This window comes from Paraburkholderia sediminicola (assembly GCF_046027355.1).
GTDB lineage: Bacteria > Pseudomonadota > Gammaproteobacteria > Burkholderiales > Burkholderiaceae > Paraburkholderia > Paraburkholderia sediminicola_B.
Genome location: NZ_JAQQEK010000030.1, coordinates 1 through 101,889, shown reverse-complemented (window position 1 = coordinate 101,889; position 101,889 = coordinate 1). Strand labels below are relative to the sequence as shown.

The following is a 101,889-nucleotide window of genomic DNA, read 5'->3' as shown; positions in this document are numbered from 1 at the left end:
GCCTCTCGACTTCCCGTTCCTGATATGCCTTGGTCGCAAACACGCGGCCAACGTAGTGGTCGAAGAGTTCGATCAGCTTCTCGGCCGGATCATCAGTCAGGATGACACGCTCCTCGTCGGCATACATAATGGCTTGGCGAGGTTTCACAAGTTCAGTAAAAGCGAACTTGGCGTAGTTGGCGCTCGGTCCTTTCGCAGCGTCGACGAAAGCACTTTCGATGGACGAGCCAATGCGCGTCATTTCGTCGAGGTAGGTTTTCCTAGCTTTACGAAAGATGTTCGGGTCGAGCTCGTCGAAGAATGCGGTCACCCGCCGCACGCGATCGAGCATGCGGTAGCCAAAGTACTTGGCCGTCGGGCTCATCAGCACAATCCCGACGTTCGCGAACTCACCCGTCTCCACGTACGGCATGAAACGGACAATGGCGTAGCGGCAGGCGTGTTTCATCATGGTTTCCAAAATTCGTCGTGCCGGCAGAAGAGAAGCATTGCGTATGCTTGCTCCGGCGTAAAGTCCAGCGGGACATCATCGCCCACAATCAGCCACGAGTCCGGCATTCTATCGCATGCCCCCTCAAACTGTTCGAGCGCGTTTTGCATCCTCATCTCGTAGATCTGCCGCATCACGAAGTCTTCATACACTTTATGCCATATGCGGGAGAATGCGTGAAGCCCGAATTTGTCGCACCAGCAACGGACTGTCTCGTATGTGACCACGACACCGCGCTCGAGCAACAACTCCTTGATGTCGCGCAAGCTCAGGCTGAACCGGAAATACCACCGAACCGCGCAGCTGTTGACGACGCCAGGGAAGCGGTGACCGTGATAAAGCGATTTCCTTTTCTTCATTACTTCATTCTTCCGTCGCCTTCCCATCGACCTGATGGAGCCCCGACGAGGAGACAAAGCGGACGATCGACTCTATGTTCAACGCAGTTGACAGGACGAAGACGGTGCACCAACCTGCGCGACGCTGCCAGCGCCTCACGCTCAGGTGCTTTCCAGCGCCGGAAGCAGCGCTGGCGCGCTCGTGAGGAAGGCGCGCACGTGCATCGCAATCACCGCGTCACTAGGCGTGGCGTTGTCGTTCGAATAAATACGGCGGCGAATCGCAAGGTGGGACACCGCGCCGTGCAGCAGCCAGCCCACCTCGGTCAGATGAGCCGGATCGGCCGGTACGCCGCGTCCCAATTCGTGCGCCGTCTCAGTGACAATGATCTCAAGCGCGTGCGTCACGACAGCATTCGTGTACGTCGGCGCCATTTGCAGATCTTCAAGCGAAGAGTAAAGGAACAGGCGAAGCCACTGCCGCGTCAGAAGGGTATCGTAGTACTCGCGATAGAAAGTATTGAGCCTGCTTTCAATGGGCACACTGCGGTCTTTCAGTTGAACAAACCACATCGCCTTGAAGGTCCCCACAATTTCACGCTTGTAAACTTCGTCGATCAACGCGGCCTTGCTAGGGAACAGGCTATACAGCAAACGCTGCGACACGCCGCAGGCCTCGGCAATCGCGCGAGTCTGCGCGTTCAGGCCGTGCTCGGCGAAATATTCGGCGGCCTTCTCCAGCACGCGCGCCTGACGCTCGGCGCGTGGCAGACGCTGCGGTGCTTTCTTCATTGGCCGCTTGATGGGCGCGCGACCCACTACGGTCTTGCTGCCCGGATCTGCAACATCCCTGGGTTTGGCCTTCATGATGCTCCTCTGTCCATCGCTTTCGAAAAATAAGTCTTCACATGACGACTTATGGTTTGGTAGAGTATATCGTCCGGGTACGAGGAACAGTCTCGCCACGCACCCGGGCGCAGCCATGCATTATCTCAGGCTACCGCGAGGCGAACCCCATCTTTGACTGCCACCCGCTGCAAACGCCTCAATCTGGCGCGTTTGAGGGCGCGTCGCACAACCCGAATTCCGTTCTCCGCCCATGTCTTTGTCAAGCCGCCAGCCAGTCATCATCGCGCTGATCGTCGCCAGCGCCTATTTCATGGAGAACCTGGATGCGACGGTGATCGCGACCGCACTGCCCCACATGGCCGCCACGTTCAGCGTCACGTCCGTGAGCCTGAGTATCGGCATGACTGCCTATCTGCTGGCGCTCGCGGTCTTCATTCCGATCAGCGGATGGGTGGCTGACCGATTTGGGCAACGTTCGGTGTTCGGTGGCGCGATCATCGTGTTCACCGGCGCCTCCATATTGTGTGGGATGAGTAACGGCCTCGTCGAATTCACGATCTCGCGGATCCTGCAGGGAATCGGCGGCGCAATGATGGTGCCGGTAGGCCGCCTCGCCGTGCTGCGCAGCACCGAGAAACGTCACCTGATGCGCTCGATAGCCTATATCACGTGGCCCGGCCTCGCCGCGCCGGTGTTGGGTCCAGCGTTGGGCGGGTTTATCTCGACCTATTTCAACTGGCGCTGGATCTTTCTGCTTAACGTACCGATCGGGTTGCTGGGTCTGGCGCTAACCGCCCTATTCATTCCGAACTACCGCGAATCCACCCGCCGTCCCTTCGATGTGCCGGGGTTCGTGCTGAGCGGTATTGCGCTGACGTGCCTGATGTACGGCATGGTCCTGATCGGGCAACTGCATAGCGACTGGCGCATCACGGCCGGCGCGCTGATCTGCGGCTTGGTCGCTGCGGTCCTGGCCATACGGCATTTCGGCCGCGCCGAACACCCCCTGATCGATCTTTCGCCCTGGCGAATTACGACGTTCCGCGTGACCCTCGACGGCGGTTCGTTATATGTCGTGTCGGTCAGCGTCTCACCCTTCCTGTTACCGCTGTTGTTCCAACTGGGCTTCGGCTTGAATGCATTCGCTGCGGGTTTGCTGGTACTCGCGTACGCGGCCGGCAATCTGGGCATGAAGACTGTCACCACGCCGATCCTCAAACGCTTTGGCTTTCGCAAGGTAATGATCGTCAACGGGGTGCTTACCGCAGTCACAATCGCATTGTGCAGCCTGCTTTCGCCGGACACGCCGCGCGCGCTGATCATGCTGGTATTGCTCGCGGGCGGCCTGTGCCGGTCGATGCAGTTCACAAGCATCAACACGCTCGCGTTTGCGGACGTCCCGCCGGCGCGAATGAGTTCAGCGAGCACATTCTTCAGTATGGTCCAGCAGATGACAATCGGTCTGGGCATCGCATTTGGTGCGATAGCGCTGCACGCTGCGGTCCTGCTTCATGGAAATCACGCCCAACTCTCACTGGCTGATTTCCGGCTCGCCTTCCTGCTAGTGGCGGTGCTGGTGCTGATCTCGGTCCTCTACTTTATCGGCATAGACCCGGATGCAGGCCGGGAGGTGAGTGGCCATACGCGGACCGCATTACGATAGCGCGGAATTGAACCGAGTGAATTCGCTTGTCCCGATGGGCATAACCGTGGAAGTTGAAGAGAGATTCAGCATGTTCGGTCTCGCCTTTGGCGCTTGGCCTACTACTTCTTCAAAAGAACGCGCGGGCGTGGCAACCGGCGTGCGCCACATGCCGCCGATCGTCTGCCCGCGCTGTGGCAGCCTATTCTCGCCCCGGCGTCTCGATTCAGGCTGTGCGTTTGCGCCGTGTCGCCGGGAGCGTCCATTCGCCGCCCTCCTCAACGTGTTCCGTCAGCTTGTTGATGCAGTCAAAAAGCACTCGCTTTTCCTCGGCTGACAAAACGGACATGAGCTGTTCGTCGAAGATCTTGCCGATCCGGTCGCACTTGCGGACGATCGCCTTGCCTTTCCTGGTCAAGTTCAGGTTGATGACACGTGCATCCGTCGTGCCGGTAGAGCGCGTTAACAAGCCGCGATTAGCTAGCGTGGTGACCAGCTTCGAAACCAGCGTCTTTTCAAGGTATGTCAGTTCAATCAGCGGGCCCAGGGAGATGCCCGGCTGCATATCGACGAAACGCAGCACGCGCAGGTCGCGAAGGGTTACGTCACATTCGGCTTCGTAAAGGCCAGACGCCACGCCCTTGGCCAACTCGCTCAGTACATCGAGGCGGAAGTTCAAATGCTCCAGTCTTGGATACGGCGCCTTCGACATGCTGTCCTCCCATTCGGCTACTTTGATTCAGTTGCACACTGCAACTTTTAAATTCTACGCGTTTCGTGCACGAAACATACCACCGTGCGGAAACTCCCAAAGTGCGGACAAGCCGGGCGCTTGCCAAACGGCACGAGCGTAACGCAATGCGCACGAGTGGGGCAAGCACGCACAATGCCTGTGCGGCAAGTGGATGGACACAGATTAACCCCTCGCCCCTTCGTCAATCGCCTTGAGCACCAAACGGAAAAATTCGTCGGCATGTGCCGGGTTGAGCCAGCGCACCACCACCGCCAGCTCGCGTTCGGGCTCGATCCAAGTGAACGAACCGCCCGCACCGATTGCGAAGTAGCTGGACGCCGGCACGCTCGGAAAGACGCTGCGCTCGTGGTTGAGCCAGACCAGGTAGCCATAGAACGGTGCGATCGCACACGGTGTCAACATGCGCTGCAGCCACTCGCTGGAGATTATCTGTTGGCCGTTGACGCTGCCCTGACCCAGCAACAGGCGAGCCACCTTGATCTGGTCCTGGGCGCTGATCGACAGGCCACCACCCCAATGCGTGCCGCCCGGAACCGACTGCACACGCTGCCCGCCCACCTCCACCCAGGCATTGTCGTAACCGACCCATTGCCAGTTCTCGCTCGCTTCGAGTGGCCGCATAATCGCTTCTCGAAACACCTCCGGCACCGGGCGGCGGAACAGGTGCAGCAGCGCGAGCGAAAGCTGATTGATGCGCACGTCGTTATATTCCCAGTAGGTACCGGGAGCCCGTAACGACCGCCGCTCCCCTTTTTTCCCATCGGGCTCCTTGCCGAATTTGACGTATCGGTAGTGATCGGCCTCATCGGGCAAGCCGAAACACACGCCTTGCCATTCGCTCGTCTGCTGCAGAAGTTGCGCCCAGGTCACGCTCGCGTTGTGCTCGTCATCAAAGCCGATACCAGGCACGCGCACTTGCACCGGCTCGTCGACATCGGGCATCAGGCCTCGATCGTGCGCAACGCCGGCCAGCAGCGCCAGATAAGTCTTGGCGATGCTAAAGGTCAGGTCGGCACGCTCAGGTTCGCCCCACGAAGTTAGCGGGCGGCCGGCCCGAGTGATGACGCCGGACACCGGGCCACGCCCATGCACCGGTCCGAGCAGCCGGTTCCAGGGTGGCGGGTCGTCCGGATGTACGCCCCAAACGCCATCGACCTCGCGGTCCCAGGGCGTTTCATAATCGATCGCGAATTGCACAGCATGCTGGAGGTTGGCAGATTGCATGAGGGTCCTTTACCGGGCACCAAACAGCTTGACGAGATTCACCCAATAACTCGCACCGATCGCAAGCGCCGCATCGTTGAAATCGTAATGCGGATTATGGAGCGGTGCTGCCGGAGTCGCCTCGTCGACACCCATCCAGATATACGCGCCGGGCTTTGCGTGCAGCATGAACGCAAAATCTTCCGAGGCCATCGAAGGCACACAACCTCGCCGCACGCCGGAAGTGCCGACGGTCGCCTCAGCGGCCACAGCCGCAAGGTCGGCTTGAACGGCACTGTTGACCGTGGCCGGATACGCGTAGCGATAGTCGAGCGTCGCGTTTGCGCCCAGTGCGCGCGCAATACCCGAGGAGATTTCGCCGATCGACGCGCGGATCCGTTCCTGCACAGCGCTCGAAAAACAGCGGACGGTGCCGCGAATGACCGCACGGTCAGGCAATACGTTCCACGCTTCGCCACCATGAATTTGCGTGACGCTAACGACGCCTGATTCCTTCGGGGAAATTCGTCGGCTTATGATCGTCTGCAATGCGGTGACAATCTGGCTGACACACACCAGCACGTCGCTCCCCTCCTCCGGCATCGCGGCATGCGAACCCTTGCCGTCGACAACAATCTCGAACGTGTCGAACGATGCCATCATCGGACCGTCGTTGATCGCAAAATGTCCGCGCGGGATGCCCGGCCAGTTGTGCAAACCGAACACGGCGTCGCACGCAAAGCGCTCGAAGAGTCCGTCTTCGACCATCATCCTGCCGCCGCCCGCCGGCCCTTCTTCTGCTGGCTGAAAAATCACATGTACCGTACCGCGCCAACTGGGGTCGCGGCTCAGCGCGACAGCGGCGCCGAGCAGCATTGCAGTATGGCCGTCATGGCCACACGCATGCATCTTGCCTTCATGTTGCGATCGATGTGCGAAGCGATTGGCTTCGGCGATCGGCAGCGCGTCCATGTCGGCGCGCAAGCCGATGGCAGGCCCCGCGCTTCGGGTCATGGTGCCCACCACACCGGTCCGTCCAATGCCGGCATGTACCTCGAAGCCGTACTGTCGCAATACGCCGGCGACGAGGTCCGCGGTTGCGACCTCCTCGAACGCAGTTTCCGGACAGGAGTGCAGTGTGTGCCGCCACTTCATCATGAGGTCGATCAGGTCGCTATCCATCGGAATTTAAATCCTTTCAGTGGAGAATTAAGGAGACGAAAAAACAGAGAATCGACGAGGCGGTGCCGCATCCGCGCAGATTCAAGCGGGCGAGATTGCTGGCAAGCTGGACGTGGCCGAGTGCATTACGAGCGCCTGGAAGCGCGGGCAAACCACGCGCGGCGCATCGGCCTGAGTGCGGCGATCGCGAGCACCGCGGTACAACTATCCAATGCGATTGCCGTGCCGAACACCGCATCCCAACCGCCCGTATGCTCGTGGAGTAGCGCCGCCACCGGTCCGCCCAGGATCGAACCGATACCTTGCGCATAAGACAGGCACGCGTAGTTGACGATCGCATGCTTGCTGCCAAACGTGTCCGTGAGCGTCGAAGGGAACAGCGAAAAAATCTCGCCCCAGCCGAGAAAAACGACGCCCGATAGCAGCACGAACAACAACGGGTCGTGCCGCGATGTGAGCCATAAGGTCATCGCTATCGCTTCCATACCGAACGCGATCAGCATCGTATGCTCGCGCCCGATCAGGTCGGAGATCCATCCGAACATAGGCCGCGTCACGCCATTCGCCACGCGATCGATCGTCAACGCAAGCGGCAACGCCGCGAGGCCGAACACGGTAACTCCCGCCATGCCGAAATCTCGCGTGAAGACTGCCATTTGCGACGTCACCATCAGGCCGGAGGTCGCCATCATCGACATCATCACAAACATCAGCCAGAACAACGGCGTGCGCAGCATGTTGCTGGGCCGCGTGTCGGGTACGGCGGCCGCGGCTCTCTGCGGCCGCCAGTCCGCCATGTAGCCGGGAGGCGGCAGTCTCATGCCGAGCGCGGCAAGTATGCCGATCACCCCGAGAATCACGCCATAGACGACCAACGTATGCTGATAGCCGTATCTGGCGATGCTGTTGGTGATCGGAAATGTCGTGAGCATCGCGCCCATGCCGAAGCCCGCCATCACCACGCCTATCGCAAAACCCCGACGGTCTGGGAACCAGCGTGCCATCAGACCGATCGTGCCGACCACGACAATACCTACGCCGATTCCCCCGAGAACGCCATAGCAGAGATAAACGGACAGCAGAGATTCCGCGCGGCTCGTCAGTACCCAGCTAAACCCTGTGATCGCGCCACCCGCGGCCAGCAACCAGCGCGGCCCAAAGCGCTCGATTAAATAGCCCTCGAGCGGCGATAGAAAAGTCTGGCAGACAATGAGGATGGAAAAGGTGACCTGCAGACTCGGCAGCGACACGCCGAGTTGCGCTGTGAGCGGGCGCGTCAGCAAAGTCCAGATGTATTGGGGATTGGACGCGACCATCGCGCATACGAGGCCGCACAATAATTGCCACCAGCGGCTGTGTAGTGAAAGGACAAGTGGGGCGCGGGTGCGGGCGCCGAAATTCTGGGTGCTCATGTTTCAACTCCGTACGAATAAGTGACACGAAATGACTCAGGCAGCGCGCTTTCCTGAAGTCCCGACGCCACGCTCCTGGACAACGCGCTCAGTACATCGAAACGTAAGTTCAGATGACCCAGCCCTGGAAACGTCACCTATCGACAATCTGCCAGTGCGTTCGCATCGCGTCGATATAGTTGCAATTCCCAATAATTGTCATTTACATGTGACTTCGATTTGCACGAAATGTGCCACGTCCCGACAAAACCCGTGTTCATCGACAAATCAGGCGTTTTCCATACCGCGATGCAGACTCTGCCATGCGCAGAAACCATGCGCGATGCGCGCGAGAAAGGTGCACTGCGTGACGCAATATCACCGTTGCACCGGTTCCGGGCGCAGCATTGGCATTTGTCGCACCCGGACGGTTGCGACGATCTCAAGGAGCGATTTAGATGTGACGATGCAATCTGCCGAAACACCCGACTCAGTTTCGTCGCAGTGCGCAATATGTTGTCCTCGACGCTCGCCGATGATGGTGAACGCCGCCGGTTCGTGTGAGCTGCCTTTGTTGCGTCACCGGTCTGACAGCCGCGTCAGTTGCTGCGTCAGGCAGCACGCCACGCGCGCGAAATGACCCGTTTCGAAAGCATGCGGAGAGAGTCGTGCGACCTGGGATCAGGGCTCGTTGGGCCGGATGATTGCCATGCCGGGGACGCCTTTGACGTCCCGACCGACATGTTGCAGTCGCACGCGTGTCTGCTTCAGCGACTTCCGCAATGTTGCTCAACAGCACCGAGGTAGGGGCGTGCGGTGCCGATGAAGGACTGCAAGATAGACACAAGGCACCGCCGCGGCAAGTCTGGTACGTTAGTCCTCGAGATGCCGGGTTATCGCATCGGAAATAAACGCGGCATCGTCCAGATTGGCTGTCGGCAGCCCGGCACGATGGCCCCATATCGACGAAATGGGGAGGAGCCTGGCGTTTCGCATTTGCGCGACCTCGAGACGGTTGTCTTCCACCTGAAAATACAGATCGGTTTCGCTAGGCATGATCAACGCCTTTGCCGTAATCGCCTTTAGCGCTGCGTGAAAATCACCGTTATATTTGGAATTGGCCGCGATGTTCGCATGCTGCCATGTCCATAGGTGAGCCAGCAGGTTGTTGCCATCTCGCTTCAGGAAATTCGCTTCCCAAGACATCACGAGATAATCTTCGAGCGAGGAAAACCCAGCCTGGCGCCACACCTCGTCACGATAAAACGTCTGCGACATCGCCATGGCGGCGTAGTTGCGCCCCATGGCCCGCAGACCGCGTTCGGGACGCTCAACGAACGTTCCGTTCTGAAAACCGGGATCCGTCGTCAGGGTCGCGCGCACGCCCTCGATGAACACCTGATTGTGCGGCGAGGTCTTTGCCGCGCCGCAGAGCACCACCAGCCGCCTGACCATCTCCGGATACATTGCCGCCCATTGATACGCCTGCAAGCCGCCCATTGACCATCCGCACGCTAATTGCAATACCTCGATGCCGAGTTCTTCCGTCAGGAGTTGGTATTGAATCGCGACGTTATCGGCGATCGTAAAATTCGGCCAACGGCTTCCGCTAAAGGGCTCGGTTGCATTGCTGGGCGAGGACGACAGTCCATTGCCGAACAGATTCGGAATAACGACGAAGTACTTGTCGGTGTCTAGCGCCTTGCCCGGACCGACCATCCACTCGATGTCATAGTGATGCGCGGAAAATGACGTCATGTATAGAATGACATTCGATTTTTCTGCGTTCAACTTTCCGTAGGTTTGGTAGGCGAGCTTGGCATCTCTGAACGTGATACCGGATTGCAACACCACGTTTCCGGCGTTGAATACAAAATAGTCTTCCATGTGTACGGATCTCGATTGGTGAAATGTGACGAGTGGGTAACTGAAAAAGTAGGATAGAAGGTATCGGTGCGCAACTCAGCCGCACGCCGAGGCCGTCCATCCTGGCTCGAAAGGCTGCCCCTTGGCGCCAAGCCGCATTCCCACGGGAAGCTTGCTCCACGGCAGTTGCTTAAGCCGCATGGGCATTGAACCAGGCGCTGCGCAGACGATAATCTCGGCCGCGATCGGTGCGAAGTCGGCGCGGAAATGCACCGCGCTCTTGACGACCAGGATCGCCTGCGTGGCGGGCTCGATGCCGACGAGGCGAAACAGCGCCTGGTCGGCCATCTGCACCTTGAACGACGCCACGACGATTCGCACGCCGCCGCGCCTCAGACAGGCGGCCGGCCCGACATCCAGGTGAAAGCCGGCATAGTACGGGCCGGTCGCGTCGATCTTGCCGTCCGAGATCGCTTCGATCAGGAACTCGTCCTCGTAAGGCGCGTCGCCGGGGATGCCGGAATGACCACCCAGTGACAGCCGGATCGTCTCACCGACCCGCCGCGCGTGAATCGCTTCGGCGGCCGCCGCATCGACGATCAGGCCGATCACGGCCTGCTGTGCGTCCTGCCTGATCAGGGCCCGCAGCACCCCGGTGGTGTCCGAATTCGCGCCGGCACCCGGATTGTCCTGTCCGTCTGCGACGATGATCGGACGCCTGCCGGCGCGGCTCTGTTCGATCGCGTAACGGACCGCATCGTCGGGTGAATACAGGGTACCGGCGAATTCGGGTTCTGCGTCGTTCGCCGCCCGCGTCAACTCGTCGACCGCCGCTTCGGCAACGGTGGGATCGTTCGCATAAGCCCAGATCACCGGCGAGCATTCTGGAAAATCGGCCGCCGGGAAACCCGTCGCGAACGACAGGTCGGCGCCATCCGCCGCTTCGATCTCCTCGAGCAACGCATAAAGACGCGCGGCCGGCTGCATGTCGATGCACTGCCAGCAGATCGGCACGAGGAACGGTAGCCGGCGGAATGCGAGCGCGGCACGCAAACCGCTTGACCAGCGCTTTTCAAGGAGCGCAAATGCGCGCTTCCCGGTGCACGCCATGTCGACGTGCGGATAGGTACGGTATGCGACCAGCGCGTCTGCCCTGTCGAGCATCTGTGCGGTAACGTTGGCGTGCGGATCGAGACTGCCCACCACCGGCACAGCATCACCAACGAGCGCACGTATGCGCCGCAGCAGTTCGCCCTCGCCGTCGTCGAAATGAGTCGTGACCATCGCGCCATGCAGGTCCAGGTAGACCGCGTCGACCGGCAGCGCTGCCTCGATGCCGGCCAGGATCTCACCGGCGATATGTTCGTAGGCTGCCTCGGTGACGTGCGCTGACGGGCTGGCCGCGCACCACAGGGTTGGCAGCAGCGTATGGCCCGCGCTTCGTGCTGCATCGACAAAACCAGCGGCGGGGATATTTCTGCCCGCAATCGCTTCGAATACCGCATCGCCGCTCACCAGTCCCGGCCAGCCGCCTCCGCGCTCGAACGCGAGCAGGTCCGCTTGAGTCGGTGCGAAGGTATTCGTCTCGTGCTGGAAGCCACAGAAGACGATTCGCTTAGGTATATGCATTACTGTCTCTTTGAAAATATCGACGGTATTGGGTTATCGCCATGACTGACCAGAACCTCAGGAAATCTTTGTGATCAAATGGCTCGCGTCAAGCGGCGCCGAACGCAAAGCCGCGCCCTGGCGCCGCCGCCAGCAAAGCCTGCGTATATTCGTGGCGCGGCGTGAGGAACACGTCCTCGATCGCCCCCTCCTCGACAATCTCGCCGCGCCGCATCACGATGACCCGATCGCAGATCTGGCTGGCCACCCGCAGATCGTGCGTAATGAACAGAATGCCGATCCGCAGCCGCTGCTGAATGTCGTCCAGTAGTTCGAGAATTTGCGCCTGGACCGAGACGTCGAGTGCGGACACCGCCTCGTCGGCAATCAACACTTGTGGCTCGCAGGCCAGCGCCCGCGCAATCGAGATACGTTGCCGCTGGCCGCCGGAGAATTCGCTAGGGTAGCGGTTCAGCGCATCGGGCCTCAGCCGTACCAGTGTCATCAATTCTTCAGCACGTTGCCACGCTTGAGCGTACGGCACGCCGAAATTCAACGGCCCTTCGACGATCGAGGCACCCACTGTCTGGCGCGGATCCAGCGACCGGTAGGGATCCTGGAACACGACCTGTACGCCGCGCCGGAACGGATATAGCGCGCGGCCGCGCACCTTGGCCACCGATCGACCGTCGGCGAAGATATCGCCGGTGCTCGGCTCGATTAGCCGCGCAATGCAGCGCGCGACAGTCGATTTTCCCGAACCGGATTCGCCCACAATTCCGACCGTTTCGCCCGGATGCACCGTCAGCGATACATTAGTGGCCGCCTGCACCTTGCGCTTGCGGCCCGGCCAGGAACCCGTCACATACGTCTTCCCGAGCCCGCGCGCGTCGAGCAGCGGATAGGCTTTCTCCACCGGGAGGCGCGTGCGCGGCACCAGCGCGGGCACGGCTGCCAGCAACATGCGGGTATAGGGCTCGCGCGGCTTCTGCAATACTTGCAACTTGGCGCCCTGCTCGACCATGTCGCCCAACCGCAATACGACGACACGATCGGCGATCTCGGCGACAACGCCGAAATCGTGCGTGATGAACAACACGGCGGTTCCGCTCTCGGTCTGCAATTCGCGGATCAGCTTGAGGATCTCGGCCTGGGTCGTGACGTCGAGCGCCGTGGTGGGCTCGTCGCAGATCAGCAGCGACGGCTTCAGGATCAGCGCCATGGCAATCACGATGCGCTGACGCTGTCCGCCCGACAACTGATGCGGATAAGACGCGTAGATACGCTCCGGTTCCGGCAGCCTGACGTGGGCGAAGATCTCCAGTATGCGCCGGCGCCTCTCGCCGACGCCGGCACGGCTATGCTGTGCCAGCATCTCGTCGACCTGCGCGCCGCACGTCATGATCGGATTGAGGGCCGTCATCGGCTCCTGGAAAACCATCGCCATTTTCTCGCCGCGCAATTGGCGGATGCGGTCCGGGCTTGCTGTCAGCACGTCCTCGCCGAGCAGTTCGATGCTGCCGTCCACCGCCTTGAGCGTCGCTGGCAGCAAGCCCATCACCGCCTGCGCGATCACCGATTTCCCCGAGCCCGACTCGCCCAGCAGGCAGACAATCTCCCCCTGCCGCACGTCGAGCGAGACATGCCGGATCGCATGGGGGCGATCGGCACCGCCCGGCAGAGAAATGGTGAGGTTATTCACGGCGAGGACACTCGTGGCCGGCTCGGCGGCGGACGGTGCTGCCGTTTTGAAGTCGGAATCGCGCATCGCGTCAGCTCCCCCGTTTGTTGAATTTCGGATCGAGCGTGTCACGCAATCCGTCGCCCAGGATGTTGACCGCCAGCACCGTCAGCGCCAGGAAAACACCTGGGAACAGCACGGTCTGAGGATATTGGTTGAACTGCATGCGCCCGTCGGCCATGACGTTGCCCCACGTCGGAATATCCGGTGGCAGGCCAACGCCGAGAAAAGACAGGATCGCTTCCACGAGGATCGCCGACGCGCACACGTAGGTTCCCTGCACGATCAGCGGTGCGATCGCATTCGGCAGAATATGACGCCACAGAATCTTGAGGGTCGGCGTGGCCAACGAAATGGCGGCCTCAATGTAGGGTTCCTCGCGAATGGTGAGCACGATCGAGCGCACCAACCGCGCGACGCGCGGAATTTCGGGAATCGTGATCGCGACGATCACCGTGACCAGCGTCGGCCGCCAGAGCGCCATCAGCGTAATCGCGAACAGGATGCTGGGAATCGCCATCAAGCTGTCCATGGCGCGCATGATCACGTCGTCGAGGCGGCGAAAATATCCCGCCGCCACGCCGACCACTGCACCGAAGGTGAGCGCCAGCAGTGCCACCGAGATACCGACCGACAGGGACACGCGCGCACCATATACCACCCGGCTCCAGGTATCCCGGCCGAGACTGTCCGTGCCCATCACGAAGAAGTGCTGGAACGTCGCGCCTGACAGATCACTGAATTCGGCCCTCACGCCCGGCGCAAGGTTGGCGCTCGCGGGATCCATCGCGGTCGGATCGATCGTGCCAAGCCACGGTGCGGCGACAGCTACGAAGACCAGAAGCACCAGTGCGCCGCATCCCAGGCGCACCGACCAGTTCCGCAGCACGCGGCGCCACAACGGTGTGCGGGAGCGCATGGCCGGCGCTACCTCCAGGTTGGCAAGCATGGCGCCCGGCGCGGCAAGGGTCATCGGATCGTGATCGTCGCTCATGTCCAGTCGTCCTTTCACTCAATAGCGGATACGCGGGTCGAGCAGCAGATAGCTCATATCGACCAGCAGGTTGATAAGCACGTAAACGAAGGAAAAGAACAGCGTGATGCCTTGTACCAGCGGGAAGTCGCGCGCCAGTACGGCATCGACCGTTAGTTGCCCGAGCCCGGGGATCGCGTAGACGGTCTCGGTGACCACCACGCCGCCGATTAGCAGGCCGATGCCGATGCCGATCACCGTGACGATCGGTACCGCGGCATTGGCTAACGCATGGCGAATCAGCACGCGTGCTTCGGAGATACCCTTGGCGCGGGCGGTGCGGATGTAGTCTTCGGTCAGCGCCTCGGCGACCGCAGCGCGCGTAACGCGGGCGATCAGTGCAAGGTAGACGATGGACAGCGTAATGGCGGGCAGGATCAGGTGCGTGAGCCACGGTCCAATACCCGCGCTCAGTGGTGCGTATCCCTGCACCGGCAACAGCTTCGCATGCAAGGCGACCGCCCATATGAGGATATAGCCGACCACGAACGACGGCGCCGAGAATCCCATCACGGAAACTCCCATCAGCATCCGGTCCAGCCAGCCTCCGTGCCGCGAGGCCGCGATCACGCCGAGCGGCACCGCGAGCAGGAGCGTCATCACCAGTGTCAGGGCGGACAACGACACGGTCGGTGCGATGCGTTGCGCAATCAATCGGGTTACCGGCTGCTTCATGTAGTACGAGTCGCCGAGGTTGCCCTGCAGCAATTGCCCAGTCCATTTAACGAACTGCACTGGCAGCGGCCGGTCGAGCCCGAGGCTCGCGTGGATCCGCGCGATGTCCACGCTAGTGCCGTTGTCACCGACGAGCGCCGCAGCCGGATCGCCCGGCGTCAGGCGCAGAATCATGAACACGATAAGGGCGACAATGACCAGCACTGGCGCCGTCGACAGTACGCGTCGGAAAAGAAAGAAAGCCATGTCGGTTACGCTCCAGGCCGGTTGACAGATGGACAGGTTTGCTTTGCCCCGCGAGACGGCGGCCGGCCGGCGAACGGCCAGCCGACGACACCGGTTAGCTCTTGCGAATGTTCCAGAACACGTTGACCTGAGCCGGGACAACGCCGCTGACCACGCCCTTGCGGATCACCGAATAGAAATCGAAGTCGCCCAACGGCGCCAGGATCCCGCTCTGGTACGTTTCCAGTTGGATCGCCGCGGCGATCTTCTTGCGCTGCGCAGGATCGCTGGCGGCAAGGTAATCGCTCTTGAGCTGCTCGATCTTGTCGTCAGTGGCCCAGCCAAACCAGCCCTTCTCCCCATTGCCCGTCAGCGGCGTGAAGAACAACGGATTCATCGTGTCGCCGGGCGCCCATCCGGTAATGAACAGGTTCCAGCCACCTTTGTCGGCCGGCGCCTTGCTGGTTCGGCGCGTCACAAGCGTCGACCAGTCCATTGCCTGAAGGTCGACATTGAACCCGGCCTGCTTCAACAGTTGCGCCATGACCGGCGGAAACTTGTTCAGTACTGCGTAGTCCGACGGATACATCAGCACAACCGGCTTGCCGTCGTAGCCTGCTTCTTTCAGCAGATTGCGGGCCGCCGCGAACTGAGGCTTGCCAGTGAAATAGGCGGTCTCGGTCGACGCCAACGGCGAATCGCACGGGTAAATCGAGGAACACGTCCGGTACAGATCCTTGTTCACCAGTTGCGCGCGCATCAACGCTTCCTGGTTGATCGCCATGATTGCCGCCTGGGCAATCTTCGGGTTGTTGAACGGCGGCACGAGATGATTCAGGTGCAGGTCGAAGAGCCCGGCGGGAGTCGGCTTCACCAGCTCCAGCTTGGGATTGCTCTTGAACGCCGCGTACTGCTCGGCGGGCATCCATTCGATCATGTCCACTTCACCGTTCGCAATCGCATTGGCCTGCGTCTGTGCGTCCTTAAGCACGATCCATTCGACCCGGTCGACAAAGACATGCTTGCCGCCTGCGGTCCCGGAAGCCGGCTCCTGTCGCGGCACATAGTTCGGGTTCTTGACGTATACGATCTTCGCGCCCGGGCGATACTCGTCCTGTTTGAAGATGTAGGGGCCCGAACCGGTGTAGTCAGAGATCTGTTGGTCCGCCGGCGTATCGGCGACCCGCTTCGGCATGATGAACGGGGCGCTGCCCGACGGTTTGCCTAGCGCGTCCAGGACCATCGGAAAGGGTTGCTTGAACGTCATGCGGAAGGACTTGGCGTCGACCGCATCGAACGACTGCAGGGCCGCGAACATTCTCTCACCGAACACGTCGCGCTTGCCCCAGCGCGTGATCGACGCGATAACGTCAACTGAGGTGACCGGCTTGCCGTCGCTGAATGCGAGCCCCTTGCGCAGCGTGAACGTCCAGGTCTTGCCGTCCGGCGAGGTCGTATATGTGTCCACCATCTCCGGTTGTACCACGCCCTTGGCATCCACTCCGAACAGTGTGTCGTAGATCATGTAGCCGTGATCGCGCGTGATGAATGCCGTGGTCCAGATCGGATCGAGGATCTTCAGATCGGCTTGCGGCACGATTCGTAACACCTTGGATGCATCCTGCGCACACACCATCGTTGCAGCGCTCGCAATCAGCGCTCCAGCCACGCATCGAGTAAACAATCGCTTCAACATGCTTCACTCCAATAGGAAGAAATGACACAAAATGAATTCAGGCCGCGCTTGCGTCGTATTAGCGGCCGTGTCCACTCGCCACTCTCTTCGACGTGTTCAATAAGCTTGTCGATACAGTGGCACGCCTTCGGACATCCAGGCTGAAGTTCAGATGCTCCAATCTCGGATATGCGCCTGCGACAGGCTGATCTACGATTCCACTATGCCGCGTTAATTGCAACTTGCAACAATTGCAATTTACATGCTTATAGGCACGAAGCGTGCCATCATGCAGTAAATCCAGTACGTGTGGGCGAGCGGGCACTTGCTCAACCGGCAAGGGCGCACCGCCATGCGCGGGACTTGTGCAAGTGCGCGCGAGGAAGGTGCATCACGCAGTGCAAGTCCGGCGCCGCACCGATTCCGGGCGCGATAACGGCGCTCCTCGTCGGTACCGAGTCTTTGCACGCTATTTGAGCTACGGTTCAAGCTGGTCTTTTTTCCAAACACTCGAAAGGAATACTTCGATGAACTATCCGAGCATCGCTGTCGGGGCATTGGGCGGCACGATATGCATGACCGCCGACAACGCCGACGCTGGCGCGTTGCCACGTCTTTCGGCGCAACAATTGGTGGCCGCGGTCCCCAGTCTGGCTGATATTGCGCAGATTCACGCCGAGACGCTTTTGCAGTTACCCAGCCCTTCGCTGAACTTTGCGCATGTGCTGGACAGTCTGGTGTGGGCAGAGCGCATGGTGGCTGACGGCGCCGCCGGGATCGTCCTGACCCAAGGGACCGACACGCTCGAGGAAACCGCCTTCCTGCTCGATCTTCTATGGACGCATCCACAGCCGCTGGTAGTCACAGGCGCGATGCGCACGCCGCTGGCTGCGGGCGCGGATGGGCCGGCCAACATTCTCGCCGCGGTGGCCTGCGCGGCGTGCAGCGCCAGCCGCGGGCGCGGTGTAGCCGTGGTCATGAACAACACGATCCATGAGGCGCGCTGGGTGCGCAAAGCGAACTCGATGTCCGTCGAAACCTTCGAGTCGCCGGTCGTGGGGCCGGCTGGCATGGTGCTCGAAGGTGTGCCCCAGTATTTCCGCCCACCGTCAAGGCGTTATTCCCAGCGCTTCTCAAAGCCCAACCTGTCGGTTCGAGTGGCACTCGTCGAGACATGTCTGGGCGAGACGGGTGAGATGCTCGATGCGGTCGCCCACGCGGGATATCACGGGATCGTCATCGCGGCCTACGGTGCAGGGCATGTTTCGGATGACGAAGCACAGCGCATCGAGGCGCTGGCGCCGCGGCTGCCGATCGTCATCTCCAGCCGCACGGGATCGGGATCGACGGCAGCGCGCACCTATGGATTTTCTGGTTCAGAAATCGACTTGGCCCGCCGTGGCGCTTTGTTTTCAGGGTGGCTCGGGCCGCGCAAGGCGCGCCTACTTCTCTGGCTGCTGGTCGCGACGGGCGCGCCGCTCAACGTATGCGCCGCTGCATTCGAATTCTGGAAGCGCGTCGACGACGCCGACTAGACGCGCGGCACAATGTCCATTCCCAGCCGGCTCGACTGACGTGTTCCGGGTTGCGGTGCAAATCGCAGGTGAGCGGAAAACCACCGGCTTTTTCGCCATCTCAGCCCGCTCCCGGCCCCTTCCCGAGAAAGCCTTCGAGAAACTCGACGAACGCCGTCACCTTCGCCGTCAGATTGAGCCGCTCTGGATACACAGCGTAGATATCTGCTGGCGGCAACGACCAATCGGGCAGCAACTGCTTGAGACGGCCAGACTGCAGATAGGTGGTCGCATCCCACTCCGAACGCATCAGAATGCCCTGTCCGTCAAGCGCCCAGACGAGCGTCGCTTCGCCATCTGCTGCGCTTCTTGCTAGGGCTGGCGGAGGCCGGATTCTTCCCCGGCATCATCCTGTATCTGAGCTATTGGTTCCCGGCCCGGCACCGAGCGCTCGTGACGGCGATCTTCATGACCGCCGCGCCGCTATCGAACATGATCGGCTCGCCGATCTCCGGCGCCATCATGGGCATGGACGGCGTCGCACAGATTCATGGCTGGCAGTGGCTCTTCATTCTCGAAGCGGCACCGACCATCGCGCTCGGCGTGATCGCGTTCTTCTTCCTGACCGACAAGCCTGAAGATGCTCGCTGGCTCGATACCGACGAGCGTGAGTGGCTCACGCTCGAGATGGACCGGGAGCGCGCCGCCAAGTCGACCGGCGCGGCATCCAGCGTATGGGCGGCCACGAAGGATCCGCGAGTGCTCGCCCTCGCCCTCGTCTATGCGGGCACGTCGACTGGCCTGTACGCGATTGGCATTTGGGCGCCGATGATCATTAGCCACTTCGGCTTCAGCTATTTCGAACTAGGACTCGTCAACGCAATTCCCAATGTCGTCGCCGTCGTCGGCATGGTGCTCTGGGCAAAAAACTCCGACCGCACCGGCGAACGCAGATTGCACGTGTCGATCGCATGTCTGGCCGCAGGCGCAGGGATGCTGCTTGCCGGGTATGCACCGTCCGCACTGCTCCTGATCGTCGGACTGTCGGTCGCGAATTTTGGCATCAACGCTGCGAAGCCGCCGCTGTGGAGCATGCCCACGCAGTTCCTCTCCGGTTCGGCAGCAGCTGCGGGCATCGCATTGATCAATGCGATGGGCAGTTTGATAGGCGGTACGATCGGCCCGATGGTCATCGGCAAGTTACGCGAAATCAGCGGTGACTACTCGTTCGGACTCTACTTCGTTAGCGGCACGCTGATCGTGTCGGCGGTCATTTCCTGGATGTTCGGCCGTCGACAAACGAAGTCGTCCGCTACACCCACAGTCTCCTGATTCTGTCGAGAGAAGCAGCTCCCGATTTTTCGCAAATAGGATCAGTGTGCAAATGCCATACATAACCTGACCAGGGTGATAACGACGCGGACGCGGTCGCCTAACCGCTAATGCGTCGAACGCTCCTGACACGCGTGAACGTAATGGCCGTTGTGACAAATCATTGGACAGAAACGCTGCTACCCGGAAAGCACTCGCTGGCGTCGGTGGGAAGCCGTGTTTTTCGGCCGCCCACCGACGCCACGGCATTTATGCGCGGCGGTCGAAGCGACACTTCATACCGCATGTCCCCTGGCCAAAACGACGCCTGGATCGAACTGGCAAGACGCTGTATCCAGCGCAACCCGAGCCACACCATAAACGTTCTGATGTAACCGTTGGTACGGCGCCTCAATTCTGAAGGCAGTTTTCGCAACGGTTTCCGATCCTGAATGTCTTGCAGCGGCTTTCGCCGCCGAACGTTTGTGTTTCGCCCAGAGACGGTGCGTCACCAATTTTGCCGTGCCTGATGCACCTTCGTTGCGCGTATCTGCACACTTTCCGAACATGGCAGCGTGTTCACTTCCACGTGGAAATACTCGATTCGCTGTTGCATATGGTGTTTTCGCACCATGGCACGCTTCGTGCAAACCGAATCAATGCGGATATTTCAATTGTTGCTATTTGCATCTATATGTCGCCGACAACCGGCGAAACCAACAACCGAGTGTCCCCAGGAACAGACGCTTCACAGGCGTCAACCAACCGTGTACCGACGCTGCGCGTAGCGGGCACGCGAGCGAAGCGCGAAGTGATTCAAGTTCAGCACGAGGTCCGGCATGCCAGTACAACTAGCGTTGCGAAACATTCAAAAATCTTATTCCAGTGAGCAGGGCTCGGTCGTTGATCCAAAGATCGTGAACGCCGCGGTAAAACGCATGCTGGACGAAGGCGTGTATCCGAGGAATGTCGACATCACCCCGAAATCGCCGACGGTTGCGATGGATACGCAGATCGCGCTCGGCAACCTGAAGCAGCAGCCGAAATACAACACCTTCATCGTGCAGAACTTCATTCATCAAGCACTCGCCGCGAAATGAACCATTCTTCCCCCTCCCCCAGCATCCGCGAAATCCGTGACGCGATCCGCGCGGGAACCCGCACCGTCGAGCAGACTGTGCAACAGGCGTTCGATGCCGCGCAACGGCTGCAACCGGAGTTGCAAGCGTTCATCCATCTGCCGACGTCGCCGATCGTCAATCGTGCCTATCGCGACGCGCCGCTCGCGGGCGTCCCAGTCGGCATAAAGGACCTGATCGATACGGCTGATATGCCCACCGCGTATGGATCGCCGGCCTACGAAGGGCGCAGGCCCGACAAGGATGCATGGGTGGTCGCCCGTTTGCGCGAAGCCGGTGCCACGATACTCGGTAAAACGGTCACCACCGAGTTCGCCTGGCGTCAGCCCGGCGCAACGACCAACCCGTGGAATAGCGATCACACACCTGGCGGCTCGTCGAGCGGCTCGGCTGCCGCCGTTGCGGCAGGCATCGTGCCGCTCGCGCTCGGCACGCAGACGTTCGGCTCCGTCATCCGTCCCGCCGCGTATTGCGGTGTGATCGGGGTAAAGCCGAGTTACGGCACGATCGCGCGGACCGGCGTGTTGCCGTTGTCAGGGTCGCTCGATCACCTTGGCGTTTTCACCACCAATGTCGCTGACGCAGTTCATGCGCTAGCCATTCTGGCAGGCAGCGACGCGGACGATCCACACGCGTCGCATAACAGTCGCCAAGGGAAAGTCCTTGGCGATGCGGCAAAACGGCCGCCGCGCATCGGCGTGTTGCGCGAGCAGATCGGTGGACCGATCGACAAAGCGCAGCAGCATGTGCTGAATCAACTTGCCCTACGTTTGCGTGCCGATGGCGCGGAAATCGTCGCTGCCGACTTGCCTGCCGAACTGGCCGACGCTGCGCGGCATGCTTCGATCCTGCTCGCAGTTGAAGCCGCATTGACACACGGCGAACTGGTAGACCGTTCGCCAGCTCTTGTCAGCGCACCGATCACGGCTCTGGTCGAAGAAGGCCGGGCTTTGCCCGCGACCGAGTATGCGAAAGCCAAGGCATTGCAGATAAAGATGGCGCTTCGCTTCGACCGCTGGCTGACCGAAGCGGCGGGACTCGACGCGCTGCTGGTAGCGCCCGCATCGGGCGAGGCGCCCCGTGGGCTCGACTATACGGGCGATGCGGCGTTCTGCACGCCCTGGACCTTCCTCGGCGTGCCGGCGGTGACGTTACCGGTTGGCTTCGGTCCGGACGGATTGCCGCTTGGCGTGCAGCTGGTCGGCGCGGGTCAGCACGATGCCGCTTTGCTATCGCTTGCCGAGTGGGTGGAAGGTAGAACCGGCTGGAACATCGCAGTTGCTTCTCGCTGAGGCCAGCTTCGTTGTGTGCAGCAAGTATGACGAGATCGTGCGAACCCGCGGCGGCTGAGCGGATAGCGACGATCGATTGATTTTTGAGGAAACATGAGAGCAGATTCTTTAAATCCCGTGCGCGGCATCCGCGGGATGGCGGTCACACCCCATGCGCTGGCGTCGCAAAGCGCGCTCGCGATCCTGCGCGACGGAGGCAATGCCGTCGAGGCAATGATTGCCGCCGCGGCGACCATCGCAGCGGTGTATCCGCATATGAACAGTATCGGCGGCGACGGCTTCTGGTTGATTTCGCGGCCGGGCGAAGAGCCCGTCGGCATCGAGGCGTGTGGCGCGGCGGCATCGGCGGCGACGATCGACGCCTACCGCGCACGCGGCCTGCAATCCATCCCGTTTCGCGGCCCGCTGGCGGCGAACACGGTGGCCGGAACAGTGTCGGGCTGGTCGTTGGCGCATCGCTGGTCCACTGACACACTCGGCGGCAAGCTGCCGGTCGCGCGCTTGCTGGAAGACGCAATCGCCTACGCAGGGGGTGGCATCCCGGTCACGCGCAGCCAGTCCGAATGCATCGCGCTCAAGCGGCACGAACTCAAATCAGTCGCGGGGTTCGCCGAGACCTTTCTGACGAGCGACAACCCGCTGGGCGTGCCGGCCGTCGGCGAGCGCTTCGTGCAGCCGCGCCTCGCCGCGACGCTCGAGCGTCTCGCCCACGCGGGTCTCGACGACTTCTACCGCGGCGACCTCGCACGCAGCATCGCGGCCGACCTGCGCGCCCTCGAAAGTCCTCTGTCGCTAGCGGATCTTGAACAGCATCGCGCAAGGCTGCGCACGCCACTGGCGCTCACGCATTCGCTCGGCACGATCTACAACATGCCGCCGCCCACACAGGGGCTTGTATCGTTGCAGATTCTCGGCGTGCTTGACCGTGTCTTGCGCGACGATATGGATCCGCTCGGGCCCGAGTACGTTCACGCGTGCGTGGAAGCAACCAAGCTCGCGTTCGCCATACGCGACAAGCACATCACCGACCCGGATTACATGGACATCGATCCACAGGCGCTGCTTGCGCCGAGTGTACTCGACGCGATGGCCGAACGGATTTCGATGTCCACGGCAGCACCGTGGGGTCGCGGTCTCGGACCGGCCGACACAGTGTGGCTCGGCGTGATCGACGCCGATGGCGTGGCCGTCAGTTTCATCCAGAGCATCTATCACGAGTTCGGCAGCGGCCTCGTGCTCGCAGATTCGGGCATCAACTGGCAAAACCGCGGTTGCAGCTTCTCGCTCGATCCCTCTGCGCGCAACCCACTTACGCCTGGGCGGCGGCCATTTCACACGCTGAACCCGGCACTCGCGCGCTTCGCCGATGGACGCACGATGGTGTACGGAAACATGGGCGGCGACGGCCAGCCGCAATCGCAAAGCGCCGTCTTTTCGCGGATCGCGCACTTCGGCTGGAATCCGCAAGCCGCTATCGACGCGCCTCGCTGGCTGCTGGGCCGGACCTGGGGGCAAACCAATGAATCGCTCAAGCTGGAGGCGCGGTTTCCGGTCGACACATTCAATGCGCTGCGTCGTCTCGGCCATGACGTCGAGCAGATGCGGCCGTACGACGAAGCAATGGGCCACGCGGGCGCGATTGTCCGGCACGGCAACGGATGTCTGGCAGCAGGCTTCGACCCGCGCAGCGACGGCGCCGCGGCTGGCTGGTAAACGCACCTGCTAGACAGCGGGCGGCCGCCCCGCCCGCACCTTTTTGAACCGTCGGCCCGCGAGCGTTCGCGCCGACGGCAAGGACGGCGCACGTCTACCTGTCGATACATCAATCCCCAAACGGAGAAACACGTTGAACACCCCCACGCAAGCACTGAAAGGCGCCGCCCCGCCCGCCGCGCAAACAGCCGCGCATACCCGCTGGATCCAGCTCGGACTCGGCCTTGTTTGCATGATGACGATTTCGAGTCCGCAATATGTATGGACTCTGATGACGAAGCCACTCATGGCCAAGCTCGGCATCGCACTGCCGGAACTGCAAGTGACATTCTCACTGCTGGTGCTGCTGCAGGCATTTTTTTCACCGTTCCAGGGTGCGCTGATTGATCGTTTCGGGCCGCGCATGCTGATCTCGATCGGTACGCTGCTGGCAGGTGTGAGCTGGGTGTTGGCTTCGTATGCGCACAGTACATCGATGCTGTACCTCACGTATGGCTGCATTGGCGGTCTCGGAACCGGCATCGTCTACGTCGGCGTGGTGGGATTCGTGGTCCGCTGGTTCTCCGATCGACGCGGCTTCGCCGCCGGTGTCGCGGCCGCGGGCTACGGCATGGGCGCCATTGTCACCACCTTTCCGATCTCTGCATCGCTGGCAACGCACGGCGTCGAATCCACGCTGTGGCTCTACGGCATCATCTTCGCGGCGGTCGGCCTCCTCGCCTCGCAGGGCCTGCGAGTACCGCCTGCGGCCCACAGTATCGGCTCGGCAGTATCCCAGTCAGCGGTCTCGACGCTCGACTACCGCGCGTCCGAGATGCTCAAGACGCCGCTGTTCTGGCTGATGTTCGTGATGATGACGATGATGTCTACTTCGGGCCTCATGGTTACGTCGCAGATGGCAAGCTTCGCCGCCGACTTCGGCGTCAGCAAGGTGCTGGTCTTCGGGCTCGCCGCGTTGCCGCTGGCACTGACGATCGACCGCTTCACGAACGGTCTGACCCGTCCGCTGTTCGGTTGGATATCGGATCGCCTGGGGCGAGAAAACACGATGTGTTTCGCGTTCGCGCTGGAAGGTGTGGCGATGGTGCTCTGGCTGCTGACGCGCGATAACGCAGTCCTGTTCGTACTGCTGTCCGGCGTGGTGTTCTTCGGCTGGGGTGAAATCTTCTCGCTGTTCCCTTCGACTCTGACCGACACGTTTGGCACCCGTTATGCCACCACGAATTACGGCTGGCTTTACATCTCGTTCGGGATTGGCTCGATCTTCGGCGGCCCGCTGGCCGCGTTGCTACATCAGCACACCGGCAGCTGGGTGCCAGTGTTCGGATGCGCGATTGTGCTCGATCTGAGTACTGCCGTCCTTGCAATGTTCGTGTTGAAGCCGGTTCGCGCGCGTTTTGTGGGAGTGCGTGGATAGCGTGTCTCTTCGCGCCAAACGGCGACCCTGCGCAGCACGGTCGGCACGCTCCGACCCAGCTCGCGGGCAGTCTCGAGCGTATGTCTGGCGATGCCGTTGGTAGATCGGCGTCATCCCCATGTCTTCAGTCGAAGAGTACAAAAAGAGCCACAACCACCGGTGCGTCGGCAACGATTCTTAGAGCGCGTAATAAACGTATTGAGGCTGCTTTCAATCGACCTTCTGCGGTATTTCAACCGGGAAACCCGTATTTCCGTTTGACCGTCGACGGAGCGCCGCCGTCCCGTCAACTCACTTTCTTGACATCGCTGGGTTTGACTTCATGATTCGCCGGCACCCACGAATTATCAAATAAGTCTTCACATGAAGACTTGTGATTTGATAGAGTATATCGTCAGTGGGCGCGGGCTGCTGACTCGCCTCAATCCGCTTATCGAGACGTCCTGATCTTCATGGCCGCGTCACGCTAGTTTTCCAGAATGGCCCGAGATCCTCTCGAGTTACAGGAGCAAGTCTGATCGCGGGCGGCGCCCCTTCTACAAAACAGCATGTCACAACACCTGAAAACAGTACGACCGCTCGTTATTGCATCGGTCATGGCGTCAATGGCTATGGTCGCTATCGAAGCGACCATTGTGTCTACAGCGATGCCGCAGATCGTGACTCAATTGGGCGGCCTGCATCTTTATAGCTGGGTCTTCTCCTCGTTTCTGCTCACGCAGACCGCAATGACCGTCGTATTCGGCAAGCTCGCTGACCTGTACGGTCGCAAGCCCACCATGCTCGTTGGCATCGTCATCTTTCTGGTGGGATCAGTGCTCGCGGGCTTTGCCCGGTCCATGCCTGCAATGATCGCGTTTCGACTGATTCAAGGTGTCGGCGCTGGTGCGATCCAGCCTGTTGCGCTCACTATTGTGGGCGACCTCTATCCAGCACGCGAACGCGGGAAAATCCAGGGTTATCTCGCCAGTGTCTGGGCCATCGCTGCGGTCATCGGACCGATGGCGGGTGGCATGCTCATTCGCGACCTTTCATGGGCCTGGATCTTCTGGATCAATATCCCAATTGGCCTCGCCTCCGCCGCCGGCTTCATCGCCTTTCTACACGAACAGGAAAGGCGTGAACGCCCCTCGATCGATATCCTCGGTGCAGCGCTTTTCGCTGCATGCATCGGCGCTCTCATGGTTGCGCTGACGAGTGCCGGGACATCCGTCAGTACGCTAACCATCCTCGAGTTTGCTCTGTTCGTGATATTCGGCGCACTCTTCATTCTTCAGGAGCAACGGGCCGCCGACCCCATGATTTCGTTTTCCTTGTGGGGCTATCGGCCAATCGCGGCATGTAATGCCGCCACTGTTCTTTCGGGAATGGCGCTAATGGGGCTGACCAGCTTCCTTCCCATGTATGTACAGGGCGTCTTGGGCAGATCTCCGGTGGTGGCAGGCCTCGCCTTGACAATGATAATGGTCGGTTGGCCAACGGGCGCTACCATTGCAGCACGTTCCTTCCATCGGATCGGACTGCGGCGCACCCTCATCGCCGGCAGCGTGTTCTTGCCGATTGGCGCCGTGGTCTTCGCAGCACTGACCCCGCAGAGCACCCCGCTGGTTGCAGGAATCGGGTCATTGATCATGGGCTTTGGGATGGGAATAGTCAGCGTGAGCTCACTTATTCTGATCCAGGAAATCGTCAAGCCGTCGGAACGCGGTAGCGCGACGGCATCCAACCTCTTCTCCCGCAACCTCGGCAGTACGCTTGGTGCAACCGTGTTTGGTGCGGTTCTGAACTATGGGCTGACTCATTCCACCGGCACCGCAGAGTTTACCTCCGATCAGTTGCGACAGCTTCTTGGCTCGGCACCGGGCGACGCTATCGTCAACGCTGCGGTGAGAGTTGCGCTCCACCAGTCCCTCCATCTCACGTTCTCGTCCGTCCTGATGATATCGATCGGCGCGGTCGTCTCCCTGATGCTTGTACCCACTATCAATCTCGTGCAAAGGAGCGAACCCACTACCAATTGATACGCCGCGCTGTTCCTCGCCCAGTCACCTTTGACCCAGCGCATGATCAGCGATTTCTATCGATTGCCCGGGTCACTTTCGATTATCTCCACTCAGAGCCGCGCACCTATACTCAATTTTTAACCAGCACGGAACAGGCGACTGCGGCGTGGCAGATGACCAGTTCATACATCGCCGATGCGCAACGCGCCGGGCATGTACGTGACATTCAAATTGCGAGTCAGGAGAAGCAGGCATGAGCAGAGCACCCGCAGCGGTCGTGGCGTACGCCCAGCCGAAGACATCGGTTCGCTGGAAGATTTTTCTCATCATGTTGCTGCTGGTCACGGTCAACTACATCGATCGTGCATCCCTGTCCGTCGCGATGCCGATGATCGCAAGCGAGTTCACGCTTACGCCGGTCATGCAAGGCCTCATCATGAGTTCGTTTTTCTGGTCGTACACGCTGATGCAGATTCCGGGCGGCATGGCAGTCGACCGCTTCAAGCCGCGGCTGGTCCTCGCGCTGTGCACTTTGCTCTGGGGCGCCTTCCAGGGTCTTGGCGCGTTGACGACCAATGCGATGTCCTTGCTTGCGACGAGGCTCGGACTCGGTGTGGCAGAAGCGCCCGTGGCCTCGGCGGGAGGTGCGCTCAATGCGATGTGGCTCACGCAGCATGAGCGGGTCCGTGGCGCATCGCTGATGGACGGCGGTTCACCGCTCGGTGCAGCGCTCGGATCAGTACTGATCACCTGGCTGATCGTGGTGGCGCACTCATGGCGCACAGCGTTCGCGATCGCCGGCGTCGGCACGGTCCTATGCGGCGTAGGCGCCTGGTACTACATCAAGAATCAACCGCGCGATCACGCCGGGGTCAACGAAGCCGAAGCGGAACATATCGAACAGGCCCGACGCAAGGAAGATGAAAAAGAAGCGAAAAACCTATCAGGCAACTCGCTCGATTTCTTCAGGTATCGCTCAGTGTTGCTGATGTTCGTCGGCTTCATGTGTTGCACGACGCTTTACTACGGCCTGTTGACGTGGATGCCCACCTATCTGCAGAAAGTGCAGGGCTTCAACATTCAGCAGATGGGCGGCGCCAGCTTCGTGATCTTCTTCTGCGGCTTCATCGGCGAACTCTCCGGCGCCTACGTCGCCGACAAGTGGCTCGCGAGCGGTGCCGCGCCGAACCGCGTCATGCGCACGATCTTCGGTATCGCCGGCGTGGTTGCCACGATTGCGGTGTTTTCAGTGGCACATGCGACGAGCCCCACGATGGTCGTGATCCTGCTGTCCATCACGCTCTTCTTTCTGCGCTGGGGTGGTCTGTACTGGTCGATTCCCGCGATGCTCGCCTCGCGCAACAAGGTGGGCGTGCTCGGCGGTCTGCTCAACTTCGGCGGGAATATCGGCGGCATGGTGATCCCGATCGCGATCGGCGCGATTGTTCAATTCACCGGCTCCTATTTCCTCGCGCTGATGTGTTTCGCCGCAATGGGCGTCGGCCTGATGCTCTGTTCGATCGGAATCGATTATGAAACGAAGATTCCGGTCTAAGCCATCGCCGCGCCTCGCATGAACAACGTTGCTACTGAGATTGGAAAATGGGAATAGCAAAAGTCGAAGACATCATTGGCCAAACCGTCCGGCGCGACATTGGCCGCATGAAACGGTTCGTTGAAGGTCAGCTGGAAGCAGCCGCGCGCTCGATCATGAGCACGCCGAACGCCCACGTCGGTATCGTGACTGGCTTCTTCATACGCAATGCCGTCCCGCCCTCGCCGGAGACGGACGGACTGGGCGGCATGGCCCACCTGGCCGCCGCACTTTCGAACCTCGGCATACCGGTGACGGTGATCTCGGACGCGCCATGCTGCAAGGCGGTCTGGGCTGTTACAACCGAATTGCCGAAAGACGTGGCGTTCGAGATTACCTCGGTGAGCGCCGCATCGGTCAAGTCGCTGAGAGCCCGGCTAAGCGAGGCTGAACGTCCGATCACGCATATGATCGCGATCGAGCGGGTGTCGCCCGCGAGCGACGGCAAGCCGCACCGCGAGTACGGCGCGGACATGTCCGACGATACTGCTCCGCTGCATCTCCTGTTCGAGGATGCCGAGTGGCCGCGTCCGTGGGTCACGATCGGCATCGGCGACGGCGGCAATGAAATCGGCATGGGCGTGCTGCCCGAAGAAATCGTCCACGACGACATTCCCAACGGCCCATTGATCAGCGCAGCCATTCCCGCCGACTACCTGATCGTTTCCAGCGTCTCGAACTGGGGCGGCTGGGGCCTGGTATCCGCGATGGCGATGGTCGCGCCGCGAGATGCGGCGGCGCGGCTACTCACCGATTTCACGCCAGAGCGCGACCGGGCGTATCTCGCCGCGGCCGTCGACGTCGGGCAGGCGGTTGACGATAGCCGCATCGACCGCCCCGCTACGCCGAAAATGAGCGTCGACCGGCTGTCGTGGGAACAGCATGCACAAGTGCTGAGTCAGCTCAGAGCTCACGTTGACGGATATCTCGCAGCGCCGTCGCACTCGTGAGCGCGACGTCCTTTTCCTCTCTTAACGCACCAACCATGTCCGACCTTTCGAGTACCGCTCTCAGCCGTGCGCCGTCATGGGCCGCCAGCTTGCCAGAAGAATTGCAGACACCGTGTTTCATCGTATCCGAGCGCGGCATCGTCGATAACCTCCATGCGACCGCCCGTGCGTGTGGAGGGGTGGAACGCCTCATGCCGCATGTGAAGACGCATCGCGCAGGGTGGATCGTCAAGAGACTGATTCGCGAGGGCGTAACCGCATTCAAGACCGCTACCGTGGCGGAGGTGGCGATGGTGCTCGAGGCCGGCGCGAAACACGTCGTCTGGGCGTATCCGACCGTGAACCCTGCTCATATCCGTACCGTGCTCGCGCTGGCGCATGCTCATCCGGACGCACGGGTCGAGGCGCTCGTCGACTCGGCGGCAGGCGTAGCCGCGTGGCGACTCGCGACAAATGGAGCGCAGTTGCCCAATCTCTCGCTGCTTGTCGATCTGGATGCCGGCATGGGCAGAACCGGAGCGCCGATAGCAACGGCGACGCTGCAACTGGCCCGTGAGCTGGCCACGCTCGGCTGCTTTGGAGGATGGCATGTCTACGACGGCCACATCCATGATCTCGACAATGCCACACGCCGCACGCGAGTGGCCGCCATCGTGGAGAAAGTGGCGGCGCTGACGCGCGCCGCCGAGGCAGAGGGATTGTCGAGAAGGCTCATCGCCGGCGGCAGCTATACGTTCGATCTGTGGCCGCTCACACTCGCCAATTTCGTGTCCCCCGGCAGTTGGGCCTATTCGAGCGCTCAACACGACCTGGAGTTGCCTGCACTCGGCTGGACGCCGAGCGCCTATGTGCTGGCCACGGTGATTTCACGCAATAGCACGACCGCCACGCTCGATGCGGGCTCGAAGGCGATCTCGCCGGACAAGCCGCTGGCCGAGCGCTTTCGCTGGGACGGCAAGATCGTCATGATGAGCGAAGAACACGTCGTGGTCGAAAACACCGATCTGGCAGTCGGCGACCGGGTGATGCTATTGCCGCGCCACGCTTGCACGACTGCATATCTCTACCCCAGCGCAATGGTGCTCACCGCGGAAGGGTCGTGGGAAGTGCGTGAGCAACTCGGCAACCGTCGATAGGCCATGAGGCCCGTGGCGGGCAGGCGTCGATTGAAGCGATGCGACGCCACGCAGCCACGCACGTCATACGGCAAGTCGGAAAAACACCAGATCACGGCGAAGGGAAAAAACATGAACGATAGCGGCACGTCCCGCGCATTGCGTAGCGTCAATCCAACCGACCTCAAACCAGGCGGGCACTATTCTTCCGCGATGATCGCGGGCGACTTCGTCTTCCTGTCCGGCCAGACGCCGCGCGACGCCGAACGGAAGGTGATCGGCGACTCGATCGAAGAGCAGACCCGCGCAACGTTCGCCAATGTCGAGCGGGTGCTGGCGGCCGCCGGCGCGAGACTGGAGGATGTCGTCAAGGTCACGGTCTATCTGACCGACTTGACGCTCTTCAGCCGCTTCAACGCGCTCTACGCGAACTGGTTTGCCCAGCACAAGCCCGCGCGAACGACCGTGGAAGCCGGTCTGCAAGGTGTGCTCGTAGAGATCGACGTGGTTGCCTACATCGGCAAGCGTTGAACCAGGCGGCGCGGCGCACGCACGCTAAAAGCCGTAAAGCCTCGCTGGATTTTCAACGAGGATTCGATGCCGCGTCGATTCATCGGGTATCCACAGCGCCAGGTCATCCAGCAAATGGGCAGCGTCCGGCTTGTTGTCGGCCGCTTGCGTCGGATGAGGCCAGTCCGATCCCCACAGCATCCTGTCCGGGGCAAGCTGGGCAAACCTGAGCGCGACAGTGCCGGCGTCGGCGTAGACTGGCGCTCCGCTTTTCGACGCGAGATAGGGGCCGCTCAATTTGACCCAGGTACGGCCGCCGGCCAGCAGCGCCTCGGCCATCCGGAACGCGGCATGCTCCGTGCCGTCCGGTTGCGGGATCTGCCCCATATGATCGATCACGAGCGGCGACGACAGACTCGCAAGCAACTGCCGATGCGCGAGTAGCTGCGCGGCGGTGGCATTGACCTGAATATGCCAGCCGAGCGGTTCGATCCGTTTCGAGAGCGGCGCCATCATCGATAGCGTGACGCCGACCAGGTATTCGAGGTTAAAGCGCAGCCCGCGTACGCCCATGTCGTGAAGACCGGCCAGCTCACCATCCGTCACGGTGACGGGCACGGTCGCGATGCCGCGCGCGGTCTTTCCGAATTGCGATAAGGCATCGAGCAGACAACGATTGTCGGTTCCATACGTAGACGGTTGAACGACGACATGTCGCTCGACACCCAGCCTCCGCTGCAGCGCGCGATAGTCGGCTACCGTCGCGTCGGGCGGCTGCAACTGCGCTGACGGATCGACTGGATACCGCGCATCGTAGATGTGGTGATGACTATCGGTCGCCTTCGGCGAAACCGGAAAGCGCGGCTGCCCGGCGCCGCCGGATCGCACACTGGATTCAGGTCGGTTGTGCATGTTCAAGTGCCCATTCGGCGACATCGCGATGTGTCGCGAACCACACTCCCGGCAACGACTGCGCGTGCCGGATGATTTCTTCGAGAATCCATATCCTCGACCGGTAACCGGTGACGTGCGGATGCATCGTCAACTGGAAGACGCCACCCTCCGCATAGGCCGCATCGAACTCGCGGCGAAAGATATCGTAGACGTCGGCTGGCGACGTATAGGGCCGCACCGCCTCGAAGCGGTTCATGATCAGATACGCGCCGTCGTCTCGAATCCACTCGACCGGCAGTTCGACGAGACCGCTCGGCACGCCGGCCTCGAGCAGCTCATAGCAGTCGACGTCGGCCATCAGCGACGAATCGTAGCGCAATCCCATCTCGCGCGCGATGGAAAGCGTATGCGGGCTGAAATCCCATGACGGCGTACGCATGCCCACCGGACGCTGCCCGGTGATGGTCTCGAGCGTGTCCGCCGAGCGTAGCAACAGATCGCGTTCCGCCTCATGCGGGAGTACCGAGTTCAGTTCATGAATCCAGCCATGCAGGCCGATTTCGTGGCCGTCGCCGACGATGCTGCGCGCCTCTTCTGGATGCAAAAGCGCAGTGACCGCGGGTACGAAGAACGAGGCCGGCACGGCATGTTTGCGCAGCACGTCTAGAATGCGCGGCATGCCCGCCCGGCTACCGTACTGCCCCCAACTGAGCCGGCCGATCGACTTTCCGCCCTCGCGCAATTCACTGGTTTCGTGGTCGCAATCGAATGAGAGCGCCACCGCGCAGCGCGCTCCATCAGGCCAGCCATTGGGGCGAAGCGCGCGTCCCGCGCGTACCTGGTCGACCAACTTCCGCCAATGGGCTTCAGGCCATTGCCAAGGCTGGGTATACGAGTCATCTGGGTTCATCAAAGCGTCCTTACTGACGGTTGTTAATTGAAGACCGGAAAGCGGTAGCGCGGGTCTCATACAGGCAACTTCTTCTCGTAGTCGATGCCGAGCGAGCAGAGCAGCAAGCCGACGCCGGTCGCCGCAAAAAACATCATGGCGAGAAAATACGAACCGGTCGCCTGGACAATCCCGCCGACCAGAATCGGCGCGCCAATGCCGCCGACCGCCGCTCCCAGGTTCAGAAAGCCACCTAGTGTGCCGACCTTGTTGCGCGTGGCAAGCAAAGGTGGAATGCACCAGTACAGGTTGCCCCAGCGCAAAAAGAAAACCGTGCACGAGAGCAACGCGACGACCAGCGTCGCGCTGGACAAGTAAGCTACCGAAAACACCGAAACGGTGGCAATCACGCCAGCTGCACCGAAAATCGTACGCAACACCGTGTTCGGCCTGCCGCCAGCCGCCAGCCACTTATCGGCAAGCCACGCGCCGACGAGTTCGCCTGCGAAGCCGGAAAAGTAAATGATGAAGCTCGACCCACCCATTTGACGGATATCGAGGCCGTGCTCCTTGATCAGATAGCTCGGCATCCACGTGAGCAATCCATTGAACAACGTGTTGCAGCACATGAAGCCGAAGAACATGAACAGGAAGGAGCGATACTTCAGAAAGTCGATTGAGCGCCCGGATGCGTTGGCCGGCTCGCGCTCCAGTTCTTCCTCGTGCGAACGCTCGATGAACGATGCTTCGTCTTCGTTAACCGCCGGATGCTCGCGCGGATGATTGCGGATATAGACCCAGGCCAGGGCGCCGGCCAGCGTCGTGGCGACACCCGCAACCACAAACGCGAGACGCCACGAACCCAATACTCCGATCAACGCCGAGATCAACAGCGATCCCACCGCTGCGCCGAGCGGCGCACCGCCGTCCATTAGCGACGCGCCCCTTGTGCGCTCGTTGCGCGTCAGCCATAGCGCATTGAGCTTACCGCCGGCGGGCGCGATCGACGCCTCGGCGAACCCAAGACCGAGGCGCATGAGCAGCAGTGAAACAGCGTTCGTGCAGAATCCCGCGCCGGCCTGGAAGCCTCCCCAGACGAGTGTCGCCACCGTGATCACGATGCGCGGCTTGAAGCGGTCGACCAGCAGGCCCGCCGGAATCTGCATGACCGTATACGACCAGAAGAACGAACTCAGAATCAAGCCTTGCACCATCGGCGAGAGCGAGAACTCCTTCGAGATCAGGGGCATCGCGACCGACAGCGAAGCGCGGTCCACGTAGTTGATCGTGATCAGCACGAGCAGGAACCAGAAGATCCTCCATCGAACCGATGATTTACGGCCGTGCGCCAACTCTGCCATTCTCGTGTTCATGTTCACTTCCCCGCTTCAGTAGTGGTTACCGCTCGAGCGGCGCTATCAAAATCTCACGCGCAGGGCCGCACGCGCGACCCATTGCGTCGTCGTGCTCGATTCCGATCCCGGGAAACCCTGATAGATATCCGCGTTTGCTCCGCCAGCAGCCTTCTGATATGCCGCGTTCAGGTAGACGTCGGTGCGTTTGGACAGGGCGTAGTCCGCCAGCAGGTTGACCTGGTTGTACTTGGGTCTCGCGTCGTTGAAGTCCACCTTGCCTTCCGTGAAGGTATAGCCGGCACCCAACGTCGTCGCTGGCGTCACGTGGTATTGCCCCCATATCTCATAGTTGCTGAAGGTGACCGTGTTACCTGCCACGCCGCTCGCGTCCTCGAACCTCGTGTTGGTGTACGCCAGGGTGACTCGCGCCGGCCCGATCGTATATGCGCCGCCCACGCCGATGTTCTGCATGCTGCCCGGATTGCCGACATAGCCGAATGCGCCTTCGCCGTTCGACACGCCCGGTATGGCGTTCGGCTTGAAACCGCCATCCGGAAACTGTTGCGCGGGGTTGGTGGCGTAAAAGTACGCGGCGCCAAGGTACAGCGGACCATTGCGATAATTCGCGCCGGCGGCAATCGTGCTCTTCTGGCGGAAGTCGCCGGCGACACCCCCGAAGGCGTACATCGCTTCGGCCGTCAGGCCTGCCCAGGTCGGCGTGACATACTTGACCGAGTTGTTTACGCGAAAGGCATTGTCCGTGTTGTCGATATCGCTCGGGTGCGAGAACAGGCCACCCCATTGGCCATTGGAAGTGGTCGGTCCGATCATGTCGACAATCGGGTCATACTGGCGGCCGAATGTCAGCGTACCCCAGCGTTGGTTCGTCAGGCCGACGTAGGCTTGACGGCCGAATTCCAGACCACCCTGCCCGAGCGTGCCCGTGGAAACGTTGAAGCCGTTTTCCAACTGGAAAATCGCATTCGTTCCGCCGCCGAGATCTTCGCTGCCTTTCAAACCCCATCTGCTGCCGCCCTCGACGCCGCTTTGCAGGGCCCATTGACTATGGCCGGCGGAGTTGCTGACGTAGGTCAGCCCCTCATCGATCATCCCGTACAACGTGACGCTGCTTTGCGCAAACGCTGGAATAGCGAACGCGTTCGAAAGTGCGAGAGCGAGCAGTGACTTCCTTATCATAAGGATTCCCAATTCATCGTCAGAGGATTCATATACCGATCTTGTGATAAACCGCGCACCACTTCGTATCTCGGGACCGGGCAGGGTTAGATTGCGCGCGGGGCAATCGGAGCCTACGGACTGTCTTGCTGCAACGTGACCAATGACGCACCACGCTTCGGTGTCAATTGAGAGGCAACCAAAGAGTGCACCGAGTATACGAATCCATTTTTTCCGGGAGATAATCAAAGTTAGCGAGACCATCTGATAGAAACCTTCGATCATGCGTATTTCTCTTCAGCAAATTGAAACCTTTTACTGGGTGGCGCGGTTGGGAGGGTTTCATGCGGCGGCGCGTCATCAACATCTCACGCAGCCGACCATTTCGGCGCGTATCCAGGAGTTCGAAGAACATCTCGGCGTGCAGCTCTTCACGCGCAGCCGGACGCGCTCCGAACTCACGCTCGCAGGCCGCGATGCGCTCGCCGATGCGGAACAGGTGCTGAAGCTCGCCGAGAAACTCGAACAGATCGCGAAGCGTACCGACCCCATGTACGGGCTTCTACGCCTCGGCGCGATCGAGTCCATCGCCCACGCTGGGCTTGCGGATCTACTGACGCAACTTAAGACGCGCTATCCTCACATGAAGATCGAACTCACGATCGATGTGGGCGTCGCGCTCGGACGCAAGCTTGGTGCGCACGAACTTGACATAGCGATACTGAACGATTCCACCGATGCGCCCCACGTGGTCGAGACCGCCATCGGCTATACCGATCTGCACTGGGTTGCGTCGCCGCAACTCGTGCCCAACAACAAGATCGCGCCTCACGATCTTGCGTCAGTGCCGATCATTACCGTCTCGCAACCGTCATCGAACCATTCGCTGGTGATGAACTGGTTTCGCAGCGCAGGTTGCAATCCGGACAACATCAGCTCATGCAATTCCCTGTCGATGATGTCGCGGCTCGTCGCGGCCGGACATGCGGCGGCCGTGTTGTCGCCCGCGATAATGCGTGCAGAGATCGATTCCGGGCTGATTCATGTGCTGAACACTGAACGGCCAATCACTCAGCAAGGGTTCTTTGTCGCCTATCAGGAAGAGTGTCTTAGCGGCGCGGATACCATCGTGGAGCTGGCCAAAGAGGTGCTCACGCGCAGTCGCGTGCTTATTCCGGGGTAGTCGGCGAGCGGGGGTGGACTATTTATTGTGCGCCGTACAGCGCGAGACCGGCGTACGGCGTGTTCATCAGGACAGGGAGCGGTCGAGCTCCGGCAAACGTCGGCCGGTTTCCGCGTCGAACAGGTGCAGGGCGTCCGGTATTGGAGCGATGCACAGGCGCTCTCCTGGTCGCGCGAGAACGCGTTCGCGAAACTCGCAGACGATCTCGTCGCTGCCGTAACGGACATTGACCTGAGTGGCCGAGCCGGTCGTCTCGACGACCACGACTTCGGTCGGCGTGCCATCCTCTGTGATGACGAAATGCTCGGGACGAATTCCGAGGATCACCGGTCTTGAATGGTCCGCCCTGAGTTGGCGGCCGAGGCGAACCGTCAAGCCACTGTCGGAACGGAACTCGGTTTCCTTGTCGCCATCGACAAGCGCGCCCCGCAAAAAATTCATGGCCGGCGAGCCGATGAACCCTGCAACAAACACGTTGCGCGGCTGATCGTATACTTCGAGCGGCACACCCACCTGTTCGACGACACCGTCGCGCATCACCACGATCCTGTCGGCCAGCGTCATCGCCTCGACCTGATCGTGAGTGACGTAGACGGTCGTCGTCCGCAAGCGTTGATGGAGCTGCTTGATCTCGGTGCGCATGGCGACGCGCAGTTTGGCATCGAGGTTCGACAGCGGCTCGTCGAACAGGAAGACTTGCGGATCGCGCACGATCGCCCGCCCCATCGCGACGCGTTGGCGTTGCCCGCCGGAGAGCTGGCGAGGATAGCGCTCAAGAAGCGGATCGAGGGCGAGAATCTCAGCGGCACGCCTGACGCGCTGCTCGATTTCAGGCTTCGGGACGTTGCTGAGCTTGAGCGAGAATCCCATGTTCTGCCCAACCGTCATGTGCGGGTAAAGCGCGTAGTTCTGAAACACCATCGCCATGTCGCGGTTTTTGGGCGATACGTCGTTCACGACCTGCCCCGCCACGCGGATCTGTCCCGACGTGATGTCCTCGAGGCCCGCGATCATTCGCAGCAATGTCGACTTGCCGCAGCCGGAAGGACCCACGAGCACCGCGAATTCTCCATCCGGGATATCCACGCTGATATCTTGAATGACGGAGTGAGAGCCGTAGGACTTTCTAACGTTGTGGATGCTGAGGTTTGCCAAAGCGGTGACTCCGGGAATGGATGGATGAATGGCGGGACGCTCGCCTCAAGGCATCAGCAGACCGCCATTGACCTCGACGACCTGACCGGTCACGTAGCCGCTCAACTGATCCGAGCACAGGTAAAGGAAGGTCCCGACGCAGTCCTCCGGGTCGCCGATGCGCGCCATCGGGATCTGCGTCGCGGTGGCCTTCAGTTGTTCGGGCGAGGTGACGCGGTCCTGCATGTCGGTCGTGATCACCCCGGGCGAGACGACATTCACCCTGATGCCTTCCGGCGCGAGTTCCTTCGCGATCGAACGCGAAAATGTCGACATGAAGGCCTTCGCGCCGGCATAGACCGCGGAGCCCGCGCCGCCGCCAGTGCGTGCCGCGACCGAACTGACGTTGATGATGTTGCCGCCGCTCTCCTGACTGCGAAACTGGCGCACGGCCGCGCGGCATGCGGCGAACACAGGCCGCACGTTGATCGCCATATGGCGCTCGAAGAGTTCGTCGGGAAACTCTGCAATGCCGACGCGCGAGATCTGGTCGCCGGCATTGTTGATCAGCACGTCCAGCCGCCCGAAGGTCTCGACCGTTTCCCGAATCAGCCGCTCGGCGTTGCCGTGCAGCGCGATGTCGCCCTCTACGAGGCGGGCGGTGCCGCCATGCTGCTCGATGTCGGCGGCCACGGCCTCGGCCTGCGCACGTCCGCTGCGGTAATGAACCATCACTTTCGCACCACGGGCGCCGAGACCGCGTGCCACCGCCGCGCCAATCCCGCGGCTCGCACCGGTCACCAGGCAGACCTTGTCCGCGATTTCATTCAGAATCATCTACGTTCTCCGTGTTTCAGGCTAAGGTCCGGCCGGCGACCGGTTGATCGATACACGCGGCGAGCAGGAAAGGCAGCGCAACGTCATGAAATGCGTCCGGCTGCTCGAGTTGCGGCGTGTGGCCTGCGTCCTCGATGACGGCCAACGCGGCGCCCGCAATCCTTGCGCGCATTTCTGCTCCATGCTCGGGTGTGCGCGCGCGGTCGTGCCGACCCTGGATGATCAGCGTCGGAACCCGGATGGAGGCGAGTTGGTCGAGCGTGTTATTCAATGCGTTGGAACGTGCCGCATCGATGGCGGCGGCTTGGGCCGCGCTCAGCGCGATGCTGCGGGACCTCGCCAGATCAGGCGCCGATGGAGGGCGCAGAAAGAACCCGTTCACGATCGGCTCGATCGCGGCTTCGTCCCAGGGTGCGGCCGCCATGGCGTCGGCCTTCGCTAGCGCCGCGGCGGGGTCTGCGGCCATCGCGCCGGTCGCGACGAGCAGCAGGCGTGCGACGCGTTCCGGGTAGCGCAAGACGAAGTGCTGCGCGACGACGCCACCCATGGATCCGCCGATCAACGTGATGCGCGATAGGCCGCGTGCATCGAGCAGACGCGCGACCGAGTCCGCCAGCGCCGCCATCGAGTACGGACCGCGTTCCCCCGCCGACGCGCCGAAGCCCGGCAGATCGGGCGCGAGACAGGCAATGCCGGCGGCGGCGAGCCGGTCTGCAGTCGGCTCCCAGTAGGCCGACGACTGACAGAACCCGTGCAGGAAAACCGCAGTGGGGCCGGCGCCCTCGCGCTCAAGCGTGAAATTGGTCATTAACTCGCCTCCTTCTTCAGTTGTTGCGCTTTTTGCGCCGACGCGGTCAATGCCGCGATCGGCGTGATCTGCCGCATCAACACAGCCTGAATCTGCTGCTGCGTAAAGCGGTCCCATTCGGTGTACCAGGTCGTGGCGATGTTCTCGCGCGTGCGGGCATTCGACATTTGCTGCTGGATGATCGCTGGCTCGTAGCCCAGCTGTTTCTGCGAGGCCGCGATCTGCGGATCACTATCGAGCGGCTTGAACGGATACCCGACGCCGTACTTGAGATACCACGTCTGGGCGGATGAGAACTGACCCTTGGCATCCTTGCCGCCGAGGAAATACATCAGACGCCAGGCCGCGGCGCGCGCTTTGGTCTGCGAGCTCATGCCATACAGGCGCGCCCATCCCATCGGTCCTTTGCCGACATCCTTCACGGCTGGAAAGCGCGTCATGCGAATGTTGCCGGCACGTTTGCTGTACTGCGGATTGTTGGAGCGAGGAAAGACGTTTCCGACATTGGACGTGAAAATGCCTTGGCCACTCAGGAAGGCGTCGCGCACCTGGGTGTCGTCGAGTTCGAGGCCACGCGGGTCGAGGATCTGCCAGCTATGCATTGCATCGACCATCCATTGCAGCACCGTCAGCGCGGTCTTGTCTTCATTGGGAAACACGGGGTCCATCGCGGGATTGAACAGATGGCCGCCGGAGGCGAGCACCATGGACCAGAATTCGCTCAGCCCGTCCACGTTCGTTTTATAGCCCTTCAGGATCGGGTACTGGGCGAGGCCTGCTTTCTTGACCTCCAGGGCCGCGCTCTTGAGCTGATCGAGCGTGACGGGCGCCGCTTTGACGCCCGCCTTGTCGAGCGCGGCGCGGTCGTAGATGTAGACGTAGATGTCGCCGTAGTAGGGCGTGCCGTATTGCTTGCCCTTGTAAAAGAGCGCCTGACGGTCGAAAGGAAAGATGTCGCGATTCAATTCGTCGAGCTTCGGCAAGCCGTCGATCGGCTGCAGCCAGCCCGCGTCGACCCATGCGCCCAGGTCCGTGTCGCGTACGTAGAACGTGTCCGGCTGGGAGCCGGCATTGAACAGGGCGATCATCTTCTCGCTATACAACTGCATGTCGAGCGGCGAGTAGTTCACCTTGATGTCCGGATTCTCGGCCATGAACTGCCGCAGGCGCTGTTCGACCACCTGCGGCTCGAAGGCCCAGCCCGCGAATCGCACCGAGACATCGGCGGCGCGCGCCGGCGACATCAGCCCGAAGCCGCCGAGCGCCGCGCCCGTGCCAGCGAGCGCGGACATCGTCAGAAACCGGCGGCGGGACAACGCATGATAGGAATCTTCACTGGACGACATCGTGGTCCTCCTTGAGGCCATGAGATTGCATTGAATGGAATGCCATAGTCAGTCCTTCACCGCACCGCTTGTCAGTCCCTGGACGATCAACCGCTGGAACACGAATGCCAGCGCCAGAGGCGGGATGATGGCCAATACGCCGCCCGTCGCCATCAGCGTGCGCTGGGTCGTCACGTCGGTGGCGAAGCCCGCGACGACTACCGGCAAGGTCTTCGACGCCGTCGTGCTCGTCAGGATCACGGCGAACAGGTAGTCGTTCCACGCGGTCATGAAGGCAAACATGGCCGACGAGACGAGTCCGGGCATGGCGACGGGCAGCAGCACCTTGACGAGCATCTGAAACCAGCTGCACCCGTCCATCAGCGCGGCTTCCTCGAGCGAGCGCGGGATCGTCTGAAAGTAGTTCTTCAGCAGCCAGATCGTGAACGGCAGCGTGAAGGTCACGTACGTGATGACCAGCGCGGACAGGTGGTCCAGCATGCCGAGATTCTTGAGTGTCAGATAAAGCGGCACGATCAGCGCGATACCCGGGACCATGCGCGAACCGAGATAAACACCGAGCAGCGCACCCTGGCCGCGAAAACGCAGACGAGCGAGGCTGTAGCCTGCGAGCGTGCCGAGCACCAGGTTGACCGCGGCCGTACCGAGCGCGGCGATCAGCGAGTTCAGCATGCCCGGAAGCATTTCCTCGGCAGCCCGGCCGCCGACGATCGCGCTCGTCCCCGATGGATGAAAGAACATCTTGTAGTGCTCGAGCGTCGGATGGCGGGGAATCCACTGCGTCGGCACTGTCAGCGCGTCCCGTTCATGCATGAAGCTGGTCAGCAGCAGCCAGCAGAACGGCGCGAGGATGTAGACCGCGACGGCAATCCCCGCCACGATCAGGAATACCTTGCGCCGCGATTGGCGGCCGGCGGGTGTGACCAACGAGTTGAGAAGAGCGCTCATGCTTCAAAGTCCCCACGTCCGTACAGCACTCGGAAATAGGCTAGGGCAAGCCCCAGCGTAATCAGGCTAACCAGCCAGGCGTAGGCGTTCCCGTGGCCGAAATCGAGGTTGTCGAACGTGGTGAGGTAGGTCTGCCAGGTGAGCGTGGTGGTAGCCGTGCCGGGACCGCCCGCTGTCAGCACATAAATGATGTCGAACGCCCGGAGCGCGGACATCGTCTGCAGGATCAGTACGACGAGCAGCGACTGCGAAAGCCAGGGCAAGGTGATGTACCGAAACAGCTGGAACCTGCTGGCGCCGTCCATGCCTGCCGCCTCGTAAAGCTCCGCGGGAATGCGCTGCAGCGCGGAGAGCAACAGGATCACCGCAAGCGGCAGGAGGCTCCAGACTTCCGAGAACACCAGTGCGAGCAACGCCGAAGTGGGAGTCGACAGCCAGCCGCGATACTGGTCGATCAAGCCAAGGCTGACCAGCAGCCCGTTGAGCGCGCCCACCTTGGCGTCATAGATCCATTGCCACATCAGGCCATTCACCACAGGCGGAATGGCCCACGGAAGCAGGACCAGCGTGCGCACCAGCGCGCGGCCGGGAAACTCACGGTTGAGCAGCAGCGCGATCAGGATGCCGAACACCACCACCAGCAGGACCACCAGCACCGTGTACACGGCGGTGATCCGCAGGGCGGTCCAGAACTCGGACGACTGCAGTATGTCGCTGTAGTTCGACAGGCCGACGAACTTGAAAGCTCGCGGACGCTGGAGGTTGTACCGGTGCAGGCTGATCCACGCCGAGTAGGCTATCGGGAACGCGGAAAGCAGGACGATCGCGAGGAGCGCCGGTGTGTTGAGCAGCCAGGCGAACGCGCGGCGATCGTAGCCGATACGTTTGCTGCGAAGGCGCTGATTGCCGGACGACAACGACAGTGACGGCCTCATGAGCGGATCCCGAGACGCAGGAACCTGCCGGCCCGAATGCCGGTAGGACCTTGTGCGTGGTAAGTCATCGAGCCGCTCACCATGACGCTGTCGATGCCGGCGGCCGGCGTGGTCGGCTGCGCGTAGGTGGCGCGGTCGATTACGAAATCCGGATCGAACACGACCAGATCCGCGTGCTTGCCAACCGCGATCTCGCCGCGATCCAGCAGATTGAAACGGCGTGCGGACAGGCTGGTCATGCGACGCACGGCTTCCTCCAGCGTGAACAAACCCAGCTCACGGGCGTAATGGCCTAACACGCGCGGAAAGGTCCCCCACAGGCGGGGGTGCGGATGACGATCGTGCGGCAGGCCGTCTGAGCCGATCATCGTCGCCTCGTATTGCAGGACGCGGCGCACGTCGTCCTCACGCATCTGGAAGTAACTCGCGCCGCCCGGCTGTAGGCGCTCGCAAGCTTCTCGCTGGCTGCATTGCCACTCCTGCGCGATATCGGCCAGCGAGCGCCCGCTCATTTCAGGGTAAGGCTCCGACCACGTCACCATGATTTCGATGATGCCGTCCACAAGGTCCGGGCGCAGAATGGTCGAGCCGGCGACGTAGGGGTACGCGTCGAGGCCGATCGGCTGCGCGCGTCGCGCGGCGTCGATGTGGGCGAGTGTTTCGACGGACCGTCCCCAGTTGGCGGGCCCCGCGCACTTGTGATGTGAGATCACCACGGGCAGAGCGGCATCTCGCGCGGCCGTGAACGCTTCGTCCAGTGACGCGATCACGTCCTCGGCTTCGTTACGGATGTGCGCGGTATAAACGCCACCCGCTTCGGCGGCGATACGCGCCAGCATGGTGACCTCGGCAACGTCTGCCGCCGCGTTGGTGTCGTAGAAAAGGCCCGTGCTGAGCCCCGTCGCGCCCGCGGCCATCGCTTCGCGCATCAGGTCCGCCATCTTCGTCTGCTCCGCACGCGTCGCGGCGCGGTAAGGGTCGGCCATTGTCGCGACGCGCAATGTCGAGTGGCCGACGAGGGCCGCGACATTGACCGCTGGACGCGCAGCATCGACGGCTTGCGCGTAGGCCTGCATCGTCGGAAAGACATGCTTGTCCGAGCCGCCCAGCAAGGTCAGCGGCGGCGGCACATTCGAGTGCACGAGCGGCGCGAGACTAATCCCGCAATTGCCCACCACAACGGTGGTCACGCCCTGGCTGATCTTGGAGAGCATCTGCGGCGCCGACAGCACGCATTCGTCGTCGTGGGTATGCACGTCGATAAATCCCGGCGCCACAACGCGCCCCGACGCGTCGATGCGCGTCGCCCCGCGCAGCCCGAGGTCCGCGCCGATTTCACTGATGCGGCCGTTTTCGACGCGCACGTCAGCGCGAAAACGGGACGCTCCGCTGCCATCGATCACGACACCGCCCTGAAACAACCAATGCGCGGAGCCGTGCGCTTCCTGTGTTCCGTTCATAAGTCCCGTTTCGCCAAGGCAAATGTCGCTGTGGATGAGATGTAAGTAAATTTCATTTTCAAGGCCCGGTATCGTCGCTATACGCCGCCAAAAAAGAACACCATCCGCTCCGCCGGCCGCCCGGCGTTTCAATGAACCAAGCACAAAACGCATTGCCGCATCGCTGTTTACGGCACTAAATTAATTTGTAGTCCTATTGAAATAGTGCCTTCCTGTATTGATCAGCCATCCCCCTCCCTACATGGCGATACCGCCCGATGTAACTAAATTTCAGAACCAAGCGTAATGCTTTGGTCCTTTGATGTCAAAAAGAAAAAAAGTAAACTTTTGGGCGGCGCTGGCCGATCACGGAGGCCAACCGCGCGGCGCTATGCCGCCAGGGTAGACGTATCTATTTATCGCCAAGTGCGTCGCGCTCGGCTTCCGACCAGGCACGCTGCAACGCCGGGTGGACGTCGCTATCGACGCCCCTCTCGCGCAGCACGGACCGGACTCGCTTGAGCCGCTCGAGCGCCGATGGTCCGAGCCGCAAGCCAACGCCGACCATCAGAACCTCGATGAGTATCTGGCCCGCGAGGTACGCCTCCGTGCCCACACGCGCAGCGGCGTCCTCGGGCACGATCATTCCGATCGGAATAGTGCACTGCTTCGCGAGCGGTGTGTCGGGCCGGGTAATGCCGATCACTGTCGCGCCTTGTTCGCGCGCGAGCGCTACCGCTTCCAGCAAGGTCGGCATGCGTCCGACGTGTGAAATCGCGAGCACGACATCCCGGGGTGACAGCGCTGCCGCGGAGATGACCTGCATATGCGGATCGAAATAAGCGTTCGATGTGAGACCCAGGCGCGCGAAGCGCGACTGGGCGTCGTTGGCAAGAAAAGTCGACACACTGCCCACGCTATAGCAGTCGATCCGGTTGGCCGCGGCAAGCTTCTCAATGGCGTGACTGATCGTGTCGGCATCGAGCTGGCTCTCGAGACCGGTCAGCACGGCGGCGGCTCCGTACAGGATTTTGTGGACGAGGCTCGGTACATCATCTTTGGCGTTGACCGCTCGATGAAGGTACGGCGTGCCTACCGCCAGGCTCTGCGCAAGCTGCAGCTTGAAGTCGCTCAAACCTTCGAAGCCCACAGCGCGGCAGAATCGGACGACCGTCGGTGCGCTGACTCCGGCGCGGTGCGCAATCTCCGCGACATTGGCTCGCACCGACCACTCCGGCTCGGCAAGTATCGCTTTTCCCACCTGTTGCTGCGCGTCAGGCAGGGAGTCTGAAATCGCCCGGACTCTCGCCAGAGTGTCGGTCGTGGAGTGAGGTACTACTTGCAGGTTATTCATGCTTCAGTTCGCTGATTTTGTGCGCACGCCTGACTCCCCGCACGCAGTTTTCCCGATAACGTTTTTGCACTAGCCAGTGTAAACAAATTTCACATGCACGCGCAGGAATTGTTCCGCGTCAGCTTCATGACGCGGCCGCAACCGCAAGTTGCGACGTTGGGAGAAACTGGATTACACACCTGTCGTGCATGGAACTTGCCATGCGCAGGTCGCTAAATGGGCATTCTTGCCGTTGCTGTCCGGCACATCTGAGGCGCGCACTGCCGCCGAAGCGAATGCGGCCGCACTTGTTGCGTGCTGAGTCCGCGCATGGCGCGGAGTAGGCATCAGCCACGCAATTGTTGTCGGGGTCAGCGGGAATCTGAGCCGTCTGTCCGGACACACGAATCGCCGACCCGTCGTCGCTCCACGCGCCGCGGTCCGTGCTCGCCCGACTTTGCGTCTTTCCATGACGCGCCACACCGCGCGTCGGCGACCTAGGTGTTGCGAGGACGCGCCGTCGTGCCGCGCACGATCAGGTCGGTCGGAACGATATACTGCGAACTCACCGGCCGCCCTTCGATCCGTGCGAGCAGATACTCGGCGCTGCGCGCGCCGATTTCATCAGCGGCGAGCCGCATGGTCGTTAGCGGCGGCGTCGTGAAGCTGGAAAATTCGATGTCGTTGATGCCCGCGATCGACAGGTCGCCCGGCACGTCGATACCCGACTCGCGCGCCTCTGCCAGCGCGCCGATTGCAAGCAGATCGGTGCCGCAAATGACGGCCGTCGGTCGCTCAGGGCCGTTCATCAGCGCCTTCATCGCCATCTGCCCTTCAATGATCTTGTGCGGCATCTCGATCAGATGTTCGTGGCGCAACTGCAGCCCGCGCGACTGCAGCGCCGTGCGCACGCCGATGATGCGATCAGCAGCACGGTCGCTGTGCTGCGTCATTTGCGTAATCATGCCGAAGCGCGTGTGCCCGAGATCGAGCAGATAGTCGGCGAGGCGACGGCCGACCGCCACGTTGTCGAAGCCGACATACGGGTAGTCGTGATCGACTGTCCAGCCATTGACGAGCGGAATCTGTTCCTTTTTGATCAGTTCGTAGAGCGCAGGCGAGTGGCTGCGGCCCACGAGCATCAACCCGGCGATGCCGTCCGCGATAAGCGCACGGACCTGCTTCAGTTCGTCTTCCTGGTCGTAGTACGAGCATCCGAGCAGCAATGTATAGCCGGCTTCCCCGATGCGCTTTTGCAGCGCGAACACGCCGATCGCGAAGTTCTGGTTTTCCAGCGATGGGATCACCGCGCCAATCGTTTTCGAGCGCTGCGATGCCAGCGCACGCGCCGCGGCGTGCGGTGTGTAGCCGAGTTCCTGCGCGATGTCGCGCACGCGGTTCTGCAGTTCAGCCGCTACCTTTGCGTTGCCGTTCAACACGCGCGAAACGGTCGCAGTCGATACCCCTGCCGCGCGCGCAACATCGATCACGGAAATCGCATTCGATTTGCGACGCGGCGCTCTTTTCTTTGCCTCGTTGGTCAACTTGCACCCTGCCCGATGTCGAGGCGCACCATCGCGCCTTCCCTTTGCGGCATACTATAACGCGGCATCTTGAGAAATGGCCACCGCTGGGCGCGGGCCTTCGCCCGCTCGGTCCGCTCAGCGTTCGCGTCGGACTGTACGAGTCAGTCGAAGCTGCCGGAAAGAGCACCTCACGCCGATCCTTCACCCGCCCCGTGGCCGCGATCTGCACGGCATACCGTCGTGCGTTATTCTCCGGCGCGTAGCCCAGCTGCCGTACGTTTTGTCCCTGCGGTTGCGCGCATTGCCCGACACACCGGGCGCGATCACGAAGTGCTAGTCGGGGTAATCGATGCAGCGCTTTGTCAGTTGCATCACGTCGTGATGGCTGAGCAAAACGAAAAGATGGCGCAGCGCTGTCGACGTATTGCCGGGCAGAAACCAGTTGATCCGCATGCATGCGACCGATATGCCGTGCCTGTTCCGCGTCCATCCAGCCGAGCGCATTGGCGATTACCCGGTCGCATCGATGAAATCCCGTCGTGTCATTCGAACTCGCGTACACCACCCGTTTGGCGCCGACGCGCGAAGACTAGACTCAGCGGCACCCCAAAGTGGCATTTACCAAATACACAATTTAAGTAATCGTTTCTCTAGCATTTGAGATTTCCTTCAAAATTTAATCAAAGCACGCAAAACCTCTGGGCATTTTACGGGTAAACCCCCAAAAGATTGAAGAGAAAGCGCTTACTCATTTCGCCTATACTGTGGCTTCCGAACGGCCATACCCGCGACCGCGACAACGCACCTTATCGCCTGGCAATGCGCGCGGCGGGGTCATGTGTACCGAGTAAGATCGCAGCATCACCTTCCTCATGAATGGGCGAGAAGGGAAACGACCGAATTCGCCACACGACCGTTCATCTGATCACCGACCCAGATTCGGCCAGGGCCCAGCCCGTCAAGTGGGCACTCTGCGTCAGCACCACAAAACAGTTGAAGCGAGCCTCAGACATGGCATTCACCATCGTACCGATCCGCTGCGGCGATATCGTCAATCATGAGCGCTCGTGTTTTTTGTACCGCAAGAACTGCGGTTCCGCGCGCCTGCATGCGCCGTGTATTGCGTGGTTGCTGCGCAGCGCTGGCCATACGATCGTCGTCGATGCCGGACCGGGTCCCCGCTCGCGCGCTCCGCAGTGCTACACCGAGACGGATGCCGGAATCGACGACCTGCTGCAGTACGGTCTGTCGCGCGAAGGCGTCGACCCGGCTTCCGTCGAACTGGTCATTCTCACTCATCTGCATAACGACCACGTCGGCGGCGCGCGGTTGTTCACGAACGCACGCTTTCATGTCCAGGAAGCCGAGTTGAAAGAGGCAGTCTGGCCGGTGCCGTTCCAGCGTCCGATCTACGAAACCAACCAGCGCGGCCGCACTCCACCTTGGGTGGACATTCTCGACCGGATGGACGTGGCGTTCGGTGACGCCGACGTGGTGGCGGGCATCCGCGTATTGCGCCTGCCGGGACATACGGCAGGCTCACAGGGTGTGTTGGTCGACACGCAGGCAGGACCCTATCTCATCGCGGGCGACCTGATTCCACTCTACGAGAACTGGCCGGAGGACGGCAGCGAGCCGATCCCGAACGGCAACCACACGGACCTGCGCGCTTACGACGAAAGCTTCCGCCGCATCGCGGCGCTTGGAGCAACAGTGCTGCCGGCCCATGAGCCACAGGTTTTCGATTGCAAGGTGTATCCCCCGCCGCAGGTCCGGTGAGCGGTCGGTATTGCCACGGAAACAGGCGATGAGGCAGAGATGGTTCCGGCTGCAGGGCGACGATGATCACATTCATGATTAGCTTCATGGATCGCATCAGCTTGGGCTTCGCGATACCGGGCATGGCAGCGAGCTGGCGTCGACCTCCGCGGTACTCGATTTCGCCTCCGGCGCGCTGTTTCCCGGCTATGGCATCGTGCAGCCGATCTGGGCTGGCTCACCGACCACAGATACGGCAAGGCGCTCATCGCCGTGACGCGGGTGCTGTGAAGCATCGCCGAACTATCGCAGAGTATGGTCCAGAACGCGTCGCAACTGGTGGCCGTACATTTTGCGATCGGTCTGTTCGAAGGAGCATCTTCCCGACCTTCCTGCTGTTCGTGAAGAACTGGTTCGCGCCCTGTAGGCGGGCCACAAGTACCAACGTCGTTCCGTTCCCAGATCCGCGTGCAATTGATTCGGCTTCCGTTGCGCAGGTGTAGCCAAGAGCACGCTGTTTCCGTCGCACCGTCGCAGCCAGCGCCGTCGGAGCCAATATGCTGCGAACGCATTCACGCATCATTGATCGTTTAGGTGCCCGACTGCCTGAGACATTCCCTGCTCATCAAACGCAGGGCTGCACGAGCCCAGCCCTTTAGCAGGCCTGGAGCACGTTGATGACGCGGCTCACGAGCAACGGACGGGTATTGCGTCCGTATTCGGCCATATGCGCGGAGGCCGCATGCGCCTTTAACGCTTCCGCGCTTTCCCAGCGTTCGATTACAGCAAAGGTGTCAGTGCCGAGCGGTGTCTGAATCGCCCCGAAGTCCGGTACGTCGACTACGGCCTCGTAGCTAATGCACCCCTCTTCCGCCAGCACCGCCGGACGGTTCTTGTTGAAAAGCGCCAGCACGGCTTCGCGTTGACCGAGCTGGGTAGTGATCGTGGCAATGACATGGATCATCCGGATTTTTTCCTTTCCTGTTTCGGCGTCGATCGCCGCGCGAAATGATAGCCGCATTTGGACATGCTTGCTGACAGGGCCTCACCGTGCGGTTCCGGTCGGGCTCCCGACGCGGCTTGTCAGCGATTCAATCCGACGCGCGGCGCGCGCGCACCGTCGATGCTGACAGAGCCTGCCTAGCAAAGCGATAGAGGCTTAAAGGGGCGCTGCGATTTTCCCAAGCGGCGCATCGCCGAGTACGGCGCGGCCACATTAAGGAGGTAACGCCGCAACGATAGTGCGGCGTACAGCCGCTCAGAAGGCGGTAGACGGCCGCGCTCTCCGACGGGTAGCGTTCGCCACGGAATCGCCGATGGCGTGGGTCAGCCGAACCTTGCAGGTATCGTGGTCAATGTCACCGGCAACTTCCGCAGCGAGGCTGCCGGATTGCTGATAGCCGTACAGAGCGTTACGGGTTCCGCGCACGCACACGCGCAGCTTTTCTAATTTCGCCGGCGACGTACGAGCTGAACGTATTGGCAACGTCTGGCAGATTCAGAATGTTGGCCTCAGTGACATTAGCCGGCTTGAGCATTTGACGCTCAATAGCACGCAGTCCCATCGTGCTCGACGCGACAAACTTGCGGACGAGGTCCTCCCGTGTCTTCTTGTCCGCTGTGTCGAAGAATTCGCGCGCCAGACGAATCTCCTCCTGTCGACGTTTATCGGCTGCCGCGTTAGCTGCCGCCAAGCTGGCCTCGACTTCCTTTTGCCGGTCAGACCTCGCCCCCTGTTCCCCCGTCGTAGCCTCAACAAGCTGGGCCTGAATCAATTCGACCTGCCTGTCGGCGTCGGATACCCGATAGTTATCCGAAAGAGCCCTCATCAAGTAGGCGGATGCTCTTTTCACCTTGATACCCTGCCTGATTGTCCAGCGGGTGTAGTCGATGGCTTGTTGAATGCGCTCGTCCGTCCAGACGAACCTGTTCTCAGCGATTTTTTCAAACTGTTTTTCAGACAGTCCGAATTCATCCTGAAGCATTTTGAAGAGTACGACTGAGTTCAGCATGGCCGCTTTGGATGCCAATGCCCCTTCCTTACGTTTGAGCCGGAAGCGTATCTGGTCTTTCTTTCGTGAGCCGGGAGTTCCGGCACGGGTCTCATACGACAACTCGATGTCGGACAGTTCGTTGATTTGGTTGACGGCCGGCTCGAGATAATCGCGCTTGAAGTATTTGAACTCAGCGTTGTTTGCCCATGACTTGCCGGGCAAGTTTCGAACGAGGTCGAGTGACAGCCAGTCTGTTAGCCCGCTGGGTACGGATGGCAAGACATGGTCGTAAATACCTCGAGCATAGATGAGCGTAAATCTCGAGGTGACTAGCAGGCTGGTCCAGTACGAGTTCTCAGGGTCCTTGATGAGGCGTTGCAGCTCGATAGGCACGCGGAAGCGAATCCGGCCATTTCTGACACTGACCCGGCCGATCAACTCAAGCCAGTCCCCGTCTTCATTCTGGACGGCCAAGTCCTCATCCGCCTCGTCATCGCCGGCACTGCCCTCTTCACCGGGTTCGAGAGGTTCCTCCAGCATGCGTCCTTTCGAATCTACGGACACTACCGGTGCACTCATCACTTCGAGCATCGAAGATTTGACGCTGCGAATGACGCTGGAAAAATGTTTCTTATTCCTGCTGTCATAGCGCATCAGCCATTTAAAAAAGCTGAGCGTCACGTCATAGGTTTCCTGAATTTCAGGGTCCTGCGCGACGATGAAGTAAGCGGCATCCACAAAGCGTCTGGCGGACAGTCCTAATCCGATAATGCGCGCGAAGACCCGGTTCTTTTGATAACCGATATCTTTATCCGGACTAGTCTCATCGATGGACCTTTGCGCCGGCGCCATCTCGACGAATAGGTCCAGTGCAAATTGAAGAGGGGTGACTCGCCGGTCGACGCTGCTGGACATGCCTGTTCCCTTGAAATTTCAGCAGACTCTAGGCATACAAAGGTGAGATGTCAATAAGAAAGTCTCACCTTTGGCACTGAGATGAACAGCATGCACATCATCTCTCACCTTCGGCACACCATCTCTCACCACTAGTGAAAACGGCGGAGCCCCAGCCCATGATGGTAGAGGGTTTCAGCCGGTTATCCACAGGCGACGCAGGAAAATCTCTCACCTTCGGTAAAACGCGCTTTTGTCTCTCACCTCGACACACTAGAAATCTCCCCTTCTGCACCCAGATGTCTCACCTGAGGTGCACATTTTCTCTCACCTTTGGCACATTGAGTCTCACCTCTCCGGCACTAACTGTTTGATAAGAAAGGAATCGTATTTCTCCTGTACGTTTGTTAGTTCGTTTTTTTTATTTAAAACAACCAACAAACCGCTCGGCAACGTAGGCGGCTAGCTTAACGGCTCCACGGTAGACAGCCGAGTCGAGCGTAAAGGTCCATGTGCGGTGGAATCAAATAGGCCTGGCAGCTCTGCGCGTTCAAGTCCGTGAGACAGAGTGTCCCGCCGCATTTAGGAGCGCACGGCGAGAACGATGGTGCTTTTCGAATCAGGGAGATGTGAAGCAGTGCCGCCTTACATGCATTTGGGACGCCAGTCTCGGTGATGTTCTTCGCGCGCGCTTCAAAGGTGAGAGATTGTGTGCAGCATCTTCTGCTGGCCGATACACGCGAGGTCTTTCGTCCACACCGTCGGTCACATTCAGTTACGCCGCGACTATCGTCCTACGTACAAGCTTCAGCGGCGAATGTCGATGATCGAAGGGTGAGGGATTTTGTGCATGCGGATGCGCTTCCGATACAGGCATTTGCGTGGATGCACACTATCTCTCACCTTTGCCCTCTTCTTCTGTCAAACGAAATCAAAATGTAATGTAATCGTCCATGTATGTGCACTCATCGCTATCAGACGTCTTGAACTCTAACCTCTCAGCCCGTTTCCTCGGCTCGGTCTGGCGGGTCAGTGGACAAAAACTCTCACCCTTTGTCCATAACTGTTTCCGCCGGCGGCGTCACGTGCTTTAAAGGTGAGAGATTTTGTGCGGGCGATTTCGTTCATGTGGGCTGGCACAGATACCGTTGAAGGCATAAAAAACAGTGGCTTACGAACGATATTTGAGAAAGTGGACGACAATATAACGCTGTTTTTACGTTTTTCCTGTATTCTCCGTTTAGCTTCAATTTCCATGGAAAACTCCGAAATGGCCAATGTCAGCCAACCGATGCCGATAGACCGAACCGTGACGCTTGAGGAAATCTCAGATTTCGCGGACGTCGTCACCGATTATGCAACTGAACTACGGGACCAAATTCTCGCGCCGCGCCCGCGCAAGGAAGCGCCGGTGTTTACGACTGGAGAAGTCGCAGAGTTGTGCGGCCTGACGCGTCAGCAGGTGCAATACCTAGCAACCAAGGGGGATGGTGTGCTGCCGGAAGGGCAGTCCACCGGGACAGGACGAAGCCGAAGTCGGCTATTTACACTAGTTGAAGCCCGAAATTGGGTACAGCAGGTGTCGGACATCTACCAGACGCCTCTGGTAGCTGGACCGAGCGATTTCGAAGGCAAAGTACTCATCACGTCGCAGCTGAAGGGGGGCTCGGCTAAAACCACAACGTCGATGTGCCTTGCCCAAGGGTTGAGCCTGCGCGGGCGAAAGGTTCTCGTTGTCGACCTTGACCCCCAAGCTTCGCTTTCCGAGCTATGTGGACTGTACGCCGAAAAAGAGGTATCTCCGGACGATACAGTGCTTCCTTTTGTCTATGACCAAAAGGTCGAAGGAGGTCTGCTCTCCAGGGTGCAGCCAACGTACTGGGATGGGTTGGATATCATTCCGGCACATACAGAACTGGTCGGGGCTGAGTATCACCTTCCCGCGATGCAGATGAAGCTCGCGGGATTCAAGTTCTGGCAGGTGCTCCGGGATGGACTAGCGCCATTGCGCAAGCACTATGACTACATCATTCTGGATACATCGCCCTCCCTGTCTTACCTCAACCTGAACGCATTGATGGCAGCGGACGCAATGGTAATGCCGATGGTCCCGGAGAATCTCGACTTCTTCAGCTCGCTTTCCTTCTGGCGACTTTTCTCGGACGTCGCCAAGTCGTTCATCAAATACGAAGCTAACAAAAAGTACGATTTCGTTTCTGTATTGCTGACCCGCGTGAACTACAACAGCACTTCCGCGGCACCGGTTGTCCGCACGTGGGCACAAGGTGCGTATCGGCACTGGCTGGACCCGTTTGAGGTTCCTGCCAGTTCCGTAATGAGCTCAGGTGCTCTCGCATTTACGACCGTTTTTGACATCAGCAGCTCTCATAGCCAGGCGAAATCCTTAGCACGCGTCAAGCAGCCGTTAATTGACTATTGCCGATGGGTCGATGACATGTTCGTCAAGCAATGGAGGCCAGCACAATGAGCACCAACAATATCCGTGATCAGATGTTGGCCAAGACCGCAAATCTTCGATCAACGGCTGAACGAACCCCCGATGCCAGCCGTCGCGCAAGTCGGACAGAGACGGCACCGGGGATGGCCGGAGCATTGGCGGCCGCGCAATTGAGGGTACAGGAGCTTGAGTCGTCGGGAACGACGTCGCAGTTGCCGGTGACGGAAATTGTTCCTAATCCCTGGCAGCCGCGGCGGGTATTCAATGAAGCCAAGCTGTCAGAGCTGGCAGAGTCGATTCGCGAAGTCGGGCTCATGCAGCCCATCGTGGTTCGTCGGGTTGAATCGGCCTACCAGATTGTGGCAGGGGAGCGGCGCTGGCGAGCACACAAAATACTCGGGGCGGAGTACATCAAGACGGTAGTCATCGAGTGCTCCGACCAGGACATGATTGTGCTGGCGCTGGTCGAGAATATGGACCGGGACGACCTCACCGATTATGAAGTGGCCATCTCGCTTCGTCGGTCTGAGAGCGAGTTTCCTAGCCGCAAAAGGCTGGCAGAGGCAGTGGGCCTGTCACGTACCGGGCTATACCAATTTCTTGCGTTCGACAATCTGCCGGACTTCATGAAGAAGGACCTTGATTTGCAGCCTGCCCTACTCGGCTGTAACGCTGCAGAGGAAATTGTCTCAGCCCTTAAGAAGCACGGCGGCGAAGCTGAGTTGGCTGCACGCGAACTGTGGCCAGATGTGGTCAAGGGGGATCTTGCCCAAGGCAAACTTGCGCCGGCGATTATCGCGATGGTGACTCGTCGTGCGTCGGGGACGACGGCTCGGGAGAGGCTTATCGAGAAATTCTTCGCCGGAAAAGACCAGGCGGGAAGCATCACCAAGGACGTCAATAGCTTTACGGTGAAAATCAAGGCAGCGGCGTTGACCGAGTCCCAAGAGGCGCGAATTCGGCAGCTTATCAGTGAGCTGTACAAGGGTGAGCCGCGGTGACCTAGCATTTCTTGCGACAAAGGAGCCCGCGTCGAGCGGGCTTTTTTGTGCCGACGCGGGGCGTCAGTAATACTGACACCGGAGTCTCGAAGCGAGACGTTGTGTTCTATCGCCGAGGGGGCGGGAGGTCGATGCAGGCCGTGTCTGCGATCCGCGTTCCGCTTCGGGCGAGGCGCAACATTGGACACTCATGGGTGAGTGAAATTGGCACCGACCGATTCTGAACTGCATACGACGGACGACGCGTCCAGTCGTGGACGTTTGGTCGGTCTGGCCCTGCGGGAGCAGTGTCGGTATTACTGACACTCTGAGTTTTGGACAAGAAGGACGGCAAGCAGAAAACCTTAGCTGTTTTGCGGTCGTCTTCTAGCGCGAGTCAGCGGCGAGCTTGCATCCCATAGAAGACAAAGCCTAGCCCGCAGCGACGCCTGGAAGGTGAACCGGATTGCGGTCATCACGTGGGTCTCAACGTATGCCACACCTACTTGATGTGATTCAAGTGTGGCGTCTGCTGTAGTTGCGGACCGCCGTCCCGTCGGCGTTGCCTGGGGTCACGGTATTTCCTCTTGCGAATGTGAGAGACCGCTTGGTTGGCATGACCGCGTGGCCGAGGTTTATATGCACTGGAATCTGCGCAACCGCTACGCGAGGAGCCACGAGCGTACTGACAGGTTGCGACAGCGACTCTTCAACGCGCCCTGTTCGGAGTGTCGGTATTACTGACACTCGCGGTTGACTGTCGATTTACTTCGATCTGTCCGACTTTCTTCGTGTAGAGGTGTCAGCATCGCTGACACGCGTTCAAGCCTCACCTTTCGACCCATAGGCGGGCAAATATATGACGACAGCGCAACGACTCGACTGTCCATTTGCTCGCCGCTGATAGCTAGGGTGGAAAGTGCCTCCAGTGGCGGTGCCTCCCTCTACCTCGCTCAGGCGGGGTCGTGTTAGAACTATCCCGTGCCCCAAAGGCTGCGGGCCCGCTCTACCGATATGTAGATCGTCGCACTCTGGAGGAAAGCGTAACTCAGCACACGCTGCAGCACATCCACGCGCAGGTGGTCCGCCGCGAGCAGCTTGACGAACGTGTGGTGCAGCGCGTGCGCCGCCGCTTCAAGCGAAGGGCGCGGTTCCCGCAGGTCCAGCGCGAGAGTTTCGTTCTCCGCGAGGCGCAGCGGTGTCCGCGTCACGGCCTGGTCTAACCGTGGCGCAAGATCCACTACCAATCCACAGAATGAGCAGATGCTTTGCCTTTGGGGTTTCCGTGGTTGGGATCACCACCGAGAGACGCGGAACTTCTCGCTTTTTCGCATCCTCAGAATCAATTTCGCGATCGGCTGTGAGCGTGTAGTACTTCGATCACCAGATGCGAACGGACCCCGTCCGTCACTTCCGGTTCCACAGAATCGCGACCTTCCGAGGATGTCTGATTCTTCGTGCTGCTCCGGCCCGGGCTGGGGGCGGGACGCGGATGAGGTGGAAAGTATCATCCCGCTGCATACTGGTGAAACCGATCAGAAGTACGGTTGCGCGCGCGAGGCGATACTGTGCGCTCAATACCGCGGGGCCATTGACTTCAAGCGACACGGTACGCCGTGAGTGGATGAACTTCGCGCATTCAGGGGAGAGGATGCCGCCGCCGCGCGTGAACGACTCCCAGTGCATCTTCGGCAGCCCTTGTCGACGGGAACGGCCGGTTTTCGTTTCTGTCACCGGCTCCGCGATGTCCCGACATGGGGTGCCGCAAAGGTAGCGTACGCCAATCGCCACGCGAAAATTCCCGCAGTACAAACACCTTGTACCGCTGCAAATCGGGGACGAATGCCCGGAAAACGGGCGCAGCGCCCAGCTATCCGGAGTGGCTTCGTGCCGCTTCACCCTGGATACGACTGCGTGAGAAATCCCTCCGCGCTTGCGCAATGCCCATCGAGGCGCCGAGATCGCAGTCTGCTAAACCTCCAGACGCTGACAAGACAAAGCATTCAAGCCCCTTCTGGCCGCGGGGGTGTTCGGGCCATCGCGGAACAGGGCATGTGTGTCAGCATCGCTTCGACGTTGTTGTACGGGAGAGACCACGGAGGAGTTAAAGGCCGGGCGCGTGATTGCGGCCCCGGTTGCCGTCGCGCGACTCACCCATTCGCCAAAGCGGCGCCGTCAGCGATTTGCGTCCGGATTGAACGACACGAGGTTCGTGGACTGTTCCTCGGACACGAATTGCCGTTCTGGCGTCGCAGCGTCAGCGTTCGGCCGCACAGTTCGATGCAGGCCTGCAGCACGGCTAGAGTCTTTACTTGCTGGTGATGCACTGGCTGGTACACTACTTCCCGAAACCGTGCTGGAGCCGAGCCTTCCTCTCCGGAATTCAGTCGCCTTGGTTGTGTCCTTCACCAAAAAACGGTCATCCACTTCGGCCCGCGATTGAATCTTCGCGCGTCCACAAGGTTTTCGGACGGGTAGAGGTTCATCAGACATAGCGCTCGAGTAGATGGTCGCGCATCTCGACGAGCGATGCTTCCAGCCGCGTCGTCCTCTCGATCCGGTTCATCATGGGGGCGCCGTCTGGATTAGACCTTGGTGCAACTATCCGGCGTTGGAGCAATGTCGATACGGAGACAACGAGCGGTCAAGTCCACCGGCGCGGGGCGCCCGCCCAGTTGCGGCCTTATCGTGTTGGGCGTGAATAGGACTCGGGTGAGCATTCTGACCCCTGCCAGCTGGTAGTAACCAGCGCACAACATCGCAAAGAAGAGCCCGGCGGGTGTCTCCCCAGAAGGAGAGAGCTACGTCAAAAAAATGGCGAGGCAGGCGGGTGCCGGCATCCATTTGCCGCGGTGGCCATGGCAGGTCACGTTCATCTACGCGCTAGATACATTGCATCAGCTATGGCAGTCGCTTCAGCCGGAATTCCTCCGGCAGGCCCTACAACTCCCACGCCGCAAATTGATTGAGGAAGCCACTCTAGCTGGGCTCGATTTCTTTGACTCGAACCGCGGACTCGTCCGGCAGGTCGTGCAAACCTTGCGGTTCGCAGCAGAGGGCTCCCGCCTACCGCGAAGTCGGATTACCTTTGAAAACATCACGACTGCGACGTACTTGCGCGTGTTGTCGTCGCGCCGCTATTCACGGTAGATGCTTATCACGGTCACCATTTCACTGTCTTGTGCCTTCATGTTGAACCGTTAGACAGATAACGCACCGACAAAAAATGAATGTAATCATATGAATTACCTATTAATTTTCTGGTTCAATAGTCAAATATATCTGCATCGCATGTCCTCGCATAATCAAAAAGTCCCGAATGCGCGTCCCGAGGGAGGACGCGCTATACGCGTCTCAATTCGACGCAAAGGCAAAGTCCTGACATTGCTTTCGTGATGCTTTCAAAATCTGTCTCGCTCCGAGTGAATACTGTCCGCTGATCGGCGGCAAAATCTTCGAAAGTTTCGACCCTCGATCTTTGCCTGAGTTGGCCGGACGCCAAAGTCAAAGCCCCGCGCGAGCATCCTTAGCGACGCCCACATTGAGGGCGACACCTTCGATCAGCAGTACGTCATTCGGTTTAGTCACCGAAGAGGCGCGTGATCGTGCGTGCATCGGTCACGTGGAAGGCGCCGACGCCGCGCAGCTAGGAGCAGTTTTCGTGCTGTTGCGGGGAGGGTGCCAGCAGCACGGAGCTTTACGAGCACCTCCACGACCCGCTCGAATGCTTAGCTACGGTTGGAGCTTGCAGGGGGCGGTATACACGAAGCGGACTTCAGACATCGACCAACGGATTTTCGTGAAACAATTAAACGATCAATGCGGAAGCGAAAAAACGATGCACAAACAATAACTTGGAGGACTTTCGAGGCACGGCTGTCCTTATGTTTCACGACGAGGCGCATTCTAAGGCTGCGAAATCGACAAGCGCTAGCAGATATCGCTAGGCAGTACCTTCGCAAACCGCCATGTATCAAATATTACGTATTCTGTAGTTCTAGTCTCGTGCGCCCATGTTACCGATGGCTACGAGTAGCGAGGAGGATCGCGCGCCGTTTGTCATTGCGCGAACGCGCGGCGATCGGGAGGGTGACGGTTTCCACAAAGAAAACAACGGATCGACAATGAACAAACAGGAACTGGTGGATGCGGTCGCTGCGGCGACTGGCGCGAGCAAGGCGGCAACAGGCGAAGCGATCGATGCGTTCATCGGCGCAATCACGAGCGCGGTCAGGAAGGGCGACACGGTTCAACTCATCGGCTTCGGGTCGTTTTCAACGGGAGCCCGCGCCGCACGCGTGGGCCGCAACCCGGCGACCGGCGCCGAAATCCAGATCCCCGCAGCGAAGACCGTCAAGTTTACTGCCGGCAAGGCGTTCAAGGACGCCGTGAACGGATCCTGACAGCGTGCGACAGCCGCCGGTCGGTAATATGCCGGCGGCTGTCCGTTGCGAACACGTCGGCGGCGGCCGACATGTTCCGCGGACCACGCGGGTTCGCGTCGGCGTCACCACCGCTCCTGGCGTACCTACCTGTTTTGGCGTGCGGCCTATCAGCACGACGCCGAACTCGAATACGGAAGCGTCCACACTCCGGCATGCCTCGCGCCCACACGCCTGGGTATCCTCACTAAAAGGAACATGTTGTCAATGCGGCTATTTACACCATAGCCGCAAGTTGCCAAGCACATGCGTACGCGGGACGCCGCCGGCCGCCCGCGACGCATGCTGAATCGCCCACGGTTTCGACTGCGCTATGCGACGCCTACCACTTCGCACCAAGTCGGAACTTGTGCAGCAATGGTTCCGTATACCCGCTAGGCTGCGACCGCCCTTCAAAAACCAGCGCCTTCGCCGCCTTGAACGCGAGTGATGTGTCCAGATGACCGGCCATCGGCTGGTACTGCGGGTCGTTGGCGTTCTGCGCATCCACCACCTTCGCCATGCGCTTGAACGTTTCGTTCACCAGCGCTTCCGACACCACCCCGTGATGCAGCCAGTTCGCAATGTGCTGGCTCGAAATGCGCAGCGTCGCGCGGTCTTCCATCAGGCCGATATCGTGAATATCCGGCACCTTCGAGCAGCCGACGCCCTGATCGATCCAGCGCACCACATAACCCAGAATCCCTTGCGCGTTGTTCTCGATTTCCTTGCGGATTTCCTCATCTGACCACTGCGCCTCTTCGACGACAGGAATCGTCAGCAAGCCATCGAGCAGCTCATCGCGTACGCTGTCGTAGGCGGTCTTTTCCAACTCTTGCTGCACGGCCTGAACGTCAACTTGATGGTAGTGCAGCGCGTGCAGTGTCGCGGCAGTCGGCGACGGCACCCAAGCCGTGTTCGCGCCCGCTTTCGGATGCGCGATTTTCTGTTCGAGCATCGCATGCATCAGGTCGGGCATCGCCCACATGCCTTTGCCGATCTGCGCGCGTCCGCGCAATCCCGAGCTCAAGCCGGCCAGCACGTTATTGCGCTCGTAAGCCGCGATCCATGCCGACGATTTCATATCACCCTTGCGCATCATCGGACCGGCTTCCATTGCGCTGTGCATCTCGTCGCCGGTGCGATCCAGGAAGCCCGTATTGATGAACGCGACGCGCGCCGATGCCGCCGCAATGCACGCCTGCAAATTGACGCTCGTGCGGCGCTCCTCGTCCATGATGCCCATCTTGATGGTATGGCGCGGCAGCCCGAGCAGATCTTCGACACGGTCGAACAGTTCATTGGAAAACGCGACTTCGGCCGGGCCGTGCATCTTCGGCTTGACGATGTAAATCGATCCGGTCCGCGAATTGAGCTTGTTTTGCAGGTCGTGCATCGCGCCCAGCGATGTCATCACGGCATCCAGAATGCCTTCGGGAATCTCACGACCGTCGCGATCGACGATCGCCGGATTCGTCATCAAATGCCCGACGTTGCGGATAAACAGCAACGAGCGGCCATGCAGTTTCACGGTCGAGCCATCGGGCGCGGTGTATGTGCGGTCGGCGTTCAGGCGACGCGTGAAGGTCTTGCCGTTCTTCGTGACTTGCTCGGTCAGGTCGCCTTTCGCGAGGCCGGTCCAGTTGCGGTAAAGCTGGACCTTTTCGGCGGCATCGACAGCGGCAACGGAGTCTTCGCAATCGATAATCGTCGACACGGCCGCTTCCATCAGCACGTCCTTCACGCGCGCAGCGTCGGTCTTGCCGATGGAGTCCGTGGCGTCGATCTGGATCTCGAAGTGCAGGCCGTGATGTTTGAGCAGGACGGCGGAAGGGGAGCCTGCATCCCCCTGATAGCCGATGAACTGCGCGGGGACCTTCAACGCCGACGAGCCGTTCTTGAGCGTGACGGCGAGCTTGCCGCATTCCACGCGGTACGCGATGGCGTCGACGTGCGAGCCGTTGACGAGCGGCGCGGCTTCATCGAGGAATGCGCGGGCGCGCGCGATCACGCGTGCGCCGCGGACCGGGTTGAAGTAAGCGGTGCGCTCGGCACCGTCGGTTTCGGGGATCGCGTCGGTGCCGTAGAGTGCATCGTAGAGGCTGCCCCAGCGCGCATTCGCGGCGTTGAGCGCGTAGCGCTGGTTCGACAGTGGCACGACGAGTTGCGGGCCGGCTTGCCCGGCGATTTCGGTGTCGACATTCTGGGTCGTCGCCTTAACAGCTGCGCTCACCGGTACGATATAGCCGATGCCTTCGAGAAATGCGCGGTATGCCTTCAGATCGCGCACGGGCCCCGGATGTGCGCGGTGCCACTGGTCCAGTTCCGTCTGCAGGCGATCGCGTTCTGCGAGCAGCGCGCGGTTCTTGGGGGCGAGGTCGTGGACGAGGGCATCGAAGCCTTTCCAGAAGGCTTCGCTGTCGATGCCAGTCCCACTCAACGCCTCATCGTCGACAAATTTGCTGAGAACAGGGGCGACACGCAGCCCGTTTCTGTCGATCATTTCACCCATCATTTGCTCCAACAGTTTCAAATATCAATCAATCAGCCGTTGAGGCTGTTTGCCGCGGTTCTGGCCACGTGCGAATCCTGATCCGGTTTGACACCGGACACGCCGACTGCACCCACAACGTTTCCGTCGACCACGACCGGGACGCCGCCCTCGAGCGTGCCGGCTAGCGGCGCGCTCAGGAACGCGGTGCGGCCGCCGTTGATCATGTCTTCGTACTGCTTCGATTCACGTCGACCGAGCGCGGAGGTACGCGCCTTTTCGGTCGCGATGTAAGCGCCTATCGGCGCACAGCCGTCGAGGCGGAGCAGGGCCAGCAGATGACCCCCGTCATCCACGACCGCGATGGTTACTGCCCACTGGTTTTTCTCTGCTTCCGCGCGCGCGGCTTCCAGGATTCGCGTAGCTTCTACAACGGTCAATACGGGTTTGCTTTGCATGTCAGGGTTATCAAGTCAGTGTTTCGAAGTGAAGTGCCGCCACCGGCGCATGCCGGAGGCCGTGATACGTTTCGTGGCGAACGGGGCTATCCACCCAGCGCGCCCTGCGTGTTGACGTGCACCGCATAAATGGACTGCGACGACGCCATGAACAGCCGGTTACGCGCGCGTCCACCAAAGCACAAATTCGCGCAGCGCTCGGGCAGGGCGATCCGGCCAATCATCTTTCCCTGTGGCGAAATAACCATGACGCCATCGAGTTCGTCATTGCCCATGCCCCAGCCGCACCATAAATTGCCGTCGATGTCCGCGCGCATACCGTCGATCGTGCCGGCGCCCGCGTCGTAGAACATTCGGCCTTTACCGATTCCGCGGCCATCCGCGTCCACTTCATAGACGTGGATCATCCGGTTGGGCACACCGCGCGATTCGATGATGTAGAGCAGCTTCTCGTCGGGTGAAAAACACAGGCCGTTCGGCCCTTTCAAGTCGCGAGTGACTACGGACGCTTCGCCCGTCATGCCATCAATTCGATATACGGAGTGGGGGAGTTCCTGCTCCGCCTTGATTCCTTCGTAGTGTCCGGAAATGCCCATCGGCGGATCAGTGAACCAGATAGAACCGTCCGACTTCACGACCAGGTCGTTGGGGGAATTAAGCGGCTTGCCTTCAAAGGAATCGAGAAGGACGGTGATGCTGCCGTCGTACTCAGTGCGTGTGACGCGGCGGCCGTGCTCGCACGTAACGAGCCGCCCCTGTCTGTCGCGGGTGTTGCCATTCGCGTAGTTGGAAGGTTTCCGGAACACGCTGACTACGCCCGTTTCCTCCTCCCATTTCAGCATCTGGTTGTTCGGAATGTCGCTCCAGAGCAGGTAGCGTCCGTCGCCGAACCATACCGGACCTTCGGTCCACCGGTAACCGGTAGCCAGCCGTTCGACAGCCGAAAAGGCCACGCGGTATTTATCGAAGGAAGGGTCTAGCGAAATCACCCGCGGGTCGGGGTATCGCTCAGCTTGTTGCCACATCTCACTCTCCTGTTCAGGACCCGGCATTTCCGCCTATTGCGGCGGCACGATCGCTAGTATAAAGGGAAATGAGTAAGCGCTTTCTCTTGAATTAGTCAATGAAGTGCCATAAGATGCCTGAAATTCTTGAGCTTCGAGCCGTGACGCATCGGCCGTAGCGGTTATGTAAGAAAGCGATTACTCGTTTCGCGCCTTTTTTGACCGCCCGGCGCAAATTTCTAGAAGGGCAATGCCTGATGACTGAGATGACGAGCAAGAACGTAACCGGGCCAGTGATCCGGTTGCATCCCGCTGACAATGTGGTCATTGCGCGTATCGACGTCGCAATCGGTACGCCGGTTCCAGCGGAAGATTTTGTTTGCCGCAGCCAGGTGGCCGCAGGTTATAAGATCGCGGCGACGCCCATCAAAAAGGGCGAGCCGGTTCGCAAATACAACGTGGTGATCGGTTTCGCCGCGACGGATATTGCGCCAGGCACGATGGTCCATAGCCATAACGTCGAGTTCCGTGAGTTCGACCGGGACTACGCATTTGGCGCGGACTACCAGCCCGTCGAGATGGTGCCCGAGGCCGAGCGCGCCACGTTCCAGGGCATCGTGCGGGATAACGGCGAGGTTGCCACGCGCAACTACATCGGCGTGTTGTCGACAGTCAATTGTTCCGCCACGGTCGCGCACAGGATCGCCGAATGGTTCACGCCGGAACGCCTGGCGGACTACCCCAACGTAGACGGTGTGGTCGCGTTCACGCACTCGATCGGCTGCGGCATGGAAATGAGCGGTGAGCCGATGGCGCTGCTGCGCCGGACGATGGCGGGTTACGCGCGGCATCCCAATCTTGCCGCGGCGCTGATTGTCGGACTGGGATGCGAGCGCAACCAACTGGCCGGACTGATGGATCAGGAAGGTCTGAAGGCTGATTCGCGGCTGCACACATTCATCATGCAGGAGAACGGCGGCACCCGTCGGACCATCGAGGCCGGCGTAGCTGCGGTCCGGGCGCTGTTACCCGATGCCAATCGCATGAAGCGCACGACGGTTCCCGCAAGCCACCTGAAAATCGGTCTGCAATGCGGCGGCTCGGACGGCTTTTCCTCGATCACCGCCAATCCTTCGCTTGGTGCGGCGATGGACTTGCTGGTCCGTCATGGCGGCACCGCCATCCTCTCCGAAACACCCGAAATCTACGGCGTGGAGCATACGCTCACGCGGCGTGCGGTCAGCCGCGAAGTCGGCGAGAAACTGGTTGAGCGGATCCGCTGGTGGAAAGACGAGTATTCGGTCGGTCGAGACGTTCAGATCAACGGCCAGGTCAGCCCTGGCAATCAGGTGGGCGGACTGGCGAACATCTTCGAAAAGTCGATTGGATCAGCGATGAAAGGCGGCACCGGGCCCCTCATGCAAGTGTATCGATACGCCGAGCTGGTGAAGCAATCTGGACTCGTATTCATGGACACCCCCGGCTTCGACCCCGTCTCCGCGACGGGTCAGATTGCGGGCGGCGCAAATCTTATTGCCTTCACGACAGGGCGCGGTTCGATGTTCGGCGCCAAGCCCGTGCCGTCGCTGAAACTCGCCACCAATACGCCGATGTACACGCGTCTGACCGAAGACATGGATCTTAACTGCGGAGGGATTCTGGATGGCATCGCGTCGATCCACAGCACGGGCCAGAAAATCTTCGACGCTATTCTTGCTGCCGCGTCGGGCGAGCGCACAAAAAGCGAAATGCTCGGACTGGGTGACCACGAATTCGTACCGTGGCAGATCGGCATCATGAGTTGAGTGCGCAGTGGCTCAGCGCATTGCGAGGGCGAACGGCCATTTACACCTATAAGTAAAACCGTCGCCTGTAGGTAGTCGAACAAAATAGCGGAGACAGCCCGTGAGTACCCAAACCCCGGCAATACAACTACCTGACAGCGCGGCAAGCAACTCGATCTACACGCGGGTGACCTGGCGCTTCATGCCCTTGCTGTTCGTCTGCTACGTGGTGGCGTATCTGGATCGGGTCAACGTGGGCTTCGCCAAGCTCCAGATGCTCAGCGATCTGAACTTCAGCGAGGCGATGTATGGCTTAGGCGCCGGCATCTTTTTCATCGGTTATTTCTTCTTCGAGGTGCCGAGCAACTTGCTGCTGCACCGGCTCGGCGCGCGGCGCTGGATCGCCCGGATCATGCTCACATGGGCCGTGCTCTCGGCCGCGACCGCGTGGGTCACCACGCCCACGATGTTCTACGTATTGCGTTTCTTTCTGGGCGTGGCCGAAGCGGGCTTTTTCCCGGGGCTGGTGCTGTATCTCACCTACTGGTTTCCATCGCATCGGCGCGGCAAGATGATTGCCTTCCTGATGGCGGGCAATCCGGTGGCGGGCATTGTCGGCGGCCCGATTTCGGGCTTTATCATGCAGCGCCTCGCGGGAAACGCGGGGCTTGCCGGCTGGCAGTGGCTGTTCATTCTGGAAGCCGTCCCCGCGCTGATCCTGGCAGCCGTCATTTTCTGGTTCCTCGATGATCGGGTGAAGGACGCAAAGTGGCTACCGATTCAGGACCGCGACTTCATTGCGTCGGAAATCGATGCGGAAGCACGCACCAAAAGCCACGGTTCCGTGCGCGAGGTCTTCACCTCGCTCAAAGTCTGGACCTTGTGCACGATTCTCTTCGGTATCGTGATGGGCTCCTATGCCGTTGGCTTCTGGCAGCCAACCATCATAAAGAGTTCCGGAATCACGGACGCCTTCACCATCGGCTTGCTCACCGTCGTGCCTTATCTTGCCGCCCTGATTCTGATGATTGTGGTCGGCCGCCACGCGGACCGCACGCGTGAACGCCGCTGGCACGTCGTGTTGCCGCAATGCATGGCGGCTGCGGGGTTCGTGATGTGCGCCTACGCGGGCAACAATACGTATATTGCGTTGCTTGGCCTGACGCTTGCCGCTTCGGGCGTGATTACGGCCTTACCCATGTTCTGGGCCTTGCCCACTTCCTTCCTCGGCGGCACCGGTGCGGCCGCCGGCATTGCCTTGATCAATTCGACGGGCAATCTCGCAGGCTTCGTAAGCCCTGCGCTTGTGGGGTGGCTAAAGACGGTCACGCATTCACTTGATTCGAGCCTGTTCCTGATTGCGGGGTCGCTGATTGTCTCCGCAGGTCTCATCTTGACGCAGCTTCCCGCCAGGCTTGTCAACAAGTAGTACCTCCATGGCACTCGAGAGAAGTGCCAGATAGCAACATTCGGTATCCTCAATTACATGGAATAGAGACAACATGAAGACTGGGAAGTATCGCTACGTTGTCGCCTTGCTGCTGTTTATCGCGGGCGCGATCAATTACATGGACCGCGCGGCGCTTGGCGTGGTCGCGCCTGTCCTCAACAAGGATCTGAATCTTTCACCGTCGCAACTCGGCGTAGTGTTCAGCAGTTTTTTCTTCGGCTATTCCATCTTCGCATTCGTCGGCGGACAACTCGCCGACAAGTATGGACCGCGCCGGGTCTTCTCCTGGGCGATGGGGGCGTGGTCCATTCTCTGCGGGTTGACTGCGGCCGCGACTGGATTCGGCACGCTGTTGATCTCCCGCGCGCTGTTCGGCTTCGGCGAAGGTCCGATGAATTCGACGACCAACCGGACCATCACCAACTGGTTTCCCCGGCATGAAACCGCGACCATGGTCGGCTTTACGTTTTCAGGCCAGACGGTAGGCAGTGCGATCGCCGGGCCGGTGGTGGGACTGATTGCCATCGCCTACGGCTGGCGCACGTCGTTTGTGATCATCGCGGCGTTCGGGCTGGTGTGGATCGTCGCCTGGCGCATGTTCGCTACCGACAAGCCGGCGCAAAGCGCGCGGGTCGGCGAGGCCGAACGCGAGATGGTCGAAGCGAGCCGCAGTGCGGCACATCCTGCAGAAGGCGGCGACGAAAGCACGCCGCTGCGCAACTACCTGTTTCGTCCGAGCACGCTCGCGCTTGGCGTCGGCCTGTTTGCGGTGAACTACACGCTGTTCGTGTTCATCTCGTGGATGCCGAGCTATTTCACCAACGCGCTGCATCTCGACATGAAGCACATGAGCTTTCTGAGCGCAGTGCCATGGGCATGCGGCGGGATTGGATACTTCGGTGGCGGCCTGCTCGCCGACGCGTGTTTCAAGCGCATGAGCAACAAGCTGCTGGCGCGCAAGGTCTCGGCGATCGTGCCGCTCGCGCTGTCGGGTCTCGCCCTGGTGGGCGTCAGCATGGTCGATTCCGTGACGCCCGCAGTACTGCTTGTCGCGTTCGCCGTACTGTTCCTGACGGCTTCGTCGCAAGCGTGCTGGGCCGCCATGCACGAGCTTGTGCCAGGCAGGCATCTTGGGGGCGTAAGCGGCTTTGTTCACCTGATGAGCAACATCTCGGGCATTGTCGGTCCGACCATGATGGGTTTAGCGGTCCAGTACTTGGGTGGTTACAGCAGCGGCTTCATGCTCGGCGCGGCGGTCGATCTGGTCGGCGTGCTGGCAATGCTGCTGGTCATCGGCCGGCGCGCGGCAGGCGAGACAGCCGGGACGCCTACCACCGCCGCATAAACGGTCCGTTCCGCCACGCAAGGAGTCCGTGCCATGAATGGTAAGTACCGTTATGTAGTTGCTGGCCTGCTGTTCGCAGCAGGCGCTATCAACTATATGGATCGGGCAGCGCTCGGCATTGTGGCGCCGATCGTCGCCAAGACGCTCGACTTGTCTCCATCGCAATTGGGGATCGTGTTTAGCAGCTTCTTTATCGGCTACTCGATTTTTTCGTTCCTTGGCGGTTATTTTTCCGACAAATTTGGAACGATGCGCGTTTTCTCGTGGGCCATGGGTATCTGGTCGCTATTTTGTGGGCTCACTGCCGCCGCCACGGGATTCGTTTCGCTGCTGGTGTGCCGGGTGTTCTTCGGCATTGGCGAAGGACCGATGAGTTCGAATACCAATCGCACCATCTCCAACTGGTTCCCTCGCCACGAAACGGCCACGATGATCGGCTTCACTTTTTCGGGTCAGACGCTGGGCAACGCGATTGCGGGGCCGGTAGTTGGCCTGACGGCCGTGATGTTCGGCTGGCGCGTGTCGTTTGTGGTGATCGGGGTGCTCGGTTTCCTGTGGCTTGTGTGCTGGCGCATCCTGGTGACGGACAAGCCGCATCAGAACCACCGCGTCGGCCCGCACGAGACGCGGCTGATCGACGAAAGCCGCCTGGCCGCGGAAGTGCGCAACGTCGAAGACGATGGCACGACCCTCGCTTCCTACCTGCGCCGTCCGAGCACGCTTGCGCTGGGTGCGGGCCTGTTTGCCGTCAACTACACGCAGTACGTGTTTATCTCGTGGCTGCCCAGTTACCTCACCAGCGAGATGCATCTAGGATTGCGCCAGATGAGCGTGATCACGTCGATCCCGTGGATCTGCGGCGCGATCGGCTACTTCGGCGGCGGCCTTGCAGGTGACTTCATTTACAAGCGCATGGATGATCCGGTCAAGGCGCGCAAGATCGTCGCGACCTTGCCGCTCGCCTTGTCCGGCGTGGCGGTAGCGAGCATCACGTCGGCCAGCACGCTGCCGGCGGCGGTCGCGCTGATCGCCGGCGCGCTGCTGTTTCTGACTTCGTCATGCCAGTCGATCTGGGCAATCCAGCACGAGATCGTTCCATTGCGCCGTCAGGGCGGCGTAGGTGGTTTCATCCATTTTCTGAGCAACCTCTCCGGAATAATAGGCCCTGCTCTGACCGGCTTTCTGATCCAGTATTTCGGCGGTTATCACAGCGCTTTTTTGTTCGGATCGCTGATTGATTTTGCCGGTGTGCTGGCCATGCTGTTTTTTATCCGGAGCCACCCGCCTGCGACGGTGAGCGCGGCCGCACGATCGGTCCCGTGAGAATCGCTATCTTTTCGAGTCGATCTACTGCTATGAAACATGTCATCGTTGAACCCGAGCAAACCGATTATCAGACACGTTCGCGGATCGTTTCGGTGGAGGCGCGCACCATCCGCGTGCCGCTTGACCGCCACACAGCATTCTCGACCCGCCTCGTCACTGCCCGCGACTACACGGTGGTGCGCGTCACGACAGCCGATGACAATTACGGCATCGGCTTTTGTTACAGCGGCAACCGCGCCGGCATGCTGGTCACGTATGCCGTGCGCGAACTGTTTGCGCCGCTGTTACGTGGGTGCTCCGCGCTCGACGTCGAAGGCTCGTGGTGCGCCATGTACGACGAGTCGCTGCTGCAAGGGCGTGCGGGCTCGGTCATGCGGGCGCTGTCCATCATCGACATCGCCTTGTGGGACCGCAATGCACGCGCTGCGGGACTGCCGTTGAGCCGCTATCTCGGCGGCACATCTAGCGCCACCGTGCCGGCCTATGCCAGCGGTGGTTACTACCTGGAAGGCAAGACGCCGGAGCATCTCGGCGAGGAAATGGCCGGCTATGTGGCGCTGGGGTTTCGCGCGGTGAAGATGAAGGTAGGGCGGCTCGATCCGCGCAGCGAGGAAGCGCGGATCAGGGCAGCCCGCGAAGCGATCGGCGACGACGTGCTGCTGATGCTCGATGCCAACAACGCCTGGTCCGACGTTCCGACCGCGCTCGAATACATGCGCCGGTACGAGCCGTTCAACCCGTACTGGATCGAAGAGCCGTTCAGTCCTGACGACATCGAGAGTCATGCGCAACTGAGCCGACGCACGCCGGTGACCGTTGCGACCGGCGAGATAGAAGCGGGGCGTTGGCGGCATCAGGAGCTGCTCGACAAGCGCGCGGCCATGATCCTTCAGTCGGACGCGGCGGTATGCGGCGGGATCAGCGAATGGCGGCGGATTGCGGCATCGGCCGCGGCCGTGGGTGTGACGATGTGCCCGCACTGGTTCCACGATCTGCACGTGCATCTGGTGGCGTCGACGCCCAATGCGCGCTATGTCGAATTTTTTCCTGACGATCAGGTGCTGAATTTCCGTCGGCTGGTGGACACGCAGCTGTCGTTCGCAGACGGCAACCTGACCGTGCCGACTCGTCCAGGCCTCGGATTCGACTTCGATGAAGCCGCGCTGAACGAATACGCGCTAGACGATTGGGCCTGAAGCCGAACCCATGAATAGCTGGAAAACACCACCGGTTGCGCATGCAACCGGCGGTTGTTTCTTCAGGGCATCAGGCGGTGACTTCGACCCCGGACATCGAGAAGCCGATTTCGCGAAGCGCGGCGGCGAGCGCATCGCATTGCGCTGGTATCAGATCGACGAGAGGAGGGCGGACGACGCCCCAGTCGGGATCGTTGGAATACACGCCGATCGCTGCCTTGAGTGCAGGAATCATCGGGAACTTGGCGAACACCGCACGCGTGGCATCCAGTGCTGCCTGACGGGCATCGGCGTCGGCCGATTGCCAGTGACGATACAACTGCACGATAGCCGCCGGATTGACGTTTCCGGTTGCCGTGATGCAGCCAACGCCGCCCGCCCGCATGGTGGCCAGCAGGAAGGTCTCGCTGCCGGCGAACACATCGAAGCCATGCGGCTGGAAGCGCTCGAGCATGGCCTGCGTGTTGCTCCAGTCGCCCGAACTGTCCTTCACGCCGGCGATCACGCCCGGGAAAGCAGCGAGCAGCCGCTCGATGAGCGCGAGGCTGAGCGGCACCTGGGACACGGGCGGGATGTGATACAGATAAATGCGCAGTGCGTCGGAACCCACGCGTTCGATGATCTGCGCATAGCTGCGGAACAAGCCTTCGTCGGTGACGCCCTTGTAGAAGAACGGCGGCAGCGTCAGCACATGGTTCACGCCTAGCGAAAGCGCATGGCGTGTTAGTTCGACCGTGTCGGTGAGGGCCGAGCAGCCTGTGCCCGGCATCAGACGATCGAGCGGAATGTCTGCGCCAACCAACGTTTCGAGCAGCTTCATTTTCTCGCTGACGGCGAGCGAATTCGCTTCCGAGTTGGTGCCGAAAACTGCGAGTCCGACGTCCTGTTCGATCAGCCATCGGCAATGACGGACATAGCGGTCGTGATCCGGAAGAAGGTCTCTTGTGAACGGCGTGACCACGGGCGAGTAAACGCCGCGGGGTCGGTTGACTGAAGTCATCGCGTGTTCCTTTTGATTGAAGTGAGCGTGTTTCGCGCCATTCAGCCCGGGATCTGTTGCGCAGACGAGCGGGCGTGGAGCGCTTCGGGATTGACACAGGTCGACGAGAGTTGGCCGTCGAGTGCGTCGATGAGATTGCGTACCGCGCGCATGGCCATGTTTTCGCGCGTCTGTTGCGTAGCGGAACCGATATGCGGCACCGCTACCACGTTCGGTAACTGGAGCAGCGGCGAGTCCGGCGACACCGGTTCGCGTTCGAACACATCGAGACCGGCGCCGCGAATGCGGCCTTCACGAAGATGTTCGATAAGAGCGACTTCGTCGACGACCTGGCCGCGAGCGCAGTTGATGAGGATGGCCGACGGCTTCATGGTCCCGAGCTCGGCGCTGCCGATCAGTCGCTCGGTGGCGGGCGATAGCGGCACAAGCACGCAAACGAAGTCCGCGGTGGCGAGCAATTCGGGCAGCGGCCGCCATTGCGCGCCGTAGCGCTCCTCCGCTTCCGGGTTGCGGGAGCGGTTGGAATAAATCACGTCCATGCCGAAGCCGAGGGCGGCGCGCTTGGCTACCGCGCTGCCAATGCGCCCAAGCCCGACGATTCCCAGCGTTTTGTGGTGCACGTCGACACCGAATTGCGCCTCGCCGACAGTACGCGTCCATTGCCCGCGCCGTGTCCAATCGGCAAGTTCCGAAATGCGCCGGGCGGTTGCGAGGATCAGGCTGAACACGAGATCGGCAGTGGTTTCGGTGACTTCTTCCGGCGTATTCGTCAGAACGATGCCGCGGCGTGAGAGTTCGGGGACATCGAACGCGTCGAAGCCGGCCGAAATCGTGGACGCGACCTCGAGCAGAGGCGCCGCATCGAGGATCTCCGGCGTTATCTTGAGATTGTTGCCGACCATTGCGTGAGCCGCGCCCAAGGCGTGCCTGAACGGCGCGAGGTCGCCGGATGAAACGTCGACCAGCTCGACGGAACAGTGCTCACGAAGGAGCCCCAGCACGGCAGGAGGCAACGAACGATAGGCCACGACATGCTTCATGAAGACCTCGGCGGAAGGCTGTTGGAGAGTGGATATGCGGCACCGACCGCAACAAAAAAGAATCGCTTGCGGAGAGACTATAAGTATCGGTAACATTCCCGTCAAGATTATTGATAATTTCATCGACGATTCAGGAGCGACAATGAGCGAGAAGAAAAGCGGCTTGCGGCAGGGGCTGACGAACTACGGCGATGAAGGTTTCTCGCTTTTTCTGAGGAAGGCGTTCATCAAGGGTGCGGGCTATACCGACGACGCGCTGTCGCGTCCCATCGTGGCCATCGCGAACACGGGCAGTGCCTACAACCCATGCCATGGCAACGCGCCGCAGTTGATCGAGGCGGTAAAACGCGGCGTGATGCTGGCTGGCGGCCTGCCTGTCGAATTCCCCACGATTTCGATCGCCGAGAGCTTTTCGCATCCGACCAGCATGTACCTTCGCAATCTGATGTCGATGGACACGGAGGAGATGATCCGGGCCCAGCCGATGGACGCGGTGGTGCTGATCGGCGGCTGCGACAAAACCGTACCGGCCCAGTTGATGGGTGCGGCGGCGGCGGGCGTTCCCGCCATTCAGTTGGTGACGGGTGCGATGCTCACGGGCTCGCATCGCGGCGAACGGGTTGGGGCATGTACGGACTGCCGTCGTTTCTGGGCGAGTTTTCGCGGCGACCAGATCGACGAAGCCGAGATCGAAGCGGTCAACAATCAACTCGTCGCCACGGTCGGGACCTGTTCGGTGATGGGCACCGCAAGCACCATGGCCTGCATCGCGGAAGCCTTGGGCATGATGCTGCCGGGTGGTGCGTCCGCGCCTGCCGTGACCGCCGATCGCATCCGCATTGCGGAGCGCACCGGCGCGCAGGCGGTGGCGATGATCGGGCGGGACCTGAGTCCGGCGGCCATCCTGACGCCCAAGGCGATCGAAAACGCATTGAGGGTGCTGCTCGCAATCGGCGGCTCGACCAACGGCATCATTCACCTCACGGCCATTGCGGGCCGGCTCGGGATTCGCATCGACCTTGAGCAGCTCGACCGGATGGCGCGCGAGACGCCCGTCCTCGTCGATCTGAAACCGTCCGGACAGCACTACATGGAAGACCTGCATCGTGCCGGCGGGCTGACCACGGTGATGCGCGAGATGAAAGGCCTGCTGCATCTCGACGCGCTCACTGTGACCGGCCGTACGCTCGGCGAGGAGCTGGATGCCGCCCCGGCGAGCTTCCCGCAAGAAGTTGTCCGCCCGTTTGGCCGCCCGATCTTTCCGCAAGGCGGTATTGCGGTGCTGCGTGGCAATCTGGCGCCGGGCGGCGCGATCATCAAGCAGTCAGCGGCAAGCGCGAGCCTGATGGAGCATGAAGGACGGGCCGTCGTCTTCGAAGACGCGGAGGATCTGGCTCGCCGTATCGACGATCCGGAACTGGACGTGGAAGCACATGACGTACTCGTGCTCAAGCGGATCGGGCCGGTCGGTGCACCCGGGATGCCGGAGGCTGGCTACATTCCGATCCCGCGCAAGCTCGGCCGCCAGGGCGTCAAAGACATGGTGCGCATTTCGGATGGCCGCATGAGCGGCACGGCGTCCGGTACAGTGGTCCTGCACGTCACCCCTGAAGCGGCTATCGGCGGTCCTCTCGCGGTCGTACAAACTGGCGACCGGATTCGCCTGAGCGTGGCGGAACGGTCTATCGAACTTGCCCTCAGTGACGAGGAAATTGCGGCTCGTCTCGCCGCGTTGCCGGCGCGCCAGGCCGACCCCGACGAGCGTGGTTATCGCAAACTCTTTCTGACCACGATCACTCAGGCCGACGAGGGCTGCGACTTTGACTTTCTGCAAGCTACCCGGATTACCGCGACCGTTCCCGGCAACGGAAACAAGGGTTAAAGATCATATTTTCGTATAGGCTCGCGGCTTAGATCATTTTGCGGATCCTTTCTATGAGCAACGCTGCCAAGCCCAAACGCTCCGCTGCACCCACTGCGAAGACGGTCGAACGCGACCGCAATATCGACGAGACGCTGCGCAGCGTCTCAGACGAGCTCGAGGAGCAGATCGTCCTTGGGGTTCTGCATCCGCGCGAACGGCTCGTCGAAGACGATCTGTGCGAGCGCTTCAACCTGAAGCGCCACGTCGCCCGTCTGGTGCTGGCGGAGGTGGAGCGGCGCGGCCTGGTGGAGCGCCGCAAGAATGTAGGTGCGCTGGTCAAGTCGTTTACACCGCGCGAGGTCACTGAACTGTATGCGCTACGCGAATTGCTGGAAGCAGACGCGGCGCGACGCATCGTTTTTCCGGTTAGTAGCGAGGCGCTCGATGGGTTAACGGCAATTCAGGCAGAGCACGACGAAGCGGCCATCGCCGGCGACCTGCGACGCGTCTTCCGCGCGAACATGGCTTTTCACCATGCGTTCTTTGCGTTGTCGGAAAGCCAGGTTCTAACCGAGGCGATTCGCGAGTATGAACGCCGCACGCATGCGATCCGTTCAGTATCCATCGTGTTTCCCCAGTATCTGGAGAAGGCTCGTGCCGAGCATCACCAGATGATCGAGGCGCTTCGGACCGGCGACCGGGAATCGTTGATCAAGTTATGCCGGGACCACCTGGTGCCATCGCGCGATGCGTATCTCGAAGCGCATCATCGCCGTTCGGCTGGCTACGCCGTACAGAAAGGCGAAACCGATTAACTGTTTTTACCTGAATCACAGAGAGGGTATCAATGACTCGAGTACTGATCACCGGCGCGGCCGGTCACATTGGGCGCGTGCTCCGCGCTGGTTTCCAGGGCCACTATGCGCTGCGCCTCGCCGATATTGCGCCGCAGGCCGAGGCACAGGCAGGCGAGGAAATCGTGACGGCGAACATCACGCGCCTGGAGGATCTTCTGCCGGCCATGGACGGCGTCGACGTCGTCGTGCATCTCGCCGGCATCCCCGACGAGGATCGCTGGGAGCGCATCCGTGATATGAACATCGAGGGTTGCTACAACGTGTTCGAAGCGGCGCGGCAAGCAGGCGTCAAGCGCGTGGTGTTCGCGAGTTCGAACCATGCAGTGGGTTTTCATCGTCGCGACCGGATGATCGACAACAGCGTCGAGCCGCGTCCTGATAGCCGTTACGGCATCTCGAAGGTGTTCGGCGAGGCGCTTGGCCGGATGTACGCCGACAAGCATGGCATGTCGGTTGCGTGCATCCGTATCGGCTCGTTCCGCCCGGACAACAGGCCGACCTTACCGCGCCACCTCTTCACATGGATCAGCCATCGCGACATGGTGCAGGTGACGCGCCGCTGTATCGACTATCCGGACTTCCACTTCGCGGTCGTGTATGGCGTATCCAATAACGCGCGCAATCGCTGGGACAACGCCAACGTGCGCTATCTCGGGTACGTGCCGGAAGATGATGCCGAACTCTATGCGGCTGAGATCGCGGCAACGGGAAAGACGGAAGATGCGCGTGAAGCGCTGTTTCATGGCGGCCCCGGCTGTCTCGTCGAATTCGACGGCGATCCGCTCCTGATCGATTGAGGGCGGCGGTCTATCGTCGGAACGATTGCACCGCGTTAAAGCAGGCACGCGTGAATCAGCTTCCTTCATGAGCCTGCGACAAGAAGCGGGGGGACGTTGAACCTCCGCGTCCACACTCGAGTCCCGCTGCGAAAGTGCGCACCGGTCGCACTCGTTCGCAGGGGAGATCTTCAGGCAACTTCCCGCGCCCCGTTCATCCGACCAGCGGGCCCACCTCGAAACTGAAGTTTGCAATGCCATCCACTCCGCCTGCGACCTTGTCGCCTGGGCGTAGTGCGCCGACGCCGGCGGGTGTTCCGCTGAAGATCAGGTCTCCCGGCTTCACGGTCACGGCCTGAGACACGTAACTGATGATGTCCGCGACAGGCCAGATCATCTCGCTGAGATCGCCTTGCTGACGGACTTCTCCGTTCACGGACAACCATATGCGGCCACTGGATGGATGCCCCACCTCGGACGCCGGTTTGATCTCGCTCACCGGCGCAGACGCGTCGAAGCCTTTCGCCCAGTCCCACGGGCGGCTCAGTTTCTTCGCCGTCGCCTGAAGATCCCGGCGTGTCAGATCGACACCAACGCCGTAGCCCCAGACAAAATCGAGTGCCTCTTCGCGGGCGATGACCTTTCCTTCCTTGCCGATCGCAATGACGAGTTCAATCTCGTGGTGCAAGTCGGAGGTAAGGGTCGGATACGGAAGGACGCCGGTCGCTGGCACGACTGCATCGGCAGGCTTGGAAAAAAAGAACGGAGGATCCCGGTCCGGGTTGGCGCCCATTTCGCGCGCATGCTCTGCGTAGTTGCGTCCGACACAGAACACGCGGCGCACGGGAAATCGGCTCGTCGAACCGCTGACAGCAACGGAGGTGATCGTGGGTGGTGTCACCGAGTATTCGGTCATGGTAAGCCTCGCAAGTAGTATTGGCCTACCTACGATATCGCCCTGCGAACGTGCCGAGCAGGACAAATCCGCTTAACACCAGGACGATCTTACGGTGCTTCCTTGCGCGCGGTTGCCCCGCCGTTTCGTTGACCCGCACTCCGGTGCATGTCGCGAAAGTCGCTCGGAGACTGACCGACCGACTGACGAAACCGCCTCGAAAAATAGGCCTCGTCGCGATAGCCGACCAGAAACGCGATGTCCTTGATGCGCCGGTTGTCGTTTGCCAGCAGTTCCTTTGCACGTGCGATGCGTCGCTCGGTCACCCACTCGACAAATGTCCGGCCCGTCTCTTTCTTGATCAGATGCGTAAGATAGTTCGGCGATAGAAACGCAGCGGCGGCGGCAGAGGTCAGAGACAGTGCGTTGCTCGCGAGATGGGCATTGACATGACGGTCCACACGGACCAGAGCGTCTCGTCGGCCGAGTCTCTGGACGTTACGCGAGGAAAGCCGAAGTAGCTGATCCGCGTGTCGCCGGCATACGATCCCTATCAGCTGGAGAAGGTATCCGCGCAGGAGGGCGCTCGCACCGAAGCGCCGCGTCTCATTGACCTCCAGCATGCGTGACAAAACCGGCTCGATTTCGGCGAGATCGGCGTCCGCCAGAATGAAGTCGATGTACTCCTGAAGCCTGAACGGCGCGAGTTCGGGTGCCTGCGTAATCGACACATCCTCGAGGTCTAGGGGACCCGCGACCCCGTCCGTATTGGCGCGTAGAAACGCTTGTGTAAAGTTGATGACAATGAAGCGCGAATGCGCGGGGTGCGGTATCAGATGCAAGCGATGCGGCAGGATAAAGGCGACCGCACCCGCAGGAAAAGGTCGGCGTACTCCGCCGATGTGCTGTTCGGTATCGCCCCCGAGGTTGATCTGAATTTGAAAATATTCGTGCTTGTGCGGCTCTTCAATTGCGGGGCGTGAGGCTTGGTCGCGTATGTAGAAATCGAGGCGATCGCTTCGCTCAGGCATCGCGTAAGTGCGTGATGCCGCCGCCCGTGAAGCCTTCATGGCTGCATGCTCCAATTGATTCAGGGTACTGTATCAGACCATAAGTCGTCATGTGCAGACGTACCGCTGTGAAGCGGTGGGCACAGGCGCTCAGTCGTTGTGCAGCGTGTCGATAATCGCCTGCGTGATGCCGCGCCGGTCATATGACGCGCGCTGGATCATGCCGACCGTGCGCAGCACCGGCGGATTCGAAATCGACAGCACGCGTAGTAACGGATCGTTGTGCCAGTTGCCGCGATGCAGAAGCGGCAGCACCGCGACGCCGACATTTTCGCGCACCAGCGCGACGATCGTCTCGATCGAGTTGAGTTCGAGGTATTCGTTGACCGTCAGGCCGACTGTCTGCAGTGCATGCTCGACGACGCGTCCGGTGCGCACCCGCCGGTCGAAGCGCAGAAAGGGGTGGCTGCGCAGAATTCGCCGCGGGTCGCTGTCACCGATTTCGCGGCTGACCACCAGAATCAGCGGCTCCGTGTATAGCGTCGTCCACTTCAGCGTGTCAGGCAGCGTCATGTCGGCACGCGCGACGACCGCCGCGATATCGACCTCACCCGCCTCGACCATCCGCGCCAGTTCGTCGGAGCGCGACGACAGCAGCCGCACATCCAGTTGCGGATGCGCGGCCTTCAAACGCGCGATGACCAGCGAGAGCGCGCCGATCACCGACACCACCGCGCCGATGGTCACCGGCCCGACCATCGAATCCGCCGGCGTCGCTTCGAGTTCGTCCAGGAGGTCGAAAATCTGCTCGACCTTCGGCCAGATATCTTGTCCGTGGCGGCTTAGCCCGATCTGCCGACCGCTGCGGTCGAACAACTGGCGGCCGAGCGCCTGTTCGAGCCCGCGCATCTGCAAGCTGACCGCCGCCTGGGTCAGCGCGACGCTCCTGGCCGCTGCCGCGAATGATCCGGTGCGCGCGATGGCCCGAAAGGTTCTCAACATGCGCAGGGTCGGCATCGCTCATCCCTAAGAAAAAGTTAAGTATCAGTAAGAAATATTAATATTTTCTGTCGTGAAGCGCACCACATAATCGCCGCGAGGACAGCCTTGAACAGGACTAGCAGCTCGATATGGAGTTTCCCAGCACGACCGATGCCGCCCGCCGACCGGTTCTGGAGGTGCGCGGCTTTTCGTTGAAGTTCTCGCGCGCGCCCGAGGTACCGAACCTCGTCCACGACGTGTCGTTCTCAGTCGGCACTGGCGAGACACTATGCATCGTCGGTGAATCGGGTTGTGGCAAGAGCGTGACGTCGCTCGCGCTGATGGGTCTGCTCGCGAGCCCGCCTGCACAACGCGTCGCCGGCACCGCGCATTTCGAAGGCAAGGACCTGTTCTCGCTAACCGAGCGCGAACTGGCTGATATTCGCGGCAACCGGCTGTCGATGATCTTTCAGGAGCCAATGACGTCGCTGAACCCGGCGTTCACGGTCGGCGAGCAGATCGCCGAAAGCATCCGGCGACATCGCGATGTCGAGCGCGGGCAGGCGCGCGAGCAGGCGCTCGAGATGCTGCGGCTCGTGCGGATCCCGGCGCCGGAAACCCGGCTCGATGCGTACCCGCATCAGCTCTCCGGCGGCATGCGCCAACGCGTGATGATTGCGATGGCGCTCGCGAACCGCCCGCGCCTGTTGATCGCCGACGAGCCGACGACCGCGCTCGACGTGACGATCCAGGCGCAGGTGCTGGCGCTCGTGAAAAATCTGCAAGCCGAGACCGGCACCGCGATGGTGTTGATCACGCACGATCTCGGCGTCGTCGCTGAAGTCGCCGACCACGTCGCGGTGATGTACGCGGGCCGCATCGTCGAATACGGCACCGTTGCCGATCTGTTCGACGACCCGCAACATCCCTACACGATCGGCCTGATGGGCGCGATTCCGTCGGTCGGTAAGCGCGAAGGCGCGCTCTCGACGATCCGCGGTTCGGTGCCGTCGCCCGAGTTGATGCCGAACGGCTGTCGCTTCGCGCCGCGCTGCCCCTTCGCCGAGCAACGCTGCATCGACGCCGCGCCGCCCGACAAGGTGATAGCCGGTGTGCATCGCGTCGCGTGCTGGCTCGCTCCGGTCGAACAGGTTGCCGCGCCGCTGTTGCGCAAGGAAATTGCATGACGACGCCCACTACACCGACGCCGCACGCACACCCGGCCTCGAATTCGCAGACGCCGATCATCGAGGCGCGCGCGCTGACGAAGCATTTTGGCGGTACGCGGCATCTCTTCACACGCGCGCCAACCGTCTATGCAGTCAACGACGTGTCGTTGACGGTCGACTCCGGCGAGACGTTCGCGATTGTCGGCGAATCGGGCTGCGGCAAGTCCACACTGGGCCGCCTGCTGCTCCGTTTGATCGACTCGACAGACGGCCGCGTCTTCTATCAAGGCAAGGACATCACGCATCAGCAAGGCGCGCCGCTGCGGCGGCTGCGCCGCGAAATGCAGATCATCTTTCAGGATCCGTTCGCGTCGCTGAATCCGGGCATGACGATCGGCCAGATCGTCGGCGAGCCGATCGCGCTGCACGGGCTCGCGCGCAATGGCGCCGAACATCGCGAGCGCGTCGCGCAACTGCTGCGCACGGTTGGCCTGCAACCGGCCTACGCGGACCGTTTCCCTCACGAATTCTCCGGCGGCCAGCGACAACGGATCGGGATCGCGCGCGCATTGGCCGGCGAGCCGAAGCTGATCGTCGGCGACGAGCCGGTGTCGGCGCTCGACGTCTCGGTGCAGGCGCAGGTGATCAATCTTCTCGAGACACTGAAGCAGGATCTCGGCCTCACGCTGATCATGGTCGCGCACGACCTCGCGGTGATCCGCCACATGAGCGACCGCGTCGCCGTGATGTATCTCGGCGAGATCGTCGAGCTGGCTGAAGTCGATGCACTGTTCGACGCGCCGCTGCATCCGTACACGCAAGCGCTGCTGCGCGCGATTCCGGCGAGCAGCCCGCACGAGCGGCGTGCGAAGCCTGCATTGTCCGGCGATCTGCCGAGTCCGACCGCGCCGCCTTCCGGTTGCCGTTTCCATACGCGCTGTCCGCATGCGAAGCCGCACTGCGCGCAAGCACGGCCGATCAGCGAGCGCCTCGAGGGCGGACGGCAGGTCGCATGCCACTTCTGGCGCGAGATCCAGAACGCCGGCGGCGGCGCACCGCTGGCCACGAGCGTCAGCCCGAAATTGATCGAGCGGCTCGCGATCTACCGCGACCGCCAGACGACGCTGGCCGCGGGCGGCGTCGATTGAGCCGGTGGTCGAGATGAAAATCGGGTGAAGAATCGAGCTGCCGCCGCTGCGCTGCCCGCTCACCAAACCGTTTTGTGAATTGGAAAACAAAGGGAAGTCCTCATGCGAAGAATGTTGATTGCCGCGGCGCTCGCACTCAGCGCTACCGGCGCGATGGCCCAGACCAGCCAGACGATACGGATCGGCTTGCAGGACGACATCGGTTCGCTCGACCCCGCACGCAGCGTGCAGCTCGTCGACCGGATCGTGTTTGCGTCGCTGTGCAACGCGCTGGTCGATATCACGCCCGACCTGAAGATCGTGCCGATGCTGGCGACGTCGTGGACGACGAGCGCCGACGGCAAGACGCTTACGTTCAAGCTGCGTCAAGGGGTGAAGTTCCAGGACGACGAGCCGTTCAATGCGGCCGCCGTCAAGGCGAACCTCGACCGCGACCGCACGTTGCCGACGAGCAACCGCAAGAGCGAACTTGCGTCGGTCGATCACGTCGATGTGATCGACGACTACACGGTCGCAATCGCGTTGAAGCAGCCAGACGCCGCGCTGCTCGCGACGCTGACCGACCGCGCCGGCATGATGCTCGCGCCTAAGACGCTGGCCGATCCGGCTGGCGTCGCCGCGCATCCTGTGTGTTCGGGCCCGTACAAGTTCGTTCAGCGCGTGCAGAACGATCGCGTCGTGCTAGAGAAATTCCCGGGCTACTGGGACGCCGACAAATACCCGGTCCAGCGCGTGATCTTCCTGCCGATTCCGGACAGCACCGTGCGCCTCGCAAACCTGCGTTCGGGTTCGCTCGACATGCTTGAGCGCCTCGCGCCATCCGATGTCGCGTCGGTCAAGAGTGACGCGAGCTACAAGTTCGCGCCCGTCAGCGGCTTCGGCTATTACTATGTTACGTTCAACATCGGCAACGGCAAGCGCAGCAACGCGCTGCTGAAAGACAAGCGCGTGCGGCAGGCGTTCGAACTCGCGATCGACCGTGACGCGATCAACCAGGTGATCGGCGCGGGCATCTTCGCGCCGGCGAATCAGGCGGTGCCGAAGTCGAGCCCGTACTACAACGCGTCGCTGCCGATGCCGCATCGCGACGTCGCGAAGGCGAAGGCGCTGCTGAAGGCGGCGGGCCACGAGCACGTCGACATTGAGTTCACTTACCCGAACAACACGGTGTCGAGCCAGATCGTGCAGATGATGCAGGCGATGGTCGGCGAAGCCGGCTTTAACCTGAAGCTGCGGCCGACCGACTATGCGACCGAGCTCAATGCCGCGCACAGCGGCGACTTCGAGGCGATGTACCTCGGCTGGTCGGGCCGTGTTGATCCGGACGGCAACCTGCATCAGTTCAACACGTGCGCCGGCAACCTCAATTACGCGCATTACTGCAACGCCGAAGTCGACCAGCTGCTCGACGCCGCGCGCGTGAAGCTGACCGCCGCGGACCGCAAAACGCAGTACGACGCGGCGTCCAGGCTGCTCGCCGACGACGATCCGATCATCTACGTCTACAGCCAGCCGTGGCCGTTCGAGCTGTCGAAGAAGGTGCAAGGCTTCACGCCCTATCCCGACGGCCTGATCCGCCTACGCGGTGTCAGTGTCAAGGGCTGACCGATCATGCTGCAGATCATTGCAAATCGCGTGCTGGTCGCCATTCCGACGCTGATACTCGTGTCGATGCTGATCTTTGGCCTGCAGAAGCTGCTGCCCGGCGATCCGGTGATGGCCATGGCCGGGGAAGATCAGGATCCACAGTTGATCGCGTCGTTGCGCGTCAAGTACCACCTCGACGAACCGGTGCCGACGCAGTACGCGCTGTGGGTTCGCGACGTCGTGCGCGGCGATCTCGGCGCGTCGCTGCGCACCGACGTCCCGGTGACGTCGCTGATCGCGCAGAAGCTGCCGGTCACACTGCAGCTCGCGGCGATGGCGATGATCTTCGCGATCGGCATCGGCATTCCGGCCGGCGTCATCTCCGCCGCAAGCCGCGGCGGCGCGCTCGATTACGGCGCGAACGTCTTCGCGCTGTCCGGCATGTCGATCCCGAACTTCTGGCTCGGGATCATGCTGATCTTCATCGTCTCGGTGCGCTGGCACCTGCTGCCGTCGTCCGGCTACGTGTCGCCGGCCGAAGACTTCTGGCTCAGCATCAAGACCATGTTGATGCCCGCGTTCGTGCTCGGCGCCTCGCTCGGCGCGCAATTGATGCGCCACACGCGCAGCGCGATGCTGAGCGTGCTGCGCACCGACTATATTCGGACCGCGCGTGCCAAAGGGCTGCTGCGCGGCACCGTCGTCGTCAAGCACGCTTTTCGCAACGCGCTGGTTCCTATTGTCACCGTGCTCGCGCTGCTGTTCGGTGAACTGCTCGCGGGTGCGGTGCTGACCGAGCAGGTTTTCACGATCCCCGGCTTCGGCAAGCTCATCGTCGATGCCGTGTTCAATCGCGACTACGCGGTCGTGCAGGGTGTCGTGCTCGTCACCGCGCTGTGCTTCATCGTCGTGAACCTGTGCGCCGACGTGCTGTACGTCCTCCTCAATCCCCGACTGAGACGCAGCTGATGGCTACTTCCGCCAACCCCGTTCACGCGTCGGCCGCTGCGTCGCAGACGACCGTACTGCCGCGCCGCAAGCGCCGCGGAATCGCGAAGTTCATGCGCAATCGCGCCGCCGTGTTCGGCGCGGCGCTCGTGCTGCTCATCGTCCTGATGGCGATATTCGCGCCGTGGCTGGCACATTACGACCCGGTGCAGGCCAGCTTCATGACCGTGCGGCAGGCGCCTTCGGCCGTGCACTGGTTCGGCACCGACGAACTCGGCCGCGACGTGCTGAGCCGTCTGCTGTGGGGCGCGCGCGCGTCGCTGCTGGCGGGCGTCGTGTCGGTCGGCATTGCGGTCGTGATCGGCGTGCCGCTCGGCTTGCTGGCCGGCTATTTCGGCAAGCTCGTCGACGGAGTGATCTCGCGAATCGCCGATGCGTTGCTGTCGATTCCGTTCCTGATCCTCGCCATCGCGCTCGCCGCGTTCCTCGGACCGAGCCTGACCAACGCAATGGCCGCGATCGGCATCTCCGCGATGCCGCGCTTCGTCCGGCTGACGCGCGGCCAGGCGATCACCGTGAAGGCCGAGGAATACGTCGAAGGCGCGCGGGCAATCGGCCTCGGCCACGCGCGGATCATCGTGCGGTACATCCTGCCGAACGTGCTTCCGCCGATCATCGTGCAGGCGAGCCTGACGATCGCGACCGCGATCATCGCCGAAGCGAGCCTGTCGTTTCTCGGGCTCGGCCAGCTGCCGCCGGCGCCGTCGTGGGGTTCGATGCTCAACACCGCGAAGGATTTTGTCAGTCAGGCGCCGTGGATGTCGATTTTCCCGGGCATCGCGATCTTTCTGGCCGTGCTCGGTTTCAACCTGCTCGGCGACGGCCTGCGCGATGCGCTCGATCCGCGCGAGTCGTAACCGGAGTCCATCTCCGCTTCAACGGGCCGTCGGCCCTCTCATTACTTTCGTTTGAGTTTCTCAATGACACGTTTCAATTGGCAAAACCCGTATCCAACACCCCGTTTGCCCGTGTTCGCGCGCAACATCGTTTCGACGTCCCACCCGCTTGCCGCACAAGCCGGCTTGCGGATGTTGTGGAAAGGCGGCAACGCCGTCGATGCGGCGATTGCCGCGGCCGCGGCGATCACGGTCGTCGAGCCGGTCTCATGCGGCCTCGGCAGCGACGCGTTCGCGCTCGTCTGGGACGGCGCGAAGCTGCATGGGCTGAACGCGTCGGGCGTGTCGCCCGCCGCGTGGAATGTCGATTACTTCAAGCGTAAGTACGGTGAGGAAAACGGTCTCGCGAAGCACCCCAAGCGCGGCTGGGATGCAGTGACGGTGCCGGGCGTAATCGCCGGCTGGGAGGCGCTACATCAGAAGTTCGGCTCGCTGCCGTTCGCCGACCTGATGGAGCCGGCGATCGAAATCGCCGAGCGCGGCCATGCGGTGGCGAGCGTCGTTGCGTACAAGTGGGCGGCCGCTGTGCCGGAACTGAAGGACCAGCCGGGCTTCGCCGACACGTTCATGCCACGTGGCCGCGCGCCGGAAGTGAGTGAACTGGTGTGCTTCCCCGGGCACGCGAAGACGCTGCGCAAGCTGGCCGAGCAGGGCCCGCGCGCGTACTACGAAGGCGAGATCGCCGAACAGATCGCCGCGTTTTCGCGCCAGGGCGGCGGCGCGCTCACGATGGACGATCTGCGCAACTATCGCGTCGACTGGGTCGAGCCGATCAGCAAGGACTATCGCGGCCACACGGTGCACGAAATTCCGCCGAACGGCCAGGGCATTGCCGCGCTGATCGCGCTCGGCATTCTCGAACAGTTCGATGTGGGCGCGCTGCAGGTTGACGGCATCGAATCGCAGCACCTGCAGATCGAAGCGATGAAGCTCGCGTTCGCCGACGTCTACCAGTACGTCGCCGATCCGCGCTCAATGGAGGTCACGCCCGAACAGATGCTCGACGACGCGTACCTGAAGTCGCGCGCGAAGTTGATCGACCCGAAGCGTGCCACGCATTTCGATTTCGGCATGCCGAAGGCCGGCGGCACGATCTACATGTCGGTGGCCGACGAGCGCGGCATGATGGTGAGCTTCATCCAGTCGAACTACATGGGCTTCGGCTCGGGCATCGTCGTGCCGGACGCCGGCATTTCGCTGCAGAACCGCGGCTACGGGTTCTCGATGGATCCGAAGTCGGCGAACGTGGTCGAGGGTGGCAAGCGACCGTTCCATACGATCATCCCTGCTTTCCTGACCCAGCAGGTCGACGGCCGCCAGGAAGCGGTGATGAGCTTTGGCGTGATGGGCGGCGACATGCAGCCGCAAGGGCATCTGCAATCGATCGTGCGCATGCTCGACTACGGCCAGCAGCCGCAGGCCGCGTGCGACGCGCCGCGCTGGAAGGTCAATCGCGACTTCACGGTTGACGTCGAAGCGACGCTCGATGAGGACACGGTGCGTGCCCTCGAGGGTCTCGGCCATACGATCAAGTCGGTCGAGGATCCGTATATGGACTTCGGCTCCGGCCAGTACATCTGGAAGCTCGATCGCAACGACCCAGAGCGCGGTTATGTCGCTGCGAGCGACACCCGGCGCGACGGGCTGGCCGCTGGGTTCTGATCCTGGCAGCCGTGCCGTACAAGATGCCTGAGCCTCGCAGGTGGCGACCCGCCGCTTGTGGGGCTCGGGCTCAAAGATGCCACGCACCCGTGTGCGATTTGATTGGGCCGGACAGACGGGCGATCTCAGGCTCAGCGTCAGGCGCGGTCATCAGTGGTTCAGACAGAAACACGCGCTCGCGGCTTCGGCAGGCGACAGGCCACTGTGGAAGTAAGCCTGCAATCGCCGGACGATCGCATCGTCCGGCTCCCAGGGCACGCGAATGAAGCCTTCTCCGACGGCTTCTTCGTACACGGCGTTTGCCCATGCGCACAGGTCGAGTTCGAACGAAAAAGGCAGTGCTATCTGGTTGGACTGGATGAACATGACAACCTCCACAACATCGAACATGTGCGTGGTCAAAACACGCAGATGCGAATAACGGCGGCGGATAGATACGACATTTCCTCGTTTCAACGATTTGGATGGGCGATGGTCTTGATCATTGCGACAAGCAAAGTGGCCACGACGACGAGGAAGCCGGACATGTAGATAAGCACGATGGTCATCATCGGTTGCTCCTCCTTCAGATATGCCGCAATTGCGGCGGCCACCACCGGCTGACAGCATGGGCCGCGATGCGCGCAGCAGATCCACGGCCCAGGCCGCGAGACAAACCGTGAGCGTCAATCGTCAAGAAACCGGATTCAGGTTCGCGTATTGATCGAACGAACTGGTGATAAACAAGACTGACCATGTCAGGCGCATCGCGCTTGCACAGTGGCCTTGGAAACAATGTACAGGTGCGAGGCACACGAAACCATTCTACGAACGGTTCAAACGCCGGTGCATGTAGATAGGAATCTCATACCCGCGTATAACTCGCGTGATGGCTGGAGGCGATGAAACGTGTCCTTCGCAATGAAGTACGTGTTCGAAACGCAATATCTGTTGGCGCGAAGCCAAGCGGGCACAACTCGTCCTGACGAAGCGGGGGAACTGGAGCTGTGAGGGCCCGGATTGCGTGGCCCGGCGCGACGGCAAACTCCTGACGAACTGCCAACGCGCTATGGCCGACCCAGCGCAAGATTGAGCAATCGCTCGACAGTGATGGCATCAACGGGCTTCTCGAGGAAAGGGGGCGCACCTCTGGCCTGGATTTTGGCCTCAACGGCGGCAGTCGGGAATCCCGTGGTGAAAATGATCGGAATGGCGTACCCGAGGGCCAGAAGATGGTCGTGCAGTTCGATTCCGGACAAGCCGGGCATCCGTATATCCGAAATCAGGAATGACGTTTCGCCGATTAACCCCGACTCCAGAAATTCTTCCGCCGATGCAAACACTCGTGCCTGCCACCCTAGCGAACGAACCAGACTCGCGGTCGCTACCCGGGCACCCTCATCGTCGTCGACGATGGAAACAATTTGAGAAGACACAAGCGACGGGCCTCGACACACTGAAAGCGGAGCGTGCCAGACGAAATCGTGTGGCATGCGACTCAAATCAATCGTAGCTCGGAAGCCGCAGCACGGAAATGATACGAATGTATAAACGGTTCATGAGCGTAGCGTCGATCCGGATGCGTCTCGCTCGCGCTCTCAAACATTACCGATTATTGTCCTGTTTATCACGCCGGATTGCCCTTCAGGACGCTTCGCTAATCGAAGGCAGGCTGAACTGGAAAATGGCCCCGTGCCCGGCATTGTTGGACGCCCACACTTGTCCTCCGTGGGCTTCGATGATCGAACGGCAGATCGACAACCCCATGCCCATTCCTTCGGCCTTCGTGGTGAAGAAAGCGTCGAACAGCCGATTTGCGCTTTCCGGATCGATCCCCGGGCCAGAATCCTGTACGGCGACCACGACGTGGCCATCGCTATCCCGATGGGACTCGACCCGTAGTTCACGTGAGTCGTCGGCGATGTCAGCCATCGCCTGGATACCGTTTATGACCAGATTGATGAGCACCTGCTGAAGCTGGACCCGATCGCCGAGCAACGGAGGCAGCCCGGAGTCAAGCTCGAGGCGCAACGAAACGCGATGATTCAAGACTTCGCGCTGAACCAGGGCTACGACGTCATTGATCACATCGTTGAGTTGCAGCTGTGTCTTCCGCGGGGCAGCCTTCCTGGTGAGCGTGCGGATCCGCCGGACAATTTCGCTCGCGCGCCTACCTTCGCCGATCATATGCTGCACACAGGCCCGCACCTCTTCCGGCTGCGGCTCCCCTCGGCCGAGCCATCGCAGGCAGGCTTCGCCACTGGTTACGATCGCGCCGAGCGGCTGGCCGACTTCGTGGGCGATGGATGCACTCAGTTCCCCAAGCGTTGTTACGCGAGTTGCATGAGCCAGTTCTACCTGCAACGCTTGCAACTGCTCTTCTGCCTGTTTGGCCGCGGTCCGCCGCGCTGCGAGTTCCGCCTCGGCCTCCTTCTGTTCGGTCAGGTCGAGCACGAACGCCACGCCGTTTTCCTCCGAGCCCTCGATTAGTGCGCCACCGACCAGAACCGGGATGCGACTGCCGTCCTTGCGGATATATTCCTTCTCATAGGGCGGGGAACTCCCGCGCTGCCGTAGGTCTTCAAGCGCCCGCGCATCGGCGGCGCGATATTCCGGAGGTGTCATGGTGGCCCATTGGACATGGCCGGACAGCAGATCTTGTCGCGAATAACCTACGATCCGGAGAAACGCGTCGTTCGCGTCGGTGGCGATACCGGCCACGTTCCAGAAGAAGACTCCGATGATGTTCGATTCGACCAGCCGCCGGATGCGTGCCTCGCGCACGCGTAGCTCCTCCTCGGCCAACTTGCGCTCGCTGTTCTCGCGCTGCAGGTCGGCGTAGAGAAGCGCGTTCTCCAGCGAGATCGCGGCCTGCGAGGCCAGCAGTTCCAGCACGGTCACGCGTTCGGGCGGGAAAGCATGCGTGGCCAGGTTGTTCTCCAGATACAACAGGCCGATCAACGCAGAGCGCCGCATGATCGGCAGGCACAACACCGACTTCGGTCGCCGACGGGCAAAGTAGTCGTCTGCCGCAAAGGGATTCGATTGCATTGCATCTGTCAGCAATACCCGCTCCTGGCAGCGGCGCACGTAATTGATGACGGACGCGGGCAGCACCGATTCGCGTATGGACGATTCCGGCAACGCCTGTGCGGGCCGCGCCCGGCCCAGATGCCGCTGTACCTGGATCGTCTGCTGCTCGACGCTCGCTTCGGCCGCGAGGACCAGGCTCCCGTTGCGTGCGAGCAGCAAATGGCAGGTCTGAGCCCCGGCATTTTCAAGCAGGATGTGCATCAGCGTGTCGACGAGATCCTCGAGCACGATCTGGCCAGAGATGGCCTGGGAGGCCTTGGTGACCGAGAGCAGATCCAGTTGCTCGACTTTGCCGAACGCAGTGTCCGCCGATGAAGCCGGCTCCTCGCGCAGTTGCGGCGCGCGCGCGTCGATCTGTCTGACCTTACCGTCGGCGCCCCAGCGCGCAAAGCAGTCGCGCGCCTTTCGCATGTATGTGTCGGCAATTGTCTCGAATCCACGCGTCCGGTAGAACGCCGATGCGCGCTCATAAGCGATTGCCTCGTTCTGGACGAAGTGGTGCTCGCGTGCCGAACGAATGGCCTGTTCGTAAAGCTGCATGGCGTCGGAGTCGTGCCTTTCGAGTCGGGCAATTTCCGCGGCTATCAGCGCGGCGCGGTTCGTGAAATTCTCGGGGCAATTGTTCGCCCACGTCTCGAGCTGCTTATGGTGCGCGGACAGCGCCTCCAGATGCCCGGGTTGTTCGTCAGCCGATACCGAATCGCAGTGTGCTGCGCGTGCCAGCGCGCCATAGAAATGATATTCCGCCACCTCGAAGCAGAATGGCGACGCCCACAGCAACGGTTCAGCATTCGATGCCGCCGCGATGGCGCAAGCGTAGTCCCCTGCATGGAAACGCGCTTGCAACTTGCGAATCCAATACCAGCAAGTGACAAGTGCCAGCCCTGGATCTGCGCCCAAATGCTGCTCGAACCGGTCCTCGTCGAACGCAGCATCGTTGAAGGAGCCGAATTCGGGCGTCAGACCGCGGAGTCCATTGATCAGCCTGAGTTGAGCAGTCATGACGTCGGCGACGAATTCGAACCGCATTTTGCGTGCGAACTCGAGGCCACTTTCGGCTTCTTGCTGCACATCGCCGAGCGGATCTCCGGCAGCCAGAAGATTGGTGATCAGGTTGTTGCCGCAATAGCCCGAAAACGTGAGGTCGCCAGTTTGGTTGGCCGTGTCGAAGGCGAGTCGCAGAATGGCACGACCCGAACGTATGTGCGCTGTCCAGGGAACGATGAAGGCGCCAAAGCCGGCGTAGACGCGGGCTTTGAAGCGATCCATCCTGTGCTTCTCGACGAGATCGACGCCAAGCTTGCCGAACCGGAACCCGGCCCCGTAATCACCGAATTGCGGGCCGAGGGTCATGCCGAGCATGACGTAGGCAAATCCCGATCCATCGCTATTGCCATGCTCGAGGCTCAGATTCGCCATGCGACCGGCGATGAGGCAATACAGGTTCATGTCGGTGGCATGGGCGGGCGGCTGGACGGCTGTTAGCACGTCCAGGGTGGCGCGGCACACGGGATCGGTCATCAAGGGCAATTCGAGGAGCTGCTCGATCGAGCGGCTGCCCATCCGTTGCCACAGTTGCTCGTACTCCTGCTGCACCTCCTCCTTCCTCGGGTGCGCCGACCACGTGACGCCGACGGCACGGAGATATTCGAGGCTCACTTCAACGGCCCGGTCGGCTTGTCCCGCGTTCATATAAAGGGCCATGCGCAGGCACGCGACGGCGGCCTTATCGATGAGGCTTGCGGCGCGGTTTGAAAGCATCGACAGCCGTTGTTCCGCCGTCGTCAGGTAGCTGTTCAGGAATTCGCATTCGGCACGCTGAAAGCCGAGCGAGAACGTGAGCGCACCGTGCCGGTTCGTACCATCCTCTGTCACCAGTGCATCTCCGGCAGTGAAATAGGCCAGTGCCGATGCGTAGGCCGTCGCTGCCTTGGCACGCATGCCAGCGCTGAGATTGAGTTCAGCTACACGCTCGCGTTCTTCCTGCGCCTTGATCAGCGCGGCGCCCCGGTTGAACTGGTTTGCCACATCGAACAGATGGTCGGCGAGCTCGTCGGCCGTCATGTTCGAGAGGAGCACGCGACCGATGCGCAGGTGTACTTCACTGCGGCGCTCTTCGGGAACCAGTGAGTAAGCCGCTTGCTGGATCCGGTCGTGCAGGAACTTACCGCTGCCATGGGTGCGCAGAATCAAATTTTCGCGCACGGCAGGCGCAAGTTGCTGCTCAACCTCGGCTTGGCCGCTGACCAGCGCGAGAATCCGCAGGTCGAACTTGTTGCCGAGGCAAGCGGCCAGCTGCAGCGCTTCCTGTGCCGGGATCGGCAGTTGCCGTAACTTGCCCAACATCAGATCGACGACGTTATCGGCAAAGTCTTTCGCTTTGATCTGTTCCAGGTCCCACTGCCATGCCTGCATCTGTGCATCACGGCGTAGCAACCCCTCCTTGTGTAGCGCATCCAGGAATTGGATAAAGAAGAACGGGTTGCTCTCGGTGCGTTCGCAAATGAGGTGTGTGAGCGGCCCGCAGGACGCGGGTGGCGCATGCAGCGTATCGGCGACCAACTGATTCAGATGCGCGACGGACAACGGCGCGAGCTGGATGTCGATCACCGGCGTGCCACTGTGATGGATCGCATCGAGGCTCTTCATAAGCGGATGCGCTCCGCTTACTTCGTTGTCGCGATAGGCGCCGATTAGCATCAGATAACAGGTGTCTGGGTGGGTGAGCAGGTGTTCGACGAGCGCCAGGCTGGCTGCGTCGATCCACTGCAGGTCATCCAGGAAGAGGACTAGCGGATGTGCCTTGCTCGTGAACACGGTCACGAATTGCCGGAAGACCAGGCGGAACCGGTTTTGGGCCTCCGCCGGCGGCAGCGCCGGTACCGGAGCTTGGGTGCCGATGATCAACTCGACTTTGGGCAGCACATCGAGAATGAGCTGGCCATTGACCCCGACCGCAGCCTGCAGTTGTTGTCGCCAGCCGGCGATGCGTGCTGCACTTTCGGCCAGCAGTTGCTGCACCAACTCGCCAAACGCTTGCGTAAGGGTGGCATACGGAATGTCTCGCTGGTACTGATCGAACTTGCCTGAAATGAAGTAGCCATGCTTCGTGACAATCGGCTTGCGCAAGGTGTCGACGAGCGACGACTTGCCGATGCCCGAGTACCCGGATACGGTGGCAAGCGCCGCCCGGCCGGTGGCCGCCATGAGTTCGAATACACCGAGGAGCGCATTCAATTCCTGATCGCGCCCGTACAGTCTGTGTGGAATCTGGAAGCGATCCGATAGATCGTCCGTGCCGAGCCGGAACGGCTCGATCCGGCCGGAGGCGCGCCATTGCGCCAGACAGCGGTCAAGATCGGCTTGCACGCCACGCATGCTTTGATAGCGATCCTCCGGTAGTTTGGCCAACAGCTTCATCACGATGTCCGACACCGGTTGCGGCACCGCGGGCGCGATATCGCACGGCGGCGGTGGCATACGGGCGATGTGGCAATGCGTCCATTCCAGCGGATCGCTCGCCTGGAACGGCAACTGACCGGTCAGCATGCGATAGAGCAACACGCCCATCGAATAGCAATCGGTTCGGTAATCTACCGGACGATTCATGCGGCCGGTTTGCTCGGGGGACATATATGCCCACTCGCCCACAGATACGACAATGTCCTCTGGCGAGACGGTGTGTTCCTGGGTCGTCGCGAGGCTGAAATCCACTAGCAGAACATGGCCAGTTTCTGGCGCGACCAGAATATTGGCCGGCCGCAGATCTCGATGGATGACATGGGCGGTATCGACGCCCGCCAATGCATCGGCTAGGTGATGGGCGATAGCGAGGCAGCGAGGCAGGTCCGGGCGCGGGCCGTGGCACAAAATTGTCTCGAGCGATTCGCCCGAGAAGTCTTCCAGAATCAACACCAGGCGTCCGCGGTCATCGGTCAGGGTAAGCGGCTTGGCAACGCCAGCGATGTTCAACCTTTGAAGGAGCAGATATTCGCGCTTGAAACGAGCGGACTGGACTGCGCCGGCGTGTTCGGGAAGGAGCTTCAGGAGCACCGGCAGCCCGTCTGTCAAGCGCCGGGCACGGTAGAGGTCCGAGCCCGCAGTCATGTAGACCCGATCAATGGTCTGACAATTCGCGACTATCATTGGCCCCCCTTGTCTGCCGCGATCCGGCCCGACACCTGCACGTTGCATTCCGCTGTTGAATGAGGTCCAGGCCTGCACGGGCGTTGGCCTCATCCAAAATAATCACGTGATGACTGCAACGATTTACAATTAGTTTACTCGGTTGCCAATGAGGCGCAGGAGCATTGGCAAGTTGAAAATGGGTCCATGCCAGCGGGGTACGACCGCATTCCGGCTTCCCAAGGTGTCAAGATGACTACTAGACCGACCCGCCGAACGACGGACAAATCCGAAGCAACCGACGCGTCCGTCATCTACGTCGTCGATGACGACAAAGGAATCCGTCTGGCCCTTGACCTGCTTTTGCGCTCCGTAGGCTTGCGCGTCGAAACGTTCGAGTCGCCGGACGAATTTCTCCAGTTTCCTCATTCCGCGGGACCGAGCTGCCTCATCCTCGACGTGCGACTCCGCGGGAAAAGCGGCATGGCTTTTCACCAGGAAATCGTCAATAGCGGCATGCGTATTCCCGTCGTATTCATGACCGGTCATGGAGACATCGAGATGGGGGTGAAGGCAATGAAGGCTGGCGCGCTTGATTTTTTTGCGAAGCCATTCAAAGACCAGGACATGCTCGACGCAGTTGCCCACGCCTTGGCGCGAGACAGCGAACGGCTCGCTGCAGAAGCCGCGTTAGCCGGTCTACGCGCTGCGTACCAGTCTCTTTCGCCACGCGAGAAAGAGGTGATGGGCTTTGTCTTGTCCGGCCTGCTGAACAAGCAGATTGCCTCTGAGATGAACTTGAGCGAAATCACGGTCAAGGTGCACCGTGGACAGGTCATGCGAAAAATGAACGCGCGCTCTATGCCGGATCTCGTGCGCAAGGCCGAATCGCTTGGTGTCAAGCCCTGTCTGCCCGACGGCCGTCAGTGCTGAGCGTGGATCTGCCCGCGTTTGCCGCTCAACAGGAGATTCGCTTGACGGGGCAAGCTCAGTGAAATCTCCTTACCACGCTTATACGTCCGTATAAGCCGGTTACGCTAATGCGGCATCGGTATATCCAACCGTAGAGTAGACTCGCCCTCCGGCTAAATCTACTCTTCTCATATCGCCGCACGCTTGCTCTCATTGCAGCGCAAAGCTCGCGGTTCGGCCCGACGACCCCATGGCGCTTTCGGATGGCCGCCCGACCGGTTCCCTTCTTAACGTCCCCAAGGAATCATCGTGTCATATGTTCTACGTAGCTGGATCCATATCGGGAGCAACTCATATGGCGAGTACACGTTCGTGCCGTGGCTAGGGAGGACCATTTATCGCCGTACCGTCGACTTCTCCGCCATATGCATCCAGTAGCCGCAAAGTCGGGAGTTGCTCGGCCGCTGCTTCACTCTTTGCTAAGGATCGCAAACGATCGTGAACATCCCTCATCGCCTCGGCCGGACCGGGTTACTTCAGCGCTCGAGGTTCGAGACCTGTGGACGACGACGCTCGCAGCCATCGGCCAATTTTTTTCTCCGCCAGACCCGATGCGGAGTCCTCGGACCTGTCCGGTCGCTCCCGCTTGGGTGGTGAGCCGCTCAATTCGCGTAAGTCGGAGGGCGGTGACGTGCGTACCTATACTGTAACGGTCGTGGAGGAACTGTCCAATTCGCTCTTCGCGTTGCGCTGGCACGACGCGACGCTTTGCAACTACGAGGAGCAAATCTGGGCACCATGCTTCGCTCCCGCGGCGGCGCGTTGCGCCCTGTCTGGCGAGCGCATTCGCAAGGGCGACCCGGTCTACCGTCCCCGAATCCGCGGACCGTTCAAACCACTCAACAGCGACGCAGTGATTCTGGCCAGCGAGCTGCGTAAGGCCAGCACACGCGGCTGAGACGCGCTGGCCGTCGCAGAGTGCGCGCCAGCGTTTGGCGACAAACCGTTCAACTTGAAACAGGACGCGTCTCGACGATCACGCGCAATTCGCACGGTTCGCTATCGCTTTCGTCATCGGTGACGCAGAGCAGTAGCCCCGTCGTTCACCGGATCGCCGGAGCGAAAGCGTTGCCGGTATTCGGCGGGACTGATCTGAAGCCGGCGGCTAAACGTACGCCGAAGCGTATCCGCGCTCTCAAAGCCGCAACGCTTCGCGATTTCGCCGATCGGGTGGCGGGTGCTTTCGAGGTAGCGGCGTGCGGCATCGATGCGCGCGTCGTTCAGGAATGCGATGAGACTGACACCGCATTCCTTGGTGAAGATGCGGGACAGATTGCGCGGACTCATTTTGAGCCGGCGCGCAAGCGACGTGGTCGTGTGATTCAGATGAAGGTTGTCGAGCAGGTACTGCTGAATTGACTGGATCTGGGAATCGCTGGCGGCCTGGGTTTCCAACAGGGGGCTGAATTGCGATTGGCCACCCGCGCGGCGCACATATACGATCAGATACTTTGCGACGTCGAGCGCCATTTGCTTGCCGAAGTCTTCTTCGATCATGACCAGCGCGAGATCGATGCCGGCGGTTACGCCTGCGGTCGTGTAGAGGCCGCTGTCTTTTACGTAGATCTGGTCGGGTTCGACCTTCGCCTTCGGAAACATTGACGAAAGACGCGTGGCGTCCATCCAGTGTGTCGTGACCGTCCGGTTGTCGATCATGCCGGCGGCGCCGAAAGCAAAAACGCCATTGCAGATAGCGGCGATCCGCCTCGTGCTCTTGTGCTGCTTCGCGAGCCATTCGCTGAGCGTCGAGTCTTCGAGTACTTCGAATACGCCGAGGCCGCCGGGCACGATCACCGTGTCGAAATGCGGACACGGATCGAAGATGGTCCGGTCCGGCATTACCGTGAGCCCGCTGGAAGACAGCACGCTACCGCGCGTCGTGCCGATCGTCAGCATTTCGTATTCGCAGGCCCCCTGACTGAGGATACGGACCTCCGCAAAGGCGTCCTTGGGGCCCGCGATATCGAGCAGCTGGAATCCGGGGAACAGCACCAATCCGACGGTGATCTTGCGCATAGGTGTCAGTCAAAATGGAGCCGAGGCTGGCGCGACGCATGCCGCATGCGCTCGCCTAGCGGCTCGCCTCGAGTTCGTCGAAGCGCCGGGTTCGGTAAAGCACCATCGATACGAGCCAGCTCGCGGCGAAGATGCCAATGATGATGTAGCCCAGCGTGCCGAAGTTGTCGTTCAGCGTCCCGATAGCATCCCACAGCTTGCCTTCGAGCTTCAAGTGGTCAGAAATCAGGCCCAAGGCCTCGATCGTGCCGACCAGCAGCGCGACCGCGACCGACACCAGCGTGATCGTCATGTTGTAGTAGATCTTACGAATCGGCTTGAGATACGCCCAGCCGTACGCGCCGAGCATCAGGTGACCATCGAGCGTATCCACCAGCGACATTCCCGCGCTGAAGAGCGCCGGGAACACCATGACCGCCCATGGCGAAATGCCATGCGAAGCCTGCGACGCGGACATACCGAGCAGGCTCACCTCAGTCGCGGTGTCGAAACCCAGTCCGAACAGAAAGCCAAGCGGGAACATGTGCCAACTGCGCGTGACGAGCCGAAACATCGGGCGAAAGATCCGCGCGAGAAAGCCGCGATCGGCCAGCAACATGTCGAAGTCGTCGTCGACGTAGGCGCCGCCTGCGCGAACGTGGCGCCATGCCTGGAAGATCGATTTCAGAATCAGCAGGTTCAGGAACGCGATCGCGAACAGAAAGACTGTCGATACCGACGTGCTGATCAGTCCGCCCAATTCCTTGTATTGGGCAAAGCGCGTGCTCAACACGCTTGCGACCGCCACGACCGCGAGCGAGGCGATGACGATGATGGTCGAGTGACCGAGCGAGAAGAAAAAGCCCACGGCGACAGGGCGCCTTTTTTCCTGCATCAGCTTACGGGTCACGTTGTCGATCGCGGCAATGTGATCGGCATCGACCGCATGGCGCAAGCCCAGTCCATAGGCGATCAACCCGGTGCCAAGCAGGACCGGGTGGTCCCAGAACGACACGAACGCCCAGATCCAGGCAGCCGCATTAGTCACCAGCAGCAGGCCGTAAATGCCGAAGAGCTTGCGCTGGACCTGAGGATCGGATCCGGTAAGTACATTGGACAGTTGCTTGAGCATGATAGATATCCTGATGAAACTTCGTTACGCGATATGGCGAGCGTTCTCGCGCCCTTGTCTGAACGCAGGAAGCAAGGGCACGGCTCAGTTGCTGGACGGACGCGATGCGCGCAGATTCAGCGACGCCATGTCTGTGGCCGACAGCACACCAGCCTGCGTCACGGTTTTTTCGAGGGCGAGCAGAAAGCGCTCGTAGTAATCCCACGGTGGCTGCCCCGCGCAGTATCTGTCTTCCCATTCGGCGATCGACTCGATGAGATTCTGGCGGAAGTCTTCCCACTCGAAGTGCCCCGCCTTGGACAGCGAAAGCGCGAGCCCGAATACCTGCCGTTCCCATGGCTTGTCGAACAGCAGTTTGCCTTGCATGCGCGGCGGAGAGTCTGGATGTCCAAGCATGCTGGAGGCGGCATATTCCTCGAACCGGGTAAACATGATCAGACCGCCGGCCGCGGCGATGCGTTAGGCGAGGGTACCAGCGCCACACCCATCATCGCCTCGGGTGTCACGAGCGGGGCCAGTTCCGCTTCGCTCATGCCTTCGGTGCCCGCGGGCCGCTCCGGGATGACGAACCAGCGGATTTGCGCGCTGCTGTCCCATACCTTGACTTCTGTATCGTCCGAAACCGGCACGCCGAACTCCTTCAGCACGGCGCGCGGTTCGCGCACGCCGCGCGCGCGAAACACCGGGTCCTTGTACCAATAGGGCGGCAGACCCAGCACGGGCCAGGGATAGCAGGAGCAGAGCGTGCAGATAATGAGGTTGTGAACGCCGTCGCCGTTGGCGACTGCGGCCATGTGTTCGCCTTCCGCGCCTTCCATCCCGGCCGGGAAGTCCATTTCCGCAATCGCCTTCGGTGTGTCTTCGACAAGGCGTTCTCTGAACGCCGGGTCGATCCACGCGCGCGCCACAATTTTTGCGCCATTGAACGGGCCAGCCATCGTTTCGAAATGAGCCAGCACGGTATCGACCGAGTCGCTGCCCAACACCCCTTTCTCGATCAGAAGCGCTTCGAGCGCCCGTACCTTGGCCGCGCTCGCGGCCTCGCGCTCGTCGTCGTATTTGAAAAGTTCGCTCATGTTGGTTCCATACCAGGTGATGGGTGTAGAGATTCAGTTCGATGCATCGAGATACGCTTCATATAGGTCGGCGTAGATCGTCGTGTTTGGTTCGCTCTTTTCCTTGCCCCAGATGTGCTCGGCCTTGAATGCAACGCGATAGACGGGCATCGGCTCGCCGATGCCGTCGGGTCCGGTCGAAACAAAGTAGGAGTAGGCACCCGGATAGACGAAGTCGATCACACCGTGCTTGTTGCGCAGGTAGCCCGGCAAACGCGTGTGATCGACGGCGGCCGGATCGGCGATGCACACCTGGGCACCGGGTTCGAAACGCGGCGTCTGCTTCAGTGCGTTCAGCCCCGAATCGCCTTTTGCAAGGTAGTCGTTGATCTGCGAGGCAATGGCCGGATTCGGCTGCGCAGGCAGCGGCGCATCGGGTTGGGCGCGGTAACGCGCGGTCTTCTGCGCGAGCTCGTCGGCCGATACATAACCCTGATCGATGAAGAATTGCGAAATCCCCATCAGCCACTTTTCGTAGTACCGGTATTTGAAGTATTCGAACGGCTGCATGCCTTCGGCGCCGGTGCGCAGCGACGCCCAGGTCCACGTATTCCTGAACGTGGTAGGCAGCGTCGCCACCGGGTACTCTGGCAATGCGTCCGACAGATGCGTGCTTTCCGCCATCATCACCGTATGAATGCCGAAAATGCGCTTCTCCCACGGCTCGACGAAAACCCGTGTCTCGACATTGACGGGTCCGAGGTTTTCGAGCCCGCCAAGGCTGTGCTGTAGTTTCATGACGTGCGGTTCCTGAAGTGGGTGGTCAGTTGAGTTGAGGCTGAGGCTTGTGGCTTAGTGCTTCGCCGAACGCTTCGGAGACGATGCCGAAGACGGCGCCGGTGACGAGCGCGGCGGCGGCCATCAACGCCGGGTTCTGGATACCGGCCGTGGTAATCGCCTTACCGGTGGCGATGGTGGTGCCGACCGTCGAAGCGAAGCCCCACACGACGGCGGGCAGCACATTCAGCAGCTTCAGTTTCGACACCTGCACCATCGCCGCACTCCCGACACCGACGCAGATCGCTGCGGCGAGCGGTGCCGTGCCGCTATTGGCGATCGCCATCAGCGAGAGCGACGCGATGATGAGGCCGGTGAGATTCGACGCGACGCTTTGCACGAAGCCGCGCGGACCACCGCCGACCACGAAGAACGATGCCCACGCGATAAACGTGACCCAGACGGGGACCGGAAACACCGTTGCCGTGACGTAGGTGTCGACGACGGCGAGCACGCCGATACTGACGGTAAGCGCATCAGTCTTTTTCATTGCAGACTCCTCGAGATAAGTTGGCTAGTGGATACAGCTGAGAAACGATTCGCGCAGTCGTGGAAAATCCAGATTGCGGCCGATAAACACGAACTTGTTCTCGCGCGGCTCGTCCTTCTGCCATGCGCGTCCGGGTTCGGCTTCCAGCAACATATGCACGCTATGGAAATGGAACTGTCGCGCTTCGGCGTGAAAGTTGAGGACGCCTTTCATCCGCATCAGTTGCTGGCCTTGCTGCTGTACGAGTTCGTTAATCCAACGGTTAAAGCGCGTGGCATCGAGGTCGCCCTTTTCGACCAGCGCGCACGATTGAATCGACGTGTCGTGTTCGTGGTCGTGAGCGCCTTCGTCGAGCAGATCGGGCTCGATCGCGAGCAGCGTGGGGAGCGAGAAGCGGCGCATACCCAGCAGAGCGTCCGCGCGGATTTGCGACCGGGTCGAGGTGATGATGGCGGCGGTTGGATTCAAGGAACGGATCGTTCGTTGGACGGCGACTAGCTCGTCTTGCGTGATCAGGTCGAGCTTGTTGATCAGAATGACGTCGGCGAACGCCACCTGCTCGCGCGCAATGTCGTCTTCGAGTTGCCGGCGCAGATGCAGTGCGTCGACCACAGTGACGACCGATTCGAGATCCACGGCTTCGCGCAGCTCGGGATCGGCGAGGAACGTTTGCAGGACCGGTGCCGGATCGGCGAGTCCGGATGTCTCGACGATCAGGCGCTGCATGGGTGCCGCGCCGGTCTGCGGACGCGTCAGCAGCGCTTTCACACTACCGACGAGGTCGGCGCGCACCGTGCAGCACACGCAGCCGTTATTGATTTCGACCAGCGCCTGTTCTTCGGCGACGATCAGTTGTCCGTCGATGCCGACTTCGCCGAATTCGTTGACGACCACGCCGATTGATCCCGGCGCCCGTTGCTGCAGCAACTGATTGACGAGGGTGGTTTTACCCGAGCCAAGAAACCCAGAGATGACGGTGACGGGAAGCTTGAGCGGTGTGGGTGTGCGATTCATGAGAGAGTCCGTTGCTGATCGAGACTGACTCAATAGAGCGAGTACCAGGCCTGTCGCCGTCATCCGTCTGTGCCGGAAATCAGCTTGTCCCGAATGCACCGGAAATGTGGCTGTTTTTGTCCGAGGCGGACATTGAGGACAACATGATGCGATCAGGCGGCATGAATCGGATGCCAAGCGCTGGTGCAGGTGTGAGATCCGATGCCCTGCGACGGTGCGGAATGTTCCGTAGATATGCGCTGCGGTGGCGATGACCACTCTGGAAAACGCTAATGAGCGCGGATTCAGCAATAACTGGCAGTGCCTACGGCTATTCCGCTTTCAGAAGGCGATGTCAGTTTTCACTGAAAGTAAATAAACAAGTGATTTTCGGTGAATTCTAAACGCGCATCCCGCGGATAAGCTATGACTTCCCACTTCCGAGTTCCCCGTACATTGACCCACGTGCGATGTCTCAGGCGGCACCTTAATGCATTGCCCACCAGCTATACGTTCAATGGCGACGGCACGGCGATTTATCTGAGCGGCGATGTCGACGCGCGCGGCATGGCATCGGCGCTGCAGTTCGTGCGCGACGCGAAGCCATTACCCACGAAGACCTGCGGAGCCGCTGCTGGGCCGTCATTGATTGCTGATGCCTTCGATATCCGACCGTACCGACCATAGTTTGCGAGTAACACCAGAATGACAAACAAGACTGCCGCACAGAACA

At 60.9% G+C, this 101,889-nt stretch carries 84 protein-coding genes; 34 read left to right on the top strand and 50 right to left on the bottom strand.

Annotated elements, in window-relative coordinates; translation table 11 throughout:
- The 3 genes from PQR42_RS35720 to PQR42_RS35710 all read right to left on the bottom strand — a co-directional run.
- On the bottom strand, positions 1 to 451 hold a 451-nt coding region (locus PQR42_RS35720; protein ID WP_408495051.1), incomplete at its 3' end, for a DUF3037 domain-containing protein.
- Complete coding sequence (locus PQR42_RS35715; protein WP_408495049.1) at positions 448 to 849, bottom strand: HipA family kinase; 402 nt, start codon at positions 847 to 849, stop codon at positions 448 to 450. The genes PQR42_RS35715 and PQR42_RS35720, both read right to left, overlap by 4 nt.
- Before the next feature lie 141 nt (positions 850 to 990).
- Positions 991 to 1,812, bottom strand: coding sequence for a TetR/AcrR family transcriptional regulator (locus PQR42_RS35710; RefSeq protein WP_408392050.1), 822 nt, complete (start codon positions 1,810 to 1,812; stop codon positions 991 to 993).
- A 115-nt stretch (positions 1,813 to 1,927) separates the two neighbouring features.
- Here PQR42_RS35710 and PQR42_RS35705 point away from each other — a divergent pair, with 115 nt between their 5' ends.
- A complete protein-coding gene (locus PQR42_RS35705) occupies positions 1,928 to 3,340 on the top strand; it encodes an MFS transporter (protein ID WP_408495047.1) in 1,413 nt (470 codons plus the stop codon).
- 205 nt (positions 3,341 to 3,545) lie between these two features.
- On the opposite strand, the gene PQR42_RS35700 is transcribed toward PQR42_RS35705, so the two are convergent.
- From PQR42_RS35700 to oxlT (PQR42_RS35685), 4 genes are all read right to left on the bottom strand, one after another.
- Entirely contained in the window at positions 3,546 to 4,031 is a 486-nt protein-coding gene (locus PQR42_RS35700; protein ID WP_408179722.1) for a MarR family winged helix-turn-helix transcriptional regulator, read from the bottom strand.
- A 204-nt stretch (positions 4,032 to 4,235) separates the two neighbouring features.
- Positions 4,236 to 5,297 (bottom strand): serine hydrolase domain-containing protein, encoded by a 1,062-nt coding sequence (locus PQR42_RS35695; RefSeq protein ID WP_408495045.1) that lies wholly within the window; start codon positions 5,295 to 5,297, stop codon positions 4,236 to 4,238.
- A gap of 9 nt (positions 5,298 to 5,306) precedes the next feature.
- Positions 5,307 to 6,458 (bottom strand): M20 aminoacylase family protein, encoded by a 1,152-nt coding sequence (locus PQR42_RS35690; RefSeq protein ID WP_408495043.1) that lies wholly within the window; start codon positions 6,456 to 6,458, stop codon positions 5,307 to 5,309.
- Between the two features lie 125 nt (positions 6,459 to 6,583).
- Positions 6,584 to 7,870 carry an oxalate/formate MFS antiporter gene (oxlT, locus tag PQR42_RS35685; protein ID WP_408495041.1) on the bottom strand — a complete coding sequence of 429 codons (1,287 nt, stop codon included), beginning with the start codon at positions 7,868 to 7,870 and terminating at the stop codon, positions 6,584 to 6,586.
- A 252-nt stretch (positions 7,871 to 8,122) separates the two neighbouring features.
- Here oxlT (PQR42_RS35685) and PQR42_RS35680 point away from each other — a divergent pair, with 252 nt between their 5' ends.
- Positions 8,123 to 8,413 (top strand): hypothetical protein, encoded by a 291-nt coding sequence (locus PQR42_RS35680; RefSeq protein ID WP_408495039.1) that lies wholly within the window; start codon positions 8,123 to 8,125, stop codon positions 8,411 to 8,413.
- Between the two features lie 309 nt (positions 8,414 to 8,722).
- Here the strand turns inward: PQR42_RS35680 and PQR42_RS35675 are convergent, their stop codons facing one another.
- From PQR42_RS35675 to PQR42_RS35650, 6 genes are all read right to left on the bottom strand, one after another.
- Positions 8,723 to 9,736, bottom strand: a complete 1,014-nt coding sequence (locus PQR42_RS35675) for an alpha/beta fold hydrolase (protein WP_408495037.1) — start codon at positions 9,734 to 9,736, stop codon at positions 8,723 to 8,725.
- 75 nt (positions 9,737 to 9,811) lie between these two features.
- Positions 9,812 to 11,344 carry a M81 family metallopeptidase gene (locus PQR42_RS35670; RefSeq protein ID WP_408495035.1) on the bottom strand — a complete coding sequence of 511 codons (1,533 nt, stop codon included), beginning with the start codon at positions 11,342 to 11,344 and terminating at the stop codon, positions 9,812 to 9,814.
- Between the two features lie 88 nt (positions 11,345 to 11,432).
- Positions 11,433 to 13,091: a dipeptide ABC transporter ATP-binding protein gene (locus tag PQR42_RS35665; RefSeq protein ID WP_408495033.1), complete on the bottom strand. Its 1,659-nt coding sequence runs from the start codon at positions 13,089 to 13,091 to the stop codon at positions 11,433 to 11,435.
- Between the two features lie 4 nt (positions 13,092 to 13,095).
- Positions 13,096 to 14,013 (bottom strand): ABC transporter permease, encoded by a 918-nt coding sequence (locus tag PQR42_RS35660; RefSeq protein WP_408317783.1) that lies wholly within the window; start codon positions 14,011 to 14,013, stop codon positions 13,096 to 13,098.
- Positions 14,014 to 14,076: 63 nt separating this feature from the next.
- Positions 14,077 to 15,018 carry an ABC transporter permease gene (locus tag PQR42_RS35655; RefSeq protein WP_408495031.1) on the bottom strand — a complete coding sequence of 314 codons (942 nt, stop codon included), beginning with the start codon at positions 15,016 to 15,018 and terminating at the stop codon, positions 14,077 to 14,079.
- A gap of 94 nt (positions 15,019 to 15,112) precedes the next feature.
- Entirely contained in the window at positions 15,113 to 16,693 is a 1,581-nt protein-coding gene (locus PQR42_RS35650) for an ABC transporter substrate-binding protein (protein WP_408495029.1), read from the bottom strand.
- A 506-nt stretch (positions 16,694 to 17,199) separates the two neighbouring features.
- Between PQR42_RS35650 and PQR42_RS35645 the strand changes: the two genes are divergently transcribed.
- A complete protein-coding gene (locus PQR42_RS35645; RefSeq protein ID WP_408495027.1) occupies positions 17,200 to 18,207 on the top strand; it encodes an asparaginase in 1,008 nt (335 codons plus the stop codon).
- A gap of 100 nt (positions 18,208 to 18,307) precedes the next feature.
- Here the strand turns inward: PQR42_RS35645 and PQR42_RS35640 are convergent, their stop codons facing one another.
- Entirely contained in the window at positions 18,308 to 18,580 is a 273-nt protein-coding gene (locus tag PQR42_RS35640; RefSeq protein WP_408392131.1) for a LysR substrate-binding domain-containing protein, read from the bottom strand.
- Here PQR42_RS35640 and PQR42_RS35635 point away from each other — a divergent pair.
- The 10 genes from PQR42_RS35635 to PQR42_RS35590 all read left to right on the top strand — a co-directional run bounded on the left by PQR42_RS35635 (position 18,556) and on the right by PQR42_RS35590 (position 31,251).
- Positions 18,556 to 19,518, top strand: coding sequence for an MFS transporter (locus PQR42_RS35635; RefSeq protein ID WP_408495025.1), 963 nt, complete (start codon positions 18,556 to 18,558; stop codon positions 19,516 to 19,518). The genes PQR42_RS35640 and PQR42_RS35635 overlap by 25 nt on opposite strands.
- A gap of 818 nt (positions 19,519 to 20,336) precedes the next feature.
- Positions 20,337 to 20,597 (top strand): hypothetical protein, encoded by a 261-nt coding sequence (locus PQR42_RS35630; RefSeq protein ID WP_408495023.1) that lies wholly within the window; start codon positions 20,337 to 20,339, stop codon positions 20,595 to 20,597.
- Entirely contained in the window at positions 20,594 to 21,928 is a 1,335-nt protein-coding gene (locus tag PQR42_RS35625) for an amidase (RefSeq protein WP_408495022.1), read from the top strand. Before PQR42_RS35630 ends, PQR42_RS35625 begins: the two co-directional genes overlap by 4 nt.
- Before the next feature lie 93 nt (positions 21,929 to 22,021).
- The gene (locus tag PQR42_RS35620; protein WP_408495020.1) at positions 22,022 to 23,641 is read left to right on the top strand and encodes a gamma-glutamyltransferase family protein; all 1,620 of its coding nucleotides are present in this window, start codon (positions 22,022 to 22,024) and stop codon (positions 23,639 to 23,641) included.
- 133 nt (positions 23,642 to 23,774) lie between these two features.
- Positions 23,775 to 25,058, top strand: coding sequence for an oxalate/formate MFS antiporter (gene oxlT, locus PQR42_RS35615; RefSeq protein WP_408495018.1), 1,284 nt, complete (start codon positions 23,775 to 23,777; stop codon positions 25,056 to 25,058).
- A gap of 548 nt (positions 25,059 to 25,606) precedes the next feature.
- Complete coding sequence (locus PQR42_RS35610) at positions 25,607 to 27,079, top strand: MDR family MFS transporter (RefSeq protein ID WP_408495016.1); 1,473 nt, start codon at positions 25,607 to 25,609, stop codon at positions 27,077 to 27,079.
- Positions 27,080 to 27,314: 235 nt separating this feature from the next.
- Complete coding sequence (locus PQR42_RS35605) at positions 27,315 to 28,616, top strand: MFS transporter (RefSeq protein ID WP_408495014.1); 1,302 nt, start codon at positions 27,315 to 27,317, stop codon at positions 28,614 to 28,616.
- 47 nt (positions 28,617 to 28,663) lie between these two features.
- Positions 28,664 to 29,605: a glutamate cyclase domain-containing protein gene (locus tag PQR42_RS35600; protein ID WP_408392090.1), complete on the top strand. Its 942-nt coding sequence runs from the start codon at positions 28,664 to 28,666 to the stop codon at positions 29,603 to 29,605.
- Positions 29,606 to 29,694: 89 nt separating this feature from the next.
- The gene (locus PQR42_RS35595; RefSeq protein WP_408495055.1) at positions 29,695 to 30,741 is read left to right on the top strand and encodes an alanine racemase; all 1,047 of its coding nucleotides are present in this window, start codon (positions 29,695 to 29,697) and stop codon (positions 30,739 to 30,741) included.
- A gap of 111 nt (positions 30,742 to 30,852) precedes the next feature.
- Positions 30,853 to 31,251 carry a RidA family protein gene (locus PQR42_RS35590; protein WP_408392092.1) on the top strand — a complete coding sequence of 133 codons (399 nt, stop codon included), beginning with the start codon at positions 30,853 to 30,855 and terminating at the stop codon, positions 31,249 to 31,251.
- Between the two features lie 24 nt (positions 31,252 to 31,275).
- Here PQR42_RS35590 and PQR42_RS35585 read toward each other — a convergent pair whose 3' ends face one another.
- From PQR42_RS35585 to PQR42_RS35570, 4 genes are all read right to left on the bottom strand, one after another.
- On the bottom strand, positions 31,276 to 32,142 hold the full coding sequence (locus PQR42_RS35585; RefSeq protein WP_408495012.1) for an amidohydrolase family protein: 867 nt from the start codon (positions 32,140 to 32,142) through the stop codon (positions 31,276 to 31,278).
- The gene (locus PQR42_RS35580; protein ID WP_408495010.1) at positions 32,126 to 32,905 is read right to left on the bottom strand and encodes a polysaccharide deacetylase family protein; all 780 of its coding nucleotides are present in this window, start codon (positions 32,903 to 32,905) and stop codon (positions 32,126 to 32,128) included. Before PQR42_RS35580 ends, PQR42_RS35585 begins: the two co-directional genes overlap by 17 nt.
- Positions 32,906 to 33,090: 185 nt before the next feature.
- Complete coding sequence (locus PQR42_RS35575) at positions 33,091 to 34,386, bottom strand: MFS transporter (RefSeq protein ID WP_408495008.1); 1,296 nt, start codon at positions 34,384 to 34,386, stop codon at positions 33,091 to 33,093.
- A gap of 45 nt (positions 34,387 to 34,431) precedes the next feature.
- The gene (locus tag PQR42_RS35570; protein WP_408495006.1) at positions 34,432 to 35,829 is read right to left on the bottom strand and encodes a porin; all 1,398 of its coding nucleotides are present in this window, start codon (positions 35,827 to 35,829) and stop codon (positions 34,432 to 34,434) included.
- Here PQR42_RS35570 and PQR42_RS35565 point away from each other — a divergent pair.
- The gene (locus PQR42_RS35565) at positions 35,828 to 36,727 is read left to right on the top strand and encodes a LysR family transcriptional regulator (protein WP_408317753.1); all 900 of its coding nucleotides are present in this window, start codon (positions 35,828 to 35,830) and stop codon (positions 36,725 to 36,727) included. The two genes, PQR42_RS35570 and PQR42_RS35565, sit on opposite strands and share 2 nt — an antisense overlap.
- 66 nt (positions 36,728 to 36,793) lie before the next feature.
- On the opposite strand, the gene PQR42_RS35560 is transcribed toward PQR42_RS35565, so the two are convergent.
- The 9 genes from PQR42_RS35560 to PQR42_RS35520 form a co-directional block, all read right to left on the bottom strand.
- Positions 36,794 to 37,882, bottom strand: a complete 1,089-nt coding sequence (locus PQR42_RS35560) for an ABC transporter ATP-binding protein (RefSeq protein ID WP_408495004.1) — start codon at positions 37,880 to 37,882, stop codon at positions 36,794 to 36,796.
- Positions 37,883 to 37,927: 45 nt separating this feature from the next.
- Entirely contained in the window at positions 37,928 to 38,692 is a 765-nt protein-coding gene (locus PQR42_RS35555) for an SDR family NAD(P)-dependent oxidoreductase (protein WP_408495053.1), read from the bottom strand.
- Between the two features lie 22 nt (positions 38,693 to 38,714).
- Entirely contained in the window at positions 38,715 to 39,506 is a 792-nt protein-coding gene (locus PQR42_RS35550) for an alpha/beta fold hydrolase (RefSeq protein ID WP_408495002.1), read from the bottom strand.
- Positions 39,506 to 40,852, bottom strand: a complete 1,347-nt coding sequence (locus tag PQR42_RS35545; protein ID WP_408495000.1) for an ABC transporter substrate-binding protein — start codon at positions 40,850 to 40,852, stop codon at positions 39,506 to 39,508. Before PQR42_RS35545 ends, PQR42_RS35550 begins: the two co-directional genes overlap by 1 nt.
- 48 nt (positions 40,853 to 40,900) lie before the next feature.
- Positions 40,901 to 41,800, bottom strand: a complete 900-nt coding sequence (locus PQR42_RS35540; protein WP_408494998.1) for a carbohydrate ABC transporter permease — start codon at positions 41,798 to 41,800, stop codon at positions 40,901 to 40,903.
- Positions 41,797 to 42,735 carry a carbohydrate ABC transporter permease gene (locus PQR42_RS35535; RefSeq protein WP_408392116.1) on the bottom strand — a complete coding sequence of 313 codons (939 nt, stop codon included), beginning with the start codon at positions 42,733 to 42,735 and terminating at the stop codon, positions 41,797 to 41,799. Before PQR42_RS35535 ends, PQR42_RS35540 begins: the two co-directional genes overlap by 4 nt.
- On the bottom strand, positions 42,732 to 44,195 hold the full coding sequence (locus tag PQR42_RS35530; RefSeq protein WP_408494996.1) for an N-acyl-D-amino-acid deacylase family protein: 1,464 nt from the start codon (positions 44,193 to 44,195) through the stop codon (positions 42,732 to 42,734). Before PQR42_RS35530 ends, PQR42_RS35535 begins: the two co-directional genes overlap by 4 nt.
- 391 nt (positions 44,196 to 44,586) lie before the next feature.
- Positions 44,587 to 45,528 carry a MurR/RpiR family transcriptional regulator gene (locus PQR42_RS35525; protein WP_408392120.1) on the bottom strand — a complete coding sequence of 314 codons (942 nt, stop codon included), beginning with the start codon at positions 45,526 to 45,528 and terminating at the stop codon, positions 44,587 to 44,589.
- A gap of 476 nt (positions 45,529 to 46,004) precedes the next feature.
- The gene (locus PQR42_RS35520) at positions 46,005 to 46,997 is read right to left on the bottom strand and encodes a LacI family DNA-binding transcriptional regulator (RefSeq protein ID WP_408494994.1); all 993 of its coding nucleotides are present in this window, start codon (positions 46,995 to 46,997) and stop codon (positions 46,005 to 46,007) included.
- Positions 46,998 to 48,044: 1,047 nt separating this feature from the next.
- On the opposite strand from PQR42_RS35520, the gene PQR42_RS35515 reads away from it, so the two are divergent.
- Positions 48,045 to 48,812 carry an N-acyl homoserine lactonase family protein gene (locus PQR42_RS35515; protein WP_408494992.1) on the top strand — a complete coding sequence of 256 codons (768 nt, stop codon included), beginning with the start codon at positions 48,045 to 48,047 and terminating at the stop codon, positions 48,810 to 48,812.
- Positions 48,813 to 49,446: 634 nt separating this feature from the next.
- Here PQR42_RS35515 and PQR42_RS35510 read toward each other — a convergent pair.
- The 3 genes from PQR42_RS35510 to PQR42_RS35500 form a co-directional block, all read right to left on the bottom strand.
- The gene (locus PQR42_RS35510; protein ID WP_408494990.1) at positions 49,447 to 49,755 is read right to left on the bottom strand and encodes a putative quinol monooxygenase; all 309 of its coding nucleotides are present in this window, start codon (positions 49,753 to 49,755) and stop codon (positions 49,447 to 49,449) included.
- A 448-nt stretch (positions 49,756 to 50,203) separates the two neighbouring features.
- Positions 50,204 to 51,700 carry a replication initiation protein gene (locus tag PQR42_RS35505; protein WP_408392138.1) on the bottom strand — a complete coding sequence of 499 codons (1,497 nt, stop codon included), beginning with the start codon at positions 51,698 to 51,700 and terminating at the stop codon, positions 50,204 to 50,206.
- A gap of 1,008 nt (positions 51,701 to 52,708) precedes the next feature.
- The gene (locus tag PQR42_RS35500) at positions 52,709 to 52,936 is read right to left on the bottom strand and encodes a hypothetical protein (protein WP_408494988.1); all 228 of its coding nucleotides are present in this window, start codon (positions 52,934 to 52,936) and stop codon (positions 52,709 to 52,711) included.
- Between the two features lie 13 nt (positions 52,937 to 52,949).
- On the opposite strand from PQR42_RS35500, the gene PQR42_RS35495 reads away from it, so the two are divergent.
- The gene (locus PQR42_RS35495) at positions 52,950 to 54,167 is read left to right on the top strand and encodes an AAA family ATPase (protein ID WP_408392238.1); all 1,218 of its coding nucleotides are present in this window, start codon (positions 52,950 to 52,952) and stop codon (positions 54,165 to 54,167) included.
- On the top strand, positions 54,164 to 55,138 hold the full coding sequence (locus PQR42_RS35490; protein ID WP_408392141.1) for a ParB/RepB/Spo0J family partition protein: 975 nt from the start codon (positions 54,164 to 54,166) through the stop codon (positions 55,136 to 55,138). The genes PQR42_RS35495 and PQR42_RS35490 overlap by 4 nt, the downstream gene beginning before the upstream one ends.
- Positions 55,139 to 56,091: 953 nt before the next feature.
- Here PQR42_RS35490 and PQR42_RS35485 read toward each other — a convergent pair.
- A complete protein-coding gene (locus PQR42_RS35485; protein WP_408494986.1) occupies positions 56,092 to 56,358 on the bottom strand; it encodes a hypothetical protein in 267 nt (88 codons plus the stop codon).
- 2,883 nt (positions 56,359 to 59,241) lie between these two features.
- Here PQR42_RS35485 and PQR42_RS35480 point away from each other — a divergent pair.
- On the top strand, positions 59,242 to 59,520 hold the full coding sequence (locus PQR42_RS35480) for an HU family DNA-binding protein (RefSeq protein WP_408179739.1): 279 nt from the start codon (positions 59,242 to 59,244) through the stop codon (positions 59,518 to 59,520).
- 361 nt (positions 59,521 to 59,881) lie between these two features.
- Here the strand turns inward: PQR42_RS35480 and PQR42_RS35475 are convergent, their stop codons facing one another.
- The 3 genes from PQR42_RS35475 to PQR42_RS35465 all read right to left on the bottom strand — a co-directional run bounded on the left by PQR42_RS35475 (position 59,882) and on the right by PQR42_RS35465 (position 63,512).
- Entirely contained in the window at positions 59,882 to 62,041 is a 2,160-nt protein-coding gene (locus tag PQR42_RS35475; protein ID WP_408392143.1) for a malate synthase G, read from the bottom strand.
- Between the two features lie 41 nt (positions 62,042 to 62,082).
- Positions 62,083 to 62,487: a heme-binding protein gene (locus PQR42_RS35470; protein WP_408392145.1), complete on the bottom strand. Its 405-nt coding sequence runs from the start codon at positions 62,485 to 62,487 to the stop codon at positions 62,083 to 62,085.
- Positions 62,488 to 62,573: 86 nt separating this feature from the next.
- Entirely contained in the window at positions 62,574 to 63,512 is a 939-nt protein-coding gene (locus tag PQR42_RS35465) for an SMP-30/gluconolactonase/LRE family protein (protein WP_408392148.1), read from the bottom strand.
- A 236-nt stretch (positions 63,513 to 63,748) separates the two neighbouring features.
- Here PQR42_RS35465 and PQR42_RS35460 point away from each other — a divergent pair, with 236 nt between their 5' ends.
- The 5 genes from PQR42_RS35460 (at position 63,749) to PQR42_RS35440 (ending at position 70,592) form a co-directional block, all read left to right on the top strand.
- Entirely contained in the window at positions 63,749 to 65,296 is a 1,548-nt protein-coding gene (locus PQR42_RS35460) for a UxaA family hydrolase (protein ID WP_408392151.1), read from the top strand.
- A 100-nt stretch (positions 65,297 to 65,396) separates the two neighbouring features.
- Positions 65,397 to 66,704: an MFS transporter gene (locus tag PQR42_RS35455; RefSeq protein WP_408494982.1), complete on the top strand. Its 1,308-nt coding sequence runs from the start codon at positions 65,397 to 65,399 to the stop codon at positions 66,702 to 66,704.
- Positions 66,705 to 66,777: 73 nt separating this feature from the next.
- Positions 66,778 to 68,070, top strand: coding sequence for an MFS transporter (locus tag PQR42_RS35450; protein WP_408494980.1), 1,293 nt, complete (start codon positions 66,778 to 66,780; stop codon positions 68,068 to 68,070).
- Positions 68,071 to 68,103: 33 nt separating this feature from the next.
- Positions 68,104 to 69,393, top strand: coding sequence for an MFS transporter (locus tag PQR42_RS35445; RefSeq protein ID WP_408494978.1), 1,290 nt, complete (start codon positions 68,104 to 68,106; stop codon positions 69,391 to 69,393).
- A gap of 32 nt (positions 69,394 to 69,425) precedes the next feature.
- Complete coding sequence (locus tag PQR42_RS35440) at positions 69,426 to 70,592, top strand: mandelate racemase/muconate lactonizing enzyme family protein (protein WP_408494976.1); 1,167 nt, start codon at positions 69,426 to 69,428, stop codon at positions 70,590 to 70,592.
- Positions 70,593 to 70,662: 70 nt separating this feature from the next.
- On the opposite strand, the gene PQR42_RS35435 is transcribed toward PQR42_RS35440, so the two are convergent.
- Positions 70,663 to 71,592: a dihydrodipicolinate synthase family protein gene (locus PQR42_RS35435; RefSeq protein WP_408494974.1), complete on the bottom strand. Its 930-nt coding sequence runs from the start codon at positions 71,590 to 71,592 to the stop codon at positions 70,663 to 70,665.
- A gap of 41 nt (positions 71,593 to 71,633) precedes the next feature.
- Positions 71,634 to 72,632, bottom strand: coding sequence for a 2-hydroxyacid dehydrogenase (locus tag PQR42_RS35430; protein ID WP_408494972.1), 999 nt, complete (start codon positions 72,630 to 72,632; stop codon positions 71,634 to 71,636).
- Positions 72,633 to 72,774: 142 nt separating this feature from the next.
- Between PQR42_RS35430 and PQR42_RS35425 the strand changes: the two genes are divergently transcribed.
- From PQR42_RS35425 to PQR42_RS35415, 3 genes are read left to right on the top strand one after another with little or no spacing between them, the layout of a single operon-like run.
- Positions 72,775 to 74,514, top strand: coding sequence for an IlvD/Edd family dehydratase (locus PQR42_RS35425; protein ID WP_408392172.1), 1,740 nt, complete (start codon positions 72,775 to 72,777; stop codon positions 74,512 to 74,514).
- A gap of 53 nt (positions 74,515 to 74,567) precedes the next feature.
- On the top strand, positions 74,568 to 75,311 hold the full coding sequence (locus PQR42_RS35420; protein ID WP_408392174.1) for a GntR family transcriptional regulator: 744 nt from the start codon (positions 74,568 to 74,570) through the stop codon (positions 75,309 to 75,311).
- Between the two features lie 32 nt (positions 75,312 to 75,343).
- The gene (locus tag PQR42_RS35415; protein WP_408494970.1) at positions 75,344 to 76,150 is read left to right on the top strand and encodes an NAD-dependent epimerase/dehydratase family protein; all 807 of its coding nucleotides are present in this window, start codon (positions 75,344 to 75,346) and stop codon (positions 76,148 to 76,150) included.
- A 193-nt stretch (positions 76,151 to 76,343) separates the two neighbouring features.
- On the opposite strand, the gene PQR42_RS35410 is transcribed toward PQR42_RS35415, so the two are convergent.
- From PQR42_RS35410 to PQR42_RS35400, 3 genes are all read right to left on the bottom strand, one after another.
- Positions 76,344 to 77,045: a fumarylacetoacetate hydrolase family protein gene (locus PQR42_RS35410; protein ID WP_408494968.1), complete on the bottom strand. Its 702-nt coding sequence runs from the start codon at positions 77,043 to 77,045 to the stop codon at positions 76,344 to 76,346.
- An 89-nt stretch (positions 77,046 to 77,134) separates the two neighbouring features.
- The gene (locus PQR42_RS35405; protein ID WP_408494966.1) at positions 77,135 to 78,094 is read right to left on the bottom strand and encodes a helix-turn-helix transcriptional regulator; all 960 of its coding nucleotides are present in this window, start codon (positions 78,092 to 78,094) and stop codon (positions 77,135 to 77,137) included.
- 90 nt (positions 78,095 to 78,184) lie between these two features.
- Positions 78,185 to 79,051: a LysR substrate-binding domain-containing protein gene (locus tag PQR42_RS35400; RefSeq protein WP_408494964.1), complete on the bottom strand. Its 867-nt coding sequence runs from the start codon at positions 79,049 to 79,051 to the stop codon at positions 78,185 to 78,187.
- Between the two features lie 113 nt (positions 79,052 to 79,164).
- Here PQR42_RS35400 and PQR42_RS35395 point away from each other — a divergent pair, with 113 nt between their 5' ends.
- The 6 genes from PQR42_RS35395 (at position 79,165) to ggt (ending at position 86,485) form a co-directional block, all read left to right on the top strand.
- On the top strand, positions 79,165 to 80,202 hold the full coding sequence (locus tag PQR42_RS35395) for an ABC transporter ATP-binding protein (RefSeq protein ID WP_408494962.1): 1,038 nt from the start codon (positions 79,165 to 79,167) through the stop codon (positions 80,200 to 80,202).
- Positions 80,199 to 81,332, top strand: a complete 1,134-nt coding sequence (locus PQR42_RS35390) for an ABC transporter ATP-binding protein (RefSeq protein ID WP_408494960.1) — start codon at positions 80,199 to 80,201, stop codon at positions 81,330 to 81,332. Before PQR42_RS35395 ends, PQR42_RS35390 begins: the two co-directional genes overlap by 4 nt.
- Positions 81,333 to 81,434: 102 nt before the next feature.
- On the top strand, positions 81,435 to 82,937 hold the full coding sequence (locus tag PQR42_RS35385; protein WP_408392191.1) for an ABC transporter substrate-binding protein: 1,503 nt from the start codon (positions 81,435 to 81,437) through the stop codon (positions 82,935 to 82,937).
- A gap of 6 nt (positions 82,938 to 82,943) precedes the next feature.
- On the top strand, positions 82,944 to 83,888 hold the full coding sequence (locus tag PQR42_RS35380) for an ABC transporter permease (RefSeq protein WP_408392194.1): 945 nt from the start codon (positions 82,944 to 82,946) through the stop codon (positions 83,886 to 83,888).
- Positions 83,888 to 84,784, top strand: coding sequence for an ABC transporter permease (locus tag PQR42_RS35375; protein ID WP_408494958.1), 897 nt, complete (start codon positions 83,888 to 83,890; stop codon positions 84,782 to 84,784). Before PQR42_RS35380 ends, PQR42_RS35375 begins: the two co-directional genes overlap by 1 nt.
- Before the next feature lie 63 nt (positions 84,785 to 84,847).
- A complete protein-coding gene (gene ggt / locus PQR42_RS35370; protein WP_408494956.1) occupies positions 84,848 to 86,485 on the top strand; it encodes a gamma-glutamyltransferase in 1,638 nt (545 codons plus the stop codon).
- Positions 86,486 to 86,635: 150 nt separating this feature from the next.
- Here the strand turns inward: ggt and PQR42_RS35365 are convergent, their stop codons facing one another.
- The 3 genes from PQR42_RS35365 to PQR42_RS35355 all read right to left on the bottom strand — a co-directional run bounded on the left by PQR42_RS35365 (position 86,636) and on the right by PQR42_RS35355 (position 93,703).
- Positions 86,636 to 86,851, bottom strand: coding sequence for a hypothetical protein (locus tag PQR42_RS35365; protein WP_132381213.1), 216 nt, complete (start codon positions 86,849 to 86,851; stop codon positions 86,636 to 86,638).
- Between the two features lie 680 nt (positions 86,852 to 87,531).
- Positions 87,532 to 87,900 (bottom strand): response regulator transcription factor, encoded by a 369-nt coding sequence (locus PQR42_RS35360; protein ID WP_408392203.1) that lies wholly within the window; start codon positions 87,898 to 87,900, stop codon positions 87,532 to 87,534.
- A 208-nt stretch (positions 87,901 to 88,108) separates the two neighbouring features.
- Complete coding sequence (locus PQR42_RS35355) at positions 88,109 to 93,703, bottom strand: trifunctional serine/threonine-protein kinase/ATP-binding protein/sensor histidine kinase (protein WP_408494954.1); 5,595 nt, start codon at positions 93,701 to 93,703, stop codon at positions 88,109 to 88,111.
- A gap of 231 nt (positions 93,704 to 93,934) precedes the next feature.
- Between PQR42_RS35355 and PQR42_RS35350 the strand changes: the two genes are divergently transcribed.
- Together PQR42_RS35350 and PQR42_RS35345 are read left to right on the top strand one after the other, a co-directional pair.
- A complete protein-coding gene (locus PQR42_RS35350; RefSeq protein WP_408494952.1) occupies positions 93,935 to 94,615 on the top strand; it encodes a response regulator transcription factor in 681 nt (226 codons plus the stop codon).
- 538 nt (positions 94,616 to 95,153) lie between these two features.
- Positions 95,154 to 95,552, top strand: coding sequence for a DUF3331 domain-containing protein (locus tag PQR42_RS35345; RefSeq protein ID WP_408494950.1), 399 nt, complete (start codon positions 95,154 to 95,156; stop codon positions 95,550 to 95,552).
- A gap of 113 nt (positions 95,553 to 95,665) precedes the next feature.
- Here the strand turns inward: PQR42_RS35345 and PQR42_RS35340 are convergent, their stop codons facing one another.
- The 8 genes from PQR42_RS35340 to PQR42_RS35305 all read right to left on the bottom strand — a co-directional run.
- Positions 95,666 to 96,670, bottom strand: a complete 1,005-nt coding sequence (locus PQR42_RS35340; RefSeq protein WP_408494948.1) for a GlxA family transcriptional regulator — start codon at positions 96,668 to 96,670, stop codon at positions 95,666 to 95,668.
- Positions 96,671 to 96,725: 55 nt separating this feature from the next.
- Complete coding sequence (locus PQR42_RS35335; protein WP_408494947.1) at positions 96,726 to 97,781, bottom strand: HoxN/HupN/NixA family nickel/cobalt transporter; 1,056 nt, start codon at positions 97,779 to 97,781, stop codon at positions 96,726 to 96,728.
- Positions 97,782 to 97,865: 84 nt separating this feature from the next.
- On the bottom strand, positions 97,866 to 98,213 hold the full coding sequence (locus PQR42_RS35330; RefSeq protein ID WP_408494945.1) for a nitrile hydratase accessory protein: 348 nt from the start codon (positions 98,211 to 98,213) through the stop codon (positions 97,866 to 97,868).
- 2 nt (positions 98,214 to 98,215) lie between these two features.
- Positions 98,216 to 98,857 (bottom strand): nitrile hydratase subunit alpha, encoded by a 642-nt coding sequence (gene nthA / locus PQR42_RS35325; protein WP_408494943.1) that lies wholly within the window; start codon positions 98,855 to 98,857, stop codon positions 98,216 to 98,218.
- A gap of 33 nt (positions 98,858 to 98,890) precedes the next feature.
- On the bottom strand, positions 98,891 to 99,634 hold the full coding sequence (gene nthB, locus PQR42_RS35320) for a nitrile hydratase subunit beta (RefSeq protein WP_408494941.1): 744 nt from the start codon (positions 99,632 to 99,634) through the stop codon (positions 98,891 to 98,893).
- A 25-nt stretch (positions 99,635 to 99,659) separates the two neighbouring features.
- Positions 99,660 to 100,163, bottom strand: a complete 504-nt coding sequence (locus PQR42_RS35315; protein WP_408494940.1) for a DUF1097 domain-containing protein — start codon at positions 100,161 to 100,163, stop codon at positions 99,660 to 99,662.
- A gap of 24 nt (positions 100,164 to 100,187) precedes the next feature.
- The gene (locus PQR42_RS35310) at positions 100,188 to 101,177 is read right to left on the bottom strand and encodes a CobW family GTP-binding protein (protein ID WP_408494938.1); all 990 of its coding nucleotides are present in this window, start codon (positions 101,175 to 101,177) and stop codon (positions 100,188 to 100,190) included.
- 515 nt (positions 101,178 to 101,692) lie between these two features.
- A partial coding sequence (locus PQR42_RS35305; protein WP_408494936.1) for a hypothetical protein occupies positions 101,693 to 101,889 on the bottom strand: 197 nt, incomplete at its 5' end.

What these genes read in the sequence shown, in the direction of transcription:
- PQR42_RS35415 (WP_408494970.1), top strand. Translation starts at nt 75,344, where the DNA reads ATGACTCGAGTACTGATCACCGGCGCGGCCGGTCACATTGGGCGCGTG.
- PQR42_RS35330 (WP_408494945.1), bottom strand. Translation starts at nt 98,213, where the DNA reads ATGTTTACCCGGTTCGAGGAATATGCCGCCTCCAGCATGCTTGGACAT.
- PQR42_RS35535 (WP_408392116.1), bottom strand. Translation starts at nt 42,735, where the DNA reads ATGAGGCCGTCACTGTCGTTGTCGTCCGGCAATCAGCGCCTTCGCAGC.
- nthA (WP_408494943.1), bottom strand. Translation starts at nt 98,857, where the DNA reads ATGAGCGAACTTTTCAAATACGACGACGAGCGCGAGGCCGCGAGCGCG.
- nthB (WP_408494941.1), bottom strand. Translation starts at nt 99,634, where the DNA reads ATGAAACTACAGCACAGCCTTGGCGGGCTCGAAAACCTCGGACCCGTC.
- PQR42_RS35605 (WP_408495014.1), top strand. Translation starts at nt 27,315, where the DNA reads ATGAGCAGAGCACCCGCAGCGGTCGTGGCGTACGCCCAGCCGAAGACA.
- PQR42_RS35610 (WP_408495016.1), top strand. Translation starts at nt 25,607, where the DNA reads ATGTCACAACACCTGAAAACAGTACGACCGCTCGTTATTGCATCGGTC.
- PQR42_RS35500 (WP_408494988.1), bottom strand. Translation starts at nt 52,936, where the DNA reads ATGGAAATTGAAGCTAAACGGAGAATACAGGAAAAACGTAAAAACAGC.
- PQR42_RS35310 (WP_408494938.1), bottom strand. Translation starts at nt 101,177, where the DNA reads ATGAATCGCACACCCACACCGCTCAAGCTTCCCGTCACCGTCATCTCT.
- PQR42_RS35400 (WP_408494964.1), bottom strand. Translation starts at nt 79,051, where the DNA reads ATGCCGACCCTGCGCATGTTGAGAACCTTTCGGGCCATCGCGCGCACC.
- PQR42_RS35670 (WP_408495035.1), bottom strand. Translation starts at nt 11,344, where the DNA reads ATGCATATACCTAAGCGAATCGTCTTCTGTGGCTTCCAGCACGAGACG.
- PQR42_RS35660 (WP_408317783.1), bottom strand. Translation starts at nt 14,013, where the DNA reads ATGCTTGCCAACCTGGAGGTAGCGCCGGCCATGCGCTCCCGCACACCG.
- PQR42_RS35475 (WP_408392143.1), bottom strand. Translation starts at nt 62,041, where the DNA reads ATGATCGACAGAAACGGGCTGCGTGTCGCCCCTGTTCTCAGCAAATTT.
- PQR42_RS35645 (WP_408495027.1), top strand. Translation starts at nt 17,200, where the DNA reads ATGAACTATCCGAGCATCGCTGTCGGGGCATTGGGCGGCACGATATGC.
- PQR42_RS35510 (WP_408494990.1), bottom strand. Translation starts at nt 49,755, where the DNA reads ATGATCCATGTCATTGCCACGATCACTACCCAGCTCGGTCAACGCGAA.
- PQR42_RS35690 (WP_408495043.1), bottom strand. Translation starts at nt 6,458, where the DNA reads ATGGATAGCGACCTGATCGACCTCATGATGAAGTGGCGGCACACACTG.
- PQR42_RS35385 (WP_408392191.1), top strand. Translation starts at nt 81,435, where the DNA reads ATGCGAAGAATGTTGATTGCCGCGGCGCTCGCACTCAGCGCTACCGGC.
- PQR42_RS35460 (WP_408392151.1), top strand. Translation starts at nt 63,749, where the DNA reads ATGACTGAGATGACGAGCAAGAACGTAACCGGGCCAGTGATCCGGTTG.
- PQR42_RS35550 (WP_408495002.1), bottom strand. Translation starts at nt 39,506, where the DNA reads ATGACCAATTTCACGCTTGAGCGCGAGGGCGCCGGCCCCACTGCGGTT.
- oxlT (WP_408495041.1), bottom strand. Translation starts at nt 7,870, where the DNA reads ATGAGCACCCAGAATTTCGGCGCCCGCACCCGCGCCCCACTTGTCCTT.
- PQR42_RS35430 (WP_408494972.1), bottom strand. Translation starts at nt 72,632, where the DNA reads ATGAAGCATGTCGTGGCCTATCGTTCGTTGCCTCCTGCCGTGCTGGGG.
- PQR42_RS35530 (WP_408494996.1), bottom strand. Translation starts at nt 44,195, where the DNA reads ATGAACGGAACACAGGAAGCGCACGGCTCCGCGCATTGGTTGTTTCAG.
- PQR42_RS35490 (WP_408392141.1), top strand. Translation starts at nt 54,164, where the DNA reads ATGAGCACCAACAATATCCGTGATCAGATGTTGGCCAAGACCGCAAAT.
- PQR42_RS35630 (WP_408495023.1), top strand. Translation starts at nt 20,337, where the DNA reads ATGCCAGTACAACTAGCGTTGCGAAACATTCAAAAATCTTATTCCAGT.
- PQR42_RS35585 (WP_408495012.1), bottom strand. Translation starts at nt 32,142, where the DNA reads ATGCACAACCGACCTGAATCCAGTGTGCGATCCGGCGGCGCCGGGCAG.
- PQR42_RS35315 (WP_408494940.1), bottom strand. Translation starts at nt 100,163, where the DNA reads ATGAAAAAGACTGATGCGCTTACCGTCAGTATCGGCGTGCTCGCCGTC.
- PQR42_RS35570 (WP_408495006.1), bottom strand. Translation starts at nt 35,829, where the DNA reads ATGATCGAAGGTTTCTATCAGATGGTCTCGCTAACTTTGATTATCTCC.
- PQR42_RS35445 (WP_408494978.1), top strand. Translation starts at nt 68,104, where the DNA reads ATGAATGGTAAGTACCGTTATGTAGTTGCTGGCCTGCTGTTCGCAGCA.
- PQR42_RS35480 (WP_408179739.1), top strand. Translation starts at nt 59,242, where the DNA reads ATGAACAAACAGGAACTGGTGGATGCGGTCGCTGCGGCGACTGGCGCG.
- PQR42_RS35705 (WP_408495047.1), top strand. Translation starts at nt 1,928, where the DNA reads ATGTCTTTGTCAAGCCGCCAGCCAGTCATCATCGCGCTGATCGTCGCC.
- PQR42_RS35440 (WP_408494976.1), top strand. Translation starts at nt 69,426, where the DNA reads ATGAAACATGTCATCGTTGAACCCGAGCAAACCGATTATCAGACACGT.
- PQR42_RS35465 (WP_408392148.1), bottom strand. Translation starts at nt 63,512, where the DNA reads ATGTGGCAACAAGCTGAGCGATACCCCGACCCGCGGGTGATTTCGCTA.
- PQR42_RS35420 (WP_408392174.1), top strand. Translation starts at nt 74,568, where the DNA reads ATGAGCAACGCTGCCAAGCCCAAACGCTCCGCTGCACCCACTGCGAAG.
- PQR42_RS35650 (WP_408495029.1), bottom strand. Translation starts at nt 16,693, where the DNA reads ATGTTGAAGCGATTGTTTACTCGATGCGTGGCTGGAGCGCTGATTGCG.
- PQR42_RS35710 (WP_408392050.1), bottom strand. Translation starts at nt 1,812, where the DNA reads ATGGCTGCGCCCGGGTGCGTGGCGAGACTGTTCCTCGTACCCGGACGA.
- PQR42_RS35700 (WP_408179722.1), bottom strand. Translation starts at nt 4,031, where the DNA reads ATGTCGAAGGCGCCGTATCCAAGACTGGAGCATTTGAACTTCCGCCTC.
- PQR42_RS35350 (WP_408494952.1), top strand. Translation starts at nt 93,935, where the DNA reads ATGACTACTAGACCGACCCGCCGAACGACGGACAAATCCGAAGCAACC.
- PQR42_RS35340 (WP_408494948.1), bottom strand. Translation starts at nt 96,670, where the DNA reads ATGCGCAAGATCACCGTCGGATTGGTGCTGTTCCCCGGATTCCAGCTG.
- PQR42_RS35450 (WP_408494980.1), top strand. Translation starts at nt 66,778, where the DNA reads ATGAAGACTGGGAAGTATCGCTACGTTGTCGCCTTGCTGCTGTTTATC.
- PQR42_RS35365 (WP_132381213.1), bottom strand. Translation starts at nt 86,851, where the DNA reads ATGTTCATCCAGTCCAACCAGATAGCACTGCCTTTTTCGTTCGAACTC.
- PQR42_RS35590 (WP_408392092.1), top strand. Translation starts at nt 30,853, where the DNA reads ATGAACGATAGCGGCACGTCCCGCGCATTGCGTAGCGTCAATCCAACC.
- PQR42_RS35675 (WP_408495037.1), bottom strand. Translation starts at nt 9,736, where the DNA reads ATGGAAGACTATTTTGTATTCAACGCCGGAAACGTGGTGTTGCAATCC.
- PQR42_RS35410 (WP_408494968.1), bottom strand. Translation starts at nt 77,045, where the DNA reads ATGACCGAATACTCGGTGACACCACCCACGATCACCTCCGTTGCTGTC.
- PQR42_RS35525 (WP_408392120.1), bottom strand. Translation starts at nt 45,528, where the DNA reads ATGAATAACCTGCAAGTAGTACCTCACTCCACGACCGACACTCTGGCG.
- PQR42_RS35625 (WP_408495022.1), top strand. Translation starts at nt 20,594, where the DNA reads ATGAACCATTCTTCCCCCTCCCCCAGCATCCGCGAAATCCGTGACGCG.
- PQR42_RS35655 (WP_408495031.1), bottom strand. Translation starts at nt 15,018, where the DNA reads ATGGCTTTCTTTCTTTTCCGACGCGTACTGTCGACGGCGCCAGTGCTG.
- PQR42_RS35540 (WP_408494998.1), bottom strand. Translation starts at nt 41,800, where the DNA reads ATGAGCGCTCTTCTCAACTCGTTGGTCACACCCGCCGGCCGCCAATCG.
- PQR42_RS35435 (WP_408494974.1), bottom strand. Translation starts at nt 71,592, where the DNA reads ATGACTTCAGTCAACCGACCCCGCGGCGTTTACTCGCCCGTGGTCACG.
- PQR42_RS35405 (WP_408494966.1), bottom strand. Translation starts at nt 78,094, where the DNA reads ATGAAGGCTTCACGGGCGGCGGCATCACGCACTTACGCGATGCCTGAG.
- PQR42_RS35715 (WP_408495049.1), bottom strand. Translation starts at nt 849, where the DNA reads ATGAAGAAAAGGAAATCGCTTTATCACGGTCACCGCTTCCCTGGCGTC.
- PQR42_RS35695 (WP_408495045.1), bottom strand. Translation starts at nt 5,297, where the DNA reads ATGCAATCTGCCAACCTCCAGCATGCTGTGCAATTCGCGATCGATTAT.
- PQR42_RS35470 (WP_408392145.1), bottom strand. Translation starts at nt 62,487, where the DNA reads ATGCAAAGCAAACCCGTATTGACCGTTGTAGAAGCTACGCGAATCCTG.
- PQR42_RS35380 (WP_408392194.1), top strand. Translation starts at nt 82,944, where the DNA reads ATGCTGCAGATCATTGCAAATCGCGTGCTGGTCGCCATTCCGACGCTG.
- PQR42_RS35545 (WP_408495000.1), bottom strand. Translation starts at nt 40,852, where the DNA reads ATGTCGTCCAGTGAAGATTCCTATCATGCGTTGTCCCGCCGCCGGTTT.
- PQR42_RS35355 (WP_408494954.1), bottom strand. Translation starts at nt 93,703, where the DNA reads ATGATAGTCGCGAATTGTCAGACCATTGATCGGGTCTACATGACTGCG.
- PQR42_RS35375 (WP_408494958.1), top strand. Translation starts at nt 83,888, where the DNA reads ATGGCTACTTCCGCCAACCCCGTTCACGCGTCGGCCGCTGCGTCGCAG.
- PQR42_RS35665 (WP_408495033.1), bottom strand. Translation starts at nt 13,091, where the DNA reads ATGCGCGATTCCGACTTCAAAACGGCAGCACCGTCCGCCGCCGAGCCG.
- PQR42_RS35515 (WP_408494992.1), top strand. Translation starts at nt 48,045, where the DNA reads ATGGCATTCACCATCGTACCGATCCGCTGCGGCGATATCGTCAATCAT.
- PQR42_RS35495 (WP_408392238.1), top strand. Translation starts at nt 52,950, where the DNA reads ATGGCCAATGTCAGCCAACCGATGCCGATAGACCGAACCGTGACGCTT.
- PQR42_RS35600 (WP_408392090.1), top strand. Translation starts at nt 28,664, where the DNA reads ATGGGAATAGCAAAAGTCGAAGACATCATTGGCCAAACCGTCCGGCGC.
- PQR42_RS35390 (WP_408494960.1), top strand. Translation starts at nt 80,199, where the DNA reads ATGACGACGCCCACTACACCGACGCCGCACGCACACCCGGCCTCGAAT.
- PQR42_RS35425 (WP_408392172.1), top strand. Translation starts at nt 72,775, where the DNA reads ATGAGCGAGAAGAAAAGCGGCTTGCGGCAGGGGCTGACGAACTACGGC.
- PQR42_RS35575 (WP_408495008.1), bottom strand. Translation starts at nt 34,386, where the DNA reads ATGAACACGAGAATGGCAGAGTTGGCGCACGGCCGTAAATCATCGGTT.
- PQR42_RS35395 (WP_408494962.1), top strand. Translation starts at nt 79,165, where the DNA reads ATGGAGTTTCCCAGCACGACCGATGCCGCCCGCCGACCGGTTCTGGAG.
- PQR42_RS35335 (WP_408494947.1), bottom strand. Translation starts at nt 97,781, where the DNA reads ATGCTCAAGCAACTGTCCAATGTACTTACCGGATCCGATCCTCAGGTC.
- ggt (WP_408494956.1), top strand. Translation starts at nt 84,848, where the DNA reads ATGACACGTTTCAATTGGCAAAACCCGTATCCAACACCCCGTTTGCCC.
- PQR42_RS35505 (WP_408392138.1), bottom strand. Translation starts at nt 51,700, where the DNA reads ATGTCCAGCAGCGTCGACCGGCGAGTCACCCCTCTTCAATTTGCACTG.
- PQR42_RS35620 (WP_408495020.1), top strand. Translation starts at nt 22,022, where the DNA reads ATGAGAGCAGATTCTTTAAATCCCGTGCGCGGCATCCGCGGGATGGCG.
- PQR42_RS35565 (WP_408317753.1), top strand. Translation starts at nt 35,828, where the DNA reads ATGCGTATTTCTCTTCAGCAAATTGAAACCTTTTACTGGGTGGCGCGG.